At 50.6% G+C, this 115,343-nt stretch carries 102 protein-coding genes and 2 pseudogenes (1 of these 104 running past the window's edge); 48 read left to right on the forward strand and 56 right to left on the reverse strand.

Annotation, left to right across the window (positions count from 1 at the left end; all coding sequences use genetic code 11):
• On the reverse strand, nucleotides 1–240 hold a 240-nt coding region (locus tag Q397_RS21725), incomplete at its 3' end, for a transposase (protein WP_028878626.1).
• Between the two features lie 84 nt (nucleotides 241–324).
• Nucleotides 325–825: a DUF4405 domain-containing protein gene (locus Q397_RS0108805; RefSeq protein WP_028879109.1), complete on the reverse strand. Its 501-nt coding sequence runs from the start codon at nucleotides 823–825 to the stop codon at nucleotides 325–327.
• A 140-nt stretch (nucleotides 826–965) separates the two neighbouring features.
• On the opposite strand from Q397_RS0108805, the gene Q397_RS0108810 reads away from it, so the two are divergent.
• Nucleotides 966–1,697 (forward strand): ZIP family metal transporter, encoded by a 732-nt coding sequence (locus tag Q397_RS0108810; RefSeq protein ID WP_038013280.1) that lies wholly within the window; start codon nucleotides 966–968, stop codon nucleotides 1,695–1,697.
• A 22-nt stretch (nucleotides 1,698–1,719) separates the two neighbouring features.
• Here Q397_RS0108810 and Q397_RS0108815 read toward each other — a convergent pair whose 3' ends face one another.
• Both Q397_RS0108815 and Q397_RS21730 read right to left on the reverse strand, forming a co-directional pair.
• The gene (locus Q397_RS0108815; protein ID WP_028879111.1) at nucleotides 1,720–2,223 is read right to left on the reverse strand and encodes a peroxiredoxin; all 504 of its coding nucleotides are present in this window, start codon (nucleotides 2,221–2,223) and stop codon (nucleotides 1,720–1,722) included.
• A 71-nt stretch (nucleotides 2,224–2,294) separates the two neighbouring features.
• Nucleotides 2,295–2,903, reverse strand: coding sequence for a cell wall hydrolase (locus Q397_RS21730; RefSeq protein ID WP_051609858.1), 609 nt, complete (start codon nucleotides 2,901–2,903; stop codon nucleotides 2,295–2,297).
• A 283-nt stretch (nucleotides 2,904–3,186) separates the two neighbouring features.
• Between Q397_RS21730 and Q397_RS0108825 the strand changes: the two genes are divergently transcribed.
• On the forward strand, nucleotides 3,187–3,843 hold the full coding sequence (locus Q397_RS0108825) for a pseudouridine synthase (protein ID WP_028879112.1): 657 nt from the start codon (nucleotides 3,187–3,189) through the stop codon (nucleotides 3,841–3,843).
• Between the two features lie 59 nt (nucleotides 3,844–3,902).
• Here Q397_RS0108825 and Q397_RS21735 read toward each other — a convergent pair whose 3' ends face one another.
• Nucleotides 3,903–4,547, reverse strand: a complete 645-nt coding sequence (locus Q397_RS21735; RefSeq protein WP_051609859.1) for an MlaC/ttg2D family ABC transporter substrate-binding protein — start codon at nucleotides 4,545–4,547, stop codon at nucleotides 3,903–3,905.
• Between the two features lie 14 nt (nucleotides 4,548–4,561).
• Nucleotides 4,562–5,371 carry an MlaA family lipoprotein gene (locus tag Q397_RS0108835; protein WP_038013283.1) on the reverse strand — a complete coding sequence of 270 codons (810 nt, stop codon included), beginning with the start codon at nucleotides 5,369–5,371 and terminating at the stop codon, nucleotides 4,562–4,564.
• Nucleotides 5,372–5,669: 298 nt separating this feature from the next.
• Here Q397_RS0108835 and Q397_RS0108840 point away from each other — a divergent pair, with 298 nt between their 5' ends.
• The 4 genes from Q397_RS0108840 to metH are packed head-to-tail and all read left to right on the forward strand — an operon-like array spanning nucleotide 5,670 to nucleotide 11,254.
• The gene (locus Q397_RS0108840; RefSeq protein WP_028879114.1) at nucleotides 5,670–6,593 is read left to right on the forward strand and encodes an ArsR/SmtB family transcription factor; all 924 of its coding nucleotides are present in this window, start codon (nucleotides 5,670–5,672) and stop codon (nucleotides 6,591–6,593) included.
• 15 nt (nucleotides 6,594–6,608) lie between these two features.
• Nucleotides 6,609–7,529 (forward strand): methylenetetrahydrofolate reductase, encoded by a 921-nt coding sequence (gene metF / locus Q397_RS0108845; protein WP_051609860.1) that lies wholly within the window; start codon nucleotides 6,609–6,611, stop codon nucleotides 7,527–7,529.
• A complete protein-coding gene (locus Q397_RS25195) occupies nucleotides 7,526–8,593 on the forward strand; it encodes a homocysteine S-methyltransferase family protein (RefSeq protein WP_028879116.1) in 1,068 nt (355 codons plus the stop codon). The genes metF and Q397_RS25195 overlap by 4 nt, the downstream gene beginning before the upstream one ends.
• A 21-nt stretch (nucleotides 8,594–8,614) precedes the next feature.
• Entirely contained in the window at nucleotides 8,615–11,254 is a 2,640-nt protein-coding gene (metH, locus tag Q397_RS0108855; protein ID WP_028879117.1) for a methionine synthase, read from the forward strand.
• 72 nt (nucleotides 11,255–11,326) lie between these two features.
• On the opposite strand, the gene Q397_RS0108860 is transcribed toward metH, so the two are convergent.
• The 3 genes from Q397_RS0108860 to Q397_RS0108870 all read right to left on the reverse strand — a co-directional run bounded on the left by Q397_RS0108860 (nucleotide 11,327) and on the right by Q397_RS0108870 (nucleotide 15,456).
• On the reverse strand, nucleotides 11,327–12,715 hold the full coding sequence (locus tag Q397_RS0108860; protein WP_028879118.1) for a mannan-binding lectin: 1,389 nt from the start codon (nucleotides 12,713–12,715) through the stop codon (nucleotides 11,327–11,329).
• A gap of 189 nt (nucleotides 12,716–12,904) precedes the next feature.
• Nucleotides 12,905–13,804: an ATP-binding response regulator gene (locus Q397_RS0108865; protein WP_028879119.1), complete on the reverse strand. Its 900-nt coding sequence runs from the start codon at nucleotides 13,802–13,804 to the stop codon at nucleotides 12,905–12,907.
• A 65-nt stretch (nucleotides 13,805–13,869) separates the two neighbouring features.
• The gene (locus Q397_RS0108870) at nucleotides 13,870–15,456 is read right to left on the reverse strand and encodes a hypothetical protein (protein ID WP_028879120.1); all 1,587 of its coding nucleotides are present in this window, start codon (nucleotides 15,454–15,456) and stop codon (nucleotides 13,870–13,872) included.
• A gap of 115 nt (nucleotides 15,457–15,571) precedes the next feature.
• Here Q397_RS0108870 and Q397_RS21740 point away from each other — a divergent pair, with 115 nt between their 5' ends.
• From Q397_RS21740 to Q397_RS0108890, 4 genes are all read left to right on the forward strand, one after another.
• Complete coding sequence (locus tag Q397_RS21740; protein WP_038013287.1) at nucleotides 15,572–16,051, forward strand: thioesterase family protein; 480 nt, start codon at nucleotides 15,572–15,574, stop codon at nucleotides 16,049–16,051.
• Nucleotides 16,052–16,151: 100 nt separating this feature from the next.
• Nucleotides 16,152–17,198, forward strand: coding sequence for a GGDEF domain-containing protein (locus Q397_RS21745; protein WP_051609861.1), 1,047 nt, complete (start codon nucleotides 16,152–16,154; stop codon nucleotides 17,196–17,198).
• A gap of 113 nt (nucleotides 17,199–17,311) precedes the next feature.
• Nucleotides 17,312–19,054 carry a chloride channel protein gene (locus Q397_RS0108885; protein WP_038013290.1) on the forward strand — a complete coding sequence of 581 codons (1,743 nt, stop codon included), beginning with the start codon at nucleotides 17,312–17,314 and terminating at the stop codon, nucleotides 19,052–19,054.
• Between the two features lie 50 nt (nucleotides 19,055–19,104).
• Nucleotides 19,105–21,408 (forward strand): ATP-dependent helicase, encoded by a 2,304-nt coding sequence (locus Q397_RS0108890; RefSeq protein WP_028879122.1) that lies wholly within the window; start codon nucleotides 19,105–19,107, stop codon nucleotides 21,406–21,408.
• On the opposite strand, the gene Q397_RS21750 is transcribed toward Q397_RS0108890, so the two are convergent.
• Nucleotides 21,405–21,989, reverse strand: coding sequence for a GIY-YIG nuclease family protein (locus Q397_RS21750; RefSeq protein WP_051609862.1), 585 nt, complete (start codon nucleotides 21,987–21,989; stop codon nucleotides 21,405–21,407). The genes Q397_RS0108890 and Q397_RS21750 overlap by 4 nt on opposite strands.
• Before the next feature lie 233 nt (nucleotides 21,990–22,222).
• On the opposite strand from Q397_RS21750, the gene Q397_RS0108900 reads away from it, so the two are divergent.
• Both Q397_RS0108900 and Q397_RS0108905 read left to right on the forward strand, forming a co-directional pair.
• Entirely contained in the window at nucleotides 22,223–23,239 is a 1,017-nt protein-coding gene (locus tag Q397_RS0108900) for a lipid A deacylase LpxR family protein (protein WP_028879123.1), read from the forward strand.
• Between the two features lie 16 nt (nucleotides 23,240–23,255).
• Nucleotides 23,256–24,131 (forward strand): 50S ribosomal protein L11 methyltransferase, encoded by an 876-nt coding sequence (locus Q397_RS0108905; RefSeq protein WP_028879124.1) that lies wholly within the window; start codon nucleotides 23,256–23,258, stop codon nucleotides 24,129–24,131.
• A gap of 60 nt (nucleotides 24,132–24,191) precedes the next feature.
• Here the strand turns inward: Q397_RS0108905 and Q397_RS21755 are convergent, their stop codons facing one another.
• Nucleotides 24,192–25,892 (reverse strand): methyl-accepting chemotaxis protein, encoded by a 1,701-nt coding sequence (locus Q397_RS21755; protein WP_051609863.1) that lies wholly within the window; start codon nucleotides 25,890–25,892, stop codon nucleotides 24,192–24,194.
• Between the two features lie 195 nt (nucleotides 25,893–26,087).
• On the opposite strand from Q397_RS21755, the gene Q397_RS0108915 reads away from it, so the two are divergent.
• The 5 genes from Q397_RS0108915 to Q397_RS0108935 all read left to right on the forward strand — a co-directional run bounded on the left by Q397_RS0108915 (nucleotide 26,088) and on the right by Q397_RS0108935 (nucleotide 32,960).
• Nucleotides 26,088–27,734 (forward strand): NAD+ synthase, encoded by a 1,647-nt coding sequence (locus tag Q397_RS0108915; RefSeq protein WP_028879125.1) that lies wholly within the window; start codon nucleotides 26,088–26,090, stop codon nucleotides 27,732–27,734.
• Nucleotides 27,731–29,065, forward strand: coding sequence for a glutamate--tRNA ligase (gene gltX / locus Q397_RS0108920; protein ID WP_028879126.1), 1,335 nt, complete (start codon nucleotides 27,731–27,733; stop codon nucleotides 29,063–29,065). Before Q397_RS0108915 ends, gltX begins: the two co-directional genes overlap by 4 nt.
• 88 nt (nucleotides 29,066–29,153) lie before the next feature.
• Nucleotides 29,154–30,524 (forward strand): cysteine--tRNA ligase, encoded by a 1,371-nt coding sequence (gene cysS, locus Q397_RS0108925; protein WP_028879127.1) that lies wholly within the window; start codon nucleotides 29,154–29,156, stop codon nucleotides 30,522–30,524.
• Nucleotides 30,525–30,540: 16 nt separating this feature from the next.
• Nucleotides 30,541–31,332 (forward strand): substrate-binding periplasmic protein, encoded by a 792-nt coding sequence (locus tag Q397_RS21760; RefSeq protein ID WP_051609864.1) that lies wholly within the window; start codon nucleotides 30,541–30,543, stop codon nucleotides 31,330–31,332.
• Between the two features lie 74 nt (nucleotides 31,333–31,406).
• Nucleotides 31,407–32,960 carry a DUF4384 domain-containing protein gene (locus Q397_RS0108935; RefSeq protein WP_028879128.1) on the forward strand — a complete coding sequence of 518 codons (1,554 nt, stop codon included), beginning with the start codon at nucleotides 31,407–31,409 and terminating at the stop codon, nucleotides 32,958–32,960.
• On the opposite strand, the gene Q397_RS0108940 is transcribed toward Q397_RS0108935, so the two are convergent.
• Entirely contained in the window at nucleotides 32,961–33,479 is a 519-nt protein-coding gene (locus Q397_RS0108940) for an adenine phosphoribosyltransferase (RefSeq protein ID WP_028879129.1), read from the reverse strand.
• A 177-nt stretch (nucleotides 33,480–33,656) separates the two neighbouring features.
• On the opposite strand from Q397_RS0108940, the gene Q397_RS0108945 reads away from it, so the two are divergent.
• The 7 genes from Q397_RS0108945 (at nucleotide 33,657) to Q397_RS0108975 (ending at nucleotide 41,958) form a co-directional block, all read left to right on the forward strand.
• Nucleotides 33,657–34,559, forward strand: coding sequence for a MurR/RpiR family transcriptional regulator (locus Q397_RS0108945; RefSeq protein ID WP_028879130.1), 903 nt, complete (start codon nucleotides 33,657–33,659; stop codon nucleotides 34,557–34,559).
• A 4-nt stretch (nucleotides 34,560–34,563) separates the two neighbouring features.
• Complete coding sequence (locus Q397_RS0108950; RefSeq protein ID WP_028879131.1) at nucleotides 34,564–35,892, forward strand: aspartate aminotransferase family protein; 1,329 nt, start codon at nucleotides 34,564–34,566, stop codon at nucleotides 35,890–35,892.
• A complete protein-coding gene (locus Q397_RS0108955; RefSeq protein WP_028879132.1) occupies nucleotides 35,889–36,713 on the forward strand; it encodes a beta-keto acid cleavage family enzyme in 825 nt (274 codons plus the stop codon). The genes Q397_RS0108950 and Q397_RS0108955 overlap by 4 nt, the downstream gene beginning before the upstream one ends.
• Nucleotides 36,714–37,000: 287 nt before the next feature.
• Nucleotides 37,001–37,978, forward strand: coding sequence for a TAXI family TRAP transporter solute-binding subunit (locus Q397_RS0108960; protein WP_028879133.1), 978 nt, complete (start codon nucleotides 37,001–37,003; stop codon nucleotides 37,976–37,978).
• A 131-nt stretch (nucleotides 37,979–38,109) separates the two neighbouring features.
• Nucleotides 38,110–40,698, forward strand: coding sequence for a TRAP transporter permease (locus Q397_RS0108965; protein WP_028879134.1), 2,589 nt, complete (start codon nucleotides 38,110–38,112; stop codon nucleotides 40,696–40,698).
• A gap of 15 nt (nucleotides 40,699–40,713) precedes the next feature.
• Nucleotides 40,714–41,148: a universal stress protein gene (locus tag Q397_RS0108970; protein WP_028879135.1), complete on the forward strand. Its 435-nt coding sequence runs from the start codon at nucleotides 40,714–40,716 to the stop codon at nucleotides 41,146–41,148.
• A gap of 99 nt (nucleotides 41,149–41,247) precedes the next feature.
• A complete protein-coding gene (locus tag Q397_RS0108975; protein ID WP_205618818.1) occupies nucleotides 41,248–41,958 on the forward strand; it encodes a LysE family translocator in 711 nt (236 codons plus the stop codon).
• Here the strand turns inward: Q397_RS0108975 and Q397_RS0108980 are convergent, their stop codons facing one another.
• A complete protein-coding gene (locus Q397_RS0108980) occupies nucleotides 41,959–43,512 on the reverse strand; it encodes an EAL domain-containing protein (RefSeq protein WP_169737985.1) in 1,554 nt (517 codons plus the stop codon).
• A gap of 143 nt (nucleotides 43,513–43,655) precedes the next feature.
• Here Q397_RS0108980 and Q397_RS0108985 point away from each other — a divergent pair, with 143 nt between their 5' ends.
• Both Q397_RS0108985 and Q397_RS21765 read left to right on the forward strand, forming a co-directional pair.
• Nucleotides 43,656–44,357: a DUF6969 family protein gene (locus tag Q397_RS0108985; RefSeq protein WP_028879138.1), complete on the forward strand. Its 702-nt coding sequence runs from the start codon at nucleotides 43,656–43,658 to the stop codon at nucleotides 44,355–44,357.
• A gap of 66 nt (nucleotides 44,358–44,423) precedes the next feature.
• Complete coding sequence (locus tag Q397_RS21765) at nucleotides 44,424–46,271, forward strand: ABCB family ABC transporter ATP-binding protein/permease (RefSeq protein ID WP_051609865.1); 1,848 nt, start codon at nucleotides 44,424–44,426, stop codon at nucleotides 46,269–46,271.
• A 66-nt stretch (nucleotides 46,272–46,337) separates the two neighbouring features.
• On the opposite strand, the gene Q397_RS21770 is transcribed toward Q397_RS21765, so the two are convergent.
• The 3 genes from Q397_RS21770 to Q397_RS0109000 all read right to left on the reverse strand — a co-directional run bounded on the left by Q397_RS21770 (nucleotide 46,338) and on the right by Q397_RS0109000 (nucleotide 48,427).
• Complete coding sequence (locus tag Q397_RS21770) at nucleotides 46,338–46,850, reverse strand: DUF2867 domain-containing protein (RefSeq protein ID WP_051609866.1); 513 nt, start codon at nucleotides 46,848–46,850, stop codon at nucleotides 46,338–46,340.
• A 116-nt stretch (nucleotides 46,851–46,966) separates the two neighbouring features.
• On the reverse strand, nucleotides 46,967–47,290 hold the full coding sequence (locus Q397_RS24960; protein WP_156950664.1) for a hypothetical protein: 324 nt from the start codon (nucleotides 47,288–47,290) through the stop codon (nucleotides 46,967–46,969).
• A gap of 144 nt (nucleotides 47,291–47,434) precedes the next feature.
• Entirely contained in the window at nucleotides 47,435–48,427 is a 993-nt protein-coding gene (locus Q397_RS0109000) for an MDR family oxidoreductase (RefSeq protein ID WP_028879139.1), read from the reverse strand.
• Between the two features lie 152 nt (nucleotides 48,428–48,579).
• Here Q397_RS0109000 and Q397_RS24035 point away from each other — a divergent pair, with 152 nt between their 5' ends.
• The 6 genes from Q397_RS24035 (at nucleotide 48,580) to Q397_RS0109030 (ending at nucleotide 53,985) form a co-directional block, all read left to right on the forward strand.
• Nucleotides 48,580–49,698 carry a YjgN family protein gene (locus tag Q397_RS24035; RefSeq protein ID WP_028879140.1) on the forward strand — a complete coding sequence of 373 codons (1,119 nt, stop codon included), beginning with the start codon at nucleotides 48,580–48,582 and terminating at the stop codon, nucleotides 49,696–49,698.
• 3 nt (nucleotides 49,699–49,701) lie between these two features.
• Entirely contained in the window at nucleotides 49,702–50,790 is a 1,089-nt protein-coding gene (locus Q397_RS24040) for a M48 family metallopeptidase (protein WP_051609867.1), read from the forward strand.
• Between the two features lie 181 nt (nucleotides 50,791–50,971).
• Entirely contained in the window at nucleotides 50,972–51,745 is a 774-nt protein-coding gene (locus tag Q397_RS0109015) for an ABC transporter ATP-binding protein (RefSeq protein ID WP_028879141.1), read from the forward strand.
• A 60-nt stretch (nucleotides 51,746–51,805) separates the two neighbouring features.
• Nucleotides 51,806–52,549 carry an ABC transporter substrate-binding protein gene (locus Q397_RS0109020; RefSeq protein ID WP_038013294.1) on the forward strand — a complete coding sequence of 248 codons (744 nt, stop codon included), beginning with the start codon at nucleotides 51,806–51,808 and terminating at the stop codon, nucleotides 52,547–52,549.
• Between the two features lie 63 nt (nucleotides 52,550–52,612).
• Nucleotides 52,613–53,308 (forward strand): ABC transporter permease, encoded by a 696-nt coding sequence (locus Q397_RS0109025; protein ID WP_028879143.1) that lies wholly within the window; start codon nucleotides 52,613–52,615, stop codon nucleotides 53,306–53,308.
• The gene (locus Q397_RS0109030; protein WP_028879144.1) at nucleotides 53,305–53,985 is read left to right on the forward strand and encodes an ABC transporter permease; all 681 of its coding nucleotides are present in this window, start codon (nucleotides 53,305–53,307) and stop codon (nucleotides 53,983–53,985) included. Before Q397_RS0109025 ends, Q397_RS0109030 begins: the two co-directional genes overlap by 4 nt.
• 82 nt (nucleotides 53,986–54,067) lie before the next feature.
• On the opposite strand, the gene Q397_RS0109035 is transcribed toward Q397_RS0109030, so the two are convergent.
• From Q397_RS0109035 to Q397_RS0109070, 8 genes are all read right to left on the reverse strand, one after another.
• Nucleotides 54,068–55,960 carry an SLC13 family permease gene (locus tag Q397_RS0109035; RefSeq protein ID WP_051609868.1) on the reverse strand — a complete coding sequence of 631 codons (1,893 nt, stop codon included), beginning with the start codon at nucleotides 55,958–55,960 and terminating at the stop codon, nucleotides 54,068–54,070.
• Between the two features lie 67 nt (nucleotides 55,961–56,027).
• Nucleotides 56,028–56,486: a GNAT family N-acetyltransferase gene (locus tag Q397_RS0109040; RefSeq protein WP_028879146.1), complete on the reverse strand. Its 459-nt coding sequence runs from the start codon at nucleotides 56,484–56,486 to the stop codon at nucleotides 56,028–56,030.
• Entirely contained in the window at nucleotides 56,483–57,262 is a 780-nt protein-coding gene (locus Q397_RS0109045; protein WP_028879147.1) for a PhzF family phenazine biosynthesis protein, read from the reverse strand. Before Q397_RS0109045 ends, Q397_RS0109040 begins: the two co-directional genes overlap by 4 nt.
• Nucleotides 57,263–57,336: 74 nt before the next feature.
• Nucleotides 57,337–58,116, reverse strand: a complete 780-nt coding sequence (locus Q397_RS0109050) for a PhzF family phenazine biosynthesis protein (protein WP_028879148.1) — start codon at nucleotides 58,114–58,116, stop codon at nucleotides 57,337–57,339.
• 18 nt (nucleotides 58,117–58,134) lie between these two features.
• A complete protein-coding gene (locus tag Q397_RS0109055; RefSeq protein ID WP_028879149.1) occupies nucleotides 58,135–58,839 on the reverse strand; it encodes an alanyl-tRNA editing protein in 705 nt (234 codons plus the stop codon).
• 12 nt (nucleotides 58,840–58,851) lie between these two features.
• Nucleotides 58,852–59,397: a LysE family translocator gene (locus Q397_RS0109060; RefSeq protein ID WP_028879150.1), complete on the reverse strand. Its 546-nt coding sequence runs from the start codon at nucleotides 59,395–59,397 to the stop codon at nucleotides 58,852–58,854.
• A complete protein-coding gene (locus tag Q397_RS0109065) occupies nucleotides 59,391–60,278 on the reverse strand; it encodes an EamA family transporter (protein ID WP_028879151.1) in 888 nt (295 codons plus the stop codon). The genes Q397_RS0109060 and Q397_RS0109065 overlap by 7 nt, the downstream gene beginning before the upstream one ends.
• 3 nt (nucleotides 60,279–60,281) lie before the next feature.
• On the reverse strand, nucleotides 60,282–60,533 hold the full coding sequence (locus Q397_RS0109070) for a DUF1127 domain-containing protein (protein WP_051609869.1): 252 nt from the start codon (nucleotides 60,531–60,533) through the stop codon (nucleotides 60,282–60,284).
• 118 nt (nucleotides 60,534–60,651) lie between these two features.
• Here Q397_RS0109070 and Q397_RS0109075 point away from each other — a divergent pair, with 118 nt between their 5' ends.
• The gene (locus Q397_RS0109075) at nucleotides 60,652–62,046 is read left to right on the forward strand and encodes an aminotransferase-like domain-containing protein (protein WP_028879153.1); all 1,395 of its coding nucleotides are present in this window, start codon (nucleotides 60,652–60,654) and stop codon (nucleotides 62,044–62,046) included.
• On the opposite strand, the gene Q397_RS0109080 is transcribed toward Q397_RS0109075, so the two are convergent.
• The 3 genes from Q397_RS0109080 to Q397_RS0109090 are packed head-to-tail and all read right to left on the reverse strand — an operon-like array spanning nucleotide 62,039 to nucleotide 63,989.
• Nucleotides 62,039–62,755: an LrgB family protein gene (locus tag Q397_RS0109080; RefSeq protein WP_028879154.1), complete on the reverse strand. Its 717-nt coding sequence runs from the start codon at nucleotides 62,753–62,755 to the stop codon at nucleotides 62,039–62,041. The two genes, Q397_RS0109075 and Q397_RS0109080, sit on opposite strands and share 8 nt — an antisense overlap.
• Nucleotides 62,752–63,090, reverse strand: coding sequence for a CidA/LrgA family protein (locus tag Q397_RS0109085; RefSeq protein WP_028879155.1), 339 nt, complete (start codon nucleotides 63,088–63,090; stop codon nucleotides 62,752–62,754). Before Q397_RS0109085 ends, Q397_RS0109080 begins: the two co-directional genes overlap by 4 nt.
• 2 nt (nucleotides 63,091–63,092) lie before the next feature.
• Nucleotides 63,093–63,989, reverse strand: coding sequence for a hydrogen peroxide-inducible genes activator (locus tag Q397_RS0109090; protein ID WP_028879156.1), 897 nt, complete (start codon nucleotides 63,987–63,989; stop codon nucleotides 63,093–63,095).
• A 145-nt stretch (nucleotides 63,990–64,134) separates the two neighbouring features.
• Between Q397_RS0109090 and Q397_RS24045 the strand changes: the two genes are divergently transcribed.
• On the forward strand, nucleotides 64,135–65,064 hold the full coding sequence (locus tag Q397_RS24045) for a response regulator (RefSeq protein ID WP_028879157.1): 930 nt from the start codon (nucleotides 64,135–64,137) through the stop codon (nucleotides 65,062–65,064).
• Between the two features lies 1 nt (nucleotide 65,065).
• Here the strand turns inward: Q397_RS24045 and Q397_RS0109100 are convergent, their stop codons facing one another.
• Nucleotides 65,066–66,271, reverse strand: coding sequence for a DUF2478 domain-containing protein (locus Q397_RS0109100; RefSeq protein ID WP_028879158.1), 1,206 nt, complete (start codon nucleotides 66,269–66,271; stop codon nucleotides 65,066–65,068).
• A gap of 47 nt (nucleotides 66,272–66,318) precedes the next feature.
• Between Q397_RS0109100 and Q397_RS0109105 the strand changes: the two genes are divergently transcribed.
• The 5 genes and pseudogenes from Q397_RS0109105 to Q397_RS21790 all read left to right on the forward strand — a co-directional run.
• On the forward strand, nucleotides 66,319–66,984 hold the full coding sequence (locus Q397_RS0109105) for a histidine phosphotransferase family protein (protein ID WP_028879159.1): 666 nt from the start codon (nucleotides 66,319–66,321) through the stop codon (nucleotides 66,982–66,984).
• Between the two features lie 213 nt (nucleotides 66,985–67,197).
• The gene (locus Q397_RS0109110; RefSeq protein WP_028879160.1) at nucleotides 67,198–69,966 is read left to right on the forward strand and encodes a hybrid sensor histidine kinase/response regulator; all 2,769 of its coding nucleotides are present in this window, start codon (nucleotides 67,198–67,200) and stop codon (nucleotides 69,964–69,966) included.
• Nucleotides 69,967–70,078: 112 nt separating this feature from the next.
• Nucleotides 70,079–70,444 (forward strand): response regulator, encoded by a 366-nt coding sequence (locus Q397_RS0109115; RefSeq protein ID WP_028879161.1) that lies wholly within the window; start codon nucleotides 70,079–70,081, stop codon nucleotides 70,442–70,444.
• A 42-nt stretch (nucleotides 70,445–70,486) separates the two neighbouring features.
• Nucleotides 70,487–71,626, forward strand: coding sequence for a protein-glutamate methylesterase/protein-glutamine glutaminase (locus Q397_RS0109120; RefSeq protein ID WP_028879162.1), 1,140 nt, complete (start codon nucleotides 70,487–70,489; stop codon nucleotides 71,624–71,626).
• Nucleotides 71,626–72,459, forward strand: a pseudogene (locus Q397_RS21790) (CheR family methyltransferase); the annotation flags it as partial. The gene Q397_RS0109120 and the pseudogene Q397_RS21790, both read left to right, overlap by 1 nt.
• 381 nt (nucleotides 72,460–72,840) lie before the next feature.
• Here Q397_RS21790 and ctrA read toward each other — a convergent pair.
• Nucleotides 72,841–73,539 (reverse strand): response regulator transcription factor CtrA, encoded by a 699-nt coding sequence (ctrA, locus tag Q397_RS0109130; RefSeq protein WP_028879163.1) that lies wholly within the window; start codon nucleotides 73,537–73,539, stop codon nucleotides 72,841–72,843.
• Nucleotides 73,540–73,758: 219 nt separating this feature from the next.
• On the opposite strand from ctrA, the gene fliI reads away from it, so the two are divergent.
• Nucleotides 73,759–75,159 carry a flagellar protein export ATPase FliI gene (gene fliI, locus Q397_RS21795; RefSeq protein ID WP_051609870.1) on the forward strand — a complete coding sequence of 467 codons (1,401 nt, stop codon included), beginning with the start codon at nucleotides 73,759–73,761 and terminating at the stop codon, nucleotides 75,157–75,159.
• An 11-nt stretch (nucleotides 75,160–75,170) separates the two neighbouring features.
• Nucleotides 75,171–75,596, forward strand: coding sequence for a flagellar export protein FliJ (locus Q397_RS0109140; RefSeq protein WP_028879164.1), 426 nt, complete (start codon nucleotides 75,171–75,173; stop codon nucleotides 75,594–75,596).
• Here Q397_RS0109140 and Q397_RS0109145 read toward each other — a convergent pair.
• The 14 genes from Q397_RS0109145 to Q397_RS0109210 all read right to left on the reverse strand — a co-directional run bounded on the left by Q397_RS0109145 (nucleotide 75,593) and on the right by Q397_RS0109210 (nucleotide 93,360).
• On the reverse strand, nucleotides 75,593–75,967 hold the full coding sequence (locus Q397_RS0109145; RefSeq protein WP_028879165.1) for a tunnelling fold family protein: 375 nt from the start codon (nucleotides 75,965–75,967) through the stop codon (nucleotides 75,593–75,595). The genes Q397_RS0109140 and Q397_RS0109145 overlap by 4 nt on opposite strands.
• 1 nt (nucleotide 75,968) lies before the next feature.
• Nucleotides 75,969–77,606: a YML083C domain-containing protein gene (locus tag Q397_RS0109150; RefSeq protein ID WP_028879166.1), complete on the reverse strand. Its 1,638-nt coding sequence runs from the start codon at nucleotides 77,604–77,606 to the stop codon at nucleotides 75,969–75,971.
• A gap of 12 nt (nucleotides 77,607–77,618) precedes the next feature.
• Entirely contained in the window at nucleotides 77,619–78,398 is a 780-nt protein-coding gene (locus tag Q397_RS0109155; RefSeq protein WP_028879167.1) for a MinD/ParA family protein, read from the reverse strand.
• Nucleotides 78,399–78,559: 161 nt separating this feature from the next.
• Nucleotides 78,560–79,747 carry an amino acid aminotransferase gene (locus Q397_RS0109160; RefSeq protein ID WP_028879168.1) on the reverse strand — a complete coding sequence of 396 codons (1,188 nt, stop codon included), beginning with the start codon at nucleotides 79,745–79,747 and terminating at the stop codon, nucleotides 78,560–78,562.
• Nucleotides 79,748–79,761: 14 nt separating this feature from the next.
• Entirely contained in the window at nucleotides 79,762–81,891 is a 2,130-nt protein-coding gene (gene flhA / locus Q397_RS0109165; RefSeq protein WP_028879169.1) for a flagellar biosynthesis protein FlhA, read from the reverse strand.
• 19 nt (nucleotides 81,892–81,910) lie between these two features.
• Nucleotides 81,911–83,251 carry a sigma-54-dependent transcriptional regulator gene (locus Q397_RS0109170; RefSeq protein WP_028879170.1) on the reverse strand — a complete coding sequence of 447 codons (1,341 nt, stop codon included), beginning with the start codon at nucleotides 83,249–83,251 and terminating at the stop codon, nucleotides 81,911–81,913.
• A 25-nt stretch (nucleotides 83,252–83,276) separates the two neighbouring features.
• Nucleotides 83,277–84,083, reverse strand: a complete 807-nt coding sequence (locus tag Q397_RS0109175) for a motility protein A (protein WP_028879171.1) — start codon at nucleotides 84,081–84,083, stop codon at nucleotides 83,277–83,279.
• A 10-nt stretch (nucleotides 84,084–84,093) separates the two neighbouring features.
• Nucleotides 84,094–84,384 (reverse strand): flagellar motor switch protein FliN, encoded by a 291-nt coding sequence (gene fliN / locus Q397_RS21800; protein WP_338056281.1) that lies wholly within the window; start codon nucleotides 84,382–84,384, stop codon nucleotides 84,094–84,096.
• 98 nt (nucleotides 84,385–84,482) lie between these two features.
• Nucleotides 84,483–85,247 (reverse strand): FliH/SctL family protein, encoded by a 765-nt coding sequence (locus Q397_RS21805; protein WP_051609871.1) that lies wholly within the window; start codon nucleotides 85,245–85,247, stop codon nucleotides 84,483–84,485.
• Nucleotide 85,248: 1 nt separating this feature from the next.
• Nucleotides 85,249–86,268, reverse strand: coding sequence for a flagellar motor switch protein FliG (fliG, locus tag Q397_RS0109190; protein WP_028879173.1), 1,020 nt, complete (start codon nucleotides 86,266–86,268; stop codon nucleotides 85,249–85,251).
• A gap of 12 nt (nucleotides 86,269–86,280) precedes the next feature.
• Nucleotides 86,281–87,912, reverse strand: a complete 1,632-nt coding sequence (gene fliF / locus Q397_RS0109195) for a flagellar basal-body MS-ring/collar protein FliF (protein ID WP_028879174.1) — start codon at nucleotides 87,910–87,912, stop codon at nucleotides 86,281–86,283.
• A 299-nt stretch (nucleotides 87,913–88,211) separates the two neighbouring features.
• Nucleotides 88,212–90,404, reverse strand: a complete 2,193-nt coding sequence (locus tag Q397_RS25385; RefSeq protein ID WP_028879175.1) for a flagellar hook-basal body complex protein — start codon at nucleotides 90,402–90,404, stop codon at nucleotides 88,212–88,214.
• Nucleotides 90,405–90,495: 91 nt separating this feature from the next.
• Nucleotides 90,496–91,545: a flagellar hook assembly protein FlgD gene (locus Q397_RS24050; RefSeq protein WP_051609872.1), complete on the reverse strand. Its 1,050-nt coding sequence runs from the start codon at nucleotides 91,543–91,545 to the stop codon at nucleotides 90,496–90,498.
• Nucleotides 91,546–91,575: 30 nt separating this feature from the next.
• The gene (locus Q397_RS0109210) at nucleotides 91,576–93,360 is read right to left on the reverse strand and encodes a flagellar hook-length control protein FliK (RefSeq protein ID WP_028879176.1); all 1,785 of its coding nucleotides are present in this window, start codon (nucleotides 93,358–93,360) and stop codon (nucleotides 91,576–91,578) included.
• A 276-nt stretch (nucleotides 93,361–93,636) separates the two neighbouring features.
• Between Q397_RS0109210 and Q397_RS0109215 the strand changes: the two genes are divergently transcribed.
• Both Q397_RS0109215 and Q397_RS0109220 read left to right on the forward strand, forming a co-directional pair.
• A complete protein-coding gene (locus Q397_RS0109215; protein WP_028879177.1) occupies nucleotides 93,637–94,731 on the forward strand; it encodes a hypothetical protein in 1,095 nt (364 codons plus the stop codon).
• A gap of 15 nt (nucleotides 94,732–94,746) precedes the next feature.
• On the forward strand, nucleotides 94,747–95,370 hold the full coding sequence (locus tag Q397_RS0109220) for an acetyltransferase (RefSeq protein WP_028879178.1): 624 nt from the start codon (nucleotides 94,747–94,749) through the stop codon (nucleotides 95,368–95,370).
• A gap of 15 nt (nucleotides 95,371–95,385) precedes the next feature.
• Here the strand turns inward: Q397_RS0109220 and Q397_RS0109225 are convergent, their stop codons facing one another.
• The 8 genes from Q397_RS0109225 to Q397_RS0109260 are packed head-to-tail and all read right to left on the reverse strand — an operon-like array spanning nucleotide 95,386 to nucleotide 103,403.
• Complete coding sequence (locus Q397_RS0109225) at nucleotides 95,386–96,216, reverse strand: SDR family oxidoreductase (protein WP_028879179.1); 831 nt, start codon at nucleotides 96,214–96,216, stop codon at nucleotides 95,386–95,388.
• A gap of 9 nt (nucleotides 96,217–96,225) precedes the next feature.
• The gene (locus Q397_RS0109230; protein WP_028879180.1) at nucleotides 96,226–96,951 is read right to left on the reverse strand and encodes an acylneuraminate cytidylyltransferase family protein; all 726 of its coding nucleotides are present in this window, start codon (nucleotides 96,949–96,951) and stop codon (nucleotides 96,226–96,228) included.
• Nucleotides 96,944–97,843 carry a Gfo/Idh/MocA family protein gene (locus Q397_RS0109235; RefSeq protein WP_028879181.1) on the reverse strand — a complete coding sequence of 300 codons (900 nt, stop codon included), beginning with the start codon at nucleotides 97,841–97,843 and terminating at the stop codon, nucleotides 96,944–96,946. Before Q397_RS0109235 ends, Q397_RS0109230 begins: the two co-directional genes overlap by 8 nt.
• 5 nt (nucleotides 97,844–97,848) lie before the next feature.
• Nucleotides 97,849–99,027 carry a LegC family aminotransferase gene (locus Q397_RS0109240; RefSeq protein WP_028879182.1) on the reverse strand — a complete coding sequence of 393 codons (1,179 nt, stop codon included), beginning with the start codon at nucleotides 99,025–99,027 and terminating at the stop codon, nucleotides 97,849–97,851.
• On the reverse strand, nucleotides 99,017–100,000 hold the full coding sequence (locus Q397_RS0109245) for an SDR family NAD(P)-dependent oxidoreductase (RefSeq protein WP_028879183.1): 984 nt from the start codon (nucleotides 99,998–100,000) through the stop codon (nucleotides 99,017–99,019). Before Q397_RS0109245 ends, Q397_RS0109240 begins: the two co-directional genes overlap by 11 nt.
• The gene (gene neuC / locus Q397_RS0109250; RefSeq protein WP_051609874.1) at nucleotides 99,997–101,205 is read right to left on the reverse strand and encodes a UDP-N-acetylglucosamine 2-epimerase; all 1,209 of its coding nucleotides are present in this window, start codon (nucleotides 101,203–101,205) and stop codon (nucleotides 99,997–99,999) included. Before neuC ends, Q397_RS0109245 begins: the two co-directional genes overlap by 4 nt.
• Nucleotides 101,202–102,290 carry an N-acetylneuraminate synthase gene (neuB, locus tag Q397_RS0109255; RefSeq protein WP_028879185.1) on the reverse strand — a complete coding sequence of 363 codons (1,089 nt, stop codon included), beginning with the start codon at nucleotides 102,288–102,290 and terminating at the stop codon, nucleotides 101,202–101,204. Before neuB ends, neuC begins: the two co-directional genes overlap by 4 nt.
• A 12-nt stretch (nucleotides 102,291–102,302) precedes the next feature.
• Complete coding sequence (locus Q397_RS0109260; RefSeq protein WP_051609875.1) at nucleotides 102,303–103,403, reverse strand: nucleotidyltransferase family protein; 1,101 nt, start codon at nucleotides 103,401–103,403, stop codon at nucleotides 102,303–102,305.
• Between the two features lie 230 nt (nucleotides 103,404–103,633).
• Between Q397_RS0109260 and Q397_RS0109265 the strand changes: the two genes are divergently transcribed.
• The 5 genes from Q397_RS0109265 to Q397_RS0109285 all read left to right on the forward strand — a co-directional run bounded on the left by Q397_RS0109265 (nucleotide 103,634) and on the right by Q397_RS0109285 (nucleotide 109,847).
• A complete protein-coding gene (locus tag Q397_RS0109265; RefSeq protein WP_028879187.1) occupies nucleotides 103,634–104,542 on the forward strand; it encodes a flagellin N-terminal helical domain-containing protein in 909 nt (302 codons plus the stop codon).
• Between the two features lie 261 nt (nucleotides 104,543–104,803).
• The gene (locus Q397_RS0109270) at nucleotides 104,804–105,208 is read left to right on the forward strand and encodes a flagellar biosynthesis repressor FlbT (RefSeq protein ID WP_028879188.1); all 405 of its coding nucleotides are present in this window, start codon (nucleotides 104,804–104,806) and stop codon (nucleotides 105,206–105,208) included.
• A gap of 217 nt (nucleotides 105,209–105,425) precedes the next feature.
• Nucleotides 105,426–105,893, forward strand: coding sequence for a flagellar biosynthesis regulator FlaF (locus tag Q397_RS21815; RefSeq protein WP_051609876.1), 468 nt, complete (start codon nucleotides 105,426–105,428; stop codon nucleotides 105,891–105,893).
• A gap of 22 nt (nucleotides 105,894–105,915) precedes the next feature.
• On the forward strand, nucleotides 105,916–107,802 hold the full coding sequence (locus Q397_RS0109280; RefSeq protein ID WP_028879189.1) for a tetratricopeptide repeat protein: 1,887 nt from the start codon (nucleotides 105,916–105,918) through the stop codon (nucleotides 107,800–107,802).
• Nucleotides 107,802–109,847 (forward strand): motility associated factor glycosyltransferase family protein, encoded by a 2,046-nt coding sequence (locus Q397_RS0109285; RefSeq protein ID WP_028879190.1) that lies wholly within the window; start codon nucleotides 107,802–107,804, stop codon nucleotides 109,845–109,847. The genes Q397_RS0109280 and Q397_RS0109285 overlap by 1 nt, the downstream gene beginning before the upstream one ends.
• A 149-nt stretch (nucleotides 109,848–109,996) precedes the next feature.
• On the opposite strand, the pseudogene Q397_RS25390 reads toward Q397_RS0109285, so the two are convergent.
• The 5 genes and pseudogenes from Q397_RS25390 to Q397_RS0109315 all read right to left on the reverse strand — a co-directional run.
• Nucleotides 109,997–110,948: pseudogene (locus Q397_RS25390) on the reverse strand (IS1182 family transposase); the annotation flags it as partial.
• Nucleotides 110,949–111,107: 159 nt separating this feature from the next.
• Nucleotides 111,108–112,637 (reverse strand): flagellin, encoded by a 1,530-nt coding sequence (locus Q397_RS0109300; protein ID WP_028879193.1) that lies wholly within the window; start codon nucleotides 112,635–112,637, stop codon nucleotides 111,108–111,110.
• Nucleotides 112,638–112,648: 11 nt separating this feature from the next.
• The gene (gene flgK, locus Q397_RS0109305; protein ID WP_028879194.1) at nucleotides 112,649–114,811 is read right to left on the reverse strand and encodes a flagellar hook-associated protein FlgK; all 2,163 of its coding nucleotides are present in this window, start codon (nucleotides 114,809–114,811) and stop codon (nucleotides 112,649–112,651) included.
• 32 nt (nucleotides 114,812–114,843) lie between these two features.
• The gene (locus Q397_RS0109310; protein WP_028879195.1) at nucleotides 114,844–115,275 is read right to left on the reverse strand and encodes a flagellar protein FlgN; all 432 of its coding nucleotides are present in this window, start codon (nucleotides 115,273–115,275) and stop codon (nucleotides 114,844–114,846) included.
• A 2-nt stretch (nucleotides 115,276–115,277) separates the two neighbouring features.
• Nucleotides 115,278–115,343, reverse strand: partial view of a rod-binding protein gene (locus tag Q397_RS0109315; RefSeq protein ID WP_240475048.1) — the final stretch only. It continues 330 nt past the right edge of the window; only the last 66 of its 396 coding nucleotides appear in the window; its start codon lies beyond the right edge, outside the window; its stop codon occupies nucleotides 115,278–115,280.

The raw sequence follows: 115,343 nt of genomic DNA on the forward strand, positions 1-115,343 counted from the left end.
CACCAACTGACGCTCGGAGCGAATGCCAAAGAGATAACCGACCAGTAAAGCCTTAAACAACATAGTCGGATCAAGCGGAGGTCGACCATTATCGGCGCAATATAAAGGCGCCACTTTGTCGTGAATGAAACTGAAATCAATATGCGCATCAATTTTGCGCAAAAGATGGTTGGACGGAACCAGACTATCCAGACTGACCATCTCAAGTTCCGTTTGTTGAGGACCGCGTTTTTTAAGCATTCCTCATTGAATCACAAAGGCCTCGCCAAGGCGAGACCTTTGTCAGCAATCTGAGGCACCTTAAATGAGGTGCCTTTCTCCTGTCTACGGGGTGGAGATATCGGTGATGAGGGAGGGGCCGCGGTCTTTGCCGGACTTTTTGGCGATGGACGAGAGTTTTTGATCCAGGCTGGTGACCGTGTAACCTTTTTGTTCCAGCCGTTCTTTGAGGGCTTGCGGTGTCAGGTCAAAGAGGGGGGCGATCTGTTGAACGGTGCCTTTTTGGACGGCGCTGACAGCCGCGCGCATGGGGTTATTGCCCGTACTTTCCCCGGTGAGGGCCGGATAGGCAAAGGCAAGGCTGGCAACGAGGGAGAGGCCGAGCGCGATGTAGATGCTCTTTCGTTGAAAGTACTTCGAGAAGGCTGGCCAGTTGCGCCAGACGTGAAAGACCACAGGGATCAAAAGCACCATGGAAAGCCATTCATGCATAGCGTGGAAGGTGCGTGACCAAATGTGGAAAAACAGAAAAACGCCTGAGATGGTCGACACGGCAAACAAACCGATTGTCAGCGTGGTGCCATAGGTGCGTAGAAATTGTTTCATGGGACAAACTTCATTGTATAAAAAAGAATATAGGATATTTACGCTCTTTGTGTTTCAGTAGTATGTCCTGAAACGGGGCATTTGTAACGTCCTGTTACGATTAGAAGAGTTATAAAACCCAGTGATGAGCCGCTAATCAGATGTTAGAGTTCTTAGACAGTCTCCCGCAATGGGGGATCGCGCTTATTTATTCAATGCTTGCCGGGATTGCGATCCCGTTTGGGGCACTGTTTGCCCGTATTGAACATATTCACCCCAAGTGGCTGGAGAAAGAGTTCCGCCACAGTGTCATCGCGTTTGGCGGGGGCGCGTTAATCGCGGCGGTTTCTCTTGTGCTGGTGCCGAAAGGGATTGAAACCACGCCGCCTTTTTGGGCGGTCGCATGGTTTTTTGCGGGGGGCGTGTGTTTTTATGGACTGGATCGGGTGATTCAAAGTCATGGGGGACGGTTTTCGCAGCTGATCGCCATGGTGTCCGATTTTATCCCCGAAGCTATGGCGCTTGGCGCGATTCTGCTAGAGGATAAAGGCTCCGCCTTATTGCTGGTGCTGCTGATCGGTTTGCAAAACCTGCCGGAAGGGTTCAATGCCTATCGGGAAATTATTGATCGGGGCAGGCATAAGGCAAAGGTGATTTTAATCTGGTTTTTTGCCATTTCCCTGATGGGGCCGTTATCGGCCTTTATTGGCATGACTTTTTTGTCCGCACAGCCCGCGATCATGGGCGGGATTATGATGTTTGCCGCCGGGGGGATTCTGTATCTAGTTTTTCAAGATATCGCCCCGCAGGCTTATCTAAAACGAAAATGGGCGCCGCCTTTGGGTGCGGTCATGGGGTTTGGGTTGGGCCTGATCGGTCACATGATGTTGTGAACGATCACGCCCATTACCCCTGTTAGCCGAGTTGAGCGAGCAGAGTTTCCGCGTTGGAAACTTCGAACTTGCCGCCCTCTTCCACATTCAACTGTGTGATGGTGCCGTCTTTTACGAGCATGGAGAAACGTTGTAGGCGCGTCCCCATGCCGCGGGCATTCAAGTCGAACTCAAGACCGAGCGCTTTTGCCCAAATCGCACTGCCATCGCCAAGGAAACGGATTTTACCGATGGCGTTTTGGTCCTTGCCCCATGCAGCCATGACAAAACCGTCATTGGTTGCGACACACCAGACTTCATCCACACCTTTGGCTTTGAGTGCATCCAGGTTTTCCACATAGCCCGGAACATGTTGGGCGGAACAGGTGGGGGTGTAGGCGCCGGGTACCGCAAAAATGGCAATTGTTTTCCCTGCCACGGCCTCATGAACGTTGACCTGTTCTGGGCCAAGGGGGCAGGCATCGCCAAATTGCGTGGATTCTGCCAAGACGCCGTCGGGAAGTTTGTCGCCGATTTGAACCGTCATAAATCTATCTCCTAAATATGTAGAAGACGGATATAAGCACTTGAAATCCGCGAAGCAATGGCAGGTTTGCATTAATTTAAAGAGGCGGTCTGTGTTTCTGTTTGATCAGAATAAAAAATGTGGCGTCCGATCTGGGTCGTGCGGTTGAGGCGGTCTGCCCATACCGGGTTGACGTAATCGGCATGATACCATTTGGCTTGTCTGGTGGGATCTGTGTAGATGCCGGCAAGGTAAAGGCGGGCGACTTGTTGGGCGCTGCGCCATGCCGTGAGTTCCTGCGGGTCGTCCTTTTTCCCGTCGCACCACCAAGAAAACTGGCAACGGTGCAAGCGGTATCGGCTTTTCGATTCCTGTACCACATCGCAAATCGTGTCAGGGAAGCGGCTATCGGCAACACGGTTCATGGTGACACCGGCAACGGCCAACTGGCCTTCCAAAGGTTCGGAGCGGGCTTCCCAATAGATGTTGAGGGCAAGGCAGCGGGTTTCTGTTGTGTTGACCACAAGGTTATGGGACATGATCGTGCCGAGTTGGCCTGCAAAGTCCTGACTCAGGGTCTTTTGGGGGATGGGGTCGACTTTTTTAAAGCCGGTGACGCTAAAAAATAGGGCGGCACATACAAATATCATAGCAACCAGCCGCCCGATACAGGGGCGCGCCGTCTTATTGTGCGAACTCATTTATTTATCCACATTTTGTTTCAAAAATGGTCCGACAATAGCGTCGATCAATCTAGTTGATCGCTTCTCGTTAAAGTCTGTGCCAAAAAATGGTCGTTGGCTGGGGGGTCGGACTTTAGCGCGTTTCTCTCAACGCAGGGGTTATATATGTAAAACTGCATATGAAGTCAAGGGGGTTATGTTGCATTGCGGTATAATGTTTCGAGAACGTAATTTTGTTGCATAAAGGGACGGGAATTTCTAATTTGAGTGACCTTTTCACCCCATTTGAAATGTTATCGAAATGAGCTTCGTTTACACCCCGCCCGCGGACCCGCTTGAGGTTTTATATCGAGATGAGAATCTAATTGTTCTGAACAAACCCGCAGGTCTGTTATCTGTGCCGGGCCGGGCGCAAGATCATAAAGATAGTCTGCAAAGCCGTGTTGAGGCGGCGTATGGGGGCGCGCTGGTGGTTCATCGTTTGGATATGGACACGTCTGGGGCGATTGTGATGGCCTTTGATAAGGAGACGCATCGCCACCTTTCCAAACAGTTTGAAATCAAAACGGTTACGAAAGAATATGTCTGTCTGGTCGACGGTCTGGTGGCAGATGAAGAAGGGCAGGTGGATTTGCCCTTGCGCTGTGATTGGCCCAACAGACCTTTGCAGATGGTTGATACTGAGTTGGGGAAAAAAGCACTGACCCGATGGCGTGTCCTGACGCGTCGAGAAGAGGAAGCGGTAACACGATTGGCGCTGACGCCTGTGACGGGGCGGTCGCATCAGTTGCGGGTCCATTGTCTCTCTTTGGGGCATCCGATCCTTGGGGATCGTTTTTATGCGCCGCAAAGCGTGATCTCAAAAAGTGCACGGCTTTGTTTACATGCTGAAATGTTATCGTTTGATCACCCGATGACGGGCAAGCGTTTGTCTTTTATGGCGCCGTGTGAGTTTTAGGCATAAAAAAAGCTGCCGATGGCGGGCAGCTTTTTTATTAGGAATGTAAAACAAATATTTTATTGGGTAGCCGTATTGACGTTACTGGCCAGTTGTTCTGTTTTGCTGCGTAGAGCCTCGATCAAGCTGGAGACATTATCTCCACCACGTTTGATGACAGAGACAAATTCCGCACGCTGGGTCTGGCTCATGCTGACGCCGGCGATCAAGACATCAACGACTTTCTTTTCGCCGTCTTTGTTCTGTTTGACGCGCCAGTCAACCAGAATAGGTTCAGCAACGTTGGGACGTTCGATTTTCGAGCGCACAATGGCGTCAGAATCGTTCTTCTCTAAAGATTCGGTGACGGTCAGGCTAATGTCGTCACCGGAATAATCTTCAAAGCGTTTGGAGTAGGTCACGATGATGAAGTCTTCAAAGAGCTTGAGATATTCTTCTTTCTCAGCTTCTGAAGCCTTGCGCCAATAACGGCCCAGAACCCATTTTCCGATCGCGCGAACATCAAAGCCTTCATTCAAAAGGGTGCGAAACTCTTCATTTCGCTGACCTTCTTCCTGCGTGCGGAAGGAGGCCATGGCTTTATCAGCCATGGTCTGAATGAAAGTTTCTGCTTCTTTCCCAAAGCCACTAGCAAAGGCTGTGCTAGACGCGAAAGCAATTGCTAGAGAAAGAGCCGCGCCTGTGAAAAAACGTCTGGTCATCATGATGAGGCTTATCCTTATCGTGCTTCTGTCAGTTCTTCGTCACCCGGTGAAGGGGCATCAAAATCATATGACAGTTCCGGTGAGTTCTGCACTTTCGGGCCATCATTGTTCTGGATCGCCGCTTCACGACGTTGGCGGTAGAGGCTTCTGAAGGAGGCGTAGGGGTCAAGCGAGTTGTTGCGGATGTCTTCGATCGCATCATAGTAATACGCACGTGTATCAACCGCTGTCAAAACGCCGCGACCAATTGTGATGCCGTCACGATCTGTATTGCGTGCCCACATGTTCAGCGGGTCGGCAAAGTAATCGACAACGCGACCAACTGCGTCACGCGGGTTGCTTGGACCAAAGATCGGCAGAACGATGTACGGACCTTCGCCGACACCCCAGACGCCGAGTGTCTGACCAAAATCTTCGTCATGTTTTTTGTAGCCCATGCCGCTTGCCGGATCGCCAAAGCCCAACACACCTACCGTGCTGTTGATGGCAAAACGTGCAGCAGTTGTACCGGCGCGCGCACCCTCGCCCTGCAAGACGTCGTTCAAAAGAACAACCGGGGCGCTCAGGTTAGCCAGCATATTGTGAATGCCGTCCTGGACGGGCGGCGGCAACAGACCACGATATAGGGTTGCTGCAGGACGCAGGAACCACACATCCAACACAGTGTTGAAACCGAAGACAACGCGGTTCAGACCCTCAATCGGATCATTTACGTCGTCTGCGTTTTGTTGCTGGCTAGCACAGCCTGCGAGAATCACGCCAATAGCGGCGATTCCGGTAATATTTTTTAGCCATCTTTTTGTTTTTACGGGCTTTGTCATCATACACCGTTTTGTTAAAAAATCATTCCCAATTTAGTTGTATTTCAATGATATAGAGATCAGTTCACTGAATTACAATACGCACTTGCATTGCTAGTAAGACAAAATACTCTCACCCCCATGTATGCAAATGTAGATATTGAACTACCATAGCGGAACACAAAAGACTAGTCCTTCGACAAGTAGTAGGAGTATCAATTTCTGATAGGTGTTACATATATGCAACAAGTTCAAAAATTCCTGTTGCAATCACATAAAGATATCTTTATATCTTAAATCGATTTTATCCGATGGGGTGAGTATGGACGCTATTTTATCAGCTTTGAAAGCAATTGGTGAGCCGACGCGCATGCGCGTGATGGCCCTGTGCGCCCAAGGTGACCTGACCGTTTCTGAATTGGTGCATATTTTAGGGCAAAGCCAGCCGCGGGTTTCTCGCCATCTCAAGTTATTGTGTGAAGCCGGATTGCTTCAGCGGTTGCGTGAAGGTAGCTGGGTTTTTCACCGTTTGTCGGCAGAACCCCACAATGCGAGCATGGTTGAAAAACTCGTCAATGTTATCCCTTACGATGATGAAGTGATTGTGCGTGACCTGCAACGTTTGGATGAAGTGAAGCAGGAACGTGCGGCAAAAGCCGCCGCCTTTTTTAATACCAACGCTAAAAGCTGGGGTGAAATTCGGGCTCTGCACGTCGATGATCAGGAAGTGGAGGCCGCCCTTCGTGATCTGGTCACCTTGACGGGGACGGAAGAACTGCTGGATATTGGCACTGGAACAGGCCGTCTGCTGGAGCTGTTTTCGCCATACATAAAGCAGGGCTGGGGCGTCGATCTGTCGTCTGAGATGTTGGCGATTGCGCGGGCGAAAATCGAAGAAGGCGAGCTGGGTAACTGTGCGGTGCGTCAGGGCGATATGTATCAAGTGCCCTTTAGTGCTGACAGTTTTGATCTGGTCACCATCCATCAGGTTTTGCACTATACAGACGAGCCTGCAACCGCGATTGGGGAAGCCGCCCGCGTTTTGCGCAAAAACGGTAAATTGGCCATCGTTGATTTTGCCCCCCATGAAGAAGAAACATTACGCACCCAGTACCAGCATCATCGACTGGGGTTTAGCGACGAAGAAATTTCAAGAATTTGCCGTGATTGTGGATTGAACGTCACCCACGTAAAACATCTGCCCGGCACGCCTTTAACAGTGACCCTTTGGATCGCCGAGAAATAAACTGGAGTATATGAAGTGACCCTTCTAGATGAACAAAAAGCCGTGCTAAGTGGTATCCCCGTCGCGGCCCCCCTGCCGAGAGACGTGAGCGTTTCTTTTGAATTTTTCCCGCCGAAGACGGAGAAAATGGAAGAAACCCTGTGGGCATCCCTGAAGCGACTGGAGCCGCTGGGTCCAAAATTTGTGTCTGTGACCTACGGGGCGGGCGGGACCACGCGTGAACGGACCCACAACACGGTGGTCGGGATCCAAAAAGACACCAGCATGGTTGCGGCAGCGCATTTGACCTGTGTGGGTTCCAGCAAGGCCGAGATTGACGAAATTGCCGATCGCTATTGGGAAGAAGGTATCCGCCATATCGTCGCGTTGCGCGGTGATCCGGAAGAAGGCGCAAATGGGTACACACCACACCCTGATGGTTATGCCTACGCGGTTGATCTGGTGGAAGGCCTTAAAAAACGCCATGATTTTGAAATCAGCGTGGCGGGCTATCCCGAAACACACCCGGATGCGCCGTCTGCCCAGTTTGATATCGATTATCTAAAAAAGAAAGTCGATGCTGGGGCAAACCGTGTCATCACACAATATTTCTTTGAAGCGGAAACTTTCCTGCGCTATCGCGATAAAGCGGTTGCGGCTGGCGTAAATGTGCCGATCGTGCCGGGGATTTTGCCAGTGACAAACTTTAAACAAGTGCTGAAGTTTTCTGCGGCTTGTAACACAAAAGTCCCGGCATGGATGGCGGACCTGTTTGAAGGTCTGGATGACGAGCCGGAAACCCGCAAGCTGGTTGCGGCAACCGTTGCGTCCGAGCTGTGTCGCGTGTTGCATGCCAACGGCGTCAACGATTTCCATTTCTATACATTGAATCGTGCAGATTTGACCTATGCTTTCTGCCATATTCTTGGTGTTCGCCCGAAAGGAGCCCAATCATGAGTACCCGTGAAGACCGTCTGGCTTATTTAGAAGCCGAGTCCAAAAAACGTATCATCGTCCTTGATGGCGCGATGGGCACCATGATTCAGCGCTACAAGCTGGAAGAGGAAGATTACCGCGGGGAGCGTTTCGCCGATTGGAAACAAGACGTTAAAGGCAATAATGATTTGCTGTCGATTACCAAGCCGGACGTGATCAAGGAAATCCACCGCGAATATCTGGAAGCAGGGGCGGATATCTTGGGCACAAACACCTTTTCCTCCACCACCATCGCGCAAGCTGATTATGCCATGGAAGATCTGGCTTATGAAATGAACGTGGAAAGCGCGCGTATCGCCCGTGAGGTCGCGGATGAAATGACCGCCAAGACACCGGATCGTCCGCGACTGGTGGCTGGTGCCATGGGACCGACCAACCGAACTTGTTCTATCAGTCCGGATGTGAATGATCCCGGCTATCGTAACGTCAGCTTTGATGAGTTGCGCATTGCCTATAAATCAGCGGCGCAAGGTTTGTTGGAAGGCGGATCGGATATTCTGATCGTGGAAACCATCTTTGATACCTTAAACGCGAAAGCCGCCCTGTTTGCGATTGAAGAATTGTTTGACGAGCAAGGTTGGCGCGTGCCGATCATGATTTCAGGGACTTTGACCGATGCATCTGGCCGCACCCTGTCGGGTCAAACGGCAGAGGCGTTCTGGAACTCGATCCGTCACGTGAACCCCTTTTCTGTTGGGTTGAACTGCGCGCTTGGGGCTGACTTGATGCGTCCGCATATCGCGGCCTTGTCGTCCGTTGCTGACGTGCGCGTCTCAACCTATCCCAACGCTGGCTTGCCAAACGAGATGGGGGGGTATGATGAAACACCGGAGGAAATGGGCGAAGCGTTGAAAGAATGGGCACAGAGCGGCCTGATCAATGTGGTTGGTGGCTGTTGTGGAACAACGCCGGCCCACATTAAAGTAATTGCGGACTCGGTGAAGGGGATTACCCCGCGTCAGGTGCCGGAACTGGATGTGAAAATGCGTCTGTCCGGTCTGGAACCCTTCAATGTTGCGTCCTAACGAAAGCCGGAAGTTCGAAAAATGACAACTCAACAAGCTACATTTATCAATATCGGCGAGCGCACAAACGTGGCTGGATCTGCCAAGTTCAAACGCCTGATCGCGGAAGAACAGTATGACGAAGCCCTAAGCGTTGCATTACAGCAGGTGGAAAACGGTGCAAACGTGATCGATATCAACATGGATGATGCCATGCTGGACAGTGAGAAGGCGATGGTTCGTTTTCTCAACCTGATTGCGGCAGAACCGGATATCGCGCGCGTCCCTGTGATGATCGACAGTTCTAAATGGTCCGTAATCGAAGCGGGCTTGCAGTGTGTGCAAGGCAAGGCCATCGTAAACTCGATCTCCTTGAAAGAGGGAAAAGAGCAGTTCGTCGAGCAAGCCAAGAAGATCAAACGCTATGGCGCAGCCGTTGTTGTCATGGCCTTTGATGAAAAAGGCCAAGCTGACACAAAAGAACGTAAGGTCGAAATTTGTAAACGGTCTTATGATGTGCTGGTCAATGAAGTGGGCTTCCCGCCGGAAGATATCATTTTTGACCCGAACATCTTTGCGGTCGCAACGGGTATTGAAGAACATAACAATTATGCAGTCGACTTTATCGAAGCGACCCGCATTATCCGCGAACAATGCCCGCACTGTCATATCTCGGGTGGTTTATCGAACGTGTCGTTCTCCTTCCGGGGGAACAATCCGGTCCGTGAAGCCATGCACTCGGTCTTTCTTTATTACGCCGTTCAGGCGGGGATGGACATGGGGATCGTGAACCCGGCCCAGCTAGAAGTTTACGATGAAATCCCGAAAGAACTGCGTGAACGCGTGGAGGATGTGATCCTGAACCGTCGCGACGATGCCACAGATCGCCTGTTGGAAATTGCGGATGAATATAAAAGCAAAGGCGGGTCCAAAGCGGCAACCATTGATTTGTCCTGGCGTGAAAAACCGGTGGCAGAACGCCTGTCTTTTGCTTTGGTGAAAGGGATTGACCAGTTTATCACCGAAGATACCGAAGAAGCTCGTCAGCAGTTTGATCAACCGATCGAGGTAATCGAGGGACCGTTGATGGATGGCATGAACGTGGTGGGCGATCTGTTTGGTGCGGGTAAAATGTTCTTGCCGCAGGTGGTGAAGTCCGCGCGTGTGATGAAAAAGGCCGTGGCCTATCTGATGCCGTTTATTGAAGAAGGTAAAGAAGCCGGATCGGAAAGCGCAGGCAAAGTCCTGATGGCAACCGTCAAAGGCGACGTGCATGATATCGGTAAAAATATCGTGGGTGTTGTCCTGCAATGTAACAACTTTGAGGTCATCGACCTTGGGGTGATGGTGCCGACACAGGATATTTTGCAAGCGGCGAATGATCATAAGGTCGATATCATTGGCTTGTCCGGTCTGATTACCCCGTCATTGGAAGAAATGGTCAATGTCGCGAAAGAGATGAAGCGCTTGAACATGGATATCCCGTTGCTGGTCGGCGGTGCGACCACCTCCAAAGTCCATACGGCGGTCAAGATTGATCCGAATTATCAGCACCCGACCATCCATGTGCTGGATGCGTCGCGTGCGGTCGGTGTTTGTTCTAATCTGTTGTCGCCCGTAAAACGCGCGCAGTATGAAGCGGACATCGCACAAGAATATAAGAAAGTCCGTGAAGCGCGCGCAAAGAAGCAGAAGACAGGCAATAAAATCAGTATTGAGGAAGCCCGTGCGGCCCGTCAGCCGATTGACTGGCAGACCTTTAAGGTCGTGAAGCCTGCTTTCCTCGGAACCAAAACGTTTGACGATTATCCGTTGGAAGAATTGGTGGATCGCATCGACTGGACGCCGTTTTTCCGCACATGGGAATTGGCAGGGAACTACCCGAAAATCCTACAAGACGAGGTGGTGGGCGAAACTGCGCGCAACCTGTTTGATGATGCCCAAGCGATGTTGAAGCAGATCATTGCGGAAAAATGGCTGACGGCAAAAGCGGTGATCGGCTTCTGGCCGGCAAACGCAACCGAAGATGACAGCATCCGCCTGTTTAAAGATGAAGATCGCCGCGAAGATCTGGCGGCCTTCCATATGGTGCGTCAACAGATCCCGAAAGCCGAAGGCCGTTATGATAACTGTCTAGCTGACTATATCGCCCCAAGCGGGGAAGATTATATGGGCGGCTTTGCAGTCACCGCTGGTCACGGCATTGATGTGAAGCTGGCCGAGTTTGAGGCCGAGCATGATGACTATCGCTCAATCCTGTTGAAAGCCTTGGCAGATCGTCTGGCAGAAGCTTTTGCCGAACATATGCACGAACGTGTGCGCAAAGAGTTCTGGGGCTATGCGGCAGATGAAAATCTGGATAACGATGCTTTGATCAAAGAACAGTATCAGGGCATCCGTCCGGCACCGGGCTATCCGGCCTGTCCGGAACATTCAGAGAAAGTTACTCTGTTTGACATTCTGAATGCACCAGCCGAAGCGGGAATCGAACTGACCGAAGGGTTTGCCATGACCCCGACGGCAGCGGTCAGTGGCTTTTACTTTGCCCACCCTGAAGCCAAATATTTTGGTGTGGGTCGTGTGGAAAAAGATCAGGCCGAAGATTATGCCCGTCGCAAAGGCATTAGCCTGAGCGAAGCAGAAACGCTTCTGTCACCTGTTTTGGGGTATGACCCGGAATAAAGCCGATAGACTTGAATGAGCACAGAGCCCCGCTTTAAAACGGGGCTCTTTCTCGTTGGTAAGGGGATTGGTCTATTTGGCTTTACAGCCACAGACAGAGTTGGTGCCCGTTACTTCGTTGGTCCAGTTGCCGTTCCAGCTCAGGTCATAGCTGGAACACGTGCTTTCGCAGATGTCTTTGGCCTTGGAGTTGTTCATGATGACCTTGGACGTCTGGATATCCACCGCATTGCCTTGACCTGTTTGAATATCAAAGAAGATATGGCTCAGGTTGCCGGATGTAATGTTGTTGGGGTTCGCGGTTTTTGTCCCGGCATAATTGTGACAGCCAAAACAGTTGGAAATGAAGCCCGCGTTCAGGTCAACGTTCTGGAAGGTCGTTTCTGCAATCGGGTTCGCCAAACGTAGGGAACCGCGTTGATTGCCAATGTCTGAGTCTTGGTCGATATGGCTGACCCACAAGGCGCCTAAGATGAAGTAGTTTTTCAACAACTGCATTTGTGTGTCGTTGGCGGCCGTAATGTCGGCGCGGTTTTCGTCAGCTTTCAAATCACCATTGGCTGTACCGTCGGGATACTGGCGACAGACTTCGCTTGGTGTACCGGTAATATTGGATGTTTTTTCCGCTTTGTTGAAGTTGCACGCTGGATCTTTAGACGTAAAGGCGCCCGGTAGTTTGGAGGCACATTGCTGGCTGGTGAAGGACCAGGCGCGGTTGCTGGTTTCCCCGCAGTTTGGCGCATTGTCGTTATGTTCAAAGGATGCCCAGACAAATTCCGGATGGTCATCTGTTGCAATTGCCAGATGCATGCCGATTAGCCCGAGTGTTTTACCTGCGAGTTCACCGGCTTCGATTTTTTTGGTCAGAAAAGTGCCTGCGCTGATTTCGTCTGTGCTCAGGATTTTCCAGCCGAATTTCAATTCGGTTGTGCCGGTGGGAAAGTTGGTGATGCCTTTTTTCGCCTGTTCCACAGCGCTGCCGGACAGGTCACACATGGCCCGGTTGAAGCGCATATCATAAAAGGCAGCATTGCCATGTTGATCAAAAATGACGTCCCCGCCGCCTGCTTGATGGGTTGTGAATTGTGTCTTATCCAGCCCTGTGCGCAAAGAGTGGTGATCGACTACATCATCACAGGAATTGGCTGGACTGCCGTCGGCGTTAAATTCAATCAGCGGGAAATTGGCATTGACCTGAAACTGACGCGTGTCGCTGCCCGGTGTGACGGGCGACATCAGGTAGAAGTAGGCTTGCCAGGAAAACTGGTAAAAGTCGCAGAAGTTGGATGTACCATCACTGCCGCTTTTCTTGACTTCCGTCGGCATGGAAGGGGATGTGATCCAGTTTTGATCGACCGTACAGTCAGACGGCGTTGCCGCCAAAGCCGTAGATGAATGTGTCATGAAGCCGATGCAGGCGCAAAAAACGCCCGTCAGCAAGAGTTTGTTAAGTGTCTTCATATAAGTCTCCTCCATTCTTTAGTTACCTAAAGATGTTTTATATTCATATGTTACACTTTATATGGAATAGGCTAAAATTCAATTTATATTTACAATCTTAAGTAATATGTAATTAATAAGTGTATAAATGGCTGTGCTATTCGATTTTACGACCCATCAGTGGCAAAGGGGCAGTGGCAGAGGAGGGATTTAAAGGTAAACGGTTGCGATGACCTGATTGCCTTTGCCGACATAGCTCAGCTTGTCAAAGGACATGGATTTGGCGACGGCAATGCCGCGCCCATGGGGGGCAAACAGGCGGCAGGGGTCGATTTCCATGAAATTCTCGCAGTCGAAGCCTTTGCCTTGATCGGTAATCGTCAGGTCAATCGCCTTGGCGCTCCGCACCAGTTCGACTTTGACAGACCTGTCCTTAAATTCGGGCAGGTTGAGGCGATGTTCGATTTCGCTTTTCCATTTATCTTCCATGATGAGCTGACTTTTCCCATCATAAGAGATCTCGAGATTTCCGTGTTCAATCGCGTTGGTCAACAGTTCATGGATACCTACGGTGACACGGTCGGGGTCAGGATAGGCTGAAGAGAGAAGACCGGTCAGGATGCTTATTTCCGAGAGAGTTCGGATGCGGAAACTTGCCTGTTCGACAAACCGCAGGCCGGATTTTAAGGATTGCTTTTCTTCCTCTATTTCCTTGAAGCGGGTTTTATATTCCATGGCGGATTGAATAACCGCTTCCAGCAGTTTTTGTTCTGTCGTTTTTTCCAGAAAATAATATGCGCCTTCTTTCAGGGCTTCAGTAATTGTATTTGGATCGGTGCTGCAGGTTTGCAGAATAACGGGGAGGTGCCTGCTTTTCTCCGTCGATTTGATGACCTTCAGACAGTCAAGACCCGACATACCACCGGGCATTTTCATGTCCAGCAAGACCACGTCATATTCTTGATGATTATCCTTTAGGGCGTTTAGAACATCTTCGGCACTTTCGCGCATATCGACGCGATAACGTGGCCCGCGCAGTTGATGAAACAACAGGTCGCGCGCATCAGGATAGTCATCAGCGATCAACAGTCGAATAGCTGGGGTGATCATTCTAAAGTGTCCCGTCCTGTATCAGTAAAGGGGAATTAAAGGAGGAAAACAAGGGAGCAAAGGAATTATCCACAGCGTTCATGTTCTAGTCCGGGGAAAGAGGTGCCGGAAAATGTACAGCGATTGGCCCCTGTCCGTCCGCCGATGGCGCGGCAAAAATCCAGTTGGTCGGCGCGACGCAATTGAAAGCCGGAGACTTTGTTCTCTTCATCAAAGCCCATATTCAGGTACCAGAGGTTGGGATCATTTTCTAACGTGAGCAAAGTTGCACGATGGCTACCAACCTGCCCCTGTCCGCGACTATAACAACCATATGCTTTGACGGGCAGCATCATTAAATATTCAGCGGCTTCTTCGCGGTCCATGCTGGGGGCGATCAGTTCTTCCTGACTATCGATCAACTGGTCCGGTGCGTTAGAAAACAGCAAGCGTGCCTGGTCGCGCACGACAACCTGATCTTTCATCAACTCCACGATTTGTGCAAGGTTTTGATCCTTGGTGTTTTTCAGCAAAGTCGCGATTTTACTTAAGGTCCGGTTCATGGCTTTTTCTGTCGCATTGCTGGGGCGGACGGCCTGCGCAGGCGGCAGAGTAAAGCCCGCTTCAGTCAACAGAACGGCAAGGTCCTCGCCACTGCACTGGGCTCTGTAATCAATCTCGTCAGCGAACAGTGCATGGGGTTGCATCATGCGCCAGAGGACAATGGCACCGTCTTTACGCGACAGACCCAAACGTTCGCTCAATGCGCCCTGAATGGCTTTACAGGTGGGGTGTAGGGCCTCTGCGGGGACGCGCCAGAATCCGTTTTCCAGATCGCCAAGTGCAAGGCGCGCGCTTTGATCCCCGATCTTGTGGGTCAATAAGGCGCTATAGCTTGGCGGTTCATTGTGGTGAAGCGGCAGGACAGAATTTTGACCGCTGACGCTGAGGATGCTTTGGATGACGGTTTCGCCCGTTTTACCCTTGAGGTCGAGCGAGGTGCCAAAGTTTTCCAGATAGGAAATGTTGAAGGTTGCAACATCCTTTAGGCTCGCTTCTTCCACAAGGGCAATACGTTGGGAAAAGTCGTCCGCGCGCTTTGACAGCTCCCCAAGGCGGGTTGCGGAATAGAGCGCATGTTTTTGGCTGTAGGCTTGAACGATGGCCTCTGCATCTTTTGTCAGTCCGTCCAGCGTATCTTTGAGCAGGATCATTTCCAGACTGAGGGTAAAGGGGGCGCGTCGTTCGACAAAGAGGGGGGTTAGTGTGCCTTTTGCCTGGTAGCTGGTGGCCCAGCTTTTCTCTTTGCGATCAAAGATGAACAGCGGAACGGGCGGGAATTTCAGGTCATCGCCATTTTTGACATGAGCCATGAAGATGACACTGACGGTGTCATCCGAAACGATGTCGCCAAGCAAAGGAGTGATATCTTGGCTCGCAGTTTCAAAGTGGCTGGAAAGCTGAATGTAATCGGCATCCCGGGATAAAGGGGAGGCATCGATGTTTTGGGTGCTGATGCGTTTTTCAAGTTTGGGCAGGGCCGTTTTGGCATTGAATTCTATTTTAACCGGCGCCTGAACCTTAGGGGGTTCGGGCTCTTTTTTACACGCGGTGAGGCCGAGCGCGACTGTGCCTAACATCAATGCTGTTATAATCAGGTTTCTGCGCATCATTTTTAACCTCTTTATCCCTAATCTGATTTTGTATGTTACTTTTGTTCTTGTTGACCAGAACGATGGCACAGCCTATCACGACTTAAGGTCAGTGTTGAGTGAAGAGTTTGAAATAATGACACATATTCATGTCTATCGTGACAAAGTACGTCCGGAATGGATCGATTACAACGGGCATATGAACGTTGCGTTTTATGTCCTCGCCTTCGACTATGCCACCGAAGGCGTGTTGGACAAGATCGGTATGGGGGAACGCTATTGCACAGAGGAAGGGAAATCGGTTTTTGTGGTCGAATCGCATATTACCTATCAGAGCGAAGTTCTGGAAAATGAACCGTTGGAAATTCGCTCTTACATACTTGGGTATGATTTGAAGCGCATTCACCTCTATCACGAAATGTTTTCGGCAGAAAGCGGGCAAAAATCAGCGACAATTGAAATTATGGCATTGCATGTTGATATGAAATCGCGCAAAACCACAGAAATTAATGAAGTCTTGCTAAAAACTCTGCACAAGTTGACTGTTACTTCTTTGGAAGAGGGGCGACCATCGGGGGCAGGGCGAAAAATCAAAATTCTTGGGAAGAGCGCATAAAAAGCAAAAGAAATGTTTTTTTTCTTTGGTCTTGCGCTACAGATGATTATTCTAAAGTATAATTTCTTTTGAATGATTGAATAAACGGAGATTAGGGGCGTTGGAATATACCGAAAACATAGATCAGGCATTGGACTATGCCCGTGAGGCCATCAAAAAGATGGGTGAAATCGGAATCCCTGCAAACCCGAACAATTTTACGATCTGGTTTCATTATTTCTCCGGCACCTATCCTGACCTCAAGCGGACACTGGATATCCTGATTGCCAATCAGCAGGAATTTACGGAGACCCGTAACTCTGAGATTTTTCAGAAGTTCTTCACGCTGGATCAGGAAAGCGCGACCTTGCATGACGCGACGACCCGCGTGGAAGGCGAGCTGGGGCGATTGATCAATGCCATGGATAAGGCGGATGGCTGCTTTGCCCGTCTGGATGAATCGTTGGGCAGCGCGCAGCGAAAACTCGCGGATGCCGAAGATAAAGAACAGGTGCTGGAAATTACCAACACACTGCGTCAGGAACTGGGTGAGGTGATGTCTGAAAACAGCGTGTTGGAAGACAAGCTCAAGCAATCGGCGGAAGAAATACTGGCCCTGAAAGAAGATTTGGAACGGATGCGCCGCGAAGCCATGACAGATGGGCTGACCGGGATTGCCAACCGCAAACTGTTTGATCTTGAACTGCGCAAATCTTCCATGAATGCCATGGCGAACGGGGAAGATTTGGCTTTGTTGATGCTGGATGTGGACCATTTTGGCCGTTTTAACGGTCACTTTGGGCATCAGGTCGGTGATCAGGTCTTGAAGTTGGTTGCCGTTACCATTAGTGAATGTATCAAAGGCCAGGACACAGCGGCCCGGTTTGGTGGCGATGAGTTTGCCATCATTCTGCCGCGCACCAACCTTGAAAACGCCATGCGTCTGGCAGAGCACATCTGTAAACGTGTCAGCTCCAAAAACATTGTCAATCGCACCACGGGGGAACGATTAGGCAAAGTCACCATGTCCGGTGGGGCCGCGTTGTTTGAGTATGGCGAGCCGGTCAGTCAGTTGCTGGTCCGCGCTAACCAGTCTTTGGATACGGCAGTTGATCAGGGACGCAATCAGGTCCTGTCGCAGGAAGACCTTGAAAAAGTTCGTGCTTAAGCCTGATCTTGTCTAATTTTTAACCCTTGTCGTGTCATACTCTGTCGTTCAGACGGTATGAATGAAGGACATTTGACGTGCCAGAGGGGCGGAGCAGACCTAGCCCATATTTGATGTTGCTGAACAAGCTGGTGAAAAACGATCAGCTTGTCATCACGTTATTGGCTGTCCTGATTGGTGCGGGCGTCGGCTATCTTGCTATTTTATTTCTGGAACTGATCGATTTGATCCAGACCTATATGCTGGGCATCAGTGGCGCGTGGCTTGTGGACTATATCACGCATATGCCAGCGTGGCGGGTGATCCTTATACCTGCTGTGGGCGGGTTGTTGGTTGGATTGTTGCTCCATCACCTCATGCCCGGTGGCAAGCCCAAGGGGCCTGCGGATGTAATCGCGGCCTGTGAGGTCCATGGCGGTCATATTTCCATGCGCGAAGGGGTGTTGGCGACCTTGGCAAGCGCCTTGTCCTTGGGCGCAGGGGCTTCGGTCGGACGCGAAGGGCCGGTGGTGCATATGGGGGCGGCTTTTGCCTCTTGGTTTTCTGAAAAGTTACAGCTTTCGCGCTCCAATGTACGCATTTTGCTGGGCTGTGGAGTCGCGGCTGCGGTGTCGGCCTCTTTCAACGCGCCGATCGCAGGTGCGTTGTTTGCACAGGAAGTTATCCTTAGTCACTATGCCCTTAAAGCTTTTGCGCCGGTGGTGATTTCCAGTATCGCAGGCACGGTCGTTGCCCATCAAGTGGTCGGCAATGTGAAAGCTTTTGAATTACAGGCCTATCACTTTGCCTCTTACCTTGAATTTCCCGCCTTTGCGGGGGTGGGGGTCCTAAGTGGGCTGGTTGCGATCTCGTTTATCTGGTTGATCTTGCGTCTGCAAAAAGAAACGGAAAAATTACCGATCCCGGTCTGGGGGCGTCCGGCCCTTGGCGGCGTGATCGTTGGGGTGATTGCGCTTTGGTATCCTGAAGTCTTGGGTGTTGGCTATGAGGCCACAGACAGCGCGTTAAATGGACAATATGCCTTGACCATGTTGCTGGGGTTATTTGTCTTTAAATTTTTGGCAACGGTGATCTGTCTCGGATTCGGCTTTGCGGGCGGTGTTTTTAGTCCCTCCCTTGTGATCGGGGCGATGTGGGGCGGGACTTTGGGGGTCATTGCAACGCAGATTTACCCTGACCTGTCCTCCGGTCCGGCGGCGTATTCGCTGATTGGCATGGCGTCTATGGCTGCGGCTGTTTTGGGGGCACCGATTTCGACCACGCTTATTATCTTTGAGTTGACGGGTGATTATACGCTGACCATCGCGGTGATGTGCGGCTGCGTCATGGCAACGCTGGTGAATGACCAATTGGGGCGACAGTCGTTCTTTTACGAACAGTTAAAAGGGCGGGGCATTGATCTCATCGACAACTTTAGCAGCGTCATTCTGCGTCAGATCAAGGTCAACGACATCTTGGTGCGCGAAGGTGTTTATGTCAGTGTCGATACCAAGTTGCATGTGTTGCGTAACGAACTGCTGCATGCACCGGACGGGGTGGTCTTTGTGGTTGCTCATGATCGCAGCCTCTATGGGGCGGTGAGTTGGGACAATATGCCGGAAGATATTTTTGATCGGAATCTGGATATGCTGGTGATTGCTGCTGATGTGGCGGATCGCCGTCCACCGGTACTCAAGACCGTTGATAATCTGGAAATTACTCAGGCGATCTTTAAAGAATCGTGTTACGAGCAAATAGCGGTTGTCAGTACCAACGCGGATCGCGCCTATCTGGGCTGTGTGGAAGAACGTGAAGTCATGGCGGCCTACAATCATGCCCTGATGCGAAAAAGACGACAGGAACAAGGCAGCGAATAAAATTTTCGTTCCCCCTTTGTTTCTTTTTAAGGCGATGTTATAAGACAGCTATGAACGATCCATTTGATTTCAGCGATGACGCGTATGATTCTGCCCCCACAACACCTGTGGCGCAGGGTCCGGCCCCTTATGTGACAGAACTTAACCCTGAACAGCGCATGGCTGTTGAGGTAACGGACGGCCCTGTGCTGGTGCTGGCTGGGGCAGGTACGGGGAAAACCCGCGTGCTGACAACCCGTTTGGCCCATATCATGGATCAGGGGCTGGCTTATCCCGGTGAGATCATGGCAGTGACCTTTACCAATAAGGCCGCGATGGAGATGAAGGAACGGGTCGCCGGTATTTTGGGGCGTCCTGTTGAAGGCTGGTGGCTGGGCACGTTCCACGCGCTGGCGGCACGCATGGTGCGCGCCCATGCGGAAGTGGTGGGCCTGCAATCCAATTTCACCATCATTGATACGGATGACCAGTTGCGCCTGCTGAAGCAGATCATGGAAGCGGAGTTTATCGACGAAAAGAAAAACCCGGCCCGTAATCTGATGGGGGTGATCCAACGCTGGAAAGACCGGGGTGTGACGCCGGATAAAGTGTCCCCCAGCGAAGGCACGGCTTATGCCGATGGCGCGGCAAGCCGGATCTATAAAATTTACCAGGAACGTTTGCGTCTGAACAATGCGTGTGATTTTGGCGATCTGTTGCTGCATGTGTTGACGATTTTCTCTCAGGAACCGCAAATTCTGGAACAATATCAGCGCCGCTTCCGTTACATCTTGGTGGATGAGTATCAAGATACCAACGTGTCACAATATCTGTGGCTGCGACTATTGGCGAAACAGCACAAAAATATCTGTTGTGTGGGCGATGATGATCAGTCGATCTATTCGTGGCGGGGGGCGGAAGTCGCGAATATCCTGAAGTTTGAAAAAGACTTCCCCGGGGCAAAAGTGATCCGTCTGGAGCGCAATTACCGCTCGACCGAACATATTCTGGGCGCGGCCTCCGGTCTGATCTCTTACAACGAAGACCGATTGGGCAAGACCCTTCAGCCGCAAAAGAAAGAAGAAGCCATCAAGGTGCGGGTAGAAAGTTTGTGGGATGGAGAGTCCGAGGCCCGTTTTGTGGGGGACGAGATCGAAACCCTGCAACGCCAAGGTCAAAGCCTTGATGAGATTGCGATCTTGGTGCGCGCAGGTTTCCAGACCCGTGAGTTTGAAGAGCGCATGATCACCCTTGGCATTCCCTATAAGGTCGTTGGCGGTTTGCGTTTTTATGAACGTGAAGAAGTGCGCGATGCCATTGCCTACCTGCGGGTGGTGAACCAGCCAAGCGATAGTCTGGCGCTGGAACGTGTGATCAACAAACCACGTCGCGGCTTTGGCCCGAAGGTGATGAGTACCCTGTTTGAATATTCCCGATCAAGTGAGGTGCCGCTGTACGAGGTGATCCGCGTGTTGATTGATACCGATGAGATCGCGCCGAAAGCGCGCGGCGCTTTGCGTCAGTTAATCGAATATTTCGAACTTTGGCGGTCCTTGAAAGAAGGGCTGGAGGTGGATGATCTGGTCGGGCAGATATTGGACGAGTCGGGCTATATGGACTGGCGCGTCGAGGAAGCCAAAAAGGGCAAGGACATGAAAGCCCAAGGCCGGGTGGATAACTTGAAAGAACTTGTGTCCGGTCTCAAAGAGTTTGAAAGCCTGGAAGAGTTTTTGGAACACGTCTCCCTTGTGATGGATGTGAAGGATCGAGAAAACGATCCGAAAGTTACCATCATGACCCTGCATGCGGCCAAAGGTCTTGAATTTGATAACGTTTTCTTGCCCGGTTGGGAGGAAGGGACGTTCCCGAACCAGCGGGCGTTGGACGAGTCGGGCAATAGTGCACTGGAAGAAGAACGCCGTCTGGGCTATGTGGGCATTACACGGGCGCGTAAACGCTCAATTATTTCTTATGCCATGCGTCGTCGGGTGTTTGGTCAGTATAATGACATGCTGCCGTCGCGTTTTGTCGATGAGTTACCGGATATCCATATCCAAAAGGGTGGGGAAACCGGCACCAGTCAAGGCGATTATGGGGGCGGCAACTTTGCCTACAGCGGATTTAATGATCGCGGCGGGCAACGTTTTACCTATCGCGGCAAGCGTGAGACACGGGCTGAAAAACTGGTCACCATTGATGCCTATGACGTCAAGGTATCAGACCCTGCTGACGGGGGCTTCCGTAAAGGGGACCATGTGCAACACGCCAAGTTTGGTAAAGGCGTTGTGCTGAATGTGGATGGGAATAAATTGGATATTGCTTTTGCCACGGGGGGGCGCAAAAAAGTAATGGATAATTTTGTCGATAAAATCTAGGCAGTGCGCAAAATATCAAAAGGTTTATGCGTCGTGGGCTGGAAGCAATGGGGGTCGGGCTCATGATGGTCAGCAGAGGCCGGAAGGTGGATGTTGAGCAGCGGCAGGACCGTTAGAATGTGTTCCAAAAACAGGTCCATATCAGCGAGGTCCGAGTCGGGGAGACTGTCGAATTTCGGGGTTGCTTTGTTGAGCATGAGAATGCTTTGAGTGTTGAGCACATGAAAGATCAATTGGCTTTCAAGGTATTTTACGTGGGATTTTGTTAGGTTTTTGTCCTTACTGGTAATGATGCATACTCTATCCCATGTATTGTCGAGCGTTTGATTGTGTTTTGCCAGTCGGTTTGCCACATGGTCACTTTCCCCGACGTAAATAGCGGTCTTTTGTGCATATTCTTGTAAGTGCCCAAATAAAAAATAGAGGCCTGTTCGATGAAAATCCTGTTTGGCGAGGATGGTGGGCAGTTGACTGCGAGGAGTGACAAATATTTGTCCTGTCCAGTTCATGATCTCGATGGATAAACTCCCATGAGGGCAGCCGTCTAAAAGAAACATTTTTATGGTTTTACTTCGCCTCATTTTACAACCCTGTGCAGCTCTTGTTTACCTTTAGCTGTTAAAAGAATTAACTGTGCCATTTATTAATCATAAACGTTAAAATACTCTTACTGGTTGTTGTTTTTAGGGGGTGCGTATAACTTGTGAATGAGTGTTGTGGTCATTTCCTTATGGTGTTTTTATGGGAGAATGGGTACTTTCCTTGATCAATATCTTTGTTCATATTGTTTTTTTAGTTGTCAGGTGGAAGAAAAATGAGCGCGTTTAAATCCGCTATTTCAAAAGTTGTTTTGGGGTCTATCCTTTTATCCCCCGCTGTTGCACAGGCAGACGGCTGGGACGGCTGGGACGGCTGGACGGTCAATCTGGCAACTGAAAACGATATGTTTGGGTCAGAGAACGACCGTCATTACACCCATGGCACCCGTTTATCCTTTGCCCCGCCGGAAGGGGAAGTTGCGGATTGGATGCGCGATGCGGCGACCTATTTTCCGCTTTTTTCCGATCAAGGGAAGTTACGCGCAAGTTATGCCTTGGGCCAGAACCTCTATACCCCGTCGGATATCTCCATCACCGACCCGAATGAAATGGATCGTCCCTATGCGGGTTGGCTTTACGGCAGCTTTGGTCTTGTGTCCGATCTTGGGGATCGCATCGATACGTTGGAGTTGACGGTGGGGGTTGTCGGCCCCGCCTCCTTGGGGGAGCAAACCCAGAAGTATGTTCATAAGCTTGTAGATAGCCCGGACCCGAAAGGTTGGGATCATCAGCTTAAAAACGAACCCGGCATCGTTTTGACGTATGAGCGTAAGATCAGGCGTTTTTTGACGTTGGATACCGGCTTGCATGGTCTTGAAATTGATGCCACCCCCCATGCTGGTTTGTCGTTGGGGAATATTTTTACCCATGCCGAAGTCGGTACCATGTTTCGCATGGGCTGGGATTTAGATAAGGATCGTGGCGGTCCCCCGCGTATTCGCCCAAGCTTGCCGGGCAGTGATTATTATTCCAAGTCGGACGGATTTGGATGGTATCTATTTGCAGGTGTGGCCGGTCGGGCAGTTGGCAGGAACATTTTTTTGGACGGCAATAGCTTTACCAGCAGCTATGATGCTGATAAAAAGCATTTCGTTGCGGATGCTCAAGTCGGCATTGCGCTGCGGTACGATGATTTTCGTCTAGCTTATACCCAAATCATCCGCACCAAAGAATTTAAAGACCAACAAAAGCCTGATCGATACGGGGCAATTACGCTTTCCTATCAGTTCTAGGCTGAGAAGAGGGACCATGTCCGATAGATTATGGCGCATTGATTTGTCTGTTACGCCGGAACTTGCAGACGCTTACGAATATGCATTGGAAGATTTTTGCGTCGCGGTGACACAGTATCTGGACGATGACGAACTCGCTCAACGCCTGGAAGCCTACGCTGAAGTGCAGCCGGATGAAGAAGCCTTGCGCGCCTCTGTGCTTGCTGTCTCCGAACGTATGGGGGCAAGCGCCCCTGAGGTGACGATTACCGAAGTGCAAAACAAAGACTGGCTGGCAGAATATGCCCGCAAGTATCCGCCGCTGCAAATCGGTCGATACTTTATCTATGGTTCACACTTTCAAGGTCGTTTGCCCGCAGGTAAAATTGCTTTGAAGGTCGAAGCAGCAACCGCTTTTGGCACGGGCGAACATGCCTCCACCAATGGCTGTTTGCAGGCGCTGGATAAACTCTCCAAAAAATACCGCTTTAACCGTCCACTCGATATGGGCTGCGGGTCTGCGATCCTTGCCATGGCGATTGCAAAAACCTGGGGGGCCTCCGTGGTTGCCAGTGACATTGATGCACAATCGGTGGACGTCGCGCGCTTTAATGCGGAAGTCAACGGGATCGGCAGCTATATCCTGCCTGTGTGTGGTGATGGCTATCGCACCCCTTCTGTAACGCGCAATGGGCCATATGATCTGATTATGGCGAATATTCTCGCCCGTCCTTTGTCGTCTATGGCAAAAGATCTGGCGAAACATCTGCAACCCGGTGGGTTTGCCATCCTTGCCGGTTTCCTTGAGCGCGATGCCAATTGGGTCTTTGCGGCGCACCGCTGCCATGGATTGGTCCTTGTGGATCGTATCAAGGTCAATGGCTGGCAGACCTTGGTTCTACGTAAAAAATAAAGATAAAAAAACGGCGTCACTTTCAGGGAAAGGACGCCGTTTTTGTTTTTAGTGTCCGTCTTAGTTTACGTCACGGATGCTGTTAAGGAAGTCTTCGACTTCTTTGTTGAGTTTGTCTGTCGGTTCTTTCAAATCTTCCGCCGCCCAAGTGACTTGAATGGCTGTGCTATGAGATTGTGCTGCGTTTCGCGTCATGTTGACGATCCGGTCTGCCACGGCTTGGGCATCGCGGCTTACATTCTGTACGTTTGACGCGATTTCAGAGGTTGTGGCGTTCTGTTCCTCCACGCTGGAGGCAATGGAGGCTGAGATTTCGTCGATTTGATGAATGGTTGCGCTGATGTCGGCGATGGCTTCGACCGCCTCCCCTGTCGCCCCTTGGATTTTGGAGATTTGGCGCGCGATTTCATCGGTGGCGCTGGCGGTCTGATTGGCAAGGTTCTTCACCTCGCTGGCCACAACGGCAAACCCTTTACCGGCATCGCCTGCGCGCGCGGCCTCAATGGTGGCGTTGAGGGCAAGCAGGTTTGTCTGTTCCGCAATGTCTGTGATCAGGTTGACCACTTCCCCAATGCGTTGGGCGGCTTCGGCCAGGCCATTGACCTTGGTATTGGCGGCTTCGGCTTTATGGACGGCTTGGTTGGCGATATCTGTGGACAGGACCACTTGTTCGCCAATTTCACTGATGGCTTTGGACAGTTCATGCGTGGCGGCGGCAACCGCATCTGCATTGGTGGTCGTGCGCTCTGAGGCTTCGGCGACTTCCATAGATTGACTGGTGTCACTGTCTGAGCTGGCGTTTCCATCGGAATTTGTGATGGACAGAATATCTGACGTTTTATCTGCAAGGGTATGAATAACGGAGGAAACGGAGCTTTCCAGATGATCGGCAAGACAGTGCATCTGTTGGCGATTGGCTTCTTCCTGTTCTTTTCGGCTGGCTTCCTGCGAATTGCGCATATTTTCCATCTCGACCAGATTGTCTTTAAAGACAGAGAGTGCGCTTGCCATTTCGCCCACTTCATCGGTGCGACCTTCGGCGGGGATGATCACATCCAATTGACCGCCTGCCAATGTCTGCATGGCGCGGGTGATGTTGCGCACAGGTCGGGAAATGCTGGTGGCGATTATAATGGCGATGACGAAGGTTCCGACCAGAACGGCGATCACGATGGCCGCATTCAGGGAGACCATTTTATCAATCGCTTTCAACGCCATGGCAAAATTGTCATCCGCAGAGGCTTTCCAATTGACGACCTGATTGCCGATCGTGGTGTTGAACTGGGTGAAAAGGTCATCGACCTCAAACATAAAGACAGCCGCCATGGAGGCATCTTCGGCGGCACTTTCCAGGACATCTGCAGCTGCTTTGGTGTAAATGCCTGAAAGTTCGACGATTTTATCGACCGCCTTTTGTTCTTCTTCATCAAAATTATAGGTTTTGGTAAAGGTATTAATCTGCGCCGTCATCGCTTCAAGTTTTTGGGCGATGGTTTGACGTTGCTCGGCTTGGGTGGCTTCCTCACTCAAGCCGGTGCTGGCCCATGCGATCATCCGCAGCATGCTGCCGTTGATGTCACCAAGGCTATGTTGCAGGTCCATGGAAGCGACAACTTTGGCCGTGTTTTGATTAAACAACTCGTCCATTGTCGTGCGAATGGTCTGGATGCCGGAATAGGAAAGCCAGGATAAAAAAATCAGTGAAATCGTGAAAATAACAGGAGAAACGAGTAGTTTCTTTGTAATACTCCAGTTTTTCATGGTGGAAGCCTCATCTGCAGATATACGTATTTTATTTTATTTTGACTCTATCTCCGGTTTAGAATGACTACAAGGCGCACATTGTAAGGAATTGTAATCCGCGCTTAATCTTTTCGAAAAATGTGCTGTTTATTGACATATGCCAGCAGGCGTCCTAGGTTGCGCAGGTTTTTACTTTCATCAGATATATAAAAGATGACACGTCCCCTCAGTCTCGCCCTTGCCCAGCTTAATCCGACCGTTGGCGCCATTGAAAAGAATATGGAGCTTTTGTCGCGGGCTTATCAAAAAGCACAATCTGCTCAGGCCGATTTATTGGTCACGGCAGAATTATTGACCACAGGCTATCCACCGGAAGATCTGGTGTTGAAACCGGCTTTTCAGGAAGCGGTGGAAGACGCGGTTCATAGGTTTGCACAAACCACTAAAGGGTCTGAAACCGGTGTGTTGTTGGGGACGCCCTGGCGGGTCGACGAACGTCTCTATAACGCAGCGGTCCTGATTTTTGACGGGGATGTGCAGGATGTGGTCCTGAAACGCCATCTGCCCAACTATGGTGTGTTTGACGAACTGCGTGTCTTTAGCGCCGGTCGGGAAAATCACTGTGTTTCCTTTAAAGGTCATACTTTAGGGGTCATGATCTGTGAGGATATGTGGTTTGAAGATGTGGCGGCAGACCTCAAGTTTTTAAATGCGGAAATGTTGATCACGCTCAATGGCTCCCCCTTTGAAGCGGATAAACCCTCCACCCGTTATGACCTCGCGCGTGAACGTGTGGCCGAAACCGGTGTGCCGTTGGTGTACGTTAATCAGGTTGGCGGGCAGGATGAACTGGTCTTTGACGGGGCATCCTTCGTGATGAATGAAAAAGGCGAATGCGTCTGCTTGCTACGTCATTGGGTGGAAGATATCGAAGTCGTCACCTTTAAAGATGGTGTGATCACGGGCCCGCAGGAAGAAGATAGCGAGGGGCTGGAGGCGCTTTATCAGGCGATGGTTCTGGGCTTGCGCGATTATGTTAACAAAAACGGATTTCCCGGTGTGGTCTTGGGCCTGTCGGGGGGAATCGACAGCGCTTTGTCGGCAGCGGTGGCTGTGGATGCCTTAGGGGCTGATCGGGTTCATTGTGTGATGATGCCATCGCCCTACACGTCGCAAGAAAGTCTGGATGACGGGGCAGGCTGCGCCGATCTGTTGGGGGTTAAATACGAAAGTGTCTCCATCGAACCGGTGATGCAGGCTTATGACCAGATGCTTTCGCCGCTGTTTACAGGTCGTAAAGCCGATATTACGGAAGAGAATATTCAGTCACGCGCGCGCGGGCTGTTGTTGATGGCGCTGTCCAACAAGTTTGGTCACATGCTGCTGACAACCGGCAATAAGTCTGAAATGTCGGTGGGATACGCCACCATTTATGGGGATATGTGCGGCGGTTATTCTGTCCTCAAAGACGTCTATAAAATGACGGTCTTTGCCTTATGCAAATGGCGCAACGATCATAAGCCAGTGGGCTGCCTTGGGCCGGATGGTCCGGTGATGCCGGAAAATGTGATTTCCAAACCCCCAACGGCAGAGCTGCGCCCGGGGCAAAAAGACGAAGACAGTCTGCCCCCTTACCAAATTCTGGACGATATACTAGAATGTCTGGTCGAGAAAGAATACTCCTTGGATGATGTTGTGGCTTGCGGTCACGACGCAGCGGTGGTACGCCGTATCTGGAGATTGCTTGATCGTGCAGAATATAAACGTCGTCAGGCACCTCCCGGTGTTAAATTAACGTCGCGTGCTTTTGGCCGCGATCGCCGATATCCTCTAACCAATGGTTTTACGAGTCTAATATGACCTTGAAAGTTCGCTTCGCACCTTCACCGACCGGCCATCTTCATGTGGGCAACGCCCGTATGGCCTTGATTAACTATCTCTATGCGCGCAATGCAAACGGGACGTTTTTGCTGCGTGTGGACGATACCGACCAGGAACGCTCCAAGCCGGAATATGAGCAGGGGATCAAAGATGCGCTGACATGGCTGGGTCTTAAGTGGGATGAAGAAGAACATCAGTCCGCCCGTATGGCTCGCTACGAAGAAGTTTTCGAAGACCTTAAAGGGAAGGGCTTTGTCTATGATTGCTACGAGACACCGGAAGAACTGGATTATATGCGCAAACGTCTGCGCTCACGCGGCAAACCGCCGATTTATGACCGTTCTGCCCTTGATTTGTCCGATGCCGATAAAGAAAAACTAAAAGCAGAAGGTCGTCAGGCCCACTGGCGCTTTAAATTGCCGGATGGGGACATTGAATGGTGTGATCTGGTCCAAGGCGACAAAAAATTTGTGGCTGCCAACTTGGCGGACCCTGTGATCCGTCGTGCCGATGGCACGTTCCTGTACATGATGCCGTCTGCGATTGATGATATCGATATGGCTGTAACCCACGTGATGCGCGGGGAAGACCATGTGTCCAACACGGCTGTGCAGATTGCGATGTTTAAAGTGTTGAATGACGGCAAGTTCCCGGAATTTGCGCACTTACCGCTGCTGTCCGGTACGGAAGGGGAGAAACTCTCCAAACGTATTGGCTCGCTGTCTCTGGCGGATTTGCAGGAAGATGGTCTGGAAGCGATGGCAATCAACAGCCTGCTTGCGCACTTGGGAACGTCTGAAAATATCGAAGCCACAAACGATCTGGACGCTTTGGTGAAGTCTTTTGACATCACAAGCTTTGGTCGCGGCACCCCAAAATTCGATTCCAAAGAACTGGACCGTCTGAACGCCAAATTGATCCACGATATGGATTGGGCGACAGCGTCTGCCCGTCTGGATATCGAGGGGGCGGATGAAACGTTCTGGGAAGCGGTACGCCCCAACCTGTCACGCTTGAAAGATGCCCAAGACTGGGCAGCGATCGTGTATGGTAAAGTGACACCGGTGATCGAAGATGCGGACTTTGCAAAAGAAGCAATGGGCCTGTTGCCAGAGGGTGATTGGGATCAGGACACGTGGCAAAACTGGACCAACGCGGTCAAAGAAGCCACAGGCCGTAAAGGCAAGCAACTGTTTATGCCCCTGCGTCAAGCCCTGACTGGTATGGACCACGGGCCGGAACTGAAAGTTCTGTTGCCATTGCTGGGCCGTGAAAAAGTAGAAGCGCGCCTGAGTGGTGACGCTGCCTAATAAAAAGATGCCCCTACCGTAATGGTGGGGGCGTTTTTTACGTTAGGTGCTGCGGAAAGAAAAAACACACATTCGGTATAAGTGAAAAATGACCTTACATATCTACAATACACTCACTCGTAAAAAAGAAGCTTTTAAGCCGATCGACCCGCAACATGTTGGCATGTATGTCTGTGGTCCGACGGTTTATGATTTTGCCCATATTGGCAATGCGCGTCCGGTGATCGTGTTTGATGTGATGTGTCGACTGTTACAAACACTCTATCCGAAAGTCACTTACGTTCGTAACATCACGGACGTGGACGATAAAATTAACGCCAAGGCCAAAGAAACCGGCGAAGATATCCGCACGATTACAGAGCGCACAGCGGCGATGTTTCATGAGGATATGGCAGCCCTGAACGCCAAAGCCCCGTCCATCGAACCACGCGCAACCGAACATATCGCCGAGATGATCGAGATGATTGAACGTCTGATCGAGTATGGTCATGCCTATGCGGCGGACGGTCATGTGTTGTTCCATGTCCCCAGCATGCCGAATTATGGCGAGCTGTCACGTCGCAAGATGGAAGACATGATCGCAGGCGCGCGTGTGGAAGTGGCGTCTTACAAAAAAGATCCGGCAGATTTCGTGCTTTGGAAACCATCTGAAGACGATGTACCGGGATGGGACAGCCCGTGGGGCCGTGGCCGTCCGGGCTGGCACATCGAATGTTCCGCCATGAGCCGCAAATATCTGGGCGATACGTTTGATATCCATGGCGGCGGGCATGATCTGGTCTTCCCACATCATGAAAATGAGATCGCGCAAAGCTGCTGTGCCAATAAAACAGACAAATTTGCCAACTACTGGATGCACAACGGGCATCTGATGGTGGAAGGTGAGAAAATGTCCAAGTCTTTGGGTAACTTCTTCACCGTTCATGAATTGTTGGAAGAAGTACCGGGTGAAGCGCTGCGTTTTTATATGCTCTCATCACAATATCGCTCTCCCTTCGATTTTACCAAAGACGGGGTACGCGAGGCAAAAGCTACGCTGGATCGTTTTTATACGGCTTTACGTCAGCATAAAGATGTGGTCGCGGCAGATGTGGCCGCCCCTGATGCCTTTATGGAGGCATTGAAGGATGATCTGAACACGCCGCTTGCCATCTCTGTGATGCATGAGTGTTTGTCGGCTTTCAACAAAGACCCGTCGGCGCACAACAAAGGGGTGTTGATGGCCTGTGCCAATTTGCTCGGCATTTTGGAACAAGACATTGAAGGCTGGTTTACAGGCGCAGGTGACCAAGGTGCTGGTGGTGTCGATGGTGCCGCTGTTCAAGCATTGATTGATGAGCGCGCGACGGCTAAACTAAATAAAGATTTTGCCACCGCAGACCGTATCCGGGACGAGCTGGATGCTATGGGCGTTGTTTTAGAAGATGGCGCTGGCGGTACAAGCTGGAAGCTGAAATAGGATGAAGGAGGGGAGAATGAAGAAAGTCGTTTTTAGTGTTCTTTGCGCTCTCCTCCTGTCTTTTTCGTCTGTGAGTTACGCCGAAGATTTACGGATCGGTGTTGGCCTGTCAAAACCCCCCTATGTGATTCAGGAAACCAATAGTGGGGTTGAACTGGATATCGTGCGCCGTGCCCTTGAGATTGCGGGCTATACGATGAAGCCACACTATATGCCGCTTTTACGCATCCCTCACGAATTGAACGGCGGATCCCTTGATGGCGGGATGCATATCCGTGCCCATTTGCTGATCGACGGCTTTTTTTCAGAGGAAGTGATTTTTTATCGCAATTATGCGATTACGCTTGATGAAAAAGACCTGAGAATTGACGGCTTTAGGGATTTGGAAGGGAAAACGATTATTTCCTTCCAGAATGCACGCAAGTTTTTGGGGGAACAGTTTGCCAATGCGGTGAAAACCAGTAAAAATTATGCGGAAATCGCCAATCAGGAACTTCAGGTACGTATGTTGGCGGCAGGTCGGGCGCAGGTCGCTGTGGGTGATTTTCGGATTTTTCTACACTTCGCTCAAAAGTTTGAAGAAAAATTTGGCGTGCCTTTGAAGCTGCGTTTCCATGCTTTGTTTCAGCCGACACCGTACCGTACAGCCTTTCGCAGCAGACAGGTACGGGACGATTTCGACAAAGGCTTACGCCAATTGCGTGAGAGTGGCGAGTATGAAGCGATTATGGATAAGTACATCAAGCTGGATGATCTGAAGACGCTTGATCAATCTATGCCTAAAAGTGAACCCAAGGCGGAAGATTGATCCGCCTTTTTTAAAAGAAAAAATCTCTAATCCGTGTATAGTGCCGTCATATTTCCGTTTAGGGGTGTGTTCTGTTGCGCTTATCACTTTCTATTTTTTTGATGTTGACCTTGATGATGCTGTCGTCAGCTGCCTTGGCGCAGTCTGAGCCGCAGGATGAGCGCCCAACACAACAGGTTGATGAGAAACCGTGGCGCAAAAAAACGGATAAGGACGGGGAGAAAACCCGCCAAAAGTCCGTACGGGCGACACAGAAAACCTACGCATCCATGGCCCGCGCCCTGTTGGGGGACCCGCATTGGAGTGAACGGTTCTGGCGATTGTTGGAAGATGAAACGCCCAAGATTGCCATTCATCCTTTTAAGGCCGAAGATTTGCCCATCCCGTTGCCTGAGGCACAAGCCTATGTGGAGGGACTGAGTACGGCGTTGGTCGCCCAGTCCAAAGGACGCTATGCCATCGTCGGGCGTCAGGAATTGGGGGCTGTTGTTGATGAAATTCACCAGATTGGGACGAGAACCGAGAGCGTGAACCCCTTGGGGGAGTTGATGGATCGGGCGCGTTCGGACTTATTGGCGGTGGGGCATCTGGCATTGCAAAAAGACTGGGTTGTTCTGTCCTATAAGCTTGTGGAGACGGAAAGTGGGCGCATTGTTTCCACAGCCCAAGGCCGCTTTAAACGTTCGCAAGGGGAGGTCGCGGCAAATGTGACCGGATTGTCCCTGAAGGGGGCGGCAGTGCAGGCCGCCCGCAAATTGTTGCGCGATGCGTCCAAGCTGGATCATGTGATGGTACAAGGGCTGCGTTATCAGACCAGCGGTGTGCATACGGCGTTCGGGCGTTATTTTATGGAAATGCTGAGTGATGAGTTTCGTAAAGTTGCTGCGTCCGGTCCGCGCAATATCAATAATCTTTCCCTTTCTGATTTTGTGGTGGAAGAGGAACGGTTTCGAGGCCTTAAACTGGCAAGAAGTCAAACGCTGGAAGAAAATCAACTTGGATTAGACGCAGGGCGCTATTTGATCAAAGGGACGTATTGGGTGTTGGCGGACCATATAGAAATTCGCCTGACCCTTTTTCAGACAGGGGGGGCATCGGTATCTTGGCGGGGGAGAGTGTTGCGAAGCGAAATTCCTGAAGATTTAACTTTGGTGCCGCCGCCTGCACCGATCGAGGAAGCTGACAGTCGCCCCTTGGGGCCGATTGACCTTTATCTGTCCAGCAACAAGGGAGAGAACCCGCAATATAAAGTGGGGGAAGAAATGACCTTGATGGTGCGCGCAGGCGAAGAGGCGCATCTGGCGTGTTATTATGTACAGGCCGATGGCGCGATTTTTCGCATCTTCCCTAACCGATTTATGACGGCAGATAAGCTGTCTGGCGGATTTGTGCAGCATATACCGGCCGCAGGGATGCCGTTTGCTTTTGAGTTTGCCCCGCCGCGTGGGGTGGAAGCGGTTAAATGTTATGCGACGGATAGGGATGTATCCAGCCGGATTATCCCACAGACCGTTAAGGCTGCGTTTGAGCCGTTGCCGCAAAAAAATGAACGCGAACTGACCAAACTCTACCGCAGCCTTAGCGATGTGACATTAAGTGAAGCGTCCTTGATTGTGACGGTTCATTGATTAATCGTCGTAAGACACCAACGTGTCAAACGGGACGTCGCCGAGTTTATCGCGTCCCTTCAGGAAGTTAAGTTCAATGATGCAAGCGGTGCCGACCACATCTGCGCCTGCTTGTTTAAATAGATTGATCGCGGCTTCCATGGTGCCGTCTGTTGCCAGCAGATCGTCAAGGATGACCACGCGCTGTCCCGGCTGGACGCAATCTTTCTGGATCTCAACCGTGTTGGAGCCATATTCCAGATCGTAGGCATAAGACATGGTTTCACCGGGCAATTTGCCCTGTTTGCGAACCATGGTGAAACCTAGACCGAGTTTCAGGGCCAGCGGGGCGGCAACCAGAAAACCACGGGCATCTAGCCCTGCAAGAATGTCAGGTTGATGGCGGCTGACGATTTTTGCCAAGCGGCCCATGGCAACCTGCCACGCGTCCGGTTGTGCCAGCAATGTTGAAATATCGTAAAAGAGAATCCCCGGTTTCGGGAAATCAGGAATACCGCGGATATGGTCTTTTAAGTCCATTGTGTCTGCCCTTATTGTCAAAAATATTACTCCCATCATAAGCAGCAAGTCTTCGGGATAAAAGTCGTTTTTTATTTCGGAAAAGAAAACGTATGTTTCACTATGATAATTTTTGAAACAAGTGTTGCAAAAAGGATCGAAGCATGAGATGAGTGTTTCAGAGGGAAAGGTGCTCTGATGGATTTTGATCAACTAAAAGACCGCATGACGTCACAGTTTGAAGAAATGAGCCCGCAAGTGCAGGCGGCCGCACGTTATGTGCTGGATAACGTCGAAGATGTGGCGTTGATGTCTATGCGTCAGTTAGCAAAAGAAGCAGATGTGCACCCAACCACTATGGTCCGCCTGGCCCAAGCCGTCGGGTTTGAAGGGTTTAACGATCTAAAGGACGTTTTTCAGACCCGCTTACGCGCGGCACCGGATGATCTGGTGGGCCGTGCACGTGGGCTGCAGGGCAAAAAAAACAGTACCCTTAAGCTTCTGGAAGAGATCGAACAGAACGCCCATAACAATATTTATCAAAGCATCCATGGGTCCGGCGCCGCAAAACTGGAAAAGGCGGCTGATTTTCTATTGTCTGCCAAGCGTGTGTTTATTATGGGCTTGCGGATTTCATATCCGGTGGCTTTTTCGTTTTCTTATGCGTACGGCATGTTTCGATCCAACGCGCAGCTGGTGGATGGACAGGCCGGCACGACAGCCGATAGTTTGCGCGGGATTGGGGAGGGTGATGTGTTGTTGGCCATTTCCGTCTCCCCCTTTAGTCGCGATACCGTGCGTGCGGTGCGCTATGCCCGCAGCCGTGGCGCGGGCATTTTAACCATTACAGATAGTGAAATTACGCCCATGAATGGGGATAGAACCCTCAATCTGGTCGCGCGTAATGAATCGATGACCTTCTTTCCGTCCATAACCGCAAGCACGGCATTGGTGGAAAGTTTGATTGCCATCATGATCGCAAAAGGAGGGGAAGACCTTCTGGATGTGGTGGCAGAAAGCAGAGCCCAGCTTGATGAGTTTGAGGCTTATTGGGAAGTCCAATCCCAAACACCCCCTCTCTTATTTTCTGACAAGGATTAGAAAAATGACATCGCATGTCTTTCATCGCAGTTTGAAAGGCGACTTGCCGCTTGCTGACAAAGGCGACGGTCCCTACATCATCTCCAAAGATGGTGACGCGTATCTTGATGCCTCCGGTGGTGCGGCTGTGTCCTGTATTGGTCATAGCAATGAAAAGGTCCGACAGGCCATTCATGAACAGGTCGATAAACTGGCCTATGCTCACACCGGCTTTTTCTCCAGTGAACCGGCAGAACAGCTCGCGGACTTTTTGATCGAACGCGCGCCGGGGAACTTCGAGTCGGTCTATTTTGTCTCCGGCGGGTCGGAAGCGGTGGAAACAGCCCTGAAAATGGCGCGTCAGTATTTCCTTGAAATCGATCAACCCCAGCGGACACGGGTCATTGCACGCAAGCAAAGCTACCACGGCAACACCCTTGGCGCGTTGGCGGTTGGCGGCAACGAATGGCGTCGGGCTTCTTTTGCTCCGTTGTTGGTGGATCATGGTCGTGTGTCGGCGTGCTATCCCTATCGTGGACAAGCTGCGGGTGAGAGCGAGGAAGCTTACGCGACCCGTCTCGCAGATGAGCTGGAAGCCGAGATCAAGCGCTTGGGCGAAGACAATGTCATGGCCTTTGTTGCAGAAACCGTAAGCGGTGCGACCCTTGGGGCGCAGCAGCCGGTGGCCGGTTACTTTAAAAAAGTACGCGAGATTTGTTCGCGTTACGGTGTGCTATTGATTTTGGATGAAGTCATGTGCGGTATGGGCCGCACAGGTAGCCTGTTTGCCTATGAACAAGAAGGATTTGTCCCGGATATCGTGACCATCGCCAAAGGTCTGGGCGGTGGCTATCAGCCCATCGGCGCGGTCATGGCCTCTTCGCGCATTTACGCTGCCTTTAAAAATGGCAGTGGTGTCTTTATGAACGGGCATACGTACTTGGGCCATCCGGTCGCGTGTGCAGCCGCACTGGCAGTGCAGCGGGTGATTGAGGAAGATAATCTGGTTGCCAATGTCCAGACACAAGGGACGTACTTTGAAAAACGATTGATCGAGACGTTTGGCGATCATCCGCATGTGGGGGACATTCGTGGGCGTGGCCTGTTCCGCGCGTTAGAGTTTGTGGAGGATCGCGCGAGCAAAGCGCCGTTTGATCCGGCCCGTAAATTGAATCTGAAGCTTAAAAAAGCCGCGATGGATCGAAAGATGGTCTGTTATCCCAACGGCGGCACCATTGATGGACGGTTTGGGGATCATGTGTTGTTGGCCCCGCCTTTTATCAGTACACCACAATTGATTGACGAGATTGTATCGCGCTTGGCAGACTCCTTGGAAGAGGCTTTGAAAGTATGACGACAGGAAATGCCATGATGTTAACGGTTGCGCCCAATGGGGCGCGCCTGACGCAGCAGGACCACCCGGCTTTGCCCATCACACCGGATGAACTGGCGCGTTGTGCCGCAGAATGTCTGGAGGCTGGCGCGGGCATGATCCACCTGCATGTACGCGATGGGGATCAAAAGCATGTCTTGGATGGGGATGGATACCGTGAGGCAATTGCGGCGATCCGTCGTGATCTGGGCGATAAGATTGTCATTCAGGTGACCACAGAAGCGGTTGGTATGTATCGATCTGAACAACAGATCTCGCTGGTGCGTGATGTCAAGCCCGAGGCGGTTTCCTTGGGCTTGCGCGAACTGTTGCCCGTGGATGGAGATGAAAAAATCTTTGCCGAGTTCTGGAACTGGATGAAAGCAGAATCGATCTGGCCGCAAGTGATCCTGTATGATGACAACGACGTTCGACGTTTGGTTGATCTACAAAAACGCGGCGTGATTGAAGCGGATCGTTTGTCCGTCCTGTTTGTACTGGGGCGTTATGGCAAACAACAAGCCTCGCCGATTGAGCTTGTCGCCTTCCTCAATGCGATGGGGGAGCGAAGTGATTGGGACTGGAGTGTCTGTGCTTTTGGCGATCGGGAAAATGGCTGCATTACGGCGGCGGCCTGTTTTGGCGGTCATGGGCGCATTGGCTATGAGAACAACCGCTTGATGGCCGATGGCTCTATCTCAAAGGATAATGCAGCCTTGATTGCGCAAGCCGTTACAAGCGCCCGTTTGGTCGGGCGTACGCCCATGGCGGCAACCGACATCAGGCAGCGTTTTATGAGATAAAGGTGATGGAAAGTCAGAGGGTTATTGTGCAATGCACTGGTTGTTTCAGTAATTGTAATGTATCAAAACAAGTGTTGCGGTCTCTGGTGAACTATGCTTAGGTATTACCAAGAAAATGAGATGAAAGGTTGATAATTTTTCTCGACTTCTCATGTCTATAACGATAGTCAAAAGCAAAAATAATAAAAAATCGGGTGATCTGAAAAATCAGACACTCATATGGGTCCGGGAATGTGTGTTCCAAGGATAATTGAAACTAAAAACATACCGTTGCAGGAGAGATATATATGTTTTTTAAAAAAGCTTTCGTTGCCACAGCTGCCGTTGTGGGTTTTGCCGCAGCATCTATGGGCGTTTCCCAAGCTGAGCAACAATTCATTACAATCGGTACAGGTGGCGTTACGGGTGTGTATTACCCGACAGGTGGCGCGATTTGTCGTCTGGTGAACAAAAGCCGTAAAGAACACGGTATCCGTTGTTCTGTAGAATCTACTGGCGGTTCTGTTTATAACATCAACACCATTGCGGCTGGTGAGTTGGACATGGGTGTTGCCCAATCTGATTGGCAGTATCACGCCTATAACGGCACAAGCAAATTTGCAGAAAAAGGCCCGTTCAAAGAACTGCGCGCCGTTTTCTCTATCCACCCAGAACCGTTCACTGTGATTGCGCGTGCTGACAGCGGCATCAAAAACTTTAAAGACCTTAAAGGCAAGCGTGTGAACATCGGCAACCCGGGTTCCGGTCAACGCGGCACTATGGAAGTGTTGATGGCTGCTTTGGGTTGGACAACTGATGATTTCGCTGCTGCATTCGATTTGAAAGCGGCTGAACAGTCAAAAGCGTTGTGTGATAACAAGATTGACGCGATGGTTTACACTGTTGGTCACCCGAATGGTTCCATTAAAGAAGCTACAACGTCTTGTGACAGTGTGCTTGTAACGGTTGATGGGCCGGAAGTTGAAAAGCTGATCGCGGACAACCCGTACTATCGTGTAGCGACTATTCCGGGCGGCATGTATCGTGGCAACGATGCGGACACGACAACATTTGGTGTGGGCGCGACATTCGTTTCTTCTACAAACACACCGGCTGACACTGTGTATCAAGTTGTCAAAGCAGTCTTCGAAAACTTCGAAACATTCACAAAACTGCACCCGGCTTTCGGGAACCTGAAAAAAGAGCAAATGGTCAAAGACGGCCTGTCTGCACCGATCCATGATGGTGCGGCTAAATACTATAAAGAAGCTGGTTTGATGAAATAATCAAACCACCCAAAAGGGATGGACCACAGGGTTCATCCCTTTTTTTATCTATATTTATATTTGGCTTTTATGTCCTGAACATACTTTTTCCGGTTTTATAAATGATAAAAACCGGATGAGAGAGACAGCAGATGACACAGGAAAAAGAAGCGCAAAACCTCTCACAATCTGCGGATGAGCTTGTTGCAGACGCTGATACCGGCGGACGCCGTCCCGAAGGGATTGTTGCGCATATTATTATTTACACGGCACTGGCCTGGTCTATTTTTCAGGTCTGGTATCCGTCCCCTCTTCCTTTTGCCCTGAATTTCGGGGTTTTTAACGAAACACAAGCCAAGATTATTCACTTGGCTTTTGCTATTTTTCTGGCCTTTATGGCCTTTCCGGCGACGAACCGATCCCCCAAACGATATATCCCGCTTTATGACTGGGTGCTGGCTTTTCTGGCGACAGGCAGTGTCATGTACCTGTATGTCTTTTATCAGGAATTGTCGCAACGTCCGGGTGATCCGACGACAACTGATGTCGTTGTTGCCGTTATTGGTATGATAACCTTGCTGGAAGCAACGCGCCGTGCCTTAGGTCCGCCGTTGATGATCGTGGCGTCCGTCTTTATGATCTATACGTTCTTTGGCCCATATATGCCGGACGTGATTGCCCATCAAGGGGCGTCGATCAATAAGGGGATGTCACATTACTGGCTGACCACCGAAGGGGTTTTCGGGGTCGCATTGGGGGTATCCACCTCCATGGTGTTCCTGTTCGTGCTCTTTGGAGCGTTGTTGGAACAAGCGGGGGCCGGGAACTACTTTATCCGTGTGGCCTTTGCCATGATGGGGCATATGCGGGGCGGTCCAGCGAAAGCGGCTGTTGTGTCGTCTGCCCTGACGGGGATGATTTCCGGGTCCTCTATCGCGAACGTGGTGACGACGGGGACATTTACGATCCCGTTGATGAAGAAAGTCGGTTTCTCCGCAGAAAAAGCAGGCGCGGTTGAGGTGGCCTCCAGTACCAACGGGCAATTGACACCGCCGATCATGGGGGCCGCGGCCTTTTTGATCGTGGAATATACGGGCATCCCGTTTATTGAGGTGATCAAGCACGCGTTTTTGCCAGCGATTATTTCCTATATCGCGCTGGTCTATATTGTGCATCTTGAAGCCATGAAGGCGGGCATGGAAGGCTTGCCCCGTATTCATAAACTTGGCATCAAAGGTACCATGATCGGGGCGTTGAGTGTGTTCATTCTGTTGGGTACATTGATCTGGATTATGCCGCCTGCCTTGGGCTGGATTAAAGATTTTGCCGGGGAAGCAACGATCTATGTTGTCGGGACTGGTTTGATTGCGCTTTATATCGCGTTGATCAAATTTGCTGCGCGCTATCCTGAACTCGATACCTCCACCGAAATCAATGAACTGCCGCCGATTGGTCCGACAGTCAAGGTTGGCTTGTACTTCCTGCTGCCGGTTGTTTTGCTGGTTTGGTGTTTGACAGTTGAACGCCTGTCGCCGGGGTTGTCTGCCTTTTGGGCAACCGTCTTTATGATGTTTGTTGTGATCACGCAACGTCCGTTGATGGCTTACTTTCGCGGGCGTGCTGATCATGCAGCAGAGACCCGTCAGGGCCTTGAAGATTTACGTCAGGGCTTGATCTCCGGGGCGCGTAACATGATCGGGATCGGGGTGGCAACAGCTGCAGCCGGTATCGTGGTTGGTACGATTACCCTGACCGGCGTCGGTCTTGTCATGACCGAATTTATCGAGCTGATTTCCGGCGGGTCCATCATGTTGATGTTGATCTTTACCGCTGTGATCAGTCTGATCCTTGGTATGGGCCTGCCGACAACGGCAAACTATATCGTTGTGTCCTCCTTGATGGCACCGGTGATTGTGGCCTTGGGCGCAAAAAGCGGACTGATCGTGCCGTTGATTGCGGTCCATCTGTTTGTGTTCTACTTCGGGATTTTGGCGGATGATACGCCGCCTGTCGGCTTGGCTGCCTTTGCGGCGGCTGCGATTTCCCAAGGCGATCCGATCAGGACTGGTCTGCAAGGCTTCATGTATGATATCCGGACAGCGATCTTGCCGTTTATGTTTATCTTTAATACCGAACTGTTGATGATCGGAATCGAGGGCCCCCTTCACTTGATTGTGGTGGTGATAACGGCGATAGCGGCCATGCTGACCTTTGCGGCGGCGACCCAAGGCTTCTTCTTTGTGAAGAATAAGATTTGGGAAACGGTGGCTCTGTTGTTGATTGCCTTTACACTGTTTAGACCGGGTTTCTGGATGGACATGATTGTCCCGCCGTTTGAAGACCGACCGGGCACTGAGTTGGTCCAGTTGGCCGAAGCCGTGCCGGACGATGGTCGTCTGACGATCCAGATTGAAGGGTTGAACATTGAAGGGGATCAAGTCTCGAAAGCCGTGATCCTGCCTCTTGGTCCTAAAGCCGATGCTGAAGAGCGTCTGGCCCATGCGGGGATTGAGTTGCGTATCGAAGATGGTAAAGCCATCGTTGATAATGTGACGTTTGACAGTCCTGCGCAAAAACTGGGCGTGGATTTCGACTTTGAAATTGTCGGCGTTCAAGTGGAAACAGATCGCCTGCCCAAGCAGGTGATGTTTATTCCGGCGATTGTGCTGTTGATCCTTGTGATTGTACTACAACGCGGGCGTCGGGCACGTATGACACCGTCTAGCCCCGTAACCGCCTGATAGGAGTGAAGGTGAATGTATAAGGATATTCTGTTACCTATCGATCTGGCAGAACCGAGCTCGTGGGAGAAAACGATCCCGACGAGCATTCAGATGGCCCGTGATTACGAGGCAAAATTACATCTGATGACGGTTATTCCCGATTTCGGCAGCTCGCTGGTCGGATCGTTCTTTCCCAAAGGATTTGAGGAAAGCGCGATGCAGGAGATCAAAAAACAACTGAAAGCGTTTGCCGAGGATCACATCCCGGCAGACGTGCCAGTGCAGCGTATTATTGCAAACGGGACGGTCTATGACGAGATTCTGAATGTTTGCGATAAAATGAGCATCGATTTGATTGTTCTCGCTGCCCATCGTCCCAAACTGGGGGACTATCTGTTGGGTCCGAATGCGGCACGTGTGGTTCGCCACGCTAAATGTTCGGTCTTCGTGGTGCGCGGGAAATCTTGATCACCTCAAACTGGATTTGATCAGGCGATTTTTCGCAAAAGAAAAAGCGGTGAAGGGCTGAGAAGTGCTTCGCCGTTTTTCTATTTCAAATGAAACCGAATGCTTGACGCCAACGCAAATCGTGGCATTATCCCCGCCCGTGTGTGCTGGAGAAAAGGCTTAATCATGAATATAGATATTCTGTTGATGTATGTGGTCGTGTCTTTTTTCTATATTTTAAGTCCCGGTCCAGCGGTCTTTTTGGCGATTACAAACGGGATGACCCAAGGCGGGCGGGCGTTGATGGTCTCGTCCTTCGGTAATATTGTCGCACTGTTCATTTTATCTGCCGTGTCCATGTTTGGACTTGGCGCCATTTTTATGACCTCGGCGACTTTATTTATGGCGATGAAGGTGGTTGGCGCCCTGTATCTGATTTATATCGGCTTGAAGCAGTTTAGGAACAGCAGATTGATCATGATCGCCAAGCCAGATGGGATGATGGTTGCGCCGAAATCGGTTGCTAAATTGTTTCGGGAAAGCTTTTTCCTTGCGATTACCAACCCAAAACCGATTTTGTTTTTTACCGCACTCTTCCCCCAGTTTTTAGATTTAAAATCTCCCTTGATGGGCCAATTCTTTGTACTGACGGGGATCTTTATGGTCTTGTCCTTTTTGGTGTTATGTAGTTACGGCATGATCTCGCGCTTGGCGCGGACGTGGCTGTCGGACCAAAAACGTATGGCCTGGTTCCATCGCATCAGTGGCGGGCTGTTTATTTTGTTGGGGATTGGCCTGATGCGCCTGAAGCGGTCTGTTGCCTCTTTTTAATCAGGCGCGCAGTCTTTCCATCGCCAATGCAAACGGCGGGCGTAGCTTGTGTGTTTGACGGACAAGCGCTTTACCCGCGATCATATCAACCCCCATGTCGAGGAACTCGGCGAGTTGCAGGCGCTGATTGATGCCAAAAACGTAGAATTTTGCACCCAATGCCTGTGTTTCTGATTGCAACGCCTGAATCCTCTCTGGGGTAATGCCTGAAGTGGCATCAAGGGCGGACAGATCAATCCCAACCCAGTTAAAGGTTGTCAAGGTCGGTGCCTTAAAGCCGGTCAGGGCGTCTGGTCGGTACGCCAGTGCGCAGACATGGCCTTGCAGGTCTTGCAGTGTCTGTTCCAACTGATCGCCTTTCCACAAGCTGTCATCCTGTACTTCAAGGATGAGATAGGTTTTGCGGATATCTTCCGGGATTTTCTGCAAGGCGGTGAGGTAGGCGGCTTTGTGGTCTCCGCGTAGGATGGAAGAATGTACGGGGATAAAAATCGGAGTCACAATCTTTTTGGCGCGCAAAGGGACGGTGGCATGGGCGGCTTTTTGTAAGACCCAAATATCCATTTTCAGGCGTTGTTCCGGGGCCCTATGGCGTTGATAGGCGTGATCACTTTCAAAGTGTTTGCCCGCGGGTGTGTCATAGGTGAGCACGGCTTTATAGTGGGCCAGTTGTTGATGGGCACGGTCCCAGCACGGCGCAAAGAGGAGATCATAAGCACTGGTTGCCGTTTGCGTGGTTGGTGCCTGTGGTCGGGCGTTAGCAGCCTTTTTTTCCGGTGTGCCAGACATGCTGACCCATTGCGGACTGCCTCCATCTTTAACTTTTTGCGCCTGCATTTTTTGCCAGTTTAAATCATGTTCCTGACTGACATGCTTGTTTTTTTGCCAGTTGGTGTCGTGATCGGCATGGCTATGGACATTTTTCTGCCATTCCAGCGAAATATCATTTTGTTGGATAATATCGCGTTGGTCGTCGTCATGAATGATTTTGGTGCCGGCTTTGGTCTGGATGGGCGTTTTTTCCGCATCACCAGCGGCCTGACCTTCGCGGCCGACCTGTTCTAGCTTTTCGATGTCGAGTTTGCCATCTTCGGTCAGGACATCTTTGGGATCAACACCGGCAACACGGATCAAGGGGCGTTTGGAGCCGTCGAAACGTTCCCCGATAATCTTCAGGCCCAGTTCTTCCGCAATGTCATAGGTGCGCGCAGCCCCTTCGATCTCTGGTAGGGTGGGGAAGATCAGGATAAAGATTTCTTTGCTTTGATGTTCCCATCTGTTGCCTGCGCCGATGCGTTGGCGCAAGACACTTTCCGTCAACAGCATGATTTTGGCTTCGCGCTTATCCCATGTGTCGCCCATGGCTTCATGGAATTCGGTTAAGCTGAGGACAAAGATTTTCCCGATCTCTTCGTGGTCGTCATCGCTGACGATATCTTCAATACTGACCTTAATGTCATCCGAGAGGAAGCCGTCATCATGGATGCGCACGAGTCCAGATTCAGTTTTTTCGCTTGAAAAGAGCTTCTTTGCTTTTTTGATCCACTTTAACACTGCCGACATGCCTTGCTGGTTATTTTTATGGTTTTCTTTCTATCAGTATCCGCTTCATAAAAAAAGAAAGAAGCAACGTGGGGGCATTTACGTTAAAATAGCAATGGTCTAAAAAGGGGCAAGAGGTTTGATCGGGGGAGACAATGTATATCGATTTTTCAAAAATACCGATAGAACGGCTGGAAAAAATGAAGGCCGCAGGTGATGTGGTGGAAGAATGTCACCGCGTTCTGGCAAAAGTCGGGGAAAATATCGTTAGCGATCTGTTGAAGACCAGCGGCCCTTTTTATCAGATGAACCACTATCCCGAAGGGGATGTCTATGATCAGGAAACCCATGGGCAGTATTATTATCATGGCCATCGTGGTGGCGAGCATGGGCATTTTCACCTTTTTTTACGTCCGCGGGGGATGCCTCGGGGGGTATTTGCGCAAGAGCTGCCGGATTATGTCGCACCCGCCGGAGAAAATGACGCGATCAGTCACTTGGTTGCAATTTCCATGACCGATTGTGGTGTCGCGCAATCGTTGTTTACAACAAACCGTTGGGTGACGGCAGAATATTGGTATGACTATCAGGATGTTATCGCCATGCTGGATTGTTTTGAAATCGATCACGCCAGCCCGTCCTGGCCTGTGAATCGATGGGTAGGAGCCATGGTGCAGTTGTTCTACCCCCAAATTTGCGAGCTGTTGCGCTTGCGTGACGAGGTTCTTAACGATTGGGCAGCGGTGCACCCCGATGACAATGTTTTTGAAGATCGGGATATGGAAATTCTTTCCGAGATTCCCTGCAATCATGCGACCCAGATTATCGCGATTCAAATGGAATTGGAAAAACGTTAACTAAATCACTGTATTTCTTGAGAATGGCTCTTATATTCAAAGAACTTTTTTCTTTGGATATTTTTTATGCGATCACTCTCTCAAGACGCGCCGAAGCCTTCGGCGTCCCGTAAAGACTGGAAAACTCTTAAAACCCTTTTGCCCTATCTTTGGCCCAAGGATGCGGCGGGTTTACGCACCCGTGTTGTCATTGCCTTGCTGTTGTTGGCTGCGGCGAAAGCAACCAACGTGGCTGTCCCACTGTTTTATAAAGAAGCCGTGGATGTCCTGAGTGCGGATAAAGGGGCTGGCTTGATTGCTGTGCCGGTCTTTCTTTTGATCGCCTATGGTGTCGCGCGCGTGTTGGCGCAGGCCTTTGGGGAATTGCGCGATGCGGTCTTTGCTCGCGTGGGACAGCGCGCGATCAGGGATGTGGCGCTAAAGACGTTTAATCACCTACATCGATTATCCTTGCGTTTTCATGTGCAACGCCAGACCGGCGGCTTGACCCGATCCATTGAACGCGGGACCAAGGGCATTGATTTCCTGTTGAACTTTATGCTGTTCAATATTTTGCCGACCTTGCTGGAAATCGTGTTGGTCTGCGGGATTTTATGGGCTCTTTATGACTGGACCTTTGCGCTGGTCACTTTTGCGACCATTGCCAGTTATATCGCTTGGACCTTGATCGTGACGGAATGGCGGATCAAATACCGCCGTAGTATGAACAAAAGTGATAATGAGGCAAATACCAAAGCAGTTGATTCTCTGCTCAACTTTGAAACGGTCAAATATTTCACCAACGAAGACCATGAGGCCCGCCGCTATGACGTGGCGTTGCGCAAGTTTGAAGAAGCCTCGGTCAAATCTAAAGTGACCTTGAGCCTGTTGAACATTGGTCAGGGCGTGATCATTTCCATCGGTTTGATTGCGGTGATGATCATGGCGGGGTATGGCGTGCAGGATGGCAGCATGACCCTTGGGGATTTCGTGTTGGTAAACAGCTATCTGATGCAGCTTTATATGCCATTAAACTTTCTTGGTTTTGTCTATCGCGAGATCAAGCAGTCCCTCATTGATATGGAACATATGTTTTCCTTGCTGGAGCAGGATGAGGAAATTGCAGACCGCGCGGATGCCGGTGATATGCCGCAAGGCGGTGGGGACGTGGTGTTTGAAAATGTCTCCTTTGCCTATGACGAGCGGCGCCCGATTTTAAAGAAGGTGGATTTTCGGGTTCCTGCGGGCAAGACCTGTGCGATTGTGGGGTCCAGTGGGGCGGGCAAATCTACCCTGTCACGCCTACTGTTCCGTTTTTATGACGTGACGGACGGCGCGGTGAAGATTGATGGCGCTGATATTCGCCATGTCAAACAATCGGCTTTGCGCAGCAGTATCGGGATCGTGCCGCAAGATACGGTTCTGTTTAACGATACGGTCTTCTACAACATCGCTTATGGTCGCCCCGATGCCAGCTCGGCAGATGTGGAAGAGGCGGCAAAGCTGGCGCGTATCCATGACTTTATTATGGGGTTGCCGGATGGATATAACACCATTGTGGGCGAACGCGGCCTGAAACTATCCGGCGGTGAAAAGCAGCGGGTTGCCATTGCGCGCACCATCCTGAAACGCCCACGCATCCTGTTGTTTGATGAAGCAACGTCTGCCCTTGATACCCATACGGAAAAGGAAATTCAGGTGTCCTTGCGTGAAGTGTCCAGCGGCCTGACCACCCTTGTCATTGCCCACCGTTTGTCCACCGTTGTGGATGCTGACGAAATTATCGTGCTGGATAAGGGCGAGATTGTGGAACGTGGGCACCACGCTGCCTTGCTGGAAAAAGACGGGGCTTACGCCGCCATGTGGGCAAAACAGCAGGAAGCCGCAGTCGCGCTGGAGACTTTGGAAAAAGTCGGCGAAGAAGTGCTGGTTTAATCCCCCCGTCATCCCCCGTCAGGCCGCACCCGTTGCGGCCTTATCGGTTGATCTCATCGAGGTGCTTTATAGACGGCCTGCCTTTAAAGCATTGGTGATCATGGTGCGTGCGATCAGTTTGTGAAAGGGTTTAATCACAAACATATAGACGCGTCCTAAGGTGTTTTTGGTCTGTACCACGGTGGTAACACGCAATCTGTTATCTTTTGTGCGCGATAGGGCGATGCGAAAATCAAGATGGCTGTCATCTTCACCTGTGACAAGCAGGTTATCTGCCATCTTCATCACCTGAAACATGCCAAGCCTTTGCCCGACCTGTACATCATTTGGGGCAGGGCAAGGGGCTGTTGAATTTCCCTCGTCTGGTGCAGCAGCTTTTAACCCGAACCTGCGCGCAATGCGATTGCGCAAGGCCATCAGGTTGGTGATCCATGCCGGACTATGAGTGAAAATATTCCAATAGAGGTCCGTAAGGTGATCTTTACTGACAGGGGCAACTTCGTAGCAGTCTGCGAAGGTCACGCGATCCAATAAGGTGGTGGCATGTTCTGGGGGGACGGGGACTTCCTTGACATACATAGCTGTCTTCTCCTTATGAAGTCCTTACTAAATAAGATATCGGATGATCAGGCAAGCATAAAAGTCCCTTTCCAGTGTGGGTACCGGAAAGGGAATAATCGGGGATATCAAGGCAGCTATTTAACCGAATGAACGGTTGAATCGTCAGGCACGGGGTCGGGGTCACGGACATAATAGGTCACCGGGGGCGGGGCGGCTGGCTCCAACCGATTGGGAGGTGAGGGCGTGTTAAATCGGCTTGGATGCGGGCCATAGTAATTGACCAACCGCGCCGCGTCCCGGTGAACTGGTTCGCTAAAACACTCGATACCGCCCAGTTGTCGGTAACAGTATCTGGGGTCCTGATCGTAAACGGCTTCTTCGTAAGGATCAACGTACCCACAGGCACTTAACCCCAGAAGACTAGCCAAAATCAGGCTATGTTTTAGCGTTTTCTGCATACTTCGATCCTCTTTCAAATCCTGCAGGGGGCAGGGACCGTTTGCTCGGCCTTTGCAGATATAAAAAGCAAAGAGGATGCCAAAAATGAAAAGGGGCTGTTAAAAATTAACAACCCCTTAAAATTCAAATGGTTAACAAATCGTTTACGAATTGACGTTGACGATGATGCGTCCTTGCGTTTGCCCTTTCAGGATTTTTTTGCCGTAACTAGGCAATTCTGACAGGGTAATTTCGTGCGTCATAGTCTCAAGAATGTCGCTGGGCAGTTCATTGACCAAACGTTTCCAGGCGACCACGCGGCGCTCATAGGGGCAGGTGGCGCTGTCGATGCCTTGCAAGGTGACGCCGCGCATCAGGAAGGGCAAAACTGTTGTATTCAACTCGTTGGAGGCGGCTAACCCGACGGAGGCACAGCAGCTCCAGTATTTGAGGGTCGCAAGGACATGGTGCAGGGTGCTGCCGCCGACACTGTCGATGGCCCCGATCCAGCGTTCCCCGCCCAAGGGGCCTTTAGGGGCTTCTTCCAATTCTGCGCGCGAAACGATGGTGCTGACGCCAAGTTCGGTCAGATAGTTGTGCGACGATTCAGACCCGGTTGATCCGGCAACTTGATAGCCAAGGCGCGCAAGGATCGCACAGGCGATAGAGCCCACCCCGCCAGATGCACCGGTGACGAGGACTTCGCCGTCTTGTTCCGGGGTGAGGCCGTGATCTTCAAGTGCCATTACGGACAGCATGGCGGTGTAGCCTGCGGTGCCAATTGCCATCGCCTGTCGGGTGGAGATCGCATCGGGCAGGGGCACCAGCCAATCGGCTTTGACCCGCGCCTTTTGGGCATAACCGCCCCAATGGATTTCGCCAACACGCCAACCGTTCAAGACAACGCGGTCACCCGGTTTGTAGCGATCGTCGCTGGAACTTTCCACCACACCGGCAAAATCAATGCCGGGGACGTGGGGATATTGTTTTACCAGTTTTACAAGGCCGTTCATAATCAGGCCGTCTTTGAAGTTTAGGGCCGAATAGTCAACTTTGACCAGAACATCCCCTTCAGGGAGGTCGTCTTCATGAACAGATTTGATTTCAAGGGACAAACCATCATCGGTTTTATCCAAGAGCAATGCGTTAAAAGTCATAAGAGACACCTCATCCTGTATGTTTTGTTTGAGTGTAACGATACAAAATGTCGGAGCGACGATCAATCTTTCGAGTTGTTGAATGTCGTTTTTGTGGTTAAGTTGGCGTTATTTACTTAATGCAACTTTTAGATCAAGGTTTTAGAAGAATAATGAAAGATCAGATTGCTGTATCGGACATGTCGGGGCAACCCGAATTTAGCCGGTTTGTGTTCTCCCATTGTCAAATTGGGGAACTGTTTAAAATTTATATTCCCAATCTGATTTTCACAGTTCTGACTCTTGGGATCTACCGTTTTTGGGCGAAGACCCGTATTCGGCGCTATGTCTTTAGCCATGTCAAAGTGATGGGCGATGGCTTTGAATATACCGGCACGGCAGGCGAGCTGTTTAAGGGCTTTTTATTGGTCATGCTGGTGATTATCCTGCCCTTCGGGATTTTACCTGCCTTGTTTGCAGAAAGTCTGGGACTTGCTAATCAAGAGCTTGCGGCAGTGATTTATATTGTGCAGACGGTTTTCTTTGCCTGTCTGTTTCCGATCGCGATTATCCGTACCTATAAATATCTGTTCTCCCGCGTGAACTGGCGCGGCGTGCGCTTTGCTCAGGTCGCCCCGACTTTTGGCTATTGGTGGCGCTGGATGGCATTTGCGGTGGCGATGCCGGTGACGTTGGGGCTGATTTATCCCTTTAAACAGGCTGTTATGACGCGTTATCTGGTCAACCATACCCGTTTTGGCAACCAGTCCTGTCACGTGGAAATCAGCCTTAAAAAACTCTATGGCGCTTTTTTGATTTCTTATGTGTTTTGTGTGCTGTCAGTTGCGGCGGTTGGCTTTGGGACATGGGTGATTTTAGAAATGGTCGATGTCGCCTATCCGGTTGGGGAGTCGATGCTGGCGGACGTCTATCGCACGCTGGTGTTTATGGCTGCGGGTATTTTGGGATCGATCTTGCTGGGTCTGTCGGTCTTTTATTATTACGCAAAATTTATCAGCTATGTGGGCAGTTCCCTGACCTTGGGGGAGTGTCGTTTCAAAGTCGCGGTCAAACCGTCGCATTTGTTGGGCTTTTATCTGATGAACATGCTGTTGATGGCGATGATGTTCGGCTTTTCCTTCCCCGTTATTATGTATCGCTATCTGGAATTTATCTCTCGTCATTTTCAGGCCAGTGGTCTGGAGGCACTTGAGCAAACCATTCAGGTGGATCGCGAAGAACTGAAGACCGGCGAAGGTCTGGCGGATGCACTAGATGTTGGAGTCTTTTAAATCATGACCCCGATAGCTGCTTATATGGATGGACAAAGCGCGAAACGCCAAAAAGTCTATCTGGAGTTCGCCTCTAGCCTCTTGATTTTTCGCGATGAAAAAGGCGAGGTTCTGAGCAGCTGGCCTGTGTCTGATATCGCCCCGACAGATCGGGTAAAGGCAGGGGAAACACTGGTTTTATCTTGTCAAAAAAGGGGGCATGCCCGCTTGCATGTGGATGATGAAAATACCCGCAATTGGTTATTTAACATTATTCCCGGACTTGTGGGGCGCACCATCTACAAGCGTGAAAGCCGACTTGCGTGGATTTTGTCCGGCAGCGTCTTGGCACTGGCGTTGGTGTTCTACTTTGTGTTTCCCTTGATAATGCAAGGGGCGGTGCGTTTTGTTCCGGTTGCGTGGGAAAAAGAAACCTTTAAAGGCGCGGGCCTAAAGCTTGCAGAACAGATCGGGGCGCAAGATGTCTGCACGTCACCGGAAGGGGTGGCCGTTCTACAAAATATGGTCATTCGTCTGGTCGGGCAACAACAGGCGCGCCAGCTGGATGTACTGGTGGTGGATCATAAGATGGTCAATGCGTTTGCCACACCGGGACAAAATGTCGTGTTGATGCGCGGCCTGATAGATAAAGCTGACAGTGCGGACGAAGTTGTGGGCGTGCTGGCTCATGAGTTGGGCCATGTGTATCATCGTCATCCCATGCAATCGGCCTTGCGGGGCGCGGGGATTGCGTTTGTCATGACGGCTTTATCCGGTGGCTCAGGTGCCGAGTTTGCGGCCTTGTTGGCAGAGACATCCTACAGCCGCGATCATGAACGTGCGGCAGACGATTTTGCCCTGACGGTGTTATCGCGCGAGAAGATTTCGACGCAAGGGCTTGCGCATTTTTTTGAAAAGATGGGGGAAGAAAACGGCAGCCTGGAACGCTTTATGAGCCTGATTTCCACGCATCCCATGTCAGAGGAACGTGCGGCGAGCTTGTCTAAAAACACGGAAGGTGGCCCCGCCATGAGCGAGGAAGACTGGCAGGCGCTCAAGGAAATATGTGCGACGACAACGGACATTGCCACATCGATTCCTTATGCTGAATAAGAAAAATTAATATTAGCGGCGAAATATCCTTGCCCGCTGAGTCGGGTTTTGGGTTTATTCCTTATGTAAATTGCTGGTTTTATCGCTAAAAAGAAAAATCATATGACAGTTTCTTGACTTATTGGACAAGAAGAAACAAAGTTGCGGGAAATGGGATTTCATAAATTATAAATAAGTATTCATGAGCAACGAAACGCCTGCCCTAGAGGTTACGGACATTCACAAATACTTTGGCGACCTAGAGGTGCTAAAGGGTATTTCATTAACTGCGCAATATGGCGATGTGATTTCCATCATCGGGTCCAGTGGGTCGGGGAAAAGTACGTTCCTGCGCTGCCTGAACCTGTTGGAGCGTCCGACCCAAGGCAGCATCCGCATTGCCGGGGAAGAAATGAAGCTGAGACGCGATAAAGACGGTCAGCTGGGGGCTGCGGATAAAAAGCAGATCACCCGTTTGCGCGCCGAAATCGGCTTTGTTTTCCAGAGCTTTAACCTGTGGGCCCATATGGATTTGATGGAAAATATCATCGAAGGTCCGATGAAGGTCAAAGGTATTTCTAAAAAAGCGGCAACGGAAAAAGCAGCCGAACTGTTGAATAAGGTTGGTCTGTACGATCGCAAGACACATTATCCGTCACAGTTGTCCGGGGGGCAGCAACAGCGCGCAGCCATTGCGCGCGCGCTGGCGATGGAGCCGGAATTGCTGCTGTTTGACGAACCAACCTCCGCGCTTGACCCTGAATTGGTCGGCGAAGTGTTGAAGGTCATGCAGATGCTGGCGGAAGAGGGACGCACCATGTTGGTTGTGACCCACGAAATGGGATTCGCACGCGAGGTCTCCTCGCATGTGATGTACTTACATCAGGGGCAGGTAGAGGAATTCGGCCCGCCGAAAGATGTATTTGAAAATCCGAAATCAGAACGGATGAAACAATTTATCAGTACCGAGCTTTAGGACGTACTGGTTAGGGACTAAAACGAGTTAAGTTATTTTAAGTCACGGGAGATCTTAAAAATGAAAAAAATTGCACTCGCACTGGCAGGCCTTTTGGCATTTGGTGTTGCAACAGCTGACGCTGGCGAAAAACTGCGTATTGGTACAGAAGGGGCTTACCCTCCGTTCAACAATATCGATAAAGACGGTAAAGCGTTTGGGTTTGATTTGGATATCGCTGATGCCCTTTGTGCTGAAATGAAAGTGGAATGTGAAATCATTGCACCGCTTGATTGGGATTCCATCATCATCGGTTTGAATAAAAAGAAATATGATGCCATCATCGCGTCTATGTCTATTACGGAAGAGCGCAAGAAAGCTGTTGCGTTTACAGACCCCTACTATTCCAACAACCTGACACTGGTTGCCAAAAAAGGCGCGACAATCGATCCGTCTAACCTTGCGGGTAAAGCGGTTGGCGCACAGCGTGCGACAATTGCGGCAAACTACGCAACGGACAACCTGAAAGATGTAGACGTTAAACTGTATGATACGCAGGAAAACGCTTATCTTGATCTGGCGTCCGGTCGTGTAGACGTTCTGGTTTCCGACAAACTGCCGGCCTATGACTGGCTGCGTTCTGAGGAAGGCAAGGGCTTTGAGTTTGTGGGGGATGCGATCGACGTAAACGACAAGATCGGTATCGCAATCCGCCAAAATGACACGGAATTGGCCGAGAAATTCAATGCTGCGCTGAAAGCAATCGTTGCGAACGGCACATACGAGAAGATCAACGCGAAGTACTTCCCGTTCTCTATCTACTAAGACAAGTAAGTGCCCCTGTTTGACAAAGCAGGGGCCTTTCTCTTTGACTATTCGGATTTTTCTATGATCGACCTACAAGGATTTGGTCCGCAGATAGCCTATGGCGCATGGATGACCGTACAGGTCGCCTTGGGTGGGCTGGTGATCGGACTTATATTCGGTTTGGCGGGTGCTGCGGCAAAGCTGTCGCCTTATGCGGTGCTACGCGGGATCGGTCAGTCCTATACTACTGTCGTGCGTGGTATCCCCGAAATTCTGGTGGTCTTGCTCGTTTATTTTGGCGGGGAAGATGTTATCAACCGGATTGCGGAAAACTTTGGTTACGACGGCTATATTGAAATTAACGTCTTTGTTGCGGGCGTAACCGCCCTTGGCGTCTCGTTTGGGGCCTATGCAACCGAAGTGTTTCGCGGTGCTATCCAATCGGTGCCCGCAGGTCAGATTGAAGCCGCGGTTGCCATCGGGATGCGGTCCAATCAGGTGTTTTGGCGGATCACATTGCCTCAAGCCATGCGTCTTGCCATCCCTGGTCTGGGCAACCTGTTTCAGGTCTTGCTGAAGGATACGTCCCTTGTGTCCTTGATTGCCTTGCCGGAATTGATGCGCAATTCAGCGATTGCGATCCAGAACACAAAAGAACCCTTTACGTTCTATTTTATCGCTGCGGTGATTTACCTGTTGATTACATCGGTCGTTCTCGTGGGGCAGCTCTATGCAGAACGTTGGGCCAATAAGGGTGTGAAGAGGGCCAGCTCATGAATTGGGAAGAAATTTTTCTCGCCCTTCCCAAATTGTTGGACGGGGCGTTACTGACGCTGGAACTGGTCATTATTTCCTGCATTGTTGGCTTTGTTATTGCGATCCCGATTGCGTTGATGCGCAGTTCACAAAACTGGTGGATACGCAATATTCCCCTGATTTATACCTTCTTCTTTCGCGGCACGCCGTTGCTGGTTCAGCTGTTCTTGTTCTATTACGGGGCGGCGCAGTTTGATGCGGTGCGCGACAGCTTCTTATGGCCTGTGTTGCGCGAAGCCTATTGGTGTGCCTTGATCGTCTTTGCCCTGAATACCGGGGCCTATACGGCTGAGATTTTCCGAGGGGCGATCCAGTCTATCCCGCATGGGGAGATTGAAGCAGGTATCGCCATCGGTATGACGAAAATGACGCTTTATCGCCGGATCGTGATCCCGCGGGCCTTGCGCATAGCGATGCCGTCTTATGGTAACGAGATTATCTTGATGCTGAAAAGCTCGGCACTGGCCTATACCATTACGCTGTTTGATCTGACCGGCATGACCCGGACGATCATCGCGCGGAACTATCTGGCGATTGAAATGTATTTCACGGCCGGTGTGATTTATCTGCTGCTGACCTTCCTGTTTATTCAGGTCTGGATGCGGCTTGAAAAACGCATGCTGCGCTTTCAAGCCTAAGCGTTAGAGCAAGAGATAAAGAAAAGGCCTGTACCGAGAGGATCGGTACAGGCCTTTTTTATTTGTGGCTGTAGTGCGTTTCCTAGAAGCCGTAGAAGCTGGGGATAAACAGGCTAAACACAATCCAGATGATAAAGACAAGCGGTGTCCCCGCGATCAAAAAGTCTTTAAAGCTATAGCGCCCCGGTGCCATGACCAGCAGGTTGGTCTGATAGCCGATCGGGGTGGCAAAGGCACAGTTGGCGGCAAAGACAACCGCAACCGCAAAGGCGCGGGGATCAACCCCAAGCTCGTGCGCCATGGACACAGCAATGGGGGTGAACAAAACCGCACAGGTTTGCGTCGAGAGTACGTTGGTTAGCAAGGCAATGAGCAAGAACAACGCAGACAGCATGGTGCGTGGCCCCGCGCCATCAAGCGCATCCACAACCCCGTGGGCGAGGAAACTTGCAGCCCCTGTTGCCTGCATGGCAGAGCCAAGGGCAAGGGCAGCACCCACCATGGTGACGATCTTTGAGTCAACGGCGCGTACGGCCTGACGGACATTCAGCGCACCAATGGCAACCATGGCGGCGGCCCCGATCAGGGCGCAGGTTACGGTTGGTAAAATGCCGGAGCCCGCCAAGAGCACAACCCCCATAAAGATGGTGAGGGCACGGCGCGCGTGGTGAACGGCGGGCAGTTCTTCCTTGGACCATTCCAGCAGGATCACATCACGGTTGGAGCGCAGATTGTGAATGTCGCTGGGGTGGCCTTGCACCAACAGCACATCACCGCTTTGCAAACGGATATCATCCATGCGTGCGCGGATCATGCGCGAACGACGCTGGATGCCGATCACTTTACAGGCGGAACGTTCGGCAAAGTTGATCCCTTGCAGGGTTTGACCGGACAGTTGGGTGGTTGGGGGCAACATAACTTCGACCAACATGCGGTCCTGAGTTTTGGTTTCTTCTTCGCCCTCCTCTTTGGCATGGGTTCCTTCCATGGAGGACAGGGACTTTTGCACTAATTCAGGATGGTGAGGTTCCAATAAACCGTTGTTGCTGGTCAGGACTTCGGTAATGATTTTGCGGGTCGCGGCAACGACTAAGATATCGCCGGGATGAATTTTATGATCTTCAAAGGGGGGCAGAATATTCGTGCCTTGATGCTGGATCATGCGTACGGTCAGGTTGGGTAGCTCTTTAAAAAAACCGCCCATGGCTTCTTTGCCGACCAGTTTTGCGCCGGGCGCAACAGTCAATTGCGCAATAAAATGTTTGCCGTTGTGCTTATTTTCGCCTTCCTCGCCTGTGCGGTCTGGCAGCAGGCGCGGCATGACAAAGACCACGTAAATCAACCCGACGGAGGCAAGAACCAGACCGGGGATCGTAAAGTCAAAGAACTTGAAGGGCGTTTCCCCCAACTGAATGAGGGCAGAGTTTACCAGTAGGTTTGTCCCTGACCCGATCAGGGTGATCATCCCGCCCAGAACAGCGGCAGCACTGAGGGGCATCATGACCTTGCTGGCAGATTTGTTAATCCGTGCAGCAAGGGCCTGCATGATCGGAATAAAGATAACCACAACCGGAATGTTGTTGAGCATGGACGAAATGAGCATGCCGACAACAAGGGTAACGAGGATCGTCACCCACGTATTTTTGCCGCCCAATTTAAGCAGGACTTGGGCGCCGCGTTCAAGCACGCCTGTCCTGACCATCCCTTGCCCCACAATCAGAAGGGCAAGAACAGTGATCAGGCCAGTATTTGCAAATCCTAACAGGAGCGTATTGGGGCTGAGAAGGTTGTTCCCGTCCGCATCAAGGACGGGGAAGATATGGAAAATGACCAGAATAAATCCAAGTGTCACCAACGAGGTTAACTCGACGGGAATATCTTCAATGGCATAGGCAATAAGAGCCGCCAAAATAATGATGTAGGTGAGCCACATCTGAAAGTTTGGCCCAAAGATGTCCATCACGAGTGCGCTCATATTTCCCCTGCAAGATCGTTATTCTACTTTGTAGATATTGCGCATGCTCAGCAATTGTACAAGAACTTTATAATGATTTTTCCAGATACACCACGTTGTCTAACGGGTTGGTGTAGTACGGATCACATGCTTCGAAACCCAGTTGACTATATAAAGAAAGGGCAGCTTTTAAGTGTGCCAACGTGTCTAGTCGCATGGTTTTAAAGCCCCGTGCACTGGCCTTGTCTAAAATGGTCTGGGCCAGAATTTTGCCAATACCTTTTCCCTTAAACTGGTCGCGCACATAAAGGCGTTTCATTTCGCAGGTTTGATCCGCGGTCAGCGGCCACATGCCAACGCAGCCACAGATAGCACCATCCCAATATGCCAACAGCAGGACGTCGTATTTTAGTTTCAGGTTTTCAAGTTCGGTTTCAAACCCTTGAAAGCACAGATCAACACCCAGTGCGGTCTGATACTCTCGAAAAAGCTGTTTGATAGTGTCGTAATCCTGTGCCGTCGTGGCTTCTGTGAGGGTGAGGCTCATAAGAAGATTGTTCCCTTGAGAAACAGGCTGCATTGCCCCATGAGTTCAACCCGATTGCCTTTTAAGGTGCAGGTCACATCCCCGCCGCGCATTGAAACTTGGCGCGCGCGCAAGGTGGCCTTGCCCAGCTTATCCGCCCAATAAGGGGCGGAGACACAATGGGCGGCCCCTGTGACCGGATCTTCTGTAATGCCGTGACCGGGGGCGAAACAGCGTGAGACAAAATCATAATCGCGGCTGCGGGCGGTTAAAATAAACTCACCCGGCGCAATCTTTGCCAAGGCGTTGTGGTCGGGGGTGGCGTTGAGGACATCTTGTTCGTTTTTGACGACGCAAAGAACAAAATGATTTTCATGGGTTTCAAGGATCGGCACGCCCAAGGCCTCGCTCAATCCCGCGGGGATGGGACAGGGTTTGGGGGCTTTGGTGGGAAAATCCATGATGATATCGTCGCCTTTTTTAAGGACGATCAGTTCCCCGCTTTGTGTTTCAAAATGAATAAGATTTTTGTCAAACCCCAGTTCATTAAAAATGACGGAAGAGGCCGCAAGGGTCGCGTGACCACATAACGGGACTTCGGTTGTGGGGGTGAACCAGCGCAGATGGAAGCCTTTGTCCGTCGGCACAAAAAAAGCCGTCTCCGAAACATTGTTTTCGGCGGCGATTTTTTGCAACAACGCATCGTCGAGCCATGCTGTCAGAGGAATGACGGCTGCCGGATTTCCCTGAAGTGTTTTTTGCGTAAAGGCATCAACGTGAAAAAAGGGCAGTTGCATTTTTTAAGCCGGATTGATTGGAGAAGACACAAGGCTTACATGCTAGCGTATTCTCCAATCTATTTTCCAGTCTTTTAAATGGTAATCTGGCCTTTTAAGTAGAGCTGAGCACGCCCAAAGAGATCAACACGGTCACCTTTTACATCGCATTGGATATTGCCACCGCGTTTGGAGACCTGACGGGCGTTTAGCGAGGTTTTCCCCAGACGCTCTGCCCAGAAGGGGGCGGAGACACAATGGGCGGACCCGGTCACGGGATCTTCTTCGATCCCATGGGAGGGAGCAAAGCAGCGTGAGACAAAATCATATTTTTTGCTGCGCGCGGTCAGGATAAAGTCCGCCGGTTCAATGCGGGCAAGGGCCTGATGGTCGGGCTTGGAATTGATGACATCTTCTTCGTTTTCGCAGACGACAAGGCAAAACCGGTTTTGATGCGCTTCAAGCAGTTTAACGCCAAACGCCTCTTCCAAACCGTCGGGGATCGCGCAGGGGGTTGGCGGCTTTGTCGGGAAGTTCATCACAAAACCATCGTCACGGCGCTTGACCACCAGCGGGCCGCTTTTAGTTTCAAAGGTGATTTCATCCTTGTCCCAGCCCAGTTCGCGGTAAATCACAAAGCTGGTGGCAAGGGTGGCATGTCCGCACAACGGTACCTCAACGGTTGGAGTGAACCAACGTAGATGGAATCCACCGTCGGTGGGGACGAAAAAGGCCGTTTCCGACAGGTTGTTTTCCGCCGCAATGCCCAACATGGTGTCATCGTCCAGCCAGTCTGTGAGGGGGACGACAGCGGCGGGATTGCCTTCAAAGACGTTATCGGCGAAGGCATCGACTTGATAGATATCGAGTTTCATTAATTGTGTATTCCAAAGTTAGGCGAAATGGATATTGATGCGACGGTTCTGTTTGCCCTTTTTTTCGATCTTTCCAACGCGGATGGGACCGATTTCAGCCGTTGAGCGCACGTGGGTTCCGCCACAAGGTTGGTAATCTACATCACTGATGGTGATTGTGCGAACAGTTCCTTGCCCCATCGGTGGCTTAACCGACATGGTGCGGATCAGGTCTGGATTTGCGTCCAGTTCGGCATCGGTGATGGTGCCAATAGTGACGGGTTTATCTGCGTCAATTTCTGCATTCAGCGCGGCGCTCAGGGCTTCTTTATCAGGGCTTTCAGGCAGGTCGAAATCCAGCCGGCTTTTGTCTAACCCGATGGAGCCGCCGGACACCGCCGCATCCACTTTGGAACAGAGGATATGAAGGGCAGTATGCATGCGCATCAGTTTGTAGCGTCGATCCCAATCAAGGGTGCAGGTAACAGGGCTGCCCACAGCGGGCAGAGCCGTTCCCTCAGCAACGATGTGAAGCAGGTCGCCACTGTCACGGTCTTTTACGGTATCGATGATGGGGTAGGTCTGGCCTTCATCGCTTGTGAGGGTGCCGCAATCGCCGGGCTGGCCGCCACCTGTTGGATAAAAGACGGTTTGATCCAGTATGATGGCGTTGTCTTTAGTGTTGGTGACTGTTGCAGTGCATTCTTTTAGATAGCTGTCTTCACGAAACAGTTCTTTCGTCATAAGTTTTTCTCCCTATAAGATCATTGATAAAACCATGATCATGGCAAGCATGACATAGAGGATACGGGTTCTCAGGGGATTGTCGATCAGGAAATGGCGCAGCCATGCACCGGCAAAAATCCAGGTGGCACAGACCACGTTTGCAGAGGTAAAGACGATGGCACCGGTGACGGCGTCCAGACCGTAAGAACTTGCCCCGGCAAACGCCATCATCAGGGCTTTGGGGTTGATCCATTGAAAGGCCGCCGCGCGAAAGAATCCCCAAGGTTTGTCGTTGGCGGTTTCTTCATCAAAACTGGTCGGTGCGGTGGCAATCTTGAAGGCGATATAGAGCAACAAAGCCATGGCCACCCATTCCAGCATTGCCATCGTGCCAGTGGGAAGGAGTGGCAGAATAGAACCCACCGCCAAAAACATAAAACCGAAGCCCAGATTAATGCCAAACAGGTGGGGCAAGGTCCGTTTGATCCCAAAACGCACACCAGAGGCCATGAGCATGGAATTGTTCGGGCCGGGTGTGATGGAGCTGACGAGTGCAAAAAGGGCAAAGTTCAACATGCTTTTGACTTTCGTTTTAACAGGAAGCCCGCGGGGATGGTGTTGAAATAGAGACCAGTGATAATCAAGATCGCACCAACCATAATGTTGATGGTGATTGGTTCATTTAAAATGATCGCAGACGAACTGAGGCCAAAGATCGGCACCAGGAGGGAAAAGGGCGCAACTGTTCCGGCCGCATAGGTCTTAAACAAAAAGGCCCAGATGCCAAATCCCATGAGGGTTGCGATAAACGCCAGATAAACCACGCTACCAATCCCGCTGTAGGAAAGATGCGTGACGGCATAGCTGATGGCGTCCGGTCCTTCGTAAAACCAGGAAACCGCAAACAACACGGGCGCAGAAAAAGCGCTGACCCAGATGATCAGATACAGGGGATTGCTGCTTTGTGCCTTCTTCATGGCAAGATTGGATAGCCCCCAAAAGAGAGCGCCAAACACGACAAAGGTGACACCTAACAGCGCGCTTTTTTCCTCGGCCTGTTCAACAAGGACAAAACCAAGGCCGATAAAAGCAAGGGTCATGCCGAAAAGTTGACGTCGGCTCGGGCGTTCCTCAAGTAAGAAGAACGCCAGAATAACCGTGAAAAATGCCTGCATTTGTAAAACAAGAGAGCTTAAGCCCGCGCCGGACCCCAAATCCATGCCGATAAATAAAAGGCTGAATTTAAAAATGCCAAGGCAAAGGGCAATCGCAATAATCCAGTGAAGGGGAGCAGGGCGGGTCTTCCAGATGAAAATCAGTGGAAGCCCCGCCAGCCCGAAGCGCAAAGTGGACAATAAAATCGGGGGGAAACTTTCCAGCCCGACTTTAATGACAACGAAATTGACCCCCCATGCCGCCATCACACAGACAGCGAGGAAGATATGACCGGGTTTCATAAATCATGCCTTCCAGAAAGGTTTTTGCGCTTCTTTCTCGATATCGGCACGGGAGCGGCCGATATCTTTGAGAATGTCGTCGGACATTTGTCTCATTTTGAAACGTTGGCGTGATCGCTCATGCCATGTCCAGAGCAAGGTCACAAGCTGGAGTGCATCCGCCTTGACCATGCGCGCGCCGGTCTTTGCCCATTGGCCCCAGCTCAGCTGCGGGGCAGTTTGTGTGTCGATTGTATCGATACATTCCTGTCTCATCGGTCGTTACTCCGCCTGTGTTTGTGAAAATTACTTGATGACAATAAAGTTATCAATCGATACAATGTGACGTCAATTGATGCATTGTCACCATAACAATATTTTCAGGATTACTAAAATGCCCTCATGGATACCGAAAATTGAAGATCGCAAAGGTCCCCGCTATATCGCTATCGCGGATGCAATTGATGATGCGATCAAAGAAGGTGTCCTGAAACCCAATGACCGTTTGCCGACCCATCGTGATCTGGCCTATGACCTTGGGGTGACCGTAGGGACCGTGTCGCGGGCCTATGCCGAAGCGGTGCGTCGGGGGCAGGTTGTAGGGGAAGTCGGGCGCGGAACCTACGTGCGACCGGATGATGCGACGGGCCATCCGTTTCATATCCCCTATGATATCAATCCGGACACTTATGACTTTAGTTTGAACTTCCCCGCAGAAGGGGAACGGGTGGAATATTTGCGACAATCCCTCATGGTGGTGGCGCAAGACCCCGGCCTTGGGGCCTTGATGCGCTATCAAAGTGAACAAGGGATGGAACATCACCGACGATCCTTTGCAAAATGGGCGGCGCATCATAATGCACCGGATGACGCGGATCGTATTGTGGTATCCAACGGGGTACAGCACGCCATGACTTTGTCCTTGATGGCGCTGGTGCGTGCGGGTGATACGTTGTTGTGTGAAGAATATACCTATCCCGGCATCCGCACCTTGGCGAGCCAATTGGGCCTAAAGGTTACAGGGCTTGCCATGGATGAACATGGGATCATCCCGGAACGATTGGAAGATGCGATCGTGCAGACCGGTGCGCGTGTGCTCTATTGCATGCCGAACTACCAGAATCCGACCAGTACCATCATGCCCTTTGAGCGTCGAAAGCAGATTGCCGAAATTGCCACGCGATATGGCATCTGGATCATCGAGGATGATATCTACGGTTTTTTGCATGACAATCCAGCAGCCCATACGCCTTTTGCCCGTATGTTGCCGGAGCAGACCTTTTATTTGAACGGGGCTTCCAAATGTGTGAGCCCCGGTATTCGGGTTGGCTTTGTCCTGGCACCAAGCGCGAAGGTACAATCGGTTGCGGCCTGTATGCGTTTAAGCAATTGGATGGCGGCCCCTTTGAATGTGGAAGTCACCTGCCGCTGGATTGAAAATGGCAAGATTTTTGAGATGATGGAATGGCACCGCGCGGAAGCCTTGCAGCGTCAGGAAATCCTGTTTGAAAACTTTAAGGGCCGCGATATTCAATCCATGCCGCGCTGCTATCACAGTTGGTTAAAGTTGCCCTATCCGTGGACATCCGACATGTTTAGTCTTCGTGCGCGCGAACGCAATGTCTCGATCTTGCCCTCTTCGGTCTTTTATACCGGCAAAGGTACTCCGCTAAATGCGGTGCGGATCTGTTATGGTGCGCCACCCAACCTTGAAAATGTCGCGGAAGGCATGAAACGGTTGGGTGACTTGATTGAGGAAGAAATTCACGCCTTCCAAAGCGTTATGTGAAAAACAGCATTAAAAGGGGCAGCAGTAGGGCGGTCGCCAAGGCGTTGAGTCCCATGCCCAGCCCCGCAAAAGCGCCTGCGGTTTCATGGACATTGAGCTTACGTGCGGTCCCGATCCCATGTGAGGCAATGCCGACAGCAATGCCGCGGGCTTTTTTATCTTTTACTCCGACAAGGCTAAGGACGGCCCCGCCCAGTACAGCGCCCGTGACCCCGCTGAGGATCACCAGCACCGCCGTCAATGAAGGGGTGCCACCGATAATATCCGATAATCCCATGGCAACAGGGGCCGTGACGGATTTTGGCGCGAGGGAAAGAAGGGTTTCAGCACTTCCACCCAGCAGATAGGCGACGCCGACTCCGCTTGCGATGGCAAAAAGCCCGCCCAGAATAACGGTTGCGAAAATGGGGAAAAGGGCAGCTTTGACATGGTGCAGATTTTTATACAGCGGCACCGCCAGAGCAACCGTTGCCGGACCGAGCAGAAAATGGATGTATTTGGCCCCGTCAAAGTAGGTCAGATAGTCGGTCTTCGTGATCCACAGGATAAACGTAATGGTGATGATGGAAAACAGGACCGGATTGGCAAGCGGGTGTTGGTTTGTCTTTTGATACATCCAGTTACCCGCACAAAAACAGCCAAGGGTGACGAAAATTCCCAAAAGGGGTGTTTGTGCCAGATGGGCCCATAGATCCGTAAGCAGGGTCATGACGATTTATCCAGTAGCTTCATGACAAGGCCACTAAAGGCAATAGTCAGCAAGGTTGCGCCAAAGACGGCGGCACTGATTGGTAACCATTCGGCCGCAATCAAATTAAAATGCAGGGAAACGCCGACCCCTGCAGGGATAAACAAAAGCGACAGAATTTTAAGCAAGCCGCCTGCTGCTTGATCCAACCCATCGGGTACGCCGTTTTTGACGATCAGGATCAACAATAATAACGCCATCCCGATAACCGGGCCGGGGATGGGCGCGCCTGTCAAAAAGACGATGGCTTCCCCGACCAGTTGCAGGGCGCAGAGCAGGAAAAAATACATCAGCATGATCAGCTAATCTCTCTCAGGAATTGTCCTAGAAGGGTGAACTCTTCTTTACGACCGGATGTTTTGCGCCAGACCAAACCAATATCACGGGGCGGACTGTTTTTAGACAGGGGCAGGGTCACAAGGTCGGTGCCGCGTGTGATACCGGCTTTGATCGCCATTTCCGGCAGGAGCGTAATCCCCAGACCATTGGCGACCATATGAACGATGGTGGACAGGCTGGTTGCCCCAAATTCGTTGATATTGCGCGCCCCTTCCCAAGAGCAGGCGGCCATGGCGTGATCGCGCAGGCAGTGACCTTCTTCAAGCAGCAGGAGGTTTTCAGAAATAATCTCCTGATTCTCGATCTGCTTTTTCTTGGCGAGTGGATGGTCTTTTGGCAAGGCACAGTAAAAGCGATCTTGCATAAAGGTGAAACTGTCAATGGTGTCGCTTTCGTAGGGAAGCGCTAGGATCAGCACATCAAGCTGGCCTTCCTTGAGGGCGGCGAGTAAACGTTCGGTCTGGTCTTCTTTTAGATATAGGGTGAGATCGGGGAAGTGGCGGCGCACGTCTTCCATGATCTGTGGCAGCAAGTAAGGGCCGATTGTCGGGATGACCCCAAGACGTAATTCACCATTTAAGGGAGAGCCTTTGGCGCGGGCCATTTCCATCAAGCTATCGGCCTGTACCATGATATCTTTTGCGCGCTTTAGCACTTCCTCGCCGATAGGGGTGACGAGGACACTGCGCTTTGTTCGCTCCAGAAGCTGCACGCCAAGAATATCTTCAAATTCCCGAATGGCGGCGCTGAGGGTCGGCTGGGTGACAAAGCAAGCGTCAGCGGCTTGGCCAAAATGTTTGAATTTTGCAACCGAGATAAAATATTTCAGGTGCTTGAGTGTGTATGTCGCGTTCATAGGAATAATCTATAAAACAGCTTTTATTTATTGGCAAATGAAAGGTTTTTTAACCTCGCGTTGTAGTATCTGTGTTTTTTGTGTTTATGATTGAGAGAAAATGGCATAACTTTAGGTATAAGAACGAGAAAATAAGGGCAGCGTCATGGTACAGGAACGTTTTGACAAGGTCACGGTGGTTATTGCCGACCCTGACCACAAGGCAAGGACAATCGCAAAGAAGACCTTGATCAAGGCTGGATTTCGCAAGATTTTAACGGGGCATAATCTGGCGTTTGTCAAACAGAGCTTTGATGTGGAAATGCCGGAACTTTTAATCGCGGAAACAAATTTACCCGATGGTGACTTTTCAGAATTCGTGAATGATCTGCGCCATCATAAGATCGGGAATAATCCGTTTCTGGTTGTTTCGGCGCTCGCGGAAAACCCAACGCCGGAATTGGTGAAAAAGGTTATTCAGGCGGGGGCCGACGATCTGTTGTCAAAACCGTTTGATGTTGCGACTTTGATGCGTCGTGTCGGTCGTTTGATCCATCAGCGTAAACCCTTTGTTGTGACCGGTGATTATGTTGGCCCAACCCGGCAGGCCAAATCCCAGAAAGAAGCCAACGCCGAACAGTTTGTCCCGCCCAATACGTTGAAAGCACGTGCTTTGAATGAAGGTAGTGTGGACGAGGTACAGGCGATGGTGGATGCGGCGATCCAAAGCGTTAATACCAAGGCGCTGGAATCGCATGCGGATGATATCAACGAACTGGTGACGATTGTAACACCGCGTTTGACCACGGGGCAGGTGGATGCAACCGCGCGTCTGTGTCTGGATCGATTGCGCTATGCTGCCGAAGATGCCAACCGTCGACTGGACGGCACCCAATATGATCATGTGTCGGAACTGTGCCAGACCCTGTTGGGGATCGTAAATAACATTCGCAATTCCGGCGGTGTCCCTGTCGCACGTGATGTGCAGCTGTTGACACCGTTGAACAAAGCCATTCAGCTTGGATTTGATAAAAATGCCGATGTCGCGAGCGCACGGCAGATTACACAGGCCATTTTAGTGCAGGCGCGCGGCTGACCTATTGGTTTAGAGTGATGTAACGGCTGACGGGTTTTAGTTCTTTTGGGCTGGCCCCGGCGGTGACAAGATCAGCGGCTTTTGTGGCGTCGGTGATAATCCGGCCAGACAGCACGTTGATCCCGTAGTCAAATAAATTGGGACACAGGGGTGTTTCGGGGCCGACCATGACAGTTTGGGCCGTGCCTTTCAAGCGCAACAAGGTGGCGAGTGCCCCCTCTCTGAACGTGTGTGACGGCAGGATGACCCCGTCATAGGCGTGGTCGTAGAGGTGTTGAACGGCGTTGTCCGGCGCGATGGTGTGGCTGTTGTTAGAATAAGCGCGATCTTTCGGGAAGTGCCCAAGGACAAGCACGCTGTCATCTTTTCCTTTGAAATGGTCAAGGCCGCTTGTATCCGGCCCGCAGAGGTCATAGCGGTTGTGATGGGCAAGGGTGGCGGCAATACCTAGGGCATGGGCGAGGATATCTGCGCGGTTTTGGTTGTCACGGGCAAGGTCTTTTAGGGTTTTTTCGGTGGTGAAATTCGGATGGCCTTGACCTGACGGGTTGGCCGTGACGCCGCAACCGTTCGGGCCTTCCACAAGAATGGCCTTTTCCCCGATCACGATTTGAACGGGGCGCTGGTCCGGGATGCCGAGGGTGAGTTCTTTATAGAGGTTCCATTTCGGCCACCAGTGCCAGAGGCTATCCATATCGTGGGGGAGGAGGGTGCCGAGACGTCCGCTAAACTCATTCCAGGTTTCAAGGGCGCTGGCGGGCACGGCGACAAGGGTCGGAATGCCTTGCATAGCAGCGGCGACAATCTCGTCGGCAAGACCGCGCCCGTCTTGTTCTCGTTCGCCAAATTTTTCAACAATTAAAAGATCGGCGGGAGCTTGCATGGCGTCGCGCAGTACGCGGGAGGTTTCGCTCAGGCGCCCAAGGTCAAAGCCGCAGGTGCCATTTTCACGATCTTCTTTGCTGGGGCGGGCAAGGGGGAGGTGTTCACCGGTGCGAATATCGACGGCATCCAGTCCGATTTTTTCACCGGAGGTGTTGTAGGCAAACTCTTGGACCAGTCCCGCAACGTGCCAGCCGCGTTTTTGCAATTCTTGTGCAAAATCACGTAAGGCGTTGCGTTCCGGTGTGTCGGCTGCGTAAAGGACGCCACCGAGTCGAATTGGTTTTGCCATAGGTGTTGACATTTGATGCGTTTCGCTTTTCATCTATCCATCTGCTGCGTCCAATTTAACAAGAGAAGGATTAAAACTCCATGGGTATTCAGGTCGATATGAGAGTCGCCGAATTATTATGCTCGCGTCTGTGCCATGATTTGGTTGGTCCGGTGGGCTCCGTTAACCATGGAATTGAGCTTCTTGGGGAAGGGATGAGCGATGTTATGGCGGATGCCACCGACATGATCGCCCAAAGCGCAGAGCAAGCGGCGGCGCGGTTGGAATTTTATCGGGTGGCCTTTGGTCTGTCCGGTGGCGGGGCCGGGCAAATGTCCTTTGCAGAAGGTCGAAAACTGGCTGAACGCTATATTAAACAGGACGTGAGACTAAATTGGCCGGTGTTGGCGGATTTACCTTGGCAGGATCAGGAAAAAAATGTTCCTAAAGATGTGATTAAGGTGATCCTAAATCTAGTCATGCTGGGGCTGGAGTGTCTGCCCCGTAATGGAACGCTGAGTATCAGTCAGGCTGTTCTACCAGAAGGTTTGGGAGTGGCGTTGGTTGTGGACGGCCCAAAAGCCCATATTAAGGACGAGATTAAAAGTGCAATTGCACCGGATGCTCGCGAAGATTCGCTGACAGCGCGCACGGTTCAGCCCTATTTTATGGCAAAATTGGCGCAAGACCTTGGTGTGGACTTTGAAATTTTCAGTCCAGAGCCTGATTGTGTTCAGCTCGCCGTTATTATTCCATTGGAAGTTTAAAGCCAAGAGTTCTGCCATATTTAATATGGATATTCTGTGAAGGTAAATTAGTTTCATTTCGTAAATATTATGAAAATAATATTTCGAATGTGGAATGATGTCGTTTTTCTTTTTTGAATCAGAGATTTTTTAGGTACTGTATCTTAAATTTGAATCAACGCATATGCGTGCGATAGGTTGCCTTCGGGGCAAAGTCTAAAGAAAGGTGCAGACATGGATGATCTCCTTAGCGAATTCATAACGGAAACTTCCGAGAGTCTTATGGTGCTTGACTCTGAACTGGTGAAGTTCGAGCAAAATCCGAATGATACGGAAATTCTTTCGAACATTTTCCGTTTGATGCACACCATTAAAGGGACATGTGGCTTCCTTGGTCTGCCGCGTCTGGAAAAGGTTGCGCATGCGGGGGAAAACGTTCTCGGTAAATTCCGTGAAGGAACCTTGGAAGTAACGCCGCAGGCTGTGACGCTGATTTTGCACGCAATCGATACCATTAAAGAACTGCTGCAAGCGCTGGAAGAAACCGAGTCCGAGCCGGATGGCAACGATCAGGATCTGATTGACCAGTTAAATGCGATGGCGGAAGGTAAAACGGTTGAAGCTGCGGCACCTGCTGCTGAAGCTCCTGCGCCTGCCGCGGATCCGGCACCGGCTGCACCAAGCAGTGGTCCGACACTTGATGAACGTGGCTTCCCGGTTGCTGCAGAGCTGTTGCTGGAAGTCGAACAAGCTGTGGCTAGTGGGGCGAAAGCCCCAAGCCAGGCTGAGCTTGATGCCCAGATGAAAGCGGAAATGGAAGCGGAAAAAACCTCTTCTACACCTGCACCAGCGCCGAGCACACCGGCCCCCGCGCCGCAAGTTCCGGCCCCTGCGCCGAAGCCTGTTGAGAAAAAAGCAGAAGCGCCAAAACCATCTGGGGCTGCTAAAGAAACATCGGTTGCCAACCAGACCATTCGCGTCAATGTCGAATTGCTGGAAAATCTGATGACATTGGTGTCCGAACTGGTTCTGACCCGTAACCAACTTTTGCAAATGGTGCGTGGGTCTGACGACAGCGTCTTTAAAGTGCCGCTGCAACGTTTGAGCCACATTACATCCGATCTGCAAGAAGGCGTCATGAAGACACGGATGCAGCCGATCGGTAACGCATGGGCGAAATTGCCGCGTATTGTCCGTGACCTGTCCATCGAAGCGAATAAGAAAATCGATCTTCAAATGATCGGTGCGGAAACCGAACTTGATCGTCAGGTCTTGGAACTGATTAAAGATCCGCTGACGCATATGGTTCGTAACTCTGCCGATCACGGTCTGGAAACACCGGACATTCGTGAAAGCTTGGGTAAACCGCAAGTCGGGACCATTACCCTGAACGCTTATCACGAAGGTGGTCACATCATCATCGAAATCGCCGATGATGGTAAAGGCCTGAATACGGCGCGTATCCGTGAAAAAATCATTGAAAACGGTCTGGCGAGCGAAAGCGATCTGGAAGCCATGTCCGATCAGCAGATTCACCAGTTTATCTTCCGTGCCGGTTTCTCCACCGCCCAGAAAGTGACGTCGGTTTCCGGTCGTGGCGTGGGGATGGACGTGGTCCGCACGAACATCGAGAAAATTGGTGGCACGATCGAGCTGAAATCCATTGAAGGCAAAGGCTCGACCTTTACCATCAAGATCCCGCTGACGTTGGCGATTGTATCTGCGCTGGTTGTTGAATGTTCCGGCGAACGTTTTGCCATCCCGCAAATCAGTGTTCTGGAGTTGGTCCGTACCTCTTCCGCCTCCGACAATTGCATTGAAATGATCAACGATGCACCGGTCTTGCGTTTGCGCAACCGTCTGCTGCCGTTGGTGTCACTGCATGATCATTTGTCGCTGGGCGATCGTAAGGTTGATCTGGAAAATGACGAATTGTTCATCGTTGTGACACAGGTCGGGACATACACCTTCGGTATCATTGTTGATCGCGTCTTCGATACGGAAGAGATCGTGGTGAAACCGGTTGCGCCGATCCTGCGTCATATTTCTCTGTTCTCGGGGAACACAATCCTTGGGGATGGTAGCGTCATCATGATCCTTGACCCGAACGGGATTGCCGCCACAACAGGTGAAGTCGCAATGGGTAATTCTGAAGCGGCATCGACAAATGTTGCGACCTCCTCGAGTGGGGAAACAACGTCTATCCTCATCTTCCGCGCAGGCGGAGAAGAGCTTAAGGCTGTGCCTTTGGCCTTGGTTGCGCGTCTTGAAGAAGTGGATGTGACCAAGATCGAATACTCCGGCAAGAACCCGGTTGTTCAGTATCGTGGCCAGTTGATGCCGTTGATTCCGATCGACCCGGAACATGTCTGGAAAGAAGATGGTCGTCAGCCTGTACTGGTGTTCACGGATCGTGATCACTCCATGGGTCTGGTTGTGGATGAAATCGTCGATATCGTTGAAGATCATCTGAATATCGAGTTGGCATCCGACCGTGCAGGCTTTGTCGGTTCTGCGGTGATCAGTGGTAAGGCGACCGATCTGATCGACGCCGGTTACTATCTGACAAAAGCGTTCCCGGACTGGTTTGGTCGTGCGGAATCTGCGACAGCGTACGGTGATGATAAAGTCGGCGGCCCGCGTATCCTGCTGGTCGATGACAGCCCGTTCTTCAGAAACCTTCTGACACCGGTTCTGTCTGTGGCAGGTTACAAAGTGTCCACGGCTGAAAATGCCAAGAAAGCCCTTGAGTTACGTTCTGCTGGTCGTGAATTTGACGCCATCGTCAGTGATATCGAAATGCCGGAAATGAACGGCTTCGAATTTGCCGAGGCAGTGCGGAGCGATACACGTTGGCAGTACGTGCCGATGATTGCCCTGTCTTCACATGCAACCGAGCAGGATTTTGAACGGGGCCGCGAAGTCGGGTTTAATGACTATTGTGCCAAGTTTGACCGTGATGCGCTGTTGCAAACTTTGATGGAAATATTGACTGTCAAATAACTAAGAGTGTTGAGTTTGACAGTCTACTGCTTTACCTTAGTTAAGAGTAGGCTGTCCCTCAATCTCAGGGACAGTGTTTAAGGCGATCCAAGCCGAGGGGAACCGAAAAGAAATGAAATCTTGTTTGATTGTCGACGATTCAAAAGTCATCCGTATGGTGGCACGTAAAATTCTTCAGGAATTGAGCTTTGACACGATTGAAGCAGCCGATGGGCAACAGGCTCTGGATGCGTGTAAGGAGGCTATGCCTACAGCGGTATTGCTTGATTGGAATATGCCGGTCATGAGCGGTATCGAATATCTGCGCGAATTGCGTAAATTGCCAGGCGGTGACGAGCCGGTGGTTGTTTTCTGCACAACGGAGAACGATATAGAACATATTCAGGAAGCCATCGAAGCCGGGGCAAATGAATACATTATGAAACCGTTTGATAGCGAAATTATTCAGGCGAAATTTTCGCAAGTCGGTCTTTTGTAATTACTTTTTGAGGATCTTTTGACAGGTCTTGTTGGAAAAAATATGTCACTGAACGCTGCACCCAAAAACGAAAACCCGATAAGGGTCATGGTGGTGGATGACTCTGCTGTTGTACGTGGTTTAATCACCCGGATGCTGGAGGCACATGCCGATATCAAGGTTGTGTCCTCGGTCGGTAATGGCAAGATGGCAGTCGACAGCCTGGCGCGCAACGAAGTGGAAGTTGTTGTCCTGGATATCGAGATGCCGGTGATGGATGGTCTGACAGCGTTGCCAAAGATGCTGGAGATCGACAAGGATATCCGCGTCATTATGGCGTCGACCCTGACGTCCAGAAATGCGGATATCAGCTTAAAAGCCCTTCAGGCCGGTGCAGTCGATTATATCCCCAAACCGTCGTCATCGCGTGAACTGTCCGGTGGACAGGATTTCGGGACGGAACTGATCGAGAAAGTCCATATCCACGGGGAAGCGCGCCGCAAAGCCAAAGGCGCGCCATCTGTCAGTGTGTCACGTCCGCGCGGGATTGCGCCGCGCCCTGCCGCGCCGCTGCAGCCAAAGCCGGTAAAAGAAGTTAAATTACGCCCGCGTTCCTTAAAAGAACGCCCTGATATTATTGCGATCGGCAGTTCTACAGGGGGGGCGCAGGCCTTGTTTAACGTCCTTAAGGGGATGCATGGCAAGGTGCGTCAGCCGATTGTGATTACGCAACACATGCCGGCGACCTTTACCAAAATTTTGGCGGAACATATCAACAGAATGACAGGCTGGCCCTGTCAGGAAGCCAGCGATGGCATGTTGATCCAGCCGGGACAAGTCTATCTTGCGCCGGGGGATTTTCACATGACTGTTGAAGGTAGTGGACCGCAAAAGATACTCAAACTAAACCAGAACCCGCCGGAAAACTTCTGTCGTCCGGCTGTGGACCCGATGTTGCGCAGTGTCGTGGCATCTTATGGGCGCAAGGTTCTGACTGTAATCCTGACGGGTATGGGGTCTGATGGATTAAAAGGTGGTCAGGTTGTTGTTGAAAACGGCGGCGATCTGATTGCACAGGACGAAGCGACAAGTGTTGTATGGGGGATGCCGGGGGCTGTGGCCCAAGCCGGGATTTGCAGCGCTGTGTTGCCGTTGGATGACATTTCATCCTATGTTGTTAAAGCCGCTTCTGGGGGTGTTTGATGAAACCTGATGATTTTCAGTTTCTTGCAACTTTGGTGAAGGACCGTTCCGGTCTGGTGCTGACGCAGGATAAAGCCTATCTTCTGGAAAGCCGGTTGATGCCTGTTGCGCGAAAGCGTGGCATGAAAGGCTTGGAAGAGTTGGTTAGCACGTTGCGTGCCCGCATGGATAATGTGCTCGCCGACGAGATTACGGAAGCGATGACGACGAATGAGGCGTTCTTCTTTCGCGATATCAAGCCGTTTGACATTTTCCGCGAAACCGTGCTGCCGAACCTGTTGAAAGCACGCGCGCAGAAGAAGTCATTTCGGATTTGGTGTGCGGCCGCTTCCAGTGGTCAGGAACCCTATTCCATTGCTATGGTGTTGAAAGAATTTGCCAGCCAGCTTGCCAGTTGGCGTGTGGAAATCATAGGGACTGATATCTCCAAAGAAATGTTGGAGAAAGCGAAAGCCGGGCTTTATTCCCAGTTTGAGGTCCAGCGTGGACTGCCTGTCCAAAATCTTGTTAAGTACTTTAAAAAACGTGACGATCTGTGGCAGATCGACTCAGGTTTACGGGCTATGGTCCAGTATAAGGAATTTAACCTGCTGGAAGATATGAAGGCACTGGGGACGTTTGATGTTGTCTTTTGTCGTAATGTCTTGATCTATTTTGATCAGCAAACCAAAGGCGAAGTGTTGGGTCGTATGGCGCAACAGATGACTGATGATGCCGTCTTGTACCTTGGCGGGGCGGAAACCGTGCTGGGTATCTCTGATGCGTTTAAGCCGGTACAGGGATTGCGCGGGATTTATGCGCGCACCACCGGTACAGGATCCCTTGGTGATGGGGCAACTACGGATGCTGCACGACCTGCGGCACCTGCTGCACCGTCGGGGTTCCAGCAACCTAAACATATGCGCGAAGGCAGACCGCTTGCCGGTACGACAGGGGCTACGCCGCCACCACGTCCGGCAGGGGCACCAGCAGCCCCGCGCCCTGCTTTGCAACCACGTCCAGCAGGCTCCCCACCACCGCGTCCGGCCGGATCACCGCCGCCACGTCCCGGTGTGGCACCTCGTCCGGCAGGCTCCCCACCACCCAGACCCGGTGCGCCGCGTCCTGCGGCTAGCCCCGGCAGACCATTGCCGCCCAAGCCGGATATTAAAAAGCCATAAAAAAAGCCGATCCGTAAAATACCGGATCGGCTTTTTCTTTGAGTTGGTGGCGGTCTATTCTGCCGCGGGCTGTTCTTCCGCATCGGGATCGCGCAGTACATAGCCCCGACCCCAGACGGTGTGGATGTAGTTATCGTCGGTCGCTTTAGTCAGCTTTTTACGCAGCTTACAGACAAAAACATCAATGATCTTCAGTTCAGGTTCGTCCATACCGCCGTAAAGGTGGTTGAGGAACATCTCTTTCGTCAGGGTTGAGCCCTTACGCAGAGACAGCAGTTCCAGAATGCCATATTCCTTACTGGTCAGATGAACGGGCTTACCTTCACATTCCACAGTCTGGTTGTCGAGGTTGACAGACAGTTTGCCTGTGTTGATCACGGACTGGGAATGACCTTTGGAACGGCGCACGATCGCGTGGATACGGGCGACCAGTTCATCCTTATTATAAGGCTTGGTCAGATAGTCATCAGCACCGATTTCAAAGCCTTTGACTTTTTCTGGCGGTTGATCAAGGCCGGACAGAATCAGGATTGGCGTGTCCACTTTGGAGCTTCTCAGCGCCCGTAACACTTCAAACCCATCAATGTCTGGCAACATCAGATCAAGGATGATAATATCATAGTCATAGAGCTTACCGATCTCGATGCCTTCTTCACCATAGTTGGTGACATCCACGACCATACCGGCCGATTTGAGCATCAATTCGATGGCTTTCGCTTCGCTAGGATTGTCTTCGACGAGTAATGCACGCATGGCCGATCCCCAAAAAAATTGGCGTTAACGGTTCATTAACCTTTTGTTAACTTTTACCATAGGGCCGAATCCTTGCAAAGATATTTTTTGGAAAAAGTCCAAGTTTTCTCACGAGTCGCAAAAGGTACATAATCCTGTCAAGGGGTTTGTCATTTCCGGTAAATGGAGTATATTGCCCTAAAGTTTCATGCGCGCCAGCAGTGTTTAGGGAGGACCTTTGTGGCCTTTTTAGTCAATAATATAATCGCAGAAGTTGATAAGCTGCCATCCTACAATGTGTTCGGTCGGGTCGCGGCTGTGCAAGGCCTGATGGTCGAGGTTGGTGGGGTTCAAGGGGCTTTATCCATTGGGGATCATTGCCGTATCCGCGTGCGCCGTCGGGAATGGATCACCTGCGAAGTGGTGAGTTTTCGTGATGGGCGCGCGCTTGTGATGCCGTTTGGGTCGGTGGACGGAATTGCCATGGGGGATCGCGTCGAAGTTGGGCAGCGCGAGCCGGTTTTGTACCCCTGTGAAGCCTGGGCCGGACGCGTGATAAATGCCATGGGAGAACCTGTAGATGGCAAAGGACCGCTGCCGGTTGGCCCTAATCCGTTCGTGATTAAAGGCACGCCGCCTTCTGCCCATGAACGCACAAGGGTGGGCGGCAAGATCGATTTGGGCGTGCGCGCGATCAATACCTTCCTGACCTGTTGCCGGGGGCAGCGGATGGGCATTTTCGCCGGCTCCGGTGTGGGGAAGTCGACGGTCCTGTCCATGATGGCCCGTAGTACGGAAGCCGAAATCTCCGTCATCGGCCTGATCGGGGAACGGGGACGTGAAGCGCGGGAATTTATTGAGGATGATTTGGGCGAAGAAGGGTTGGCGCGCAGTGTGGTGATTGTCGCCACATCTGATGAGCCCCCGTTGATGCGCCGCCAAGCCGCCTATGTGACGATGGCGGTGGCGGAATATTTCCGTAATCAACAGCGCGATGTCCTGTGCTTGATGGATAGTGTCACCCGTTTTGCCATGGCCCAGCGCGAGATTAGCCTGTCGGTCGGGGAACCGCCTGCCTCTAAAGGCTATACCCCCTCTGTTTTTGCTGAACTGCCGCGCCTTTTGGAACGCGCAGGCCCGGGAGGACAAGGGCAGGGCAGTATCACGGGGCTGTTTACAGTCCTTGTGGAAGGGGATGATCATAACGAGCCGATCTCGGATGCGGTGCGCGGTATTCTGGATGGGCATATCGTGCTGGATCGTGCCATCGCGGAACGCGGACGCTATCCGGCGATCAACCTGTTGCGCAGTGTATCGCGGACCATGCCGGACTGTAACGATGATCAACAAAATGCTTTGGTTTTTAAAGCGCGACAGCTTCTGTCCACCTATGAAGATATGGCGGAACTGATCCGATTGGGGGCCTATCGGCAAGGCACAGACCCGAAAGTGGACGAGGCCGTTTATTATAACCCCGCCCTAGAAGCCTTCCTTGCGCAAAATAAAAACGAGCCGATGGACCTTGAAACCGGATATATGGCATTGGCGCAGTTGTTGGGGATGGAATATAAAGACTTTAACGGGGATGTGTCCCAATTGGGTGCCCCGCAAGGTCAACTGGAAGCTCCGCAGCAGTTTTAGGATAAGCGCCCATGGGTAAAACGCTGGAAAACCTGATCCGATTGCACAAGTACCGCGTGGATGAAAAACGTCGCGTGCTGGGCCTGCTGTATGGGGAGTTAAATGATCTGGAGCAAAAGCTGAAAGATCTGTATGCCCAGATTGCAAACGAACAACAGATCGCCCAATCCACGCCGGAACAGGCGATGTTTTCCTATGGACGCTTCCATCAACGCGCCATGTTGATCCGGGACGAAATCGTGCAGGCGATCGCACAGAAAGAACAGGAAGTCGAAGCCGCCCGTGATGAGGTCAATACGGCCTTCCAGGAATTAAAGGTCTACGAAGAAGCGGAGAAAAACCGCAAAAAACGTGAAGCCGATGAACGTCAGCGCAAAGAAAATATCGAGATGGATGAAATTGCGATGAATCTCTATCGCAACAATCAGTCGGATTAAATCTTGGCGAAACGGTCTTTCAGATGTGTATTGTTCCACTGCGGCTGGTGATCTTCTAAAACCACCAGATGCTCTGACATCTCGTCTTTATGTTGTGTCAGATTGACCTGTAGCCAGCGTGCCACCAGTTCGTTGTTCATATCTTCAAGGATCCAGGTGCCTGCTTCTTCCAATGACGTGCAGTCGTTGAAGATGGCGTGCAGATAGCTGGTGAAAGCAGCGTGATCCAGAATGACCTTGTCAGGGATATAGCGAAAAGAAACCACGATCCCGCGGCTTTGATCACCGCCTTTTAAGGTGATGATATAATCAAGGGCTTTGTTGGGGTTACTGTGTGTGGTGATAAGGGCGCGGCGCTCAGTCAGGGTCATATTATACCAGCATACCAAGGTTGAGGGAGGCGTTCTGTGGATGAATACCTTCTACATTAATGAACTGACTTGTCACGATAAAGCTGATTTTTCCCTCAAACCCCAGAACGGACATACCGTGATCAAAGATGTCGTGAATTTCTTTGCGCATAAAGCCGGGCAGGGCTTTCTTGGCGCGGATGATTAAATCGAACCGTTTGGATTTGTCTTTTGCAAGACCATCAAATTGCAATTCCCCCAAGCGCGATAGATTGATGTCGATGACAAAACGCACGCCGGGGTCTTCCTTCCCGCCGTTTTGCTCGTCCTTATGATCTCGTTGGGCGATGCGAATTTGATCAATTTGACCGTTATTTTGCATCGGAACAAAAGCAATTTTCCAATCTGTACTGGTGGGGACTTTGGCTTTATCGCTTAAGTTCTGGAAATCATTTTCCAGTTTGCCAAGCAAGTTGGGTTTTGTCCGCGCAAGGACTTTGATCGCATTTTCGTCCGCCCAGTTTTTAAAATTGCCGCGCCCCAGGGCTTTAAGGAAAAAGAGCATATTAAGGGCAAGGCGACTGTCCGGTTTTGGTAGCATGGCTTTGGCAACATGGTCGGCAAGGCCGGGGTTAAGGTCGCGTAGGGTCTTCAAGGTTTCTTCGAGGGCCGGCCATTTTTGGGTCAGGGGCGCAGGGGCGGGGCCAACTGGTGCGGCCGCGGGGCTGGCGCCACTTAAGGGGCGGTTAGAAGATAGGACCTCGATTTTTACGCTGGTGCCATCCGGCATTTTAGCGGTGGTATCTAGGGCAATCTGCCCTTGAGGGGTTTTGATGATTGGCTGCTGGGTCGCTGTTGTTCCCATGACAGTCCCCTGCACAATCACGGTGCTGGCAAGGGGGGTACCTGTTGTAGGTGCTATCTGGCTTGCAGGCTGTTCCGGCAGTTGCACGGACAACAGCCGCACATTCAAATGATTGCCGGGTTGGAAGGTACCTTGGCCTTGGGGGCTGGTGGTGGTGAGGATGGTTGTATTCCCCGTCATCGGTGCGGCTGATGTGGTCGCCGGATTTTTTATACCGGTTTGAACAGTGTTGATCGGCGCGGTTTGGGCCTGCGTCGAGGTTCCTGCCGTAGGGGGGGAAGCTGTCCCAAGATTCAGAACAAAGGCCTTCATGGCGTTTGCAGCATTGAGATTGAGAAGGGTCGCAGGTGCTGATGCGCCTGTCGGTGTGCCGACAGGTTGGCCGGCCGGATTAGGGGACGCCTGCCCTGTACCGGTCGGGGCAGGTTGCATCATTTGATGAGCAAGAACCATAACCCGATTGGCTGGCGTATTGGGAGGCAGGGGCTTGCCGTTAATATGGGTGAGCTGTAGCTGGACGCTGGGCTCGGTTTGGATCAGTTTAAAGGTGGCCTCTGCGTTTGCGGGCAGGGCAAACGGGGCTTTAAACTGTAAGGGACCAAGGCTGGTTTGCAGCAGGACTTCACCTGCGCTGCCAGAAGGTTTAATGAGCCCTGAGATCAGGCTGTCCAGTGCCAGTTGGGACAGGGCAGCCGCGGCTTGCCCTGCATTTGGTGGCAGGCTGACGGTTAATTGTGCTGCGCTTCCTTGGGCCGCAGGGGGCGGTGGAGGGGGCGGCGGGGCAACACTGGTCATAGGGTCCGTCCGTTAATAGGGTGACAACAGGCTATTGGCGATACTGACAACATCCCTTGCTGCCGCGCAGGTGGGCGCGTGGGTGAGCAAAGGCTGCTGAGCCTTGATTGTATCACGAACCCGCTTGTCCCAGCGAATCACACCTGCCAAGGGCGGCGAAATCCCCAAGAAGCCTTCACACGCGCGGCGCAATGTATTGTAGGTGCGCTCCCCATCGCGGATAGAATCGCTTTGGTTTACGACAATACGCAGGTCCAGACCCGGACGTTCTTTCGCCATGGTCTTGATAAAAGCATAGGCGTCCGTCATGGCTGTCGGTTCGTCAGCGGTGACAACAAGACAAGTACCTGCCTTGGTGGTCAACTGACGGGTCGGGCGGTCTATCCCAGCACCCAAGTCTACAATCACCCGATCATAGGAAGCCGCAAGCACAGCGAGATCATTGCCAAGGTGCTGTACCTGATTGGCAGGGATGTGGTTGAGGGCGTTTGAGCCGGATCGACCGGGAATAATGTCAAAGTTGCCTTCATCAAAGGGTTGAACAGCTTGGTTGAGGGTGAGATTGCCCCCGACAACGCCGGATAAATCACATTTGGGCATCAGGCCCAGCTGGATATCCACGTTGGCGAGACCGAAGTCGCCATCAAACAGGAGGGTTCTTTGACCCAGATCCGCCAACGCATGAGACAGCGTCACTGCGAACCAGGTCTTCCCCACGCCACCCTTACCCGATGCGATGGCAAAAACGTTGCCGCCTTTGCGGGTTGTTGGTGCTGGGGTTAAGTTGGTCATAGCCGCAAACATGGGTATTATATTTAGTGGTAAATAGTTACCGAACAATTAGGGAAAGATTTTCAATTCGTTAACCACAGCGTTTATACATAAAAAGACACCGCAGAAACACTGAGGTTTCATGCGGTGTCTTTTGTTTAAAAAAAATGTCAGCTCTTAACTTAAGACGTGACTTCAACCAGTGCTTTTGCCAGTTTTTCGATCTTGCTTTGTTGCAGACCCGCGACGTTGATTCGCCCGCCTTTGACAACATAGATTGCATGGTCATCGCGCAGCGCTGCGATTTCATCATCGTTCAGCCCCAGCAGGGTGAACATGCCACGTTGGTTGGCGATGAAGTCCCACTTGTTGGTGCCTGTCAATTCGCGCAGCTTGGCTGAAAATTCTTCGCGCAGGCCGTTTACGCGACCGCGCATTTCGGTGAGTTCTTCTTTCCAGATTTTGGTCAGTTCCGCATCTTGCAAGATGGTACGGACCACTGCTGCACCGTGATCTGGCGGCATGGAATAGATACGACGGGCGATGGCACCCAAGTGACCTTGGCAGACTTTTGCCAGTTCCGCATCATCAGAAACCACAATCGCACAGCCCACACGGTCACGGTAAACTCCAAAGTTTTTGGAGCAGGAAACCGCAATCATGGCTGTCGGAATATGTTTTAACAGGGCTTGCATACCCAGCACATCTTCGTCCAGACCATCACCAAAGCCAAGGTAGGCAAAGTCGATCAGTGGGATCAGGCCTTTTTCAGCGATGAATTTGCCAAGGGTATCCCATTGCTCAATGCTCATGTCGCGCCCAGTCGGGTTGTGGCAGCACCCGTGCAGCACAACCACATCGTCCTTTTTCGCCTTGGACAGGGCTGCACACATGTCATCAAAGCGGACATTTTGTGTGTCATAATCAAAGTAGGGGTAAACTTCGACCGCCAGACCCACGCCGGAACCGAGCAGGGAATGGTGGTTCGGCCATGTTGGATCGCTCAGCCAGACAGTCGCGTCGGCTTTTGCCGTCTTTACCAGCTCAGACAACAGACGCAGCGCGCCACTGCCACCCGGTGCTTGTGCGGCGCCGGTCAGGCTCAGGTCTGCATCAGCGCCCAGCATCAGCTTGGTCATTTCTTTGTTGAACTCAACGTCACCCGTCATGCCGACATATTTTTTGGTGTCTTGTGAGGCGTGCAGGCGGTCTTCTGCTTCGCTGACCGCTTTCATGACGGGGGTGCGACCCTCTTCGTCTTTGTAAATACCGACGCTCAGGTCGATTTTGTCGGCACGTTCATCGGCATTGACCTTTGCCATCAAGGCGATGATTGCATCTACGGTAGGCGGTTGTAAGTTTTGAAACATGATTGATCCAAGTGTTAAATTTGACCGATAGTTTTGATTTTGGCCTTCGGATGGACTTCACTTTGTGAAATCACAGCCGTTGAGGGGCGGAAACGTTCAATAATAGAACGCACATAGGGGCGGATCGGCGGACTGGTCAACAGGGCCGGTGTCTCCCCCATCATGGCCTGACGTTCAAACGTCTGGCGGACCATGTTAATAAATTCCTGCATTTTGCTTGGGGCCATGGACAGTTGGCGTTCATCGCCACTGCCGACAAGGGACTCAAGGAAGATTTGTTCCCATTCCGGTGACAGGGTCACGAGCGTCAGGATACCTTGCTGGTTGGTCAGCATATCGCTGATCTGGCGGGCAAGGCGGGAGCGCACATGTTCGGTAATCATATTGATGTTACGGGTGTAGCCTGTCGCTTCGGAAATGCCTTCAAGGATAGTTGGCAAATCGCGGATGGAAATCCGTTCGGTCAGCAGGTTCTGCAAGACACGCTGCACACCGCCGACGCTCATGCTGTTCGGGATAATGTCGCCAATGAGTTTCTGGTGTTCTTTATCCAGATCATCCAGCAGTTTTTGCGTTTCGGTGTAGGACAGCAGTTCCGCCATATTGTCTTTCACCAGTTCGGTGATATGGGTGGTGATGACGGTGCCGGGTTCCACAACCGTATAGCCGCGGAACAGGGCTTCTTCGCGGTTGGTCGGATCAACCCACATGGCGGGCAGGCCAAAGGTGGGTTCTTTGGTCGCTTCACCGGGCAGGGTGATATCTTCGCCGCGCGGGTCCATAATCATCAGCTGGGCAGGGCGCAAATCTCCGCGTCCGGCTTCAATTTCCTTGACGCGAATGACGTAGTTATTTGCCGGTAGCTGCATATTATCCTGAATACGCACTGACGGCATGACAAAGCCCATTTCTTGCGCCAACTGGCGACGCAGGGCTTTGATCTGGTCAGTGAGTTTCTGTCCGTCCATGCCCGCGTTAACCAACGACAGCAGGCCATAGCCCAGCTCCAGACGCATCATGTCGATTTTCATGGTCTGGGAAATTGGTTCTTCGCTGGGGGCGGTTTTGGGTGTTGTGGCTTCGGCCATCTCGCGCTGTTCACGCTCGGCGGCTTCTTCCTCTTTCTGTCTGTAGACGTAGTACGCGCCGCCGCCCGTCAGTAAGCCCAAAAACATAAAGGGCAGGACGGGGATGCCGGGCATGGTTGCCATACCAACAAGAATGACCGAGCTGACGCCCAGTGTCTTGGGGTTGGCACCAAATTGTGTGATCAGTGCTTTGTCAGCGGTCCCGGCAACACCGGCTTTTGTCACCAACAGACCGGCGGCTGTGGAAACGATCAGCGCCGGAATTTGGGATACCAGACCATCACCTACGGTCAGACGTGTGTAGCTATCAGCGGCTTCTGCCATCGGGAGGTCGTTTTGGACAACCCCGATGATGATCCCGCCGATGACGTTGATGAAGGTAATCAGGATACCGGCAATGGCATCGCCTCGCACAAACTTGGAGGCACCATCCATCGCCCCGAAGAAGGTGCTTTCGTCTTGTAGTTCCTGACGGCGTTCTTTGGCTTGGTCTTCATCGATTAAGCCTGTGGACAGATCGGCGTCAATTGCCATCTGTTTACCGGGCATGGCATCAAGGGTAAAGCGGGCGGTCACTTCCGCGATCCGGCCGGAACCCTTGGTAATAACGATAAAGTTTACGATCACGAGGATGGCAAACACAATGATCCCGATGACGAAGTTGCCGCCCATGATAAAGCCACCAAAGGCTTCAATGACGGCCCCTGCGGCATGGGTGCCTTCGTGCCCGTTGGTCAGAATGAGACGGGTGGAGGCAAGGTTCAAGGCCAGCCGGATCATGGTTGCGATCAGCAGGACGGTAGGAAAGGCGCTAAATTCCAGCGGCTTTTCCAAGAAGATCACCGTCATCATAATCATAACGGAGAAGGTAAAAGAAAAGGCCAACGAGATATCCAGCAGCCAGCTGGGCATCGGGAAAATCAGGACGACCAAAATGGTCGAGATCCCGATGGCCATCCCGAAGTCACCTTTGAGCAAGATGTCTTTAATTTTGTTGAAAGCGGGGCCTAGGCTGTCCCCGCCGTTTGCTGCACCGCTGTTGCCCGGTTCTGCCATGACGTTTGGTTCCTAAACCTTATGGGTTGCCACCGGCTGCGGGGACGTTGAAACCTTCTTCCCCGTAGAGTTTCAGTTTATTGCGCAAGGTACGGATGGAAATACCCAGCACATTTGCCGCATGGGTCCGGTTGCCAAGGCAATGGTCCAAGGTTGCAATAATCAATTTACGTTCCATGTCGGCCACGGTCTGACCGACAAAATCACCGGGGTTGCCCGTGCCCATCTGACCACCGCTTTGGGCGCTGGCACCGGCTTGGGGTTGCCCATTGATCATGATGGCTTCATCGTCAATCTCTGTCGGGCCAGCCACCAAGACAGCACGGTGCATGGTGTTTTCCAGCTCGCGCACGTTACCGGGCCAGCTGTGTTGCAGAATCTTGCGTTTAGCCGGGTCTGTCAGGGGGCGCACAGGCAGATCGTTGGCAGCGGCATATTTCTTGATGAAATGTTCAGCCAGCACCGCGATATCTTTCGGGCGTTCTTTGAGGGATGGCAGTTGCAGGTTCACAACATTGAGGCGGAAATATAAGTCTTCGCGGAACTCGCCCTTGGCCACCGACTGTTCCATATTGCGGTTGGAGGTCGCAAGTACACGTACGTTGACGGGGACAGGTTTTTTACCGCCGACACGGTCAATCTCGCGCTCTTGCAAAATCCGCAGCAGCTTGGCTTGCAGGCGCGGGTCCATCTCGGAAATCTCATCGAGCAGGATCGTGCCGTTATTGGCTTCTTCAAATTTACCGATCCGGCGGGCAACCGCGCCTGTAAAGGCGCCTTTTTCGTGACCAAACAGTTCTGACTCCAGCAGATTTTCAGGGATAGCAGCGCAGTTGACGGCAATAAACGGACCATCTTTGCGCTTGGAATTACGGTGGATAAAGCGCGCCATAATCTCTTTACCGGTCCCGGACTGTCCGGTGATCAGCACGCTGGCGTCACTGGGGGCTATCTGTTTACCAAGGCGCACCACATCGTCCATGGCCGGATCGTGATAGATCATGGCGTGGCTTTCTTCAGCCACGGCACTCAGGACCGCGCCGATGAGCTCCGCATCCGGCGGTAGGGGCAAATATTCTTGGGCACCGGCACGAATAGCGCGCACAGCCGCTTTTGCATCGGTGGCGACCCCACAGGCAACAACGGGCGTGTTGATGCGTTCCGCATTCAGATTTGAAATGAAGGTTTCAATATCCAACTGGATATCGACCAGAACCAGATCCACGCCTTTGCCTTGACGCAGCGTGTCCAGTCCTTCCCTGATATCATCAGTATGAATGACTTTTGCGCCGCGCTTCACCGCAATCTGGCTGGCTGCACCGACTTGTCCATTCAATGTTCCGACGATCAAAATCTTCATTTATTCCAAACCTCTTTCGTGGGTCTTAATCAAAATATTGTACACGTCGCTGGGGCGGTAGAATGCTGTTGAGCATCATTTCCAGACGACGCGGGTTTTCCTGACGACCGATGGAGGCGGTTGCCAGAATATAAAGCTGGTTAATCAGAATTTCTTCTTCTGAATTTCGTTCCAGTTTCGACGCGAGAGGCACCAATACCATATTTGACAGCACCGCACCATAAAAGGTGGTCAAGAGTGCAACAGCCATACTTGGACCGATGGTCGACGGGTCATCCAGATTGCCCAGCATTTGCACCAGACCAATCAAGGTGCCGATCAATCCCATCGCCGGGGCAAATTCTGCGGCTTTATGTAGAATATTTGCCCCTTTCTGGTGACGGCTTGCCATGGCCTCCAGCTCGCCGATCATCATGTTTTCGACTTCATCAGCCGGTGTACCATCGACGATCAGCGCCAGCCCCTTATGAAAGAACTGTTCGCGTTTGATGTTATCCAGCACATTCTGCAACTGCAGGACACCTTGCTTGCGCGCCACTTCGGCAATGCGGATGGTTTGAACGGCAATCGTGCTCGGATCCTGATTGCGATAGAGAACGGTTTTCATAATCAGTTTACCACTGCGCAGCATTTCTCCAAGGGAGAAACAGGCCGTTGTCACACCGATCGTCCCGCCAATCACGATAAGGATGGAAGGCGGGTTGATGAATGAGTCCGGTGATCCACCCAGCACAATAGCGGCGATTACAAGCGCAAAAGCAATAACAATTCCGATAATTGTTGCGGCATCAAGGCTTGCCTTGCTGCCCCCAATTCCTCCACCCTCAGCCATATGTTCTGCTTTAGCTCCGGTCTGACTTAATAATCTCGGTCATGGTTACGCCCAGACGTTCTTCAACAACCACCACTTCGCCACGCGCAACAAGGCGGTTGTTTACATAAATATCGATGGCTTCTCCGACTTTACGGTCCAGTTCAATGACCGCGCCACGGCCCAGCTTCAAAAGGTCGCTCACGGGCATGGTCGCTTTTCCCAAAACGGCACTGACCCGCACGGGGATATCATAGACGGCTTCAAGCTCGCGGGCACTGGACGGCAGGTCTTGCACAGAACCACCCATGCCGCTGCCCATAGAACCCATCTGGGCTTCCGGGGCCATTGGCCCTTCTGGTGACTCCAGACTGTCGAGCTCCAGATTGTTATCATTATTTGCCATGTCGCAATTCTCCTTTACCCGGCCACATCTGTGGGGGTGTTCATCGCAGGTGTGCTCTCAGCGCTCGCCTCTATTTGAGTGTCGCTCTGATTACCACCTTCCGTCAAGTTCCGTTCTATTATTTCATCAATTTGTTGCCAAAGTGTTTCGCTGTTTCGCTCGGCCCCACCTTCGGCCCATTCCACACGACAATCACCGGGTACAAGATCTTCATGCGCCATAACGACAACGCGTCCGTCAAACCCGATTTGGTCGGCAAGCTTGACCAGCTTGTTTTGGGTCTCCTCACGCAGGCTCTCATGGACTTTGACGATAATGCGCGGCTCGGAACGCAAAGGTTCCAGACATTGACTGACAACAGCTAGAATTTCCTCCAGCCCATTTTTTTCCGCGTAAGCCGGAATGACTTTTTTGCCGACAGCACGGGCAACGGACAGGGCCAAGGCTTCATGGTCATGTTGCGATTGCACATGCTGTTGAAAGACCTGTGGCAAGGTTGCCGAAATCTGGGTCAGGGCTGTTGCCATCATATGTTCAAACTGTGCGTTCGCTTCCTGAAGGCCTGCGGTTTTACCTTCGTCAAAGGCTGTTTGCTGGGCGGCAGCAACTTCTTCTTCGCTAAAGGTCGGGGCAGGGGGCTCTTCATAGAAGGCTTCTTCTTCTGCGACCTCTTCCTGTCCGCGACGGTCTTCGGCAAATTCGAAGCTGTTTTCATCATCAGGATCGAAGTCCGGATCAAAGGTCCGGTCTTCAAACATATATTTTTTCAAGTCGCTCATGTTAGAAAATCAACTCGTCGTCTTCGCCCGGTTGGGAAATGTTGATCTCGCCGGCATCTGCCAATTGCTTGGCAACCACGACGATCTCGGCTTGTGCTTCGTCCACATCGCGCAGTCGGACCGGACCCATGGCTTCCATATCTTCGCGCATCATCTTGGCGGCACGTTCGGACATGTTCTTGAAGAACAGGTCTTTGACTTCTTCGGAGCCACCTTTCAACGCCATGGAAAGTTTGTCTTTTTCCGCCTGACGCAGCAGGATCTGGATACCGGCAGTATCCACACGGATCAGATCGTCGAAGGTGAACATGAGGGCCTTAATACGTTCAGCAGATTCACGGTTACGTTCTTCAAGGGCCGTGATAAAGCGGTTTTCGGTGTTACGATCCAGGTTGTTGAAGATGTCGGCCATAAGTTCGTGGCTATCACGACGCTGTGTGCGGGCAAGGTTGGACATAAATTCGGAACGCAGGGTTTTCTCCACCCCGTCGAGAACTTCTTTTTGGACCGCTTCCATACGCAGCAGACGCATGATGACTTCCATCGCGTAGTTTTCCGGCAGGAGGGAAAGGACGCGCGCGGCATGGTCCGGCTTGATTTTGGACAGAACCACCGCAACTGTCTGCGGGTATTCGTTTTTAAAGTAATTGGCCAGCACGGCTTCATGCACGTTGCCGAGCTTATCCCACATGGTACGACCCGCAGGACCGCGGATTTCTTCCATGATGTTGGCGACACGGTCTTTGGGCAGAGCCTGTCTGAGCAATCGTTCCGTACTGTCGAACGTCCCGACGAGGGAGCCTGCAGAGGAAAGCTGATCGGCAAACTCTACAAACAGTCGTTCAATCACGGTGGAACTAACGGACCCAAGGGACGCCATGATCTGTGACAGTTCACGGATTTCCTCGTCATCCATCATTTCAAACAGTTTGCCTGAATGTTCATCCCCAAGAGAGAGCATGAAAATTGCGGCTTTCTCTGGTCCGGTTAAACTTCGGTAATCGTCTTTTACGCGAGCCATATTTCTTTACCTTTAACCTTCTTGATACATCCAGTTTCTCACAATCGCGAGAGCTTCTTCCGGGTGTTTCTGTACAATTTCGCCGACTTTCTTGACAGAAGATGCTTTCACGCGGCCTTCTACACGGTCAATATCGATCAATTCTTCAAAGTCGTCATCATCATCGGGGGCCGCATCGGAGGGGACGGGCACCCCGCCCGGACCTGCCAGTGCTTCAGCTTCAGCTTCGGCCAAGGCAGCAGCTTCTGCAGCGGCTTGTTGTTCGAAGACACGTTTGATCAGCGGGCGGATCACCAACAGGATAACGAGCAGCGCCACCAGAGCCAAGACCGTGATTTCGGCGTATTTCATCAGCTCTTCTTTGGTGAAGATCCAGAAGACGATTTCCGGTGAATCGTCGATATCTTCCATGGCGGCAAAGCGCATGTTGATCACGTCTACACGGTCACGGTTTTCTTCGTAACCGATGGCGCTTTGAACCAGTGTGGCAATCTGATCCATCTCTTCTTGAGAGCGTGGCTCGTAGGTGATGGTGCCGTCATCGGCTTGTTGATAGGTGCCATCGACAAGGACGGCAACAGACAGGCGGTTGACGATCGCGGTTTCCCGAATGCGATTAACGACTTTTTTGGAAATCTCGTAGTTTACAGTTTCCTGAGTCCGGCTGGCACTTGATCCGGCGCTGGTTCCGCTGCCGCCTTGCTGGGCATCCGGCAGATTGTTCCCCACCGTCACGGCCATGTCATTTTCGCTTTCGTTGCTCTGCTCGTTTTCTTCGGTTGTGGAGCTGGAGCGAACGACCTGACCTTCGGGGTCATATTCTTCTTCAACCGATGTCTCGCGGGAGAAATCCATATCTGCGTAGACTTCGGCGCGCACTTTGCCAAAACCGACAGTGCGTTCCAGCAGGCCTTCAATACGGCGTGCGATCGCTTCCTGTTTGTTGAGGCGCTGGCGTTCTATTTCCTGTGCTTTGTCGGCATTGCCCGGTTGATCGAACCCGCGGGCCAAAAGTGTCCCTTTATCATCGACAATGGAAATACGTTCCGGTTTTAGGTCGGGTACGGCAGAGGCCACGAGGTGCTGGACAGCAGCGATTTGTTCTTTGCTCAGACGGTCCACGCCTGCCATTTTCAGGATCACAGAAGCACTGGGTTCCTGACGTTCGCGTGAGAAAAGTTCACGCCGGGGCAAGACCAGGTGGACACGGGCGGCTTTGACACTATCGATGGCGCGAATGGTGCGCGAGAGTTCGCCTTCCAAGGCCCGCACAAGGTTGACGTTCTGCTGGAAGTTGGTTGAGCCGATACTTTCGGCATTGTCAAAGACTTCATAGCCGACATTGCCGCCACTGGGCAGGCCATTTTCGGCAATTTTAAGGCGCATGTTCCCGACTTGATCGGACGAGACAAACACTTCGGCGCCATCTTGAGAAATATCGTAGGGGATTTTTTCGCGTGACAGGATATCGACAATTTGACGGGAGTCATCTTGACTGAGGCCGGAATAGAGCAGCTCCATCTGCGGAGTGCCAAGGCGGGTCATTAAAAAGATAAAAAAGGCAACCAAAGCCAAAATGACGCCGCCAACAACGGCGAGGCGCTGCGGTCCTAGATTTTTTAAGGTATCTAAAAAACTATTCACTCCGGTCGATCCTTTATGACTTAATTATTCGCCTTTGATATCATACGCAATCCTATTTGCCTATGAAACTTCAGCATAGAATCTAGCGTATGACCCCTAAACAGGAGGTTAACAAGTGGGCAATTTTTGCCCAGTTTGTCTTTTTGCAGGATTCCTTTGTATAAAATGGCGCTAAACGCTCAATATTTCTAGCATAATTTCCCTTGAAACAGAAAAATGCCCCGAACACCAAATGGTGCCGGGGCCAAGTCTAAAGAGAACCGATAAAATCGGAGATATCCATCGAGGAAACGTTCTATTTAACGTTTCACTCGTAGGAGTTCTTCCAACATCTCATCTGATGTTGAAATGATCTTGGCCGCAGCGGAATAGGCCCGCTGGGTGGTGATCATAGAGGTAAATTCTTCCCCAAGGTCAACGGTAGAGGCCTCAAGGGAGGATTGTTGAACAGAACCGGAACCCGCGGACCCTGCTTCACGTACGGTCGGTTGACCGGAGAAGTCGGTTTCGATCCAGACGTTACCGGACAGGCTGTCCATGCCGTTCGGGTTCACCATGGTCGCAACCGGGATCATAAAGATCGGACGGGTCACACCGTTATCAAACAGGGCTGTCACAACACCGTCTTCCCCGATGGTCACACCGGCAAAGTTACCGAAGGACGCACCGTTTTGGGAGATGTAGTTGATCTGATAGGTATCCCCAAACTGGGTCATACCGTCAGCCACGTTGTAGTTACCCAAAGAGACGGACAGTGCCGGGCTGTCAGAACCGTTCATGTCTTCTGCACCGTTGGCCCAGTCGATTTTGTACTGGATGCGCGGATCAGCGGCCTGGGCTTCGTCTGTGTTGAAGAACTTGTCCGGTGTCCCGTCGCCATTGAAGTTAATGGTGTAGTTGGATGTCGCTGTCCATGCCGCCGCAGAGTCCAGTTTTTCAACTGTATAAAGCTCGTTCTGGATTACAGACGTGACGCCGCCGGTTGTCAGACCTGTCATGTCGACAGAGATGTCAAACGATGTGGAACCGTTATGGAAAACAACAGAGTTTTCACCTGCGATCCGTTCGCCCCACGTGTTTGGTGGGGACTTTGGTGTCCCACCATATTCTGTTTGCAGAATATTGTTTACGCGATCTGCCAGCTGATCCATGACCTGAGACAGCGAACGACCGTTGACGTTAATACCGAGGGTACGATCAGCGGCCGCTGCGAGTGTGGCAGGCGTCAACCCACCGTCTGCCAGCGTGGTTGCAAGGCCGTTTGCCGTGGTATCCGCAATGGAGAAGGTCACGTTGTTGAGAGGTGCAGCCGCGTTGACCGGGTTGTTAAAGGTGATCACACTACCCGACACATTAAACCAGTCCCCTTTACCTAAGACGGTATCGGCTTTTGATTGCAGGACTGTATTCAGGTTGCTGATCGTTGAGCCGATGTTCGAACCAATTGTGACCGCCGTGTTCCCCGCAGCAACATTGCCATCGCTATCAAATTCGAAAGTATAGGCTGTGCCGTCTACGTCCATGGTAAAGGTATCACCATCAGCCGGGTTATCCCCACCGAAGGTTAGCTCGCGTGTTTGAAGGGCGGAGTCATCCGCACCGGTAAACTGGATCGTATAATCCACGCCATCAACGTTTATCGTCATCTCTGTGCCACTGTCAGGCACACTGCTGAAGTCCATACGACCAATGGACATGTAGTTGTTACGAACGGAGTTTTGATCTTCTACAACAATGGAGGCTGCGCCTTTGGGTGGTACAACGCTCAAGTCCCATGCGTTGGACGCACGTTTGGTCCATGTATGGTTGATGTTGTGGGGCGCGCCAAGGCTGTCATAGATCAGAATGTCTGTTTTGTGGCTTTTCCCAACATCCGCAGAAGAAGGCAGGTTTGCCCCCATGGAAATGGTGGTGGAGGCCACGGCTGTCCCGCCGATGGTTTTCAGGTTGAGTGGGCGCAGGTTGGTGTTATCAACGATGTTATCGTTAATGTAAACCGTGTCACCTTGACTGTTCTGATAGGCTTTCATGTAGGTGTCGTTGCCGACAGTCTTTTGAACGGCCTGTGTCGAGCCATCCCACGTTTGCAAAGGCCAGCCTTGCAGATAGTAGCCAGAGGTGTTTTGCAGGTAGCCTTCTTTATCCACCTTAAAAGAACCGGCGCGGGAATAGGCGTAGATGTCGCCTGTAGACGGATTGCCCGCTTCGTTGACGATAAAGAAGCCGCCACCGGAAATCGCGATATCGGTTGCCGACGTTGTGGACTGCAAAAGACCTTGTACATCCACACCTTGACGGGGTTTGGACTGTACGCCCCCTGCGGAATATTTGGTCAGAGAGGCTTGTTTGGTCACAAGGGTTTGAAAGTTGACTTGCGTCGACTTGTAACCAACGGTGTTTACGTTTGTCACGTTATCCGCGATCGCGCCCATGGCACTGGATTGTGCCTGGAGGCCTGAAACACCTGAGAATAATGCACCATAGAGGCTCATTGTGATATCTCCTGTTTAAATCTTTTTGCGTTCTCGCAACCTTTGTTGAAGTGCTTCATTCTAAAACACCGGTTCTCATTTATCGTTGTCGTTAGGCAGCGTCAGGGTTTGCTTCTGCCACCAACTGTTTTGCCCGTGCGAGTGCTTGTGCACCCTTCGTGGCGGCAACAAGCGCTTTCGAGGACTCGGCTGCGGCTGTTTGTGCCGCTTCAGCCGCTACGTAAGAGCTTGTTGCATTTTTAGCTGTTTCATATGCTTCATCAGCTGCGGCGGAAGCTTTGTTCGCTTCTTCCAGCATGTCAGTTGCGATCTTAAGTTCATCATCCAGCCCACTGATATCATTTTCACCAACCAATTCCTGAAGGGCAGTTGCATAGTCTTCAGCCGCTTCAGCACTTTTCTTGGCATCATCGGCAGAGGCTTTGGCTTTGAGGGTCGCTGCTGCGATTTTATCCACCTCGGACAACTCGATGGCAGTTTCCTGAATGGAGATAACTTTATCGAGTTTGATCGCCTGGTTGGTCAGCATCAGTTCAGGCTCTGTACCGGCATAAGAGACACCGGTGACTTTACCGACCGCGGTTGTTGTGACATCAACAGGCGCTCCATCTGCATCCAGTGCGCTGACGGTAAGTTTGTAGATACCATCTGGCAGACGCTGGCCGCTAAGGTCCGTACCATCCCAAATGACACCGTGTTTACCTTGTCCGATGTTGCCTTCCGCAGAGAAGACCGTACGACCATTATCATCAACGATATTAATGAGGGTTGAGACAGCGTCTTCATGCAGAATGTAGTTAAATTCGGCTTCACCGTTGTAGACCTGAACCTGATTGGTTTCCGCTTCAACCATGCGCCCGACATAACTGGCAACCGAGGCCAGCTGCGAGTTTTCTTGCGCATTGAGCAGATATTCAAGGTTGGCGTTTTGTTGGATTTGTTGTTCCACACTGGCAAATTGTACCAGCTGTGTGGTGAATTCGTTTGCATCCATGGGATCAAGCGGATCCTGGTGCTGCAACTGTGTTGTCAGCAACGTCATGAAGTCATCCAGATCGTCAGCAAGTTTCTGACGGTCGTTTTCCGCGCGTGTTGCGCCCGCTGCGGAAGATCCACCAATTCCTGTAACTGCATCAGCCATTGTTTTTAACCTTTTCTCTCGATCTGTTCTTTATGCGCTCAGGTCCACGCCGCCATAGGCCGCACGAAGTTGGGCGCGAAGCTCCATGGCTTCTTGTTCTGCTGTGGTGACATCTTCGCCGCGCATGCGTTGCTCGGCCATGTCATTGCCGCCGCGTGTGCCGCGGTCATCGCCGGCAGTTTGCTGGCTTTCGTTTTGTTCTTTACGCAGGTTGAAGTTCATATCCCCTGAGTCCAGACCTGCCTCACGCATGGCGCGTTCCAGTTCTTTGGCGTCATTGCGCAGCATCTCCAGAGTTTCGGGGCGATCTGCGGTCACGTTAATGGTGACTTTAGACCCAACCATTTCCAACTGCACATCAATGCGACCCAGATCAGCAGGTTTCAATTGAATGCTGATCTTGTCGTGACCCGCTTGTACCGCCTTGCTAATTTCTACGCTGATTTGTTCAGGACGGGCGGATGTTTGATAGGGTTGCTTGGCAGCATGCGCCTGTTTTGCATCAGCGGTATGCTGACTTTGAGTCGTTGACTGGGTCTGCACACTGGATTGAGTTTGTGTGGTTTCCCCGCCGGTGGTCTGGGTGACTTGTGCACCAGCCGTTTTTGTTGTTGTCTGCGCGCCCTTAGCCTCGTTCACCATTTGCGCAAAATCCTGCTTCTGGGTGTTTTGCGCGGCGTTTTGCTGTTGGTTTTGAGCCTGTGCGTTTGCAACAGCTGCTTGCGCATTTTGGCCGTTGTTGCCTTGCGCATTATTTTGCTGCTGACCGGTCGGGTTGTTTGTCCCCGATGTGTTGGTCGAGGTTGCAACGCCTGCTGCATTGCTTAGTTGGCTAGAGGTTTGCGAAGTGGTTTGTGTGTTGGCATCCGTTACCTTGACCTGTACCTGCGCCTGCTGGTTCTGGCCGACCTTTTTGGACAGGTTGGCGGCTTGCTGCTGGGCGTTGGTCTGGGATTGGATATCCTGTTCCGGCGCAACGGTTTGTTGCTGGGCATTTTTTACCGTGTTCTGCTGCTGGCCTTGGTTTTGAGCCTGCGCATTCTGACCGGTTTGGCCCTGCATGTTGCTGTTTTGGTTTGCGTTATTCTGGCTTGCCGCATTTTTGTTGATGGCGTTTGGATCAACAGCACCAACAGTCGGTGTGTTTTCTTTGGTGGTGGTTGACTGGTTGCTGTTTTGTTGCGTGCTGGCAGCAACGGCGGCTGCCGGGTCTTCGCCCGTTTGCTGACCTGTGGTGGCTTGTTGGTTCAGGTTTGTGTTTGCAGCAGCATCAGCAACGGCATTTGACTTTTCGCCAGTGCCTGCGTTTTGCTGTTCCCCTGTGTTTGTGGCATCAGACTCGGTTGTGTCATTTTTCGCTGTGTTATCAGAGGGTTTGTCATCCCCCTTACTGTCTTTAGCGTTGGATTTGTCCTGATCAGAGGAGGTGTTGTCCTTGGTGTCGTTGGAGGCCGTGTCTGTATTGTCATCACGGGTATCGTCGACACGTTCTTTAGGGCGGTCATCGTCGCGGCGGTAATCTTTGTCTTCCACGCGATCACGGCCCGTATCATCGGAGCGCGTGTCCTGAACGTCCGAACGGTTGTCATCATGATAGTTATTGTCCCGCGGCTTGTCGGCTGACGAGTCATAGTTCGCCTCGTTCGGCTGACGGGCGGTGGACATGGTCAGATTTGTGTTCATGTTGTTGCCGGAAAAGGCCAAAAGATCGGCAAAACCGTTCCCGTTTCCAGATTTGGTTTTTGTCGATGTCACGACACCGGACTGGGGGCTGCCAGCAACATTGTTTTTTGCTTCTAACGCTAAATTATCCATGATCACATCCTCAAATTTCTGATCGTTGCTAGTTATTTTGCAAAGGATGTGCCAAAATGGGGTGTCGTATAACTTGTTGTTTTTAAATAATTTATATATTTTTACTGACGTGAAGAATTTCGGGATAGGCAGATTTTTTCGCTATGGCTAGGCACTTTTTACCGAGTGCCGATGATAGTCGCAGGAATGCACGATTTAGTTTTAATATATGATGAAATTATGCTAGTATGTTTCTCTGGTTTAGAATTGAACCGCAAAGTGGAAAAGGACTGAGAAATGGTCAATATTTTTTCATCGTTGATGAATGGGCAGGGTACCCCGACAATTTTTAATGCGCAGAAGAATGTTTCGCGCAATCAATTGAATGCCCAGATCCAAAATAACTATCAAACCAAGATGAAAAACTTGCAGGCGGATTTTGAAGCGCGTGTGCAAGGTAAGATGGCGATCATCGATCGGCAAGGCAAGCCGTATTCTGAATTGGTGAGAGAGATACGGGATTCCCTTGATACTTTGGAGAATACGCGAAAACGTCTTGAGAATATTGAGCGTAAGCTGGATGGTATGAAGCTTGACATTCGACGTGCTCAGAGCGCGTCTGATGATCCTGCCGTTGATTTCAGTCCAGAAAGTTATGCACGTAGCTTTGATGCTGCGCTGAAGTACATAGATGGTGAAATCGGACAGACCCGTGTTTCCACCAATTTGTTGAACAGTTCAACGCGTGCCCTAGAATATTCTACAAGAAATGTTGACGTGGATTACAAGTTTTTTGGGGCGAATTTATCATCGGACTATACCATCGAGGAAGCTGGAGGAGAGGTTTGGAAGCTGGAACAGTCCTCCAACTTAATTCGACGTTATGACTCTGGTGGTGAGAGTTCTAATAAGGTAGGCGCCTTTTATAGTGGCTTGGATTTCGGCTCTATAGATGCAAATGATAATATTGAGTTTACAATTGGATCCAGCACAGGCGACCCGCAGACATATAGTGGTAAAATTTCTCGTAATGGCATTGGCCTTTTGAGTTCTTGGGGGTACAATTATCTGGAAAATGATGCTGATCGTGCCCGTGCTCTTGAGGACATCGAAGGGGCTGATGAGATTATTAAGCTTGAAAAGTCCCGTTATGACATGTTGGAAACTTCGCTTAACTTTTATTTGGAAAGGGCGGAAGGGCAAGTCGAAGGTGTCAATCAGCAGAAGCTTGATGCGCAAAGAAATTTGATGACTGAACTTTATGAAAAGCGTGATCTCTTGGTTCAGCAGTTTAAAGGTGCGCAATCGTCGTTAGCTCAATCTTTTATGATGAAAAACAATTATGCTAGTCTCATTCCGACCTCTGGGAATATCTTTAGTATTTTAGTGTGATTAGGTCTTGTTTTTATGCGAAAACGGCCCGTTATCGTTCTCGGCCATGGTGGGCATGCGGGCGTGGTTGCCTCTTGCCTTTCTGAGCTGAATATTCCTCTTGAAGGAAGTCTAGCACCTGAACCGGGTCGGAGTACGATTGCTTATTTAGGTAGTGATCGATATTTACGTTCTGCTGATCGTGGTGCTTTTTTTTTGGTGAATGGCGTAGGTTCTGTGAGAGACACTTCTTTGCGCGGAAGAGTCTATTCGGAGGCTGTAACTCAGGGGTATGAGTTTTTAGACTTGGTTCATCCGAGCGTTATTCTTGCGAGCGATGTTGTGATGGGGGATGCGGTCCAGCTTATGGCGGGAGTTGTTGTCCAAGCAGGGACTCGTATCGGGGCGAATGTTTTAGTTAATACAGGGGCAATTGTTGATCATGACTGTTGCATCGATGATCACTGCCACATTGCCCCCGGCGTTACTTTATCTGGTGGGGTGTCAGTCGGGCAGTTTAGTCATATTGGTGTCGGTGCCATAGTCTTACAAGGTATAACCATCGGTAAAAATGCTCTGGTTGGCGCTGGTAGCGTGGTGACTAGAGATGTCGCAGATGGTGCCTGTGTGGTGGGTGTGCCGGCACGAGAGAAAAAATAATAGATTTTGCACTTTTTACCAGCAGCTTAGTCCACCATCAACAATCATATTTTGCCCGCTCATGTAGGATGAAGCGTCAGAAATTAGGAAAACGGCAGCTTGGGCAATATCGGTTTTTTCCGCCATGCGACCAAGAGGAACACGGGCGCTATATTTTTTTGAAAATACATCGTTTTGACCGCTTTCAACACCGCCGGGTGTCAGGCTATTCACGCGGATTTTTTTATGGCCCCAATAGCTTGCGAGATACTTTGAAAAGCCGAGAACGGCGGCTTTGGAGGCGGAATAGACTGCGGGAGTGTTAATGGCACCCCCCATATAGTGTGAGCCTTCATAGATGCGCTGATCTGGGGCAACGACGCCATAAATCGAGGAGGTTTGCACGATACTGCCGGCAATCTCATATTCAACCATATGTGTGCCAACGGCTTGTGCCATGAGGAACATCCCGTCGATATTAACGGACATTACTTCGCGCCATGTATCAAGAGAATAGGTTTCAAAGGGTTCAAAGAAAGCTTTGAGGTCCTTTGTTTTTGTTGCTGCATTATTCAAAAGTCCATGGATGTGCCCAAAAGCGTTGATGGCCTTTTGAACGCTGCTGTGAACCTGATTGGGATCTGCAATGTTACAGGCGATCGCGATGTGTTTTTGGTCTTTTGGGGTTGGTAGGGCTGAAGCCAATTCGGAGCATCTGTCTAGAGAGAGGTCCATGACGCAGACTTGTGCGCCACTAGTGGCAAGCGCATGGCAGATTACCTCACCCAGAATACCGGTTGCGCCGGTAACGATGACATTTTTACCCGCACAACTGTTGAGAGGGAGGTTTTCTAGGTTTATGGACATTGGGACACCTTATATTTCAGTATTTTCCATTAGGAATTTGACGATTTTGAGATCAAAAGGGGTATCAATGTCAAGGGAACGCTCTTCCGGCATTTCATAAATGTAGGTGTTGTCGGTGATAACGCCACCTGTATTCTCAAAAAGGCTTTGTCGTGTCCAGACATAAATAGAGGCATTCATATCATAGACTCTTGGTGCATCTTGGCGGCGCAGAACCGTTTGCCCAATTTGTTTTGACAGAGTGACATTTCCGTCTGGTGTTTCTTCAAGCTGATTAAAATAGGGTGAGCGCCGTGCGCTACAGCCTGTGACAACATTTACTCGTGGGTTTTGCTGTATGAGTTTTTCGTGATAGTGCACGGCACCGATAATATCCTGAGTGTGTCTTAAGGGGGAAGTGGCATCCAGATCCACATAAGTATCAAAGACGCTATCTGTTTTCGTCTCAACAGTTTTGATGCAATGTTGAATGGCCCCTAATTTACCTGCTGAATGTGTAGCAAGTTCGTCTGGACGTTGAATGACGTGGTCGGCGCCCCATTCTTTAGCAAGGGCAAGAAGGGTTGTGCAGTCGCTGCTGACTGCGATCGCGTTAAAAAGACCGGATCGACGAGCCTGATCTATAGAGTGAGCGAAAAGAGGTTTTCCAGCGATGAGGAGCGAGTTTTTGTTGGGGACCCCTTGGCTTCCACCGCGAATACAAATGCTACAAAGGCGTGTTGTGGGACTAGACATGTGGCATCTTTTCAAGTTGTGCAATGAGATGAAGGAGCTTTAAGGCTTCTTCAAAAGTGCTAAGGTGAGGGGACGGAGTGGGAGACAGAATTGCTTTGGCTTGCTTTAGATAAGTATCTTGAATGGAGCCTTCGAAATTTTCTTTCGTATCCCCGATTGTTAAAGTGTTTGCGAGGAGATCGGCATGTAAGGTCGTGTCATCGCAAATGATGTGAAGATACCTTTGGCTGAGGTGGTCTGTATAGTTGAGCCGAATAGTCAGAGCAGGGCAGTTTTTGGCACGAGCTAGGATAAGGACGGTATCTTCCACATCTAAGTCGAGATTGCTAAAGGTGCCGGACAGCATGCTGTGGGGCGTGATTTCTCCTAAAAGCCATTGGGTGTAATCCAGATCGTGACTCAAGTCGCGCAAGACCCCGCCGCCCCGGTGTGATGAGGCTGAAGCCGTTTTGCGATAGTCCATACCTGCGCGCCAGTTGGGCAAATAGCTGCCACAATAGATATCTGCACTGAGCACGGTTCTGTTTGCCACTTCTTCCTTCAGGCGTTGAAGAAGGGGAAAAAAGCGAAGGTTGTAGCCGACATAGACCATTTTCTGAGCTTGTACACTTAGTTGTGCAGGGTGGTGGAAAAGGGGTTTCTCTACTAAAATCCTTAAAGGTTTTGGATGAGAAAGCAGCTCTTTTAAAGTGTCTAGGTGCTGGGAGGTGTCGTTTGCGATAAGGCAAATGTTGGGATCAAACTGACTTAAAGCGTTGTGTACCTGTGAAAAAGATATGCCTCCCTCTTGCCTATGGCGTGACACATAGCGCACATCAGCTCCTAAGGATTGGAAGGTTTGATAGTGTTTTTGGCCGATGCTACCCATCCCGATGATTAAAACACGTTTCATTGTTGTCACGGACCCAGAATTTTAAAAATTTCGCTAATTACTTTTTCTTGCTGCTGTGTGTCTAGGTTGACGGATGAAGGCAAGCTTACACCTTGTTGGAAAATACGCTGACTTGCACCATCACCGACAAACTGAGCCCCGGTCATTGCAGGGCTAAGATGCATGGGCTGCCATAAAGGTCGCGCGAGAATACGGCGTTCACCAAGTGCGCTAATGAGTTGACGGGAGTTTATGTCATTTGCTTCATCATTCACACGGATGGAATATAACCAGTGTGCTGAGGTGACATGATCCGCTGTGTCGAGTGTGAGGATATCGCTTCTGTTTTGAAAAGCCTGTTGATAGGTGTCGTAGATCTCTTTTTTGCGGACAAGAAAGTGCGGGCATCTTTCGAGTTGGGCACAACCTATTGCGGCCTGAATATTCGTTAAGCGGTAGTTGTAGCCGACTTCGTCGTGAATATACTCGCTGCTTGATGATTTTGCTTGGGTTGAGAGATGTCGAATTCTGTGAGCAAGTGCGGGATCATTAGTGACGACCATGCCGCCACTACCAGTTGTCATGAGCTTGTTGCCATTGAAGCTAAAGCAACCGCTTTGTCCAAAGGTGCCACAGTGGCGTTTCCCCACATATCCGCCAAGAGATTCGGTTGAATCTTCGACGACAGGCAGGTTATATTTTTCAGCAAGCTGACAGATTTCTAATATATCTGTTGGATGACCTAAAATGTGAACGGGCAGGATGGCAGCGATCTGTCGCCCGGACGTCTTGTTCGTCAGGATATTATTTTTAAAGGTACAGTGGTTTTCCAGAAAGTCTTGCAAATGGGGGACGGACATTTGCCAGTGTGCCTCTTCTGCATCAATGAAGACTGGCTGAGCGCCGATATAGCGGATGGCGTTTGCAGGCGCGATAAAGGTAAGGTCAGAGGTAATGACTTCTTGGTCTTTTTCGACCCCGGCAGCAAGCAAGGCCAAATGAATAGAGGACGTTCCATTAACGGTCGCAATTGCATGGTCAGCACCAACAAAGCGGGCGAATTCTTCTTCAAAGCGTGTGACGAAAGACCCGACGGAAGAAACCCATCCTGTATCCAGGCATTCTTTGACATAGTGCCATTCCTGACCAGAAATTTCTGGTTCGCACAACGCAATAAGGTCGTTTGTTGATGACTTAGATGACATATTTGCCCGTTTCATACTTGTGCAGGTTCTCTGAAAACCATTCGATGGTTTTTGTCAGTCCATCTTCAAGAGATGTTTCAGGGTGCCAGTTTAAAAGTTCAGTTGCTTTTGTGTGATCTGCCAGCAAGCGTTCGACTTCGCTCTTTTCAGGGCGTTTTCTTGCATCTTCTTGAATGATGTTACAATCATTGTCACAGAGGCGGGCAATCAGCGCGGCAAGGTCGGAAATAGAAATTTCTCTGCCGGAACCAAAGTTGATGGTTTCCCCAATCACTTTGTCATTCTGAGCAGCGGCAATAAAGCCGGATGTCGTGTTTTTAACGTAATTCATGTCCCGTGTCGGGGTGAGGCTGCCAAGATTTATGGTTTGCTTTTTCAGGCATTGGGTAATGATTGTAGGAATAACGGCGCGGGTAGATTGCCGTGGTCCAAAAGTGTTGAAAGGTCTGATTGTTGTGACGGGTACGTTAAAGGAGCGATAATAGGCATCGGCCATCATATCGGCACCAATTTTACTGGCGCTGTACGGTGATTGCCCCTGTAACGGATGTGCTTCGTTGATAGGGACATATTGCGCTGAGCCATAGACTTCGGAGGTTGAGGTGTGAAGCAAACGGCGGTTTTCGTATCTTCTGACGGCCTTTAGGACATTTGTTGTCCCTATAATGTTGGTTTGAATGTAGCTGTCTGGCGCCACATAGGAATAAGGAATAGCGATTAGGGCTGCGAGGTGGAAAACGGTATCCATCCCTTGAATTAATGTATCGACAAAGCCTGCGTCCGTTATGTCTCCGGCAACAAGATGCAGCTGCTCTTTATGAATGGAGTGGTCTAGCCAGCCATTTGAGTTCTGGGAATTATAGTGAACGAGAGCTGTGACATCCGCACCAAGTCGAACCAGATCTTCGCACAGGTGGCTTCCGATAAAGCCACCGGCACCGGTGACGAGTACTTTTCGATTTTCCCAATTCATAGTGAACCCTCTGAATATCTATCCTGAAACGGAATGTCATAAAATGATTTGGTTAAGCAATCCTTTGAAAGCGGTGTTTTTTCAAGGATTTCGGCAATTTTAGGGGCGCTTGTACCATCGCCAAGTGGGGGAGGGGTGTCAAAGGCAGTTCGTAGAAAGTCAGAGGAAAGGGCTTTGGAAATTGCGTTTGATATCTCGTCTGACCTGCCTTGGCAGTCGATTTGGCTTCTTCCTTTCAGGCGCCCGCGCTGCCTGTCGCCAATATTGACGGTTGGTACTTTCATGAAGGGGGCTTCGATGATCCCGCTGGAGGAGTTGCCGATGACGATATCGGCATGTGCCAAGAGACTGAGGTAACGAGTTTGACCGAGGCTTTCTACCATTAAAAAACGTTGTGTAGTTAGCTGGCTCTGGAGGTTTTCAAAAGCCACTCGCACAATATCCGCGCCAGTATCTGCATTGACACCGGTTACGATAATGGTTGCCTCTGGGTAGGCGCATAGTGCGTCGCACAGGGCGTTGATCTCGGTGCGTGTTGATTGTTCTGAGGTGCTGACGGGATGATAAGTGACGACAAAAACGGGTCCCTGCAATGATAGAGCCAAGCTGTTTTCAAGCTTTTGTTTATCCCAAAGTTTCAATCTTTTAATAGAGTCGAGGCCTAATGCACCGACATTAAAGACCCGTTGTGGCGCTTCCCCTAACTGAATAATCCGCTGACGATATTCTTCTGACGCACAAAAATGCCAATAAGCGGTTTTGGTAATGCTATGGCGCAGGGCTTCATCAATAACGCCTTCGCTGCGTTCTCCACCGTGGAGATGGGCAATGGGGATTTGTAGATAAAGGGCAGCATAAGCCGCGCTGGCGATCTCGTAGCGGTCACCAAGAAGGACGACTATATCCGGCTTTAGCTGATGTAAAGCTTTGGCAATTTCGCTAAGAGCAGAGGCAGCAGCCTGTGCGGTGCTTAGAGGTGAGGTGACCTCTAGTGTGATGGGGACTTCAGCCTGAATTTCAAAACCGTCTTGGCGAATTTCTTCAACCGTATAGCCGTGTTTTTTACTGAGATGTGTCCCTGTCACAAGTAATTGTGTTGAAATCGTCGTTTTGTGCTGAAGTGCTGTCAAAAGGTTGCGCAGCAGTCCATAGTCAGCGCGTGTACTGGTGATAACGCATATCTTTCTCGGGATCGTGGAGATCATAAAAGTACCTCTTGCAGAGGTTGGCCGGGGGTGTAGTCATGCTGCGAGACGGACCCGACAATATCCCAATAGTAGATGGCTGGTGTGCCATTTCCGGGACGAAGGATTTGGATGTTCTCCTGAGAGATGATTTCTCCCTTCTTGATTATTTGCGCGGCGATCAGGGATTTTCGTGCAACGGTTCTATTTTCATACTCGATCCCCATGGGTTCTTTTTTATCACTCCCGAGGGCAAGCTCGATGTTTCGGATGCGCTTAACCATTTCAGCAAATTCATCTGGTTCGGTGGAAGCGATGTGGTCCGGGCCCGACATGGTCTTGGAAAGTGTGATATGTTTTTCAATTGCACAGGCACCCAGAGCGCAGGCTGCAAGGGCGGCATCAATTCCATTGGTGTGATCGGAAAAGCCTACTTTAACTCCGAAATCTCTTGCGAAGGCTGACATGGTTCTCAAATTCACGCTGGATAGCGGGGCAGGGTAAGACGTCGTGCATTGCATGAGTATAACGTTATCCTGAACGGACTGGCGTGTTTCTTTTTCCTGCCATGCGCGTTTGAATTCTTTGATGGAAGGAGGTACGGCTGTTTTCTTTTGAGCAAACGCAATGATACTGAGGGCGTTTTCAATCTCTGCGGAGGTGGCCATGCCAGAAGAGAGAATTAGTGGTATATTTTTTTGTGCAGCATGCAGGATTAGGGGGGCGTCAATTAAATCCCCTGAGGAAATTTTCAGGTAGGGGGGAGAGCTGATGGTGAGTAGTTCGTCCAGACTTTTTTGGTCAAATGCCGTAGACATAAAATCGATGCCTTGCCTTTTGCAATATGCATCAAGTTTTGCAAAGTCTTCAAGTTGCAGTTCCAGGGATTTCAGCATGTCAAACTGGCTTGTTGTCACGCCGATGTTCTTCTGCTGATATGGGGCCATGCTTGTGGTTTTTGTAACCAGTCGTTCAGCATTGAATGTCTGAAACTTAATGGCATTGGCGCCAGCCTGGCAGGCGGCGTCGACCAATTCAAACGCGGTTGCGAGCGAACCGTTGTGATTAACCCCGGCTTCTGCGATTATGTAAACTGAATGTGTCATAGAAACGCGGTATCAGTTGGATGTTGCTGGGGTGAATACCCCTTGTGCGATATCTTGAGAAGCGCGCAGATAGTCGTCGGGTTTGCCAATGTCTAGCCAATATTCATGAATGGGGAAGTTGACGACCGTTTTTCCTTGATCTAGTAAGGTGGTGACGAGATCTGGCATATCAAACTTATCGCTGCCTTCAGGAATGAATTCACGGGCATCGGGTTCAACGAGATAAATGCCAGCGTTTACGAAAAAGGAAATTTGAGGTTTTTCTTTGATACTGGTAATTAGGCTATCTTTTGACTCAATTACCCCATAAGGCACGTCAATGGTGTAGCGTCGAACCGCGACACTCAGCGACGCATTATGCTGCTTATGGAAGTGCAAAAAGGCAGAGAAATCCATATTGGTCAAAATGTCCCCATTGATGATGAGTAAGGTATCTTCCATTTCGGGGATGAGGCCGATTGACCCTGCCGTTCCCAAGGGCTCGTCTTCTTGCACGTATTGAATGTTGACCCCGTGATTATGTCCATCGCCAAAATGGTCTGAAATTTGGTTGGCCAGATAATGTGTTGTGATCACCACGTCATTGATAAACGATGTTTTCAGTTGAGCGATGATTTGTTCCAAGAGGGGTTTTTCTCCGACGGGGAGCATGGGTTTTGGGGTTGAATCGGTTAGAGGGCGCAGACGAGTGCCTAAGCCGCCAGCCATAACAACGGCGCGCACTGGGAGTTTGTAATCCTCGACCAGATCCTGAAAGATGGCGATGTCGACAACTTGATTTTCCTCGTTTACGAGAGGGACTGAAGCGATTTTGTATTTATGCATCAGCGCTGCAAGTTCGGCCTTGCTGCTGCCTTCTGTGGCTTGAATGGGTTTGGTGTAGTCCGGGTGGGACTTGTTTTTGAGAAGGGTGCTTACTGACTCATGGTCATCCACATTGTTCAGGATTGAGCGTCGAATGTCGCCATCGGTGATGGTGCCGACGAGTTGTTTTCTTTGGTTGGTGACAAGCGCGATTTTCGCTGCGTTTGCTTCGATTTTATGAATGGCTTCAGAGATGGGAGCATCTTCAAAAATGAAGCAGTTTTCAAGGTTTTCTTTATAGTAAACCATAGTAGAGCGACCTTCTGTCGTTACATTTTGGTGGTAGATATCTGTCCACATATCAAAGAACTATATCAAGCTCATTTGCCATTGTCACACTTTATACGTTTTCACACACCTTATGATGTGCTTTTTTCTTTTGAAGGAGTGCTAGTTATGGTATGACTTACGTATGTGCGTAGTAAGCGCACAATGTAGCCATGGTGGCTGCATTTTTCTCAGAAAGAGGAGACTACATTATGGCTGATATTGCTTTATCAAGTGCCGTTCGTTCAAACCTTATGGCTCTTCAGTCCACATCCGGTTTTATTGATCGTACCCAAGGTCGTCTGTCTACAGGTCTGGCTGTTGCTAGCCCGGTTGACGATGCGGTGAAATACTTTCAGGGTAAATCCCTGTCAGATCGCGCAAGTGACCTTATGGAACGTAAATCGGCCATCGATCAAGGCGTTAACGCGCTGAATGCTGCGCTTAAAGCTACTGATGCGATGGAAGATCTTGTCAAGCAAATCAAGGGTGTGGTTGACTCTGCGCGTTCAGCAGACAAGACACAACGTAAAGCTTACAACACGCAAATCTCTGAGTTGGCGGATCAGATCACTAAATTGGTAAATGACGCATCTTACCAAGGTCTAAACCTGCTTAACTCTACTGCGTCCAAGCTTTCCGTTCGTTTCTCTGAAAAGTCAGACTCTAAGCTCGACGTCAATGGGGTTAACTTTAACATTTCTAAATTGTTTAAGAACTCCACTGGTTCCGCTGATCTTGGTGTGACTGCAGGTACTAACCTGATCACAGAAGGTGCTTTTGCAACTGGTCTTACTGGTTACGCTAACTCTCTTGCCTCCAACCTTGCGTCCTTCAACAAGCATGCAGATGCATTTGTTGCTTCTTTGGATAAGACAATTTCTAAAATTCGTGCGGAAGCAGCTACTATGGCTGGTAACGTTGCGATTTTGGAAGTGCGTTCAAACTTCACAGAAGAGTATGTTGGTGTTCTTGAAGGTGGTGCCGGTCAGTTGACATTGGCTGACTTGAACGAAGAAGGTGCAAACCTTCTGGCTCTGCAGACTCGTCAACAGATGGGTATTCAGGCTCTGTCCTTTGCTGGTCAGTCTGAACAAGCTGTCTTGGGTCTGTTTAGATAATCACCATAAAAAATTAGCGGCTGGGGCTTTGGCTTCAGCCGCTTTTTTTAGGTCTGTTATAGTTATTTATACAGAAGTAAGAATTTAAGGTGTGTCATTATCTTTTTTGTGTCTGCGTTGTTCTCTGAAAAATAAGCATGTTAGGTTATTATGCGATGTTATTTTATTGGTCAGGGCTGTAATAAAAAAATATGATGGTCTGACCCACTTCGAGGTGGGCCCTTTGTTCCAGCCGATATTTTATCTTCTCAGGAGTAGAGAATGCCACTTAAGCTAAATTTAAAGAAAGGGCAAAAGATCATTATTAACGGAGCTGTTCTGGAGAACACCGTGGACCGTTCTGTTTCCTTGATGCTTTTGAACGATGCCGCGATTTTACGCGATAATGATATTTTGACAGCGGAAGAAGCTTCAACACCTGCATCTCGCGTTTATTACAGCATTCAATGTGCGTACCTTTTTGAAAATGAGCGGGTCAAACATTTGGCGGATTGTCGAGTGTTCTTGGAAGATTTTTTACAAGCAATCCCGTCCAGTCAACCCATTGGGGATGAAATTGAAAAAGCCGTAGAAAGGGAAGAATATTACGTCGCATTGCGGGCTGCACGAAAATTGATTGATGCTGAGACAGGCATTATTAAGGATAATTTTGGCGAAACTGTTTGATATGTTCATTTAGGGCAACATGTCTTTTAGGGGACCCGGCTTTATTTTTATGTTGTGAGACAATCGTTTAATTATTCGGTAAGGATCATGACATAAGGTAATCTTTTAGATATGATTTATTGCTTAAAATATTGTCTGAGCTTGTTTGTTATTTTCTAGAAAATTTAGACAATTTTAAGACGTGAATATTCCAGAGAGTTCGCTAAGGAGGCAGGTGATGCAAAGCAATACAGGTGTTCAGGGGTATCAGAATACTCCGATGCCAGGGAATCCGCGGGCCAGTGAGGCTTGGGCATTAATGCAGGCCGCGCGCAAGCTAAATGATGCAAGAATGGCAAATGATGATGAAGGTCTGACTGAGGCTCTTCGCGTCAATTGGCGTTTGTGGACGATTTTTCAGGCTGATTTGTTAAGTGCGGACTCCGAGTTGCCTTTGGAAATCCGGCAGAATATGCTGTCTTTATGTAACTTCGTGGATCAGCGTACGACAAAATATTTTGCAAATCCCGATATTTCGTTGGTAGATGTATTGATTAACATTAACCGGGAAATCGCTGGCGGGCTTTACCAAGATAACGGACAGGCAAATGCAGTGACGCCCAGTGCTGCGCCCTCAGAGGCTAGCGCCGAGACACCGTCTGAAACTATTATGCAAACAATTGATCTCAAAGATTTAGAAGCCTAACCAACGGTGTAGGGAAGTTATCATGACGGCAAAGTATGGAGAATTACAGTCCTTTATCGCAGCCAATGATTGGCAAGGGGTGATCGGGGTTTGTGAGCAGGAGTCTTCCAAAGAAGAGTTTGATCCGTTTTATGTTTATGCAAGGGCGTTTGCGGCCTTTGTGGAAGACGATATTGCCCAAGCCTATCTCTTGGGGGAAGAAGCCCTGAGGTTGCTGCCGAACGCGGCACAAGTGGCAGACTTCATGTCCGTTGTCGCCGTATATGCGGGCAAAAGCAAAGACTCTTATTATTTCTCCAAGGTCAAAGGGACGCTACAAGACGATCCGGATATTGCAGCAGTTTTTCCCAGTGATTTAATTCCCAAATATGGCGAAGTGCTTTCAACAGTTGTTGACAAGCCGCTTTTACTGCGTGGGGTAAAAGCCTATCGAGACAATGAGCTTGATAAGGCAGAAAACTGGTTTCGCCAGCACATCATTTTGAATCCTGAAGATTTACAGGGCCATCAGGCTTTAATCGAATGTCTGGTTCTTGAGGAAAGATACCGGGGGGCGATTGAGGCTTTGCGTTCAGCTTTGCATATTATTCCTAACAATGCCGAGCTTTTGAGTCGGGAAGCGGTGTTGCTGACTCAATTGGGTATGTTTCAGGATGCGGCAGCTTGCCACCGATATGCGCAAAGGCTGGCGCCAAATGATGCCGTTATTGCGGCAAATTATTGTTTGGATGTCTTGGAAGATCCCGAGTGTAGTATCGAAACTATCGTTGGCTTACATCAGGCATGGTGGGATAAGTTTGCATTTAAACCGAAAGGGAACGCACCTAAGGCTGATCCTGATAAAAAGGTTTTGACGGTAACTTGTGTTGTCGTCGGTATTGAAACAATGCGATTTGGTGCGACGCTGGCTCTTGCGTTGGCACACCGCGACCCCGGGCGATACAATTTTGTTGGTTTGGGACATGGTGAAATCGAAGAGCCGCGAAACAGTCTATATAAAAAGGCGTTTGACGATTGGCGCTCAATTAGTATTGATGACCCTTACACTTTGCAGGAAATCATTCAGGCGTTTGATACAGATATTCTGATTAACTGCGTTGGACTTAAACAGCCGGAAATGCTTCGTGTCATGGGCGCCCGCCTTGCTCCGGTGCAAATGCTATATGCACCTGCTGTTTTGGCAGGTGAGCCACAAGGTATTGATGCGCAGATAACAGGGTCCGCATTGGTTGCCCGCGAAAAGAAATATGTCTTTGATGTTGGCTATGCGGTTTCAAATATCGAGCAAGGGGATGAAAAGGGAGTGCTGGGCGTGGAGCGCTCATCTGGCTCGGTATTTACATTCGGTGCAGACGCAAGTTTTGCTGAATTGAATGGGCGTACTGTTGAGACATGGGTGCGTATCCTGAACGAGGTCCCCAATAGTATGCTTTTGTTGCGCAATCACGACTTTGAGCGACCGGAGAACTCTACTTTACTGATGGAGAAGTTTGGTAATTTTGGCATGGCCCATCGGGTTGATATTATGGCCAGCGCCACCTTTAGAGAATTTGCGCGTGAAATTGATGTGCTGTTAATGCCTGCACGAACCCAGCGTTATTATTTGGCGGCAGAAGCCTTGAATGCTGGTGTACCTGTTGTTGTGAATGAACAGTGGGATGCGGTTGTTGGTGCGGTCACAGATATTTGTAAGAACAATAATGCGGCGGAAAATATGTTGGCTCAAGATGAGGACCAATATGTTGCGCACAGCGTTTATTGGGCAGGCGAGGAAGCAAAGCGTGCCGAGTTACGAAACACGCTGCCTTTAAATCTAAATAACGGGAATTACTGCAATAACCGTCAGAGAATGGAGGAATTGTCTGATGTTCTTGAGAGGTATTGGGCAGAGGCCGTAAAGAGAGCGTGATGACTAGCTTACGAGATCGAAATATTTCCTTTTTTAAGGAAAAAGACGAAAAAATATTCAAATTAATCGAAGATCGGTTGCCGTTTCTAAGTGTCGAGAGCTTGGTTTATGACGAAAAGGGAAGACCTGTTAATATCCGGCTGGGGGATATCAACCTTTATGGTAAGGATGGTCCTACTTATGCAGAAAGGCAGGTTAGAGATTTTTTTGAGAAACCAAACCGCCTAGCTTTTAAAAATCCTAACCATTGTAATCTCTCTGACATTAGCTTCGGTCTTTATCGGCACATCCAGAAGTTTGCAATGGGCCGTAAGCTGGACAGCAATTGGATTGCAAATTTGCAAGTTGTGGACAGTGGATTTTTTGTCTGTAGCGGTATTGGTTTAGGGTATCATCTGAAGGACATTGTAGAGAAAGCGGATGTCCGGTTGTTTATCTTTTCAGAGCCAGTGGCAGAATTCTTTTTGTTCTCGTTAGATGTTGTGGATTGGGAAGAAATTTATCGGATTGCCGAGGAAAAAGAAGCCAAAATTCAGTTGCTCTTGACGGGGTCTGCTACAGAGTTGGCGCGTCGCATCGAGGGGATTATCCGTCACTATGGTGGCACCTTTTTGGAGGGAAGCTACTTCTACGCTCACTATGGATCATGGGATGTTCAGCAGACATTGAATATCCTACGAGGTCGCATGGAAGGATATTTGATCTCATCGGGCTTTTATGAAGATGAATTGCTGATGATGACAAACACTTACTATAATTTTCAGCATTCTAAATTCCGATTTATTAGAAACCAGAAAGTCTTACAGGAGGAGTATCCGGTTTTTGTAATTGGTTCTGGTCCGTCACTTGAGAACAATCTGGAAGATATTAAGAAATGGCGGGATCGGGCGGTCATTATTTCGTGCGGTACGACAATCCGATTGTTGTTGAAAAACGGTATTCGGCCAGACATTCATATTGAGAATGAGAATGGGTGGAAGACAGAAGAAATTTTGCGGACGGTGAAAGAAGAATATGGTTTAGACAATATTGTCTTAGCTTGTTCGTCAACAACTTACCCCGGTGTTCAAGAACTGTTTGATGAGGTTTGGATTTATGTGCGGCCAGCCTTAAGTTCCACAAGTATGTTTGCAACTCCAGCAGACTCCATCACTGGGGTTGGTCCCATGGTTGTAAATGCGGGGGCAGGCGTTGCTTACAATATAGGTTTTCGTAAGATTTATCTTTTCGGTGCAGACTGTGGTAAAGCAAAGGATGCGGCTTCTCATCATAAGGATGCACTTTATCATGATGAACTGGGTAAGAAGCTCGGTTTTACAAAGGAAAATCTAGATAAAGTTTATATTCGAAAAGTGGAAGGGAATTTTGGCGGGGAGTTTTGGACCTCCCATTTTCTTGATATGTCCCGTATTTTCCTTTCGGATTTGAATAGAGAAGGTGCTTCTATGGTGAATTGTAGCCGGGGGGCAAAAATTGATGGGGTGCCAGCCTTGTCGAGTGCTGCGATTAACCTTGAAGGGGTTACACCGAATAAGCAGGCGCAGGTTCTTGAAAAAATTCGGGGTCAATTTAAAGAATTTGAGCCGAGTGAAAAGATTGATTTTGAGAAAATGGCGAATTGCGTTAAAGCCTGCCAAAGGTTTAAAGACGCTTTGTCAGATAAAATTCGGCCACTCATTGGCGAAGTTGATAATTATTGGGTGGTTGAGCAGGCGTTAAAGGAATTTTGGACAGATAATCTGAGTGAATTCCGGGGAATTTTGATGGTTATCAATGGCTCCTATAGCAATATGATCCGTTTGGCGTCATTTTTGGGAAGCCGAATTGTAGATATTGATCTACGAAAAGAGTTTATCGCTGACTCGCTTGAGAAGTATCTTGAGTTATGTCATTGGATGGCGGATGAACTGCAGGATGTGTATTCTCAAATGGCAAACGGTGTTGACCGTGTAAAGGTACCAGAACCATATGAAGGCGGTTTTAAGAAGCATGTGTCTGAGGCGGCCGCGGAACAGGTTAAAATTGATTTGGCTGAGCTTGGTTAGCCATATTATTTGTTGATGTAAAAAAATGGGGAGCTTTACGGCTCCCCTCAGACCGCTGAAAAACTCCGCCATTTAGGTGGGGTTTGTTCTTTTATGGATAGATTTTCACAAATTCCATTGGTCAGTCATTCTTTTCTAACATAGAGTAATTACGCCATATGAGCTGCTTCCAGCTTTAAATGTCGCCATATGAGCCTGAGCCGAGCCAGAATCAGGGCTATTTTCTTTATATTTTGGGCAGCGGCTGCCAACAGGCACTGTTCTTTGACTTTTTTTTGAGTCCACGCAGCCGAGCATAGCGATGTCCATGCAGTTGTTTGGCATCGGCAAAACTGCGTTCGACCGTTTCCTTTCTGCGTTTATAAATGGCCTTGCCCCAAGGCGTTAAACGGTTCTGGTCGATTTTGTCTTTGAAATCTTGCCAGACATAACGCGTGAGTACTTTGACATGGTTGGCGCTGCTGGTGCATTGGCTCACAAAGGGGCAGGTTTTGCACTGTTTGCCATCACTTTTATATTCGCGATAACCCAAACGATTGGTGGTACTGTATGTGAGGATCTGTCCACCGGGGCATTTGTAGCCATCAATGCCAGGCAGATACTCATACTGGCGTTTGTAGAAATAGCCCTTGCGGTGCGTATAGGACGGCGATAGCCGATAACAGCTTGGACCTCACGCTCATGTAAACCTTTGCAAATCCCGGCTGTCATATAACCCGCATCCAACCCCACGGCCTTGGGTTCAAAGCCGAACTTTTCACAATGTTCATCCAGTCGTGACAGATATGCAATGCTGTCATGAACGTTGCCCGCTGTGACATGGGTGTCGGTGATAATGGCATGCTTGCCTTCCACGGTGCGATGATCCAGATAGAAGAACCCTTTGGGCTTGCCCTCACGTACCATATAACCGCTGTCTTTGTCGGTTTTGCTGACTTTAGTCTCTTTCATCTCTGGTTTGCGCACCTCCTTCTTTATGGTCTTTTTGCGATAGGCCGCACGATCTTCATCTATGGCCTTGTCCAACGCTTCCAGATAGTCGGCTTGGGATTTGGCGAGCATTTCAATATGCGCATTAATTTTACGCAAAAGATGGTTGGACGGAACCAGACTATCCAGACTGACCATCTCAAGTTCCGTTTGTTGAGGACCGCGTTTTTTTTAGCATTCCCTATTGAATCACAAAGGCCCCGCATAAGCGAGACCTTTGTCAGCAGTCTGTGGGGAGCTTTGCGGCTCCCCTTTTTTTGATCTGTCTTTTTACAAGAAGTTTGATAGTCCTAGGTTTTGGGTTCTTGCAAGAACCTGGTATGAGGCTTGCAAAGCTCGGTCGATGTCGAGCAGTTCTGTCATGGCCTCAAGTTTGTCTATGTCTTCTACTTCCCCGATAGAGGTTTGGAGAAAGTTAATGGTCTGGGTTTCCCGTTGAATGGAGCCCTTGATTTGTTGGCGATTGAAAGCGTTATCAAAGCGCAGTTGTTCGATACTTTCTGTGGTTTCCGCCCCGTAGGGAGGGGCACCGTCTGTTGGAAAGTTGAGCGCTGAATCCATGAGCCAAATTGCTTCGTCTGTACGCTCGGTGTTTTGGTCTAGGCCGCCGGCTGTGCCAAATTCGCCTTGCGCGATGATAGATAAGGCACGGATTGCTTTGTCAAACGCAGGGTTTAATGCATTTGTGTTGACGTCAATGGTGCGGTTTTCATCAATGCGATGTCTGGTTTCCATTAAATCGCCATTGTAGTAATTGGCAAGTTTGATTTCGCCTGCCTGTGCACCACCAGAGGCATTGCCGATTGTTTCATCAACCGTGATGGAGCTCCCATCAGCACTTACAGAACGAACGGTTACTGTCATGGTGTTGTTCCCGGAACCCGAGTTGATCTCGATGGTTGCAGGTACTTGGATGTCACTAAAGGTGCCGGCACCACCTGCGGCAGTGATCGTTGATCCGGCGTAGGTCATCGTATCAGTGATGATTTTGTCTGTATCCGACCCTTTTTTTAAGGTGAAAGTGTCGAGCGATGTTTCGTCTGTTAGGTCTTTACGATTGACGCGGATATATCCGGTTGTTGTATCAACTTCGCTAATCGTCCACGTACCATCGTTGGCCGTTCCGCCTGATATGGTGATGCTTGACCCGGCTTTGAAAGTGCCATAATCCGCCGGGGCGTAACCTGCAAGGTCCAACTCGACATATTGGTTATTACCCGTCCCGCCAAGGGTTGCGGTAATATTATCGGCCACCCCAAATTCAGATATAAGGGCATCGCGGGTTTCAGGAAACTTTGTTGTATCACCATTCCATTTAGACTGGAAATCTGCCAAGTTATCGCCGAGTTTTAGGTCTACAGGTGCAGAAGATGTTCTTGAGCCTGAAAACAGGTAGCGACCTGCAACCGATTCATTCAGAAACCCCTGGATGTCGCGAAGCGCTTGATAAGCGAATTTTTGTACTTGGGCGACTTGTTCGGCATCACGGCGTTCTCCTGCACCATAGTCCGAAAGCATGTCATACATATTTCGAACTGTGTCTTCCACCCCTACAAGGGCAATATCTTGGGATTGCAGGCGTAAGTCGACAACTTCGTTGTTATTGTTGTAGCTTTTCGACTGGTTCAGTAAATGCTCTAATCTGACCAGCCGTTCTGATTGGTCTGGAATACCCGCGTATTGCTGTGTTTTCTTTTCAGTTGCAACGGCGATTTGCGCATCAAACAGGTTGCTTTGTAACTTGAAAAGGTGCGAGTTCAAGAGCTGGTGGTGCGCAAAGTTTGCTAATCTGTTAACCATCTTACTATCTCCTACCTGACGGCACCTTCAAGGGTTTCAAACATTGTCTGGATGACACTGATGATACGCGCCGCAGCGGAATATGCTTGTTCGTACAAGATAAGTTGCGACAACTCTTCATCCAAGTTTACACCCTTCTGGGAGTCATTTCTATGCGAAAGGCTGTTGACCAAGGAAGACTGGATCTCAACATCCAATTTGTTGTTGGCCGCTTGGGATGAACTAAGGGCTATAATAGAGGATGCGTAGTCGTTGAATGTTCCCGATGTCCCGCCAAGGCCACCGGCTCCAGAAAATGTTTGCTGGCTATTGAAAGCAGATGAAAAATCGCTGGCAATCTTATTGTCACCGGCACTGACATAGTATTCCCCGCCGGTGCCAAGCGATTCATCCCAGCGCAAGATCCCCCGTGAAATGTTGCTTGGGGTAGATTCAAGGTCACTGCGTACGCCTAAGGATTGGGCAACGCGCACGTTGGAGACGTCAAATCCGGTATTGCTTTTGAAGTTACCGTTCGCTTGAACAATTTCCATATTGTTCCCGGCTTCATTGGTGATCCGCAAGCGTTTGCCGTCACCTTCTGTTACGACGGTTGCGCGCACCCCAATGTTTTGGTCGTTAATTTGTTTCGCCATATTCTCCAGCGTGCCGGAGATGGGGACCGTACCCAGATTAGTTAGGGTTCCATTGCCGTTGTCGTCATAAAATGTCAGGGCGGAGCCACTTTCTGAATAGTTGGAGGACAAAATACCGGTTTCGTAGATGTTTGTTCCCAGATCCTCGGTATAAAAGTCGTTTAGGCCGAAGAAGTCGGAGAAACCTGCGTGTGTATCGGTCACATTGACCCCGTCACCATAGAAGTTGATGGTGGCGTCTTGCATGTCCGACCCGGCAGCGGAGCCACTTTCATCTCGAAGGGTCAGGTAATTACTTGTATTATCCAGATTAATTTGCAGCTTACCATCCACAAATTGAGCCGTGCCCCCGCCGGCGTTTGTATCAAGCCAGTTGTCAATGGTGGTGGAAACCTGATCCAGTGTCCAGGGTCCGGCCCCATGGTCTGCGGTTAGCAGAGTGTTCAAGGAGGCATTGGCAACCTGGTTTCCGTCCCCATCCATTACGGCAAGGCGGGTGTCACCACTCCCGAAGTCCATACGTTGTGCACTGCTGTCGAGAAAGGCTGTGGTGCCACTCATGGACTGCTGTCCGGGGAAAGCGACGCCACGGTTATGAATCGCGTTCATGACATCGCGCAATGTACCGGCAAGTTCGTCCAATTCTGATTGCAGGCCCTGCAGCACGTCATCGCGCATGTCGATTAAGCCCTTGAGCTTACCGCCTTGAACATCGTTGGTGATATCATTGCTTGTTACCTTTTCCCCGACATAAATCGGCGAGAAGTCGCCTTCTTCATGAGTGGTGACGGGGCTGACACTGGCGCCCAGATTATGGGCAATCCCTACAGATTCTTCGTCAACCAATACCCGCCCACCTTTGGTGAAGACGGACATTTCGCCGTTGCTGCGTTCAAAGTAGGTGATGTCGATGAGTTTTGACAGTTCGTTCAATGCCATATCACGCTTGTCTCGCAGTGCAGATGTGTCATTGTTTGCGACGTCATTTCGAACGATTTTATGGTTCAGGTCGGCAATTTCCGCCAGATGATTGTCAATTTCTTTTACAGTCTGATGAATGGAGTTATCAGCTTGTTTGCGCAAATCCTGAATGGAGTCCGTCATGTCTTGCAGCTGATAGGCGGCATTTTGTGCCCAGCGCACGACCTCGCTCTGTTCCAGCGAGCGTTCCGGTGTGACGGAGAGTTGTTCAAAAGCTGTGCTGAGTTGGGAGATCGTATGCGCGATAGAGCTGTTGTCGCCGGGGCTGCCGAAGACTTCTTGCAGTCGGTTGTAAAATGTCGTCTTAGAGTCAATGGCATAGAGATCGGACATCTCATCCCGTAAATCACGCATGAGTTCTTCGTCGACAGCGCGACCGACGTCGGCGATGCGGACACCCGCGCCGACACCCGCAAGGACGTTGGTTTCAAACTGAACGATTTTACGCGAATAACCGGGGGTGTTCGCGTTGGCCACGTTGTCCGAAATCGTCCCTAATGCAGTTTGGGTGGCGAGTAGACCGCCCGCGGCGACGTTTAAAGCGTGAGTAATTGACATTTTCTATCTCCCTTGTGTTCTACAAGGTTTCTTTAGAGGGTTTCATTAAGTGAAATCGGCGCAGTTGCTTCTGCTTTTACCCCGATATTGGCGTCTTGGGCGTAAGTTCCCGCGTGCGGTGTCATCTTTTTGGCGACATCGGCGAAGCGATAGAGTACACGGCGGTTCATCTCGATATTCATTTTCAGGATACGGGCGTTTTGTGCGACCAGTTCATCCATCTCGTTACCGAGTTTTTTAAGGTTGGTGCGTGCATCTTCATCCACGTCGGCAAGACCGTTTCTTTCGCGTTCCAGCGCACGACAGTGGCGCTCGTAGAGGCGGCTAAGTTTATCTTTTTCGGCAAATGTTTCACCCAGCACTTTGGCGTCTTGCTTGTCGAGTGCGTCATTTTCTTTTTGCAAGATTTCGATCATGCGTTCACAGACGTAAGTCAGTTCGGCTACGCGGTCGTTGATATCCATAATTAGCGTCCTTCTTGTGCGCGCAGTAATTGTTTCTGCACTTCATCTGCTAAACCGATTCCGCCGGA

This window comes from Terasakiella pusilla DSM 6293, from assembly GCF_000688235.1.
GTDB classification, from domain to species: Bacteria; Pseudomonadota; Alphaproteobacteria; order Rhodospirillales; family Terasakiellaceae; genus Terasakiella; species Terasakiella pusilla.

Coding starts and splice junctions, on each gene's coding strand:
- Q397_RS21750 (WP_051609862.1), bottom strand. CDS start 21,989: ATGAGGCGAAGTAAAACCATAAAAATGTTTCTTTTAGACGGCTGCCCT.
- Q397_RS0109300 (WP_028879193.1), bottom strand. CDS start 112,637: ATGGTTAACAGATTAGCAAACTTTGCGCACCACCAGCTCTTGAACTCG.
- Q397_RS0109215 (WP_028879177.1), top strand. CDS start 93,637: ATGGTCAATATTTTTTCATCGTTGATGAATGGGCAGGGTACCCCGACA.
- Q397_RS0109310 (WP_028879195.1), bottom strand. CDS start 115,275: ATGGATATCAACGACCGCGTAGCCGAACTGACTTACGTCTGTGAACGC.
- Q397_RS0108985 (WP_028879138.1), top strand. CDS start 43,656: ATGTATATCGATTTTTCAAAAATACCGATAGAACGGCTGGAAAAAATG.
- Q397_RS21740 (WP_038013287.1), top strand. CDS start 15,572: ATGACACATATTCATGTCTATCGTGACAAAGTACGTCCGGAATGGATC.
- Q397_RS0109070 (WP_051609869.1), bottom strand. CDS start 60,533: ATGAGACAGGAATGTATCGATACAATCGACACACAAACTGCCCCGCAG.
- Q397_RS21770 (WP_051609866.1), bottom strand. CDS start 46,850: ATGTATGTCAAGGAAGTCCCCGTCCCCCCAGAACATGCCACCACCTTA.
- Q397_RS0109260 (WP_051609875.1), bottom strand. CDS start 103,403: ATGGTTTACTATAAAGAAAACCTTGAAAACTGCTTCATTTTTGAAGAT.
- Q397_RS0109055 (WP_028879149.1), bottom strand. CDS start 58,839: ATGACGAAAGAACTGTTTCGTGAAGACAGCTATCTAAAAGAATGCACT.
- neuC (WP_051609874.1), bottom strand. CDS start 101,205: ATGATCTCCACGATCCCGAGAAAGATATGCGTTATCACCAGTACACGC.
- Q397_RS24050 (WP_051609872.1), bottom strand. CDS start 91,545: ATGGCTGATGCAGTTACAGGAATTGGTGGATCTTCCGCAGCGGGCGCA.
- Q397_RS0109030 (WP_028879144.1), top strand. CDS start 53,305: ATGAATTGGGAAGAAATTTTTCTCGCCCTTCCCAAATTGTTGGACGGG.
- Q397_RS24960 (WP_156950664.1), bottom strand. CDS start 47,290: ATGCAGAAAACGCTAAAACATAGCCTGATTTTGGCTAGTCTTCTGGGG.
- Q397_RS0109065 (WP_028879151.1), bottom strand. CDS start 60,278: ATGAAACCCGGTCATATCTTCCTCGCTGTCTGTGTGATGGCGGCATGG.
- Q397_RS0108915 (WP_028879125.1), top strand. CDS start 26,088: ATGACACGTCCCCTCAGTCTCGCCCTTGCCCAGCTTAATCCGACCGTT.
- Q397_RS0109140 (WP_028879164.1), top strand. CDS start 75,171: ATGGGTAAAACGCTGGAAAACCTGATCCGATTGCACAAGTACCGCGTG.
- Q397_RS0109160 (WP_028879168.1), bottom strand. CDS start 79,747: ATGTTTCAAAACTTACAACCGCCTACCGTAGATGCAATCATCGCCTTG.
- Q397_RS0108805 (WP_028879109.1), bottom strand. CDS start 825: ATGAAACAATTTCTACGCACCTATGGCACCACGCTGACAATCGGTTTG.
- Q397_RS0108900 (WP_028879123.1), top strand. CDS start 22,223: ATGAGCGCGTTTAAATCCGCTATTTCAAAAGTTGTTTTGGGGTCTATC.
- Q397_RS0108810 (WP_038013280.1), top strand. CDS start 966: ATGTTAGAGTTCTTAGACAGTCTCCCGCAATGGGGGATCGCGCTTATT.
- Q397_RS0108815 (WP_028879111.1), bottom strand. CDS start 2,223: ATGACGGTTCAAATCGGCGACAAACTTCCCGACGGCGTCTTGGCAGAA.
- Q397_RS0108955 (WP_028879132.1), top strand. CDS start 35,889: ATGACGACAGGAAATGCCATGATGTTAACGGTTGCGCCCAATGGGGCG.
- Q397_RS0108825 (WP_028879112.1), top strand. CDS start 3,187: ATGAGCTTCGTTTACACCCCGCCCGCGGACCCGCTTGAGGTTTTATAT.
- Q397_RS0109150 (WP_028879166.1), bottom strand. CDS start 77,606: ATGACCAGTGTTGCCCCGCCGCCCCCTCCACCGCCCCCTGCGGCCCAA.
- Q397_RS0109075 (WP_028879153.1), top strand. CDS start 60,652: ATGCCCTCATGGATACCGAAAATTGAAGATCGCAAAGGTCCCCGCTAT.
- Q397_RS0109050 (WP_028879148.1), bottom strand. CDS start 58,116: ATGAAACTCGATATCTATCAAGTCGATGCCTTCGCCGATAACGTCTTT.
- Q397_RS0109145 (WP_028879165.1), bottom strand. CDS start 75,967: ATGACCCTGACTGAGCGCCGCGCCCTTATCACCACACACAGTAACCCC.
- Q397_RS0109280 (WP_028879189.1), top strand. CDS start 105,916: ATGACGGCAAAGTATGGAGAATTACAGTCCTTTATCGCAGCCAATGAT.
- flgK (WP_028879194.1), bottom strand. CDS start 114,811: ATGTCAATTACTCACGCTTTAAACGTCGCCGCGGGCGGTCTACTCGCC.
- Q397_RS0109110 (WP_028879160.1), top strand. CDS start 67,198: ATGGATGATCTCCTTAGCGAATTCATAACGGAAACTTCCGAGAGTCTT.
- Q397_RS25195 (WP_028879116.1), top strand. CDS start 7,526: ATGAGTACCCGTGAAGACCGTCTGGCTTATTTAGAAGCCGAGTCCAAA.
- Q397_RS0108975 (WP_205618818.1), top strand. CDS start 41,248: ATGCTTGACGCCAACGCAAATCGTGGCATTATCCCCGCCCGTGTGTGC.
- Q397_RS0109025 (WP_028879143.1), top strand. CDS start 52,613: ATGATCGACCTACAAGGATTTGGTCCGCAGATAGCCTATGGCGCATGG.
- Q397_RS0108940 (WP_028879129.1), bottom strand. CDS start 33,479: ATGGACTTAAAAGACCATATCCGCGGTATTCCTGATTTCCCGAAACCG.
- Q397_RS21765 (WP_051609865.1), top strand. CDS start 44,424: ATGCGATCACTCTCTCAAGACGCGCCGAAGCCTTCGGCGTCCCGTAAA.
- Q397_RS21815 (WP_051609876.1), top strand. CDS start 105,426: ATGCAAAGCAATACAGGTGTTCAGGGGTATCAGAATACTCCGATGCCA.
- Q397_RS0109045 (WP_028879147.1), bottom strand. CDS start 57,262: ATGCAACTGCCCTTTTTTCACGTTGATGCCTTTACGCAAAAAACACTT.
- Q397_RS0108860 (WP_028879118.1), bottom strand. CDS start 12,715: ATGAAGACACTTAACAAACTCTTGCTGACGGGCGTTTTTTGCGCCTGC.
- Q397_RS0109060 (WP_028879150.1), bottom strand. CDS start 59,397: ATGTTGAACTTTGCCCTTTTTGCACTCGTCAGCTCCATCACACCCGGC.
- Q397_RS25385 (WP_028879175.1), bottom strand. CDS start 90,404: ATGAGCCTCTATGGTGCATTATTCTCAGGTGTTTCAGGCCTCCAGGCA.
- Q397_RS0108885 (WP_038013290.1), top strand. CDS start 17,312: ATGTTGCTGAACAAGCTGGTGAAAAACGATCAGCTTGTCATCACGTTA.
- Q397_RS24040 (WP_051609867.1), top strand. CDS start 49,702: ATGACCCCGATAGCTGCTTATATGGATGGACAAAGCGCGAAACGCCAA.
- Q397_RS21760 (WP_051609864.1), top strand. CDS start 30,541: ATGAAGAAAGTCGTTTTTAGTGTTCTTTGCGCTCTCCTCCTGTCTTTT.
- Q397_RS0109210 (WP_028879176.1), bottom strand. CDS start 93,360: ATGGATAATTTAGCGTTAGAAGCAAAAAACAATGTTGCTGGCAGCCCC.
- cysS (WP_028879127.1), top strand. CDS start 29,154: ATGACCTTACATATCTACAATACACTCACTCGTAAAAAAGAAGCTTTT.
- Q397_RS0108965 (WP_028879134.1), top strand. CDS start 38,110: ATGACACAGGAAAAAGAAGCGCAAAACCTCTCACAATCTGCGGATGAG.
- Q397_RS0109235 (WP_028879181.1), bottom strand. CDS start 97,843: ATGAAACGTGTTTTAATCATCGGGATGGGTAGCATCGGCCAAAAACAC.
- Q397_RS0108835 (WP_038013283.1), bottom strand. CDS start 5,371: ATGATGACAAAGCCCGTAAAAACAAAAAGATGGCTAAAAAATATTACC.
- fliG (WP_028879173.1), bottom strand. CDS start 86,268: ATGGCTCGCGTAAAAGACGATTACCGAAGTTTAACCGGACCAGAGAAA.
- Q397_RS0108865 (WP_028879119.1), bottom strand. CDS start 13,804: ATGATCACCCCAGCTATTCGACTGTTGATCGCTGATGACTATCCTGAT.
- Q397_RS24045 (WP_028879157.1), top strand. CDS start 64,135: ATGGTACAGGAACGTTTTGACAAGGTCACGGTGGTTATTGCCGACCCT.
- Q397_RS0109230 (WP_028879180.1), bottom strand. CDS start 96,951: ATGTCTAGTCCCACAACACGCCTTTGTAGCATTTGTATTCGCGGTGGA.
- Q397_RS0108890 (WP_028879122.1), top strand. CDS start 19,105: ATGAACGATCCATTTGATTTCAGCGATGACGCGTATGATTCTGCCCCC.
- Q397_RS0109270 (WP_028879188.1), top strand. CDS start 104,804: ATGCCACTTAAGCTAAATTTAAAGAAAGGGCAAAAGATCATTATTAAC.
- Q397_RS0109090 (WP_028879156.1), bottom strand. CDS start 63,989: ATGAACGCGACATACACACTCAAGCACCTGAAATATTTTATCTCGGTT.
- Q397_RS0108960 (WP_028879133.1), top strand. CDS start 37,001: ATGTTTTTTAAAAAAGCTTTCGTTGCCACAGCTGCCGTTGTGGGTTTT.
- gltX (WP_028879126.1), top strand. CDS start 27,731: ATGACCTTGAAAGTTCGCTTCGCACCTTCACCGACCGGCCATCTTCAT.
- fliN (WP_338056281.1), bottom strand. CDS start 84,384: ATGGGCAGCGGCATGGGTGGTTCTGTGCAAGACCTGCCGTCCAGTGCC.
- Q397_RS0109035 (WP_051609868.1), bottom strand. CDS start 55,960: ATGAGCGCACTCGTGATGGACATCTTTGGGCCAAACTTTCAGATGTGG.
- Q397_RS0109220 (WP_028879178.1), top strand. CDS start 94,747: ATGCGAAAACGGCCCGTTATCGTTCTCGGCCATGGTGGGCATGCGGGC.
- Q397_RS21730 (WP_051609858.1), bottom strand. CDS start 2,903: ATGAGTTCGCACAATAAGACGGCGCGCCCCTGTATCGGGCGGCTGGTT.
- Q397_RS0108905 (WP_028879124.1), top strand. CDS start 23,256: ATGTCCGATAGATTATGGCGCATTGATTTGTCTGTTACGCCGGAACTT.
- Q397_RS0109085 (WP_028879155.1), bottom strand. CDS start 63,090: ATGCTGATGTATTTTTTCCTGCTCTGCGCCCTGCAACTGGTCGGGGAA.
- Q397_RS0109245 (WP_028879183.1), bottom strand. CDS start 100,000: ATGAATTGGGAAAATCGAAAAGTACTCGTCACCGGTGCCGGTGGCTTT.
- Q397_RS0109000 (WP_028879139.1), bottom strand. CDS start 48,427: ATGACTTTTAACGCATTGCTCTTGGATAAAACCGATGATGGTTTGTCC.
- Q397_RS0109120 (WP_028879162.1), top strand. CDS start 70,487: ATGTCACTGAACGCTGCACCCAAAAACGAAAACCCGATAAGGGTCATG.
- Q397_RS0109175 (WP_028879171.1), bottom strand. CDS start 84,083: ATGGCTGAGGGTGGAGGAATTGGGGGCAGCAAGGCAAGCCTTGATGCC.
- Q397_RS0109015 (WP_028879141.1), top strand. CDS start 50,972: ATGAGCAACGAAACGCCTGCCCTAGAGGTTACGGACATTCACAAATAC.
- Q397_RS0109225 (WP_028879179.1), bottom strand. CDS start 96,216: ATGTCCATAAACCTAGAAAACCTCCCTCTCAACAGTTGTGCGGGTAAA.
- Q397_RS0109155 (WP_028879167.1), bottom strand. CDS start 78,398: ATGACCAACTTAACCCCAGCACCAACAACCCGCAAAGGCGGCAACGTT.
- Q397_RS0109105 (WP_028879159.1), top strand. CDS start 66,319: ATGGGTATTCAGGTCGATATGAGAGTCGCCGAATTATTATGCTCGCGT.
- Q397_RS0108945 (WP_028879130.1), top strand. CDS start 33,657: ATGGATTTTGATCAACTAAAAGACCGCATGACGTCACAGTTTGAAGAA.
- Q397_RS0109100 (WP_028879158.1), bottom strand. CDS start 66,271: ATGAAAAGCGAAACGCATCAAATGTCAACACCTATGGCAAAACCAATT.
- Q397_RS24035 (WP_028879140.1), top strand. CDS start 48,580: ATGAAAGATCAGATTGCTGTATCGGACATGTCGGGGCAACCCGAATTT.
- Q397_RS0109240 (WP_028879182.1), bottom strand. CDS start 99,027: ATGTCATCTAAGTCATCAACAAACGACCTTATTGCGTTGTGCGAACCA.
- Q397_RS0108970 (WP_028879135.1), top strand. CDS start 40,714: ATGTATAAGGATATTCTGTTACCTATCGATCTGGCAGAACCGAGCTCG.
- Q397_RS0109040 (WP_028879146.1), bottom strand. CDS start 56,486: ATGAGCCTCACCCTCACAGAAGCCACGACGGCACAGGATTACGACACT.
- Q397_RS0109265 (WP_028879187.1), top strand. CDS start 103,634: ATGGCTGATATTGCTTTATCAAGTGCCGTTCGTTCAAACCTTATGGCT.
- Q397_RS21805 (WP_051609871.1), bottom strand. CDS start 85,247: ATGAGCGACTTGAAAAAATATATGTTTGAAGACCGGACCTTTGATCCG.
- Q397_RS0109115 (WP_028879161.1), top strand. CDS start 70,079: ATGAAATCTTGTTTGATTGTCGACGATTCAAAAGTCATCCGTATGGTG.
- neuB (WP_028879185.1), bottom strand. CDS start 102,290: ATGACACATTCAGTTTACATAATCGCAGAAGCCGGGGTTAATCACAAC.
- Q397_RS0109080 (WP_028879154.1), bottom strand. CDS start 62,755: ATGACCCTGCTTACGGATCTATGGGCCCATCTGGCACAAACACCCCTT.
- Q397_RS0108950 (WP_028879131.1), top strand. CDS start 34,564: ATGACATCGCATGTCTTTCATCGCAGTTTGAAAGGCGACTTGCCGCTT.
- metH (WP_028879117.1), top strand. CDS start 8,615: ATGACAACTCAACAAGCTACATTTATCAATATCGGCGAGCGCACAAAC.
- Q397_RS0108870 (WP_028879120.1), bottom strand. CDS start 15,456: ATGATGCGCAGAAACCTGATTATAACAGCATTGATGTTAGGCACAGTC.
- Q397_RS0109285 (WP_028879190.1), top strand. CDS start 107,802: ATGACTAGCTTACGAGATCGAAATATTTCCTTTTTTAAGGAAAAAGAC.
- Q397_RS0109020 (WP_038013294.1), top strand. CDS start 51,806: ATGAAAAAAATTGCACTCGCACTGGCAGGCCTTTTGGCATTTGGTGTT.
- Q397_RS0108840 (WP_028879114.1), top strand. CDS start 5,670: ATGGACGCTATTTTATCAGCTTTGAAAGCAATTGGTGAGCCGACGCGC.
- flhA (WP_028879169.1), bottom strand. CDS start 81,891: ATGGCAGAACCGGGCAACAGCGGTGCAGCAAACGGCGGGGACAGCCTA.
- ctrA (WP_028879163.1), bottom strand. CDS start 73,539: ATGCGTGCATTACTCGTCGAAGACAATCCTAGCGAAGCGAAAGCCATC.
- Q397_RS0109170 (WP_028879170.1), bottom strand. CDS start 83,251: ATGAAGATTTTGATCGTCGGAACATTGAATGGACAAGTCGGTGCAGCC.
- Q397_RS21735 (WP_051609859.1), bottom strand. CDS start 4,547: ATGATGACCAGACGTTTTTTCACAGGCGCGGCTCTTTCTCTAGCAATT.
- Q397_RS21755 (WP_051609863.1), bottom strand. CDS start 25,892: ATGAAAAACTGGAGTATTACAAAGAAACTACTCGTTTCTCCTGTTATT.